Below are 115,343 nucleotides of genomic sequence, written 5' to 3'. Positions count from 1 at the left end.
GACAATCGCCGTGTGCACGCCCACGGCGGACGGCGCGCCAGCCAATCGGGCACCGCGCGCGGCGGCCGGCAAGGCGCGCCAGGGGCGGTCGCAACGCACCGCGCAAAAGCGGTTGGCGTAGCCCACTTCATGCGCCCGCGCCAGCACGGCGGCGTCAGGCCGGCCGACGCCGATCAATGCGTCGTCTGGGGGGTAGGCGGAATCGTCGCCGGCCAGGTCGTCGTGATTGGCACGCTGAATGTCTGCGTCGCTATTCAATGCGGCGTCTTCGTCGTCGTCAAAGCACAGGAAGTCGTCCAGCGCGCCCATCTGGCCGGACAAGTTGGCGTCGGCCTGGCCCGGCAGGTTGTTGACGCCGACGTGTTCAATACGGTCCAACGCGAACACGGGTTCGAAGCCGGCCTCGCCCTTGGGCCCTAACGGCGACATGTCTTGCAGCGTGAAGCGTGTGCCCGACCGGAACGTGCGCACGTTGCCACGCCCGATGAACGTTTCGGCGCGAGCCTGCGCGGCCTGCATCAACAGCGTGGCCTGAAACTGCGCGTGCGCCTGGTTCAACAGGCCGCCGTGGCCCAGGGGTTCAAACCATTCCAGCCCGGCGGTTTCGTCGTCGGACCCGCTGGCCGGGCCGGCCAGGGCCTGGCCCGTGATGGCGTGCTTGCCGCTGTCGTGCCAGCCTAGAACGGTGACGCGTTCCACCGCGCGCCGCTGCCTGCGCGCCAGGGCCTGCACGCCGTCGCGCGTCTCGGTGGCATGCGCGCGTTGAAAGCGCACGCCGCCGCCCGAGGACTCTTCGTCTTCGGGCAACGTGCGGCTGTCGGCAAAGATCAGCACGGCATGGCGCGAAGGGGCCGCCTTGTCCTCGACGGTGGTCCAGCCCAGGCCGGATTCCGCCAGCAGGCGCGACAGAAAGGCGTAGTCGGTTTCGCGATACTGCGTGGTGTAAGGCCGCGTGGGCAGGTCGGCAAGGTGGCGCTCGACGTCGTCGGCAAGCTTGTAGGTGTAGCCCTCGTAGCTGTCCAGCACATGCCGCACGATTTCCAGCACGGGCTGGTTTTCATAGATGCGGCTGGCGCGCCGCTGCGTGGCCAGCCATAGCCAGGGCGCCAGCGTGATGCGATAGCGCGCCTTGCCCGCGTTGCCACCCAGCATCTCGGCGGCACGCACGACGCCGCTGCGGCCAATCTCGCTGCCGTCGGCGCGCGTGGCCCACAGCGTGGCGGGCCGCGACACCATGTCGTTAAGATCCAGCGAAGCGTCGTCGGCCAGCGCGACGATGCGCGCTTCGCTCAAGTCCGACAGGCCTTCACGCGCCACCCAGCCTTCCACTTGCAGGGACGCGATCGCGCCCTCGCCATCCAGGCGATACAGCCGGGATGGGGCGCTGGCACCGCCGTTGCTTGCGTTCACAGCCATGGAGCAAAAACCTCGCGGGGGGACAGGGGCGATAAAAGCCGGAGTGGGGCGTTGCGCATTCAGGGTTCGACGTTGGCTTGCGGCGTCGGGCATTCAGCGGCCGTGCCCCATTGGCCGGCGCACACGCGCAGGCGGCATTGTTCGCCCTCAAAGAAACTGAGTTTGCGGCATTCTTTCAAGCGTTCTGACAACGGCGAGCCCGGCATCTCGCGCATGAAAATGCCATCGGATTTATAGACGCGCGTGCCGGGCGGAGACGCGGGCGGCAGGCCGTAATTCATCAGCGCGGACAACAGCGCCGCGTCGGTGTCGGAAGGCTGTGCGGCCTTGCGCGGTGCTGCGGCGGGCTTAACGGCGCGCGGCGCATTGCCGTGCGGGACTACGGCTTCGCGCGCGCGTTGTTCCGCCGCCTGGCGCGTGGGACCGGGCGCGGTGGCGGCAGGGGCGGCGGTGGCCGGCGGCGTCATCGCCAGCACCGACAGCGGGTTGGTCGGCTCGCGCGATGGTTCCGGTTCACCACGGCCCACATCCGCATCGCGCGCGGGCGGCGATTCATCGATGATGGCGGCTACCGCGGGCGGCTTGTCGGACGCCCCTTGCGTCGCGTTGGCCTGCGGCGCGCGCGTGGCGGCGGGCGGGGCGCCCGATGCCGCTGGCGACGCGGGCCGATTCGCCTGCGAAGCATCCGCGCTCAATCCCGTAGCACCCGGCGCCTGGGCCTGCATCGCGCCCGTGGGGTCCTCGTGGATGAACCACGTGATGCCACCGGCCACCAACGCCAGCAGCAACGCCAGCGCCACCCAGCGCCGCGCGCGCGGGTCGCGCCGCGCGGCCAGGTGTTTGACCTCGGCTTCAGGCGCGCGCCCTTCCAGCGCCGCCAGTATTCGTGTGGACTCGGCCTCGCCTCGCGCGGCTGTGGAACCGCTGAGCAGACTCGGCGCGGTCATCGTAGGGCGAGCTTCTTTTTCGTCTTCTGCCATGCGGGTTCCCGTGTCAGCAGGAGGCGTGTGCAGCCCCCCCGTAACCAAGCCCGTCGAGAATACCCGAACACCTCATTTGGAACATCGATTCTTGTTACGATTTCTAAGGGTCCGACGCGGTTTGCAACGCCGGATCGCTTGCCTCCCACGCGAATAGAACAAAAGATGACGCCTTCCGCATGAGGGACCGATCTTGTTACTGCTACTGCCCCTGTATTTTTTGCTGGCGGTGGGCGTTTCCGCTCTCCTGTTTTTCCCTGCACTTCGCCAAGGCGCGGTGCGGGGTTTGCGCGCGTGCGCACAGGGCGTGGCGCGCGGCGCAACGCGTGGCGCAAGCCAGGCGGGCGGTGCGGTGGGTGGCACGGCCGGGGCCTTGCACAGCGGCGTGAAAACGTCGGCGGGATGGGTGGCGCGGCATCGCTGGCAAGTGGCAATCGGCCTTGCAATTGTGTTGCTGCCGTCACTTTTTGCTTTCGTCATGCGACACAATCACACATTCATTTACAGCCCTCAGATGACGGGCCCGGACCGCCGGATTCAGGCCTTGCTGGAAGGCGAAAGGCTGGCCCCGCCGGCCCCCCTGCCGCCCGACGCATTCACCACGCGCGAGGTGGAATTGGTGCGGCCGAAGCTGGGTGGCGCAAGCCGCAATTGGGACCTGCTGGATGCGGATTTCCGCCAGCGTCTGCTGCTGGCCTATCGCATCATGCGCGAGCAGCACGGCTACGAAATGGCGCTGATCGAGGGCTATCGCAGCCCGCAGCGCCAGGAAGAATTGGCGGGCATGGGCACGCACGTGACCAACGCGGGTGCGTTCCAGAGCTATCACCAATATGGCCTGGCCGCCGACAGCGCGTTCTATCGCGACGGCAAGATCGTCATTTCGGAAAAAGACCCGTGGGCCATGCGTGGCTACGAGCTGTTCGGCCAGACCGCCGAGCTGGTCGGCCTGACCTGGGGTGGCCGCTGGAAGATGATGGACTTCGGTCACGTAGAGCTGCGTCGGCCCGGCGCCATGCAGCGCGCGGGAGACACGGCGAAATGAACGCGACGCATTGCAACGCGCGCGCCGGCGCCCCGATAACAACAACTTCATTCCTCTGACCGGGCGCACATGGCACGTTTGTTGAAAAAAGGCTTGCTGGTTCTGGCGCTGTTCGCGGTGGTGTGGCTGGCCGTCATCATCTGGTGGCAAGAGTCGCGCACGCTGCCGACCGGCGTGGACATCGGGCTGTATTTGTTTGCGCTGCCGCTGGCGCTGTTGGGCGCGCTGTGGCTGGGCGCGCGCATCGTGCGCGCGGCGCGTGCGCCCAAGCCGCAACCCGTGGCATCGGCCCCCGCTGCCGAGGCGGCGCCGGCGGCGCGGGCCGAACTGCGCGTCGTTGCATTCGCGGCGCGCGCGGGGGCCGGGCCGGACGCAGCATCGATTGCCGAGGCGTTGATCGAACAACAGCGCCCCGAGCTGGATCCCGAACTGAAGACCTTGCAGGGCTTTCCCGTTTTCGCGGCGCGCGTGCCGCAGCTGGACGACGTTGATCTGTACGCCGCCGCACGCGAACGCGGCGCGCCCGCCGACGCGTTGGCCACGGCGGGTCTGCGCGCAACGGCCCTGCTGGTCGATGTCGCGGCCACGTTGACCGACCAAGCGCATCGCCGCGTCACCGAACTGGATGTGCCGGCGCGCGACGAAGACTGGCCGTTGCTGCGCTTTGACCTCCTGCTGCCCGCAAGCTGGCCGCAGCCCGCGCGTGAGCGCGCGCGCGCCGAAGTGCTGGCGGCAGCGGGCGTCTGGCCCGATAGCCGCGTCAGCGTCACGGAACACATCGCGCATGACGTGATGGCCACCGAGACACTGCTGCGTGAATTGGCGTCGCTGCCCGTCGACACCAAGGCCGCGCCAACGTGGCGCATCGTGCTGGCCGGTGACGGCTACATCGATCAGGATCAGGTAGCGCAATGGGACGCGGACGCCACGCTGCTGACGCACGCCAATCCGCACGGCCGCGTGCCGGGCGAGGCCGCTGCCGGCTTGCTATTGAACCTGGTGGATACCCAGGCGGGTGTGGCCGACGCAGGGCCGACCGCATCGAACGCGGCTGCGACGGCCCCCTCCTTTGCATCCACCGACCTGCGCGTCGCCCTGTCACCCATGATCCAACGCCAGAAGCCCGCGGATGCACGGGGCGCGTTGCCTGAGCCCGCGCTGGCCGAACTGGCGCGCGACCTGTTGCAGCGCGCGGCCGTTGCGCCAGACACCGTCGTGCACGTGGTCAGCGACGCCGATCATCGCGGCAGCCGTCCGTTGGAAGCCCTGGGCGTGACGTCGCAATTGTTTGAACACCTGGATGCCAGCAAGGATTGCCACGCGGTGGGCGTGGCCTGTGGCCACACCGGCGTGGCCGCCTCGTTGCTGACCTTGGCCATCGCCGGTGAAGCCTGTATGCAGGCCGAACACCCGGTGCTGACCCTTACCCTGCAAGACCCCGCATTGCGCTGCGCGTCCCTGGTCTATCGACCGGCCGCCGGCACTACCGCCTGACTCGGAAAATAACAGCGAAAACCATGCGTAGCCCCTCAGGATTCCTATCTTCTCTTTCCAGTTCCATGAGCGATATTCGCTACTGGGGCGCGCGCGTGTTCGCCAACCCGCGCACCTTCATGGTGATCGGGTCGATTGCGCTGATCGTCTTCCTGTTCCTGTTCGCCGACACCATGCAGATCGGGCTGATATGGGCCGGCACCGCGCTGGGCGTATTGCTGTTGCTGTGGCTGTGCGTGCAGCTGTGGCGGCGCCGCCGCACGCGGCGCGCCAACCAGCAGCTGGGCGACATGCTGGAGCAACAGGTGCAAACGGGCGCCGTGTCCAGCCCCGCCGCCAACCGCAACGACATCGACGCCTTGCGCCAACGGCTGACGCAGGCGGTGCGCACGATCAAGACGTCAAAGATCGGCCAAACGTCGGGCAACGAAGCCCTGTACGAACTGCCCTGGTACATCGTCATCGGCAACCCGGCGGCCGGCAAGAGCAGCGCGGTCATCAATTCGGGCCTGCAATTTCCGTTTGCGGACAAGAACGGCGCGGCCGTGCGCGGCGTGGGCGGCACGCGCAACTGCGATTGGTTCTTCACCACGGAAGGCATCCTGCTGGACACGGCGGGCCGCTATTCGGTGCACGAGGAAGACCGCAACGAATGGATGAGTTTTCTGGACCTGCTCAAGCGCCATCGCCCGAAGGCGCCGATCAACGGCATCATCGTGGCGGCCAGCATCAGCGAGCTGACCGATTCCGGCCCGGAATTTGCCATCAACCTGGCCAAGAACCTGCGCCAGCGCGTGCAGGAACTGACCGACCGGCTGGAGGTGTTTGCGCCGGTGTATGTGATTTTCACGAAGGCGGATCTGATCGCCGGCTTCTCGGAGTTTTTTGCGGATGCCGACCCGCGTGAGCGCGACCGCGTGTGGGGCGCCACGCTGCCGTATGGCGCGGACGAAAGCCGCGACGTGCTGACGCAATTCGACGAGCGTTTTGACGAGCTGTATGAAGGCCTGAAGGAAATGGGCACGGCGCAGATTTCGCTGCGACGCAGCGGCGCCCTGCCCCCGGGCCTGCTGACTTTTCCGCCGGAATTCGCGGCGATCAAACCCGCGCTGCGCACGTTTCTGTCGACCTTGTTCGAGACCAATCCGTTCCAGTACAAGCCGGTGTTTCGCGGCTTTTACTTCACCAGCGCCCTGCAGGAAGGCGCCTCGCGCAGCACCTCGACAGAGAAGCTGGCCGAGCGCTTCAGCCTGCGCCCATCCACGCGCGGCGCGGCGCCCAACACGGCATCGCACAACGGCCTGTTCCTGCGCGACCTGTTTTCCAACGTGATCTTTGCCGACAAGAAGCTGGTGCGCCAACACGCCAGCCCCAACAAAGTCCGCATGCGTTACCTGACCTTCTTCGGCCTGGTGCTGGCGCTGGGCCTGGTGCTGGGCGGCTGGAGCTGGTCGTACCTGGGCAACCGCCAGTTGGCCACCAATGTGCAGGCGGATCTGGACAAGGTGGTGCGCCTGCAAAGCGAACGCACCGATCTGCAAAGCCGTCTGGAAGCGATGGAGATCCTGCAAGACCGCATCGAACAGCTGGACCGCTATTCGTCCAGCCGCCCCCTGTCGTTGGGCCTGGGGCTGTACCAGGGCGATGTGCTGCGCGAACGCCTGCTGGCCGAGTACTACAACGGCCTGCGCCAGTTCATGCTGGTGCCGGTGAAGGCCAGCCTGGAAGAGTATCTGGGCCGCGTGGATACGTCGAAGGCCGCGGCATCCGGCGCGACGGCCACGCCGGTATCCACCCAGGCGTCTGCCCAGGCACAGGGACAGCCGGCGCGCGCCAATGCCGGCGACACCTTGTTCCAGGACGCCTCGCCCACCAACGTGGACGACGCGTACAACGCGCTCAAGACGTACCTAATGATGGCCAACCGCGAGCACGTGGACCCGACCCACCTGTCGGATCAGATCACGCGCTTTTGGCGCGGCTGGCTGGAAACCAATCGCGGCGCCATGCCGCGCGACCAGTTGATCCGCAGCGCGGAGCGGCTGATTTCGTTTTACGTGGCGCGCGCCGCCGATGCCGATTGGCCGCAGATCGAGACCAATCTGGCGTTGGTGGAACGCACGCGCGGCAATCTGCGCAGCGTGATGCAGGGCATGCCGGCGCGCGAACGCGCCTATTCCACGCTGAAGGCGCGTGCCGCCACGCGCTTCCCGGCAATGACCGTGGCGCGCATCATGGGCGAAGCCGACGCCGCCGTGGTGGCGGGCAGCTACGCCGTGCCCGGCACCTTCACCCGCGAAGCGTGGGAGCAATACATCGAGCCCGCCATCGGCGAGGCCGCGCGGCGCGAAGTGCAGACCAGCGACTGGGTGCTGGGCGTGAACGCGCGCGACGATCTCACGCTGGAAGGCAGCCCGGAACAAATCCAGAAAAGCCTGGCCACGATGTACAAGACCGAGTACGCGCAGGAATGGCAGAAGATGCTGCGCGGGGTCACGATCAAGCCGTTCAACAGCTTTGAGCAAGCGGTGCACGGCATGAACCGCCTGGGCGATCCGCAGAATTCGCCGCTGGTCAAACTGATCAACACCACCTACGAGCAAACGTCGTGGGACAACCCGTCGCTAATCAACACCGGCATTTCGCAAGCGCAGACGGGTGTGGTGGCGTGGTTCAAGCGCGTGATCCTGCGCCAGGGCCAGCCCAAGCCCGCGCAGGCGCAGACGGCGGCCAACGGCGAACAGATTCCGATGGGGCCGGTGGGCCGCGAGTTCTCGGACGTGGCCCGATTGGTGGTCACGCGCGACAACCAGTCGCTGATGGGCAACTACATGACGGCGTTGTCGAAGATCCGCACGCGCTTTAACCTGATCAACAACCAGGGCGACCCGGGTCCCGGCGCCTTGCTGCTGATGCGCCAGACGCTGGAAGGCAAGGACTCGGAGCTTGCCGATGCGCTGAAGCTGGTTGATGAGCAAATGCTGGCCGGCCTGACGCCCGCGCAACGCGAGACGCTGCGCCCGCTGCTGGTACGCCCGCTGATCCAGGGCTATGCCGTGGCCATGCAACCGGCCCAGACCGAGCTGAACAAGGTGTGGAACGCGCAGGTCTATCAGCCCTTCAGCCAGGGCCTGGCCGACAAGTATCCGTTCTCGACCAAGGCCGGCATCGAGGCCAGCGGCGAAGAAATCGGCCAGGTGTTCGGCCCGCAAGGCAGCATCGCCAAGTACCTGAACGACACGCTGGGGCCGCTGACCGTGCGGCGCGGCGACATCCTGACGGCGCGCACCTGGGGCGACATGGGCATAGATTTGCAGCCCTCGTTCACTGCCAACTTTGCACAGTGGGTGGCCCCGCTGGCGGGCGGGGCGGCAGGCTCGGGCGCGGCGTCGCAGCCGCAGACGCTGTTCCAGATCCAACCCAAGCCGGCGGGCGGCGTCACGGAATACACCATCGAGATCGACGGCCAGCAACTGCGCTATCGCAATACGCCGCCGCAGTGGGTCAACTTCGTGTGGCCCAATGCGCAGGGCGCACCGGGCGCGCGCATCACGGCCACCGCGTTTGACGGCACCGTGGTCGAGGTCATCAACGAGCCGGGCCGCTTTGGCCTGGAACGCCTGATCTCCGGATCGCAGCGCAAGCCCAACCCCGACGGCAGCTTCGACATGAGCTGGACCAAGTCGAACATCACCGTGCCGGTCAAGCTGCGCATCATCAGCAACGCGCAAGCCGCCAGCGCGGGCGGCACCGAACCCGGCAGCCAAGGGCTGCGCAACCTGCGCCTTCCCGCCTCGGTGGTGGGCGCATCCTCTCAACCCTCCGTCGCCCCGACGCCTGCCGGAGCGCAGCAATGAGCCATCCGCAGTCCCCCATGTTTCGTACGGCCTACTTCGGCAAAATCCCGTCTCGCGGTGATTTCGTGAAGAACACCTCGCACCCCCAGTTGATGTCGACGCTGGATGCGTGGGTGGCGAACACCATGGAGATCCTGGCGCAAGACCCGCACTGGAAGACGCTGTACGACGAGGCGCAGCCCGTGCCCTTCGCGGTGTTGGGCTCGCGCGGCAAGCTGGCCATTGCCGGCCACCTGCAACCCAGCCGCGACCAGTCCGGGCGGCGCTTTCCGTTCATCAGCGCGACGTCGGTAGAGGTAGCGCGTCCGCTGGATTTCATCGCGCGCAGCCCGCTGGCGTTCAGCCGCATGTGGAACCGCATGGGCGCGGCCGCCGCGCAGCTGATGCAGGACGGCGACCCCGCCCCGGCGCTGCAAACGCTGAACGACCTGGAAGGCGAGATCCGCACGGCGGCCGACGACGGCTTCGATGCCTTCATCGACCTGCAAACAATCGAACGCGTAGAGGCCATGCTGCGCAACAACGGCCACGCGGCCAGCATGCACGACATCGTGCTGGCGCTGGGCATCCTGCTTGCACCCGTGATGTCCAGCGGCTCGTCGCAGCTGGACACGGGGCTGGCGTTGCCGCTGCCGGACGACCCGCTCTACATCAACCTGGTGGCCACGTATTGGATGACGCTGATCGCGCCCTTCCTGACGCGCGCCGACTTTGAAATCGCCATGTTCATCGGCAGGGTGGCGGGCAAGCATCGGCTGGTGCTGGGCTTTCGGGGCGCATCGCCGCAGACGCTGGCCAGCCTGTTGTCCACGCCGCAGACCTTATCGCAGCACTACATCGTGCTGGAGGGCGCGCCGTGGGTGCGCGACCATGTCAGCGCCAGCCACGGGCTGGCCAAGCTGTCGAGCTATCTGGATCAACCGCGGCTTTCCTTGCGCCAGGCGCTGGAAACGTTCCGCGAAGTTTTCATCGGAGCCTAGCGCATGCGCACGCTTATTCTTGCCCTGGCCGCCACGCTGTCGTGCGCGGCCCATGCCCAGGATGCCGCAACGGTGGTGCCGGCCAACGTCATCCCCCAACCCGGCCAGGTGGTGGCCAGCGGCGCGGTGCCCGACGAGGCCACCAAGGCCGACGTGCTGGCGCGCTTGCAGAAGGTCTATGGCGTGGGCAACGTGATTGATCGCATCGACGTGGGCGGCGTGGTCGCGCCGGCGAACTGGTCGCAACACGTCAGCAAGCTGCTGGACACCCCGCTCAAGCAGATCAACCGGGGTCAGCTGGAGATCGACGGCACGCAGATCCGCTTGCGCGGCGAGGTCGACAACGAAGCGTCGCGGCAACAGATCGCCAGCACCTTCGCCACGTCGCTGAACCCCACGTACAAGATCGTCAACGGCCTGCGCGTATCGGCTGGCAAGGACGAACAGGATGTGCTGGACAACCTGCTGAGCAACCGCGTTGTGGAATTCGAAACGGGCAGCACGCGGCTGACGGCACGCGGCCGCGAGTTGCTGGACCGCGTGGCGGATGCGGTGCCCAAACTGCGTGCCGACAAGATCCAGATCATCGGCCACACCGACAGTTCAGGCAGCCGCAGCACCAACCTGGCGCTGAGCCAGGCGCGCGCGGATGCGGTGCGGGATTATCTGGTGGACAAGGGCTTGCCGGTGTCGCGCTTCGAGGCGATGGGCGCGGGCCCGGATCAACCGGTCGCGACCAACGCCACGGCCGAGGGGCGGGCCAAGAACCGACGCATCGAATTCCGCGCGGCGCGATAAGGCTGGCGGTTGGCGCTTAGCCGTTCTCGCCGGCCTTCTTGATGCCCAGCAGTTCTTCCAAGCCCGACAGGGTCTCGTCGTTCTTGACCACCGTGCGCAGCCACAGGTGCAGCGACATCTCGCCCCAGCTGGCGGCCTTGTCGGCCAGGTAGGCTACCGGGCTGTGCGGCTCGGTGCGACGGAAAAAATCAGCCACCTCGCGCAGCTGCGCCAACGCCTGCTCGCGCGTCTGGATCGGACCACGCACGGCGGGCGTTGAGGGGATGCCGACCGGCGCACCGGCGGCAGGGAAGGAATCGTCGGCGGGCAAGGTCGGCTCCACACGGGTGGGAACGGCGGGCGCCACGGGCGGCTGTGGCAAGGTCGGCGCCATATCGGCGCGCACCAGCAAACCAGCGTCGCGCGCAAAGCGGTGGACCAGTTCGGTCACGTTGCGCAGCGCCTCGCGCACCCTCGAAAACGCCGGGCTTTCGTCGCCCAGGCGCTCGTCCAGCGTGCGTTCCAGCTGCGCCAACGCCTGCGCGCAACCTTCCAGCTGGCCGTCCAGTTCGGAATAGAACGACGGCGGCGTATCGCGCCGCGCCGCATCAAAGCGGTCTAGCGTGAGCTTGCCCCGGGTCAGCTCGTTGGCGTTGTCCGGCGTGCGCTTGACGGCGTTAGCCAACTGGCTGGCGGCATCCCAGAGCACCGCGCCATAACGCGCGCCGTCCGCCTGCGTCAGCGGAATCTCACCAATCAGTTGCTGCGACCGCGACAGCAGCCACGCCAGGTTGCCCACGCGTTGCTGCACGTCGCCATCCTCGGGCACGGGGTGCAGGCCATCCCAATAGTTCTGACACAGGCCGTCGATCAACAGATAACCGTCGCGCAAGCCCGCAAAGCCGCGCGTCTTGGCCCACGCTTCCGCCAGCCACGACGCAATGCGTATGTCCTTGCTACGGTTGCGCAGCGCCTCGGAACAGATGCGCGCCACTTCCGGCCAGTCGGCCTCTTTCAAATCAATGATCCAGTCGCCTTGGTCCAGCTGCGGATCATCGTGCCGACGCGCTTCGCGTATGGCGTCGAATTCAGGCGAGAACACCAGGTCCACGCCGCAGGGCGCATCGCCGGGTATTGGAAGCAACAAGGCGTTGATGTCGGTCATAGTTCTGGGAAGCGGTAGCGAGGGCTGGCGGCGTCAGCGCCAAAGGCGAAGACAACGCCGCCAGCGGCGGGAATGGCGGAAATGATCCCACATTCGCTTACGCATAACGTTCAAAGATGACACGTCCTATTACAAGGCGCATCACGATGCATCGTTATGATTTCGGCTCCTATCCAAGGAGCGTCCATGACGACGAAATCCATCCGCATGTTGCCCGACGGGCACTTCATTGCCGGCACCCCGCGCCGAGCGCCCGACGGCACCTATGTCTGCGGCGAAGGCCCCATCACCCGCGCCCCCGACGGCACGTACGTGGCAGGCACCCCGCAACGCGCGCCGGACGGCAGCTACAAAGGCGGCGGCGGCCCCGTGCGCATGGCGCCCGACGGCACATTCGTGGTCGGCCCTGCCCGGCGCGCGCCGGACGGCACGTATCTGTAAACAGATATCTCGCGCCATGTCCCAACGCCCCGTCATCCGCAAAGGCGACAAGACGTCGCACGGCGGCGTCGTCGTGACCGGCGATGAAACCGTCATCATCTTCGGCCAACCCATGGCCCGCGTCGGCGACCGCGTCACCTGCCCCAAATGCGGCGACACGCACACCATCGTCGAAGGCGTGCACAACGTCAGCTCCGACCGCATGACCGCGCTGGAAGGCATGCGCACGTCCTGCGGCGCGACGCTCATCGCGAGCCAGAGTTTTTATCAGTTGGAGTTTGGGTGAGGCGTGCAATGCAATGACGGGCCGGGGGTAGGTATCCCTGTCCCGTCGGAATCGCGCAAAGCAAAAGGCCGGAAAGCAAAAAGCCCACCGCATGCGGTGGGCTTTTTTTGCCTGGTGCACCAAGTTTCCCGGGTACGACCAAAAATTCTGGTGGGCTGTGAGTGGCTCGAACACTCGACCTACGGATTAAGAGTCCGCTGCTCTACCAACTGAGCTAACAGCCCTGCAATGCACGCATTTCGATTCGTTTTCAACCGCGCGGCTATCTGTTGATGGCCTTGCTGCTGACCGCGTTTCGCTATGTGTGTAGTGCGAAGAAGCAAGATTATATGTAGGTTTTTTTGTTTGTGCAAGTCGGGTGCGAAAAAACTTTCACACCCGCTGCGTCAGGCTGCGTAGCCGCCGTCCACCGACAGGCTGGCGCCCGTGATGTAACGCCCTTCCGGGCCGGCCAGGAAGGCCACCATGCCCGCGATGTCGCGCGGTTCGCCATAGTGCGGCAGCGACAGCACGGCGACGAGGTCGGCCGCGTGGTCGCCGTTCGCCGGGTTCATGTCGGTGTCGATCGGGCCGGGGTGCACGACGTTGACGGTGATGCCGCGTGCGCCCAGGTCGCGGGCCAGGCCTTGGCTGAGCCCGATCAGCGCGGTCTTGCTGGCCGCGTACAGCGCCACGCCGGGGCGGCCGGCGCGTTGGGACAGGCAACTGCCGATGTTGATGATGCGGCCGCCGTCCGGCATGGATGCCTGCGCGGTGCGGATGGCCACGAACGGAGCGCGCACGTTGATGTTCATCGTGCGTTCGTATTCCTCAAGGCTGGTGTCGCCGATGACGCCGGTGACGAAAATGCCCGCGTTGTTGACCAGCACGTCCACCGGTCCAAGCAGCTTGATCGCTTCTTCCACGGCCTGCCTGACGGCCAGCGCATCTTCCGCATCGGCCTGGATGGCGCGCACCTGGCGTGCGCCGGTGGTCAATTCCGTTGCCAGTGCCTTGGCTGCGTCAGCCGAGGAAGGGCTGACGTAGGTGAAGGCGACGTGCGCGCCCTCGGCGGCCAGCCGGCGCACGATGGCCGCGCCGATGCCACGACTGCCGCCTGTCACGAATGCGACCTTTCCGTTCAAGTTGCCCATGTTTCATCCTTATTTGTAGTGATCGATACAAATATCATCGCCGCGAAATATTTGCGGCGTCAACAAATTTTTTATCGATCAACACAAAATAGGCGTCGCAGGTAAAATCCCGCCATGGCAGAACGTGGGCGCCCCCGGAGCTTTGACCGGGCCCAGGCCTTGCAAAAGGCAATGGAAGTTTTCTGGTCGAAGGGATATGAAGCAGCATCGCTGTCCGAACTCACGGAAGCGATGGGCATTAACTCGCCCAGCCTTTATGGCGCGTTCGGCTCCAAGGAAGACCTGTTTCGTGAAGCCGTCGAGCTATACCGTGAGACCGCCGGCGGGGGATCGCGGCGCGCATTGCAAGACGGCGCGACTGCACGTGAAGGCGTTCAAGCCATGCTGATGGCCGCAGCCGAACGCTTCACCGCGCCGGGCACGCCGCCCGGCTGCATGATCGTATTGGGCGCGCCGTCCGGCAGCGTCAACCACGCCAGCGTTGGCGAATTCCTCTGCGATAGCCGGCGAGAGATGCAGGCCCGGATTCAGGCCCGCCTTGCCGCCGGCGTTGCCGACGGCGAACTGCCTGCCGGCACCGACGTGAAAGCGCTGGCGGCGTTCTACACGACCGTGTTGCACGGCATGTCGATCCAGGCGCGCGACGGCGCCAGCCGCAAGACTTTGCAATCAGTGGCGCGGCAAGCCATGTGCGCCTGGGACGCCCTGACGGGCAGCCGGCCGCCTTCAGGCGTGCCTCCGGGCCACGCCCGTTCCTGACGGCCGCGACCATGTTCCGCATCGACCTTCGGCGCCTTATCCTTTGGATCTGCCTGCTGTCGGTCGTTTTGGTGCTGGCCGGCGGATTGCACGCCAGCTACCTGGTGCAGCGCGACCTGCTGCTGCACAACGCGCTTGAGGTCAACCGCGTCTACGCGTCCAAGCTTGCCGTCACCACCGACCTTTTTCTGGCGGACGTGCGGCGTTATCTGGCGTATAGCGCCGACGTGTTGACCGACATGGAAGCGCGCCCCGGCTTGATGGTCGAAGAAACGCGGCGCCAACAAGCGCAGATGGGGCAGTTCAATTCCACCGTCGTGGTCTCGCCGACGGGCAAGGTCATTGCGGCATCGTCGGCGTATCCGCAACTGCTGGGCCAGCAACTGACCAGCGAGCCGTCGCGCAATGCCATCCGCACGCAGCAGCCGAATATCAGCGAACCCTATCAGGCCAGCAACAACCGCTGGCTGATTCTGTATTCGCATCCGATTTTCTCGCGTGATTACCGTTACCTGGGGTACATCGCCGGCACGCTGTATCTGCACGAGGACAACGCGCTGGATCGCCTGCTGGACAAGCATTTCTATCGCGACGATTCGTTCGTGTACGTGATGGATCGCAACGGCACGCTGATCTATCACCCGGATCGCAGCCTGCTGGGCCACAAGGCACCGGACATCGACGCATTGGCGGCGGCGCGGCGGGGTGAAACGGGCGAAATGCGGTTTACCGATCAGCAAGGCCGCGACATGCTTGCGGGTTACGCCCCCGTGCCCAGCACCGGCTGGAGCATCGTCGCGCAGCGGCCGGTCGCGGGCACCCTGCAACCCTTGAGCGACCTGCTCATGGCCACCGCCCGCAATACCCTGCCCTTGCTGCTGTTGTCGATCATCACGATCTGGGTACTGTCGGGCTGGATTGCCCGGCCGCTGGGCGAACTGGCGGGCATCGCCAAGCGCATGGAAGACCCGGATTCCGCCGACCGTATCCGCGACGTGCGGTCGTGGTATTTCGAGGCGGCGCAGCTCAAGCGCGCGCTCATCATCGGCTTGGCGGCGATCCATCACAAGATTCGGGACCTGCGCCGTGAAAGCACCACCGACACGTTGACGGGGCTGCTGAACCGGCGCGGCCTGGACGAGGCCATGGCGCTCTTGCAAGCGGGCGAATCGCCCGTGGCGCTGCTGGCTATCGACATCGACCACTTCAAGACCATCAATGACCGCTATGGGCACACGGCGGGCGACCGGGCCTTGCAGGCGTTGGCGGCCGTCATGGGCGAAGGCTCGCGGGTGGGCGACACCCTGGCGCGCGCGGGTGGCGAAGAATTCGTGGTGCTGATGCCGGGCGCCTCGCTGCATTCCGCGGCGGCTGCCGCCGAACGGCTGCGGCAGCAGATCGCCTCGCGGCAGCCGCCGGATTCCATCGGGTCGCCGCTGACGGTGTCGGTGGGCGTGGCGCGCTATCCCGAACACGGCGCCACGCTGGAAGCGGTCTACCGGCGGGCGGACAAGGCGCTTTATTACGCGAAGAACAACGGCCGCAACGCCGTGTGCGTGGCGGATGACGCCGAACCGGAAGGTGCCCGGCGCGTGTCGCCGAAGTAGCGATGCCGCAGGTGGCGGCACGGTGACGGCGCGGCGGCGGCACGGCGGCCCTTTAGCCGAGGGCCGCCATCCTGACCGACCTACTTCCCCGTCTGCGCCGGCGCGGTCGGCGGCTTGCGCATCTGTTCCAGCAACGGCCCGCACGCGTTTTCGTCATTGGTGCTGGGCGCGATCAAGGCCAGCAGGCCGGCGGCCGGGGTCAGCAACACGCCCAGCGCCACCATGCCCGCGCCGCGCGCCGCCAGCGGGCCCACGTGCACGCCCACATCGGGGTCGCCGAACGTACCGCGCACGTACAAGGGCGAACGCAGCGAGAAGATGCGGAAGCCCTTGCTGTCGGGCGTGACGTCCATATCGATTTTTTCGTTCTTGAAATCGGCCGTGCCGGTGATGCTGATCAGCGCGTTTTCAGTGTCGAAAACAAAGACGCGCGGCGTCATCACGCCGTTTTTCATGGCCAGGTCGGCGGCGCCGCAATTGATCTTTACCTCGTCGTCGCCAAACAGCTTGGACACCACGTAGTTGCCCACATTCAGGCCGGCGATCTCCATCAGGCTGCGGCTGATGACGCCGTCGTTGACCAGCATTTTGATGTCGCCGGTGGACGTGCCCAGCAGCGCCGCCACGGAATTGCCGGTGCCGCTGACGGCAAGATCTCCGTTCAGTTCGCCCAGCGTCTTCTGCATGGCTTCGGTGGCGGGGAACAGCTGCTTGAGCCGCAGGCGGCGCGCATGCAGGTCCACGCGCCCGGCCATGGCCTCGTGGGCACCATCCAGATTGATGGTGCCGTTGATGTTGCCCCCCGCGATGCCGAACTTGAAGGGGTCCAGCGTCAGCTTGCCGTCCTGCAAGACCACGTGCACCGACAGGTCTGACAAGGGCAGCTTGCTGTCGTGGATGATGCGGCCGGCGTCCAGCGACACGTCGGCATCCATGTCGCGCCAGCGGTCGGTGCGAAACGCCTGCGTGGGCAGCACCTTGCCGCCCTTGGGCTTGGCCGGCGCGTCCTTCGTCTTGTCGGCGGGTGCGGCGGCGGTGCCGTCTGCCGGCACCCCGATCAACGGCCCCAGGTCGACCATGCGCAATTGCTTGGACGACAACTTGCCCGTCAGCTTGGGCCGCGGCGCCCCCATGGCAAAGGTGATGTCGCCATGCAAGTCGCTATTGCCGACCTTGCCGTTGAAGTCCTTGTAGTCAAACACGGCGCCGCCCGGGTTTTGCAGCTTGGCCACCAAATGCCCATCCGTGGAATACGGCGGCGTATCCGGCAAGGTCACGCCCGTCAGCGGGTACAGCTGCGCCATGGATGCGCCGGCCAGCTTCAGGCGCAAGTCCAGCGCGCCCAGGTTGGCGGGGTCGGTCACGGTGCCGGTGATCGACGCCTTGGTGCCGCCCACGGCGACATCCGCCTGGACCGGAAAGGGTTGCTTGGGATCTTGCAGGGCCAACATGCCGCCGACCTTGCCTTCGCCTTTGGTGTCCAGACCTTTGTATTTGCCGTCAACCTTCCAGCCGAAGACATAGTCGCGCGGCGCCGGGGCCTGGCCGTCCTGTGGCGCGACGGCGGCGCCCGCCACGTCGGCGAACGGGACGGGCTTGCCCAGCGGATCGACCAGCACCGTCAGGTCGGCTTTAAGCGTCTCGTCGACGAAACCAACGCGGCCCTTGTCGAAACCGATCTCGTTGATGTCCAGCACCCACGGCGACGGCTCGCCGGATTCAGGCAGCGTGAACACCCAGTTGGCGCGGCCATCGGCCAGCCGTTGCAGATCGGCGGCGGGCTCGGTCAGCTGGATTCTGCGAATGACGACGCGCTGGCGCAGCAACGGCAAGGGCGCCAGGCTGAACTCGCCGCGCTTGAGCGTGGCGAAGGTCGGCGCCTTGGCCCAGGGCGCATTGCCGATCGAAATATCGTTGGCGACCACATGCGGCCACGGCACCCAGGCCCGCCAACCGCCCTCGTCCCGTTCACGCTGCCACTTGACGCTGAGATCGCCATTGATGGCGAACGGCCTGCCGATGGCGGCGCTGGCGCGTTCATTGATCATGGGCTTGGCGCGGTTCCAGTCAAAGGTGGCGATCACCACCGCCAATACCAGCACGAGCAGGGCCAGTGCCCCTACAATCCCGATCGCTATTTTTCTTGTTCGCGTCATGGCGTTCATCCTTGGCGTTATGGCCGGCCCGTCACCGCCGACCCCATTTACCAACAAGGGTATCGCGGCCCGGGGCAAGGGTTAAGCTTGCCGGCCCCATAATGTGTGCGGATCTTTCCAAGCGGCGGCGCTGCATACCGGCCGACATGGCGGTCGTCGCCTTGCCTGACGCAGCATGCGGCGTGCCCGGTAAAGGTGAAGCACAATAAGGGCCGTTACAAAGCGAAATAGCCGAAGCGGTGACCGGCGTGGTCGGGCGCGCGGATTCGCTGAATTTTCTACGCGGTCCCTGATCCAATGCCCGCAAGATTGGTTTCGGCCCACCGGGCCGGATGCAGAACAACCTGGAGGCCCAATGCGGCATTCAACCCTGATTTTCGTAGTGGCGGCATTTGCGCTGCTGACGTTGAGCCGCTTGGCGCTGGCCGCCTGGCAGTGGCAGCGCGTGCGCAATGCCGGTGGCCTGGTCCCCTTGTTGCTGGGCGGTTTGCGCATCGACGCGCATCAGATCGCCGTGCTGGCCGCGCTGCCGGCGGTGCTGTCGCCTTTCTTTGGCCACTTTCCGATTGCCGCCTCGCTTGCCGGATATTGGTACCTGGTGGCCTTCATGCTGCTGGCCTTTCTGGAAGTGGCCTCGCCGCCCTTCATCCTGGAATACGACTCCCGGCCCAACCGCCTGTTCGTTGAATACCTGAAGCACCCGCGCGAAGTCTCGGGCATGCTGTGGCGCGGCTACAAGCTCGTGCTGGTGGGCGCCTTTGCCGCCCTGGCGCTGATCGGCTGGGGCGCGTACGCCCTGTTCGGACACGCCCAGGCCGACGCGGCGCTGACCTGGTGGCAGATGCCGATTGCCAGCGTGGTGATCCTGGCGGTGGTCATCCTGGCCATACGCGGCACGCTGGGCCATCGCCCGATCAACCCGTCTTCGGTGGCCTATTGCTCGGACGGCATGCTGAACACGCTGGCGCTCAATTCGCTCTACAACGTGTTCTACGCCGTCTACAGCATGAAGAACGAAAAGTCGGCCTCGGCGGTGTACGGCGGCATGGACGATGACCAGATGCACGATCTGGTGCTGGCGCAAGCCGGCCTGCCCAATCCTCCCGCCAACCCCGACTACCCCAGCCTGCATCGCCAACCCGCCACGCGCAAGACGGCGCGGCCGCTGAACCTGGTGATCATTCTTGAAGAGAGCCTGGGCGCGCAATACAGCGCGGGCTTGGGCGGCGCCAACCTGACGCCGGAACTGGATGCGCTGGCGCGCGAAGCCTGGGCGTTTACGCGCGCCTATGCCACCGGCACGCGCTCGGTGCGCGGGCTGGAAGCCGTGGTGACGGGCTTTTTGCCCACGCCTGCCCAGGCCGTATTGAAGCTGCCCCGTTCGCAGCGCGGCTTTTTCTCGCTGGCTGACCTGCTGGGCCGCCATGGCTACCATTCGCGCTTCATCTACGGCGGCGAATCGCACTTTGACAATATGAAGGGCTTCTTCCTGGGCAACGGCTTCAAGCAGATCGTTGACCGCGCCGACTTCGTCGACCCCGCGTTCGTGGGCACCTGGGGTGCGTCGGACGAAGACATGTTCAATCAGCTTGACCGCCTGCTGCGCGAAGACGGCGACAAGCCCACCTTCACGCTGGCGTTCAGCGTATCGAACCATACCCCTTGGGAATACCCCGCCGGCCGCATCCAGACGGAAGGCAACCCCGCCACCGTGGAGAACACGGTGCGCTATGCGGACTGGGCGCTGGGCCGCTTCTTTGAACGCGCCAAGGCGTCGCCATACTGGGAGAACACCGTGTTCCTGGTGGCGGCCGACCACGATTCGCGCGTATTCGGCGCCAGCCTGGTGCCGGTGCGCCACTTCCATATTCCCGCCGTGATCCTGGGCGCCGGCGTCGAGGCACGCCGCGACGACCGCCTGATCAGCCAGATCGACCTGCCGCCCACCTTGCTGTCGCTGATTGGCGTGGACACCGAACACCCGATGATCGGCCACGACCTGACGCGCAGCACACCGGGCCGCGCCATCATGCAGTACGACAACACGTACGGGTATCTGAAGGAAAACGACTTGCTGGTGCTGGCGCCCAACAAAACGCCGGTGCAGTACCGCTACACCGCGCCTGAAGACTACGCGCCCGTTGCCCTGAACCCCGAGCTGGCCACCGAAGCGCTGGCCCATGCGCTATGGCCCAGCTGGGCGTATCGCGAAGGCCGTTACAGCCTGCCCGGGCTGACGCCCGAAATGGCGGCCACGCCGGTGGACGCCGCCAAGCGCTGATCCACGCGCCACGCGCTGATCAGCGCGGGCGCAGGAACCCCTTGCGCGCCTTGTCGCTGGGCGCATGGCAATGGCAGTCGGGGGTGTGGTCGTTGACCATGCCCACCGATTGCATGAAGGCGTAGACAGTGGTGGGCCCGACGAACTTCCAGCCCAGCTTTTTCAATGCCTTGGACAGCGCGATGGATTGCTCTGACGTTGACGCGCCCAGCGTCGATGGCGACCCGTCGGGCGCTTCAAAGCGCCAGAAGAACGCGGCCAGGGACCCTTCCCGATCGATCATTTCCAACGCACGCGCCGCGTTGTTGATCACGGCTTCAATCTTGCCCCGATGGCGCACGATGCCGGCATCGGCCAACAGCGCCTGGATGTCTTTCTCGCCAAACTTCGCGACGCGGGCAGGGTCGAACTCGGCAAAGGCGCGACGAAACGCCGCGCGCTTGTTCAGGATGGTGCGCCAGCTGAGGCCGGACTGAAAACCTTCAAGGCAAAGCTGTTCGAACAGCGCGCGATCATCCCCTTGCGGGCGCCCCCACTCGGTGTCGTGATAGGCCATGTATTCGGCGGATGTATCCACCCAGCCGCAACGGGCAAGGCCGTCGGGGAAGTCGTTTTTGGCGTTCAAGGCAAAGCTCCAGGCTGCGGTCAGGTATCGATGCTAACGCAGCAACGTCCCCGAAAAAAGTCGTAGCAGCCGCAGTCTGAATCCAGCTACTATTTGCGCGCTGATCCCGTGCCGGCCCTGTCCGCGCGCGCCCCGGATCCCAAACGGGCTTGCACCAACAGCAAGCCCGTTTTGCGTCCATCCCGGGGTCGGGCAGGCTTGCCAAACTTCTCCCCTCTCTCATGTCGCTGCTAGAGACCGCTGTTCTGACGTTCGTGTCGCCCGCCATCCTGGCCGGTGACAAGGCCGATGCCAACCCTTGCCTGGACTGCGGCGCCTGTTGCTCGCACTTTCGGGTGTCGTTCTATTGCGGCGAGCTGGCGGGCGAAAACGGTGGCCACGTGCCGGTGGAATTGGTCACGCAGATGAGCCCGCTGCGCGCCTGCATGAAGGGCACCGAAATGGGAGGCGGCCGCTGCATTTCGCTGCGTGGCGAACTGGGCAAGCCCGGCATCCACTGCGCCATCTACGAAGACCGCCCCACGCCCTGCCGGGAATTCGATATCTGGATGCCCGATGGGTCGCCGAACCCGGACTGCCAGCGCCTGCGCGCAGGCCTGGGGCTGGCGCCCGTTGCGCCCCGTCCCGATGCGGAAAACGACCCGCAAGGCCCGATGCACCCGGATCAACCGGCCGCGGCGTAGCAACGCGCCCGCCGCACGGTCAATGCGGTTGCAGCCCCGCCAGATAACGCGTGGGCGTCATGCCGAAAGCCGCCCGGAAACTGCCGATGAAGGCGCTGGTGCTTTCGTAGCCCACCGACAAGGCCGCCTGCGTTACCGAGCCGCCCCGGCACAGCATTTCAAGTGCGCGCAGCAAGCGCGCCTGCTGCCGCCACTGCCCCAGCGTGACGCCGGTCTCTTGCCGGAACCTGCGCATCAAGGTGCGTGACGACATGTTCAGCCGCTGCGCCCATTCATCGATGCCCGCCATGTCGTCAGGCGTATCCAGCAGCGTGTTGGCCAGGTCTTGCAGACGCGGGTCAACGGGCATCGGCAGCAGTTGCGGCGTATGCGCGCGCGAGTCCAGTTCGTGCAACAGCACGTCAAACAGCTGAGCCTGGTAGGCGCCGGAAATTTCGCCCGGCTGGCTGCCGCTGAACCGGTCAACCAGGGCTTCGATAAGTTTGGATGACGGCCATGACCGGCAGTGCGCCGGCAACCGGTGGCAAACGTCGGGCCGTACGTAGAGGAACGTGCCGCGGGCATCGCCGAACCAGCGGGCGCCATGCGGCGTGCCCGGCGGAATCCAGCCCAGGCTGCCCGGCATCACCGTCCAGACCTGCGAGCCGGCCTGAACCACCACCAGGCCTTCGTGCACCAGCGTCAGCATGCCTTCGTCATGCACGTGCAAGGGCACGGCGATGCCCTTGGACTCGCGCCGCCCTTGCACGCTGAACGATGTCAGCAGCGTATCGGGGCGCGCGTTGGCGATGGCCATGTGAAGCATGGTTGGCAACTTTGAGCTACAGGTTGACGGGTTCCCGTTAGCGGGCGAAGTTGAAAATGTACATCATTCTCATCAGTCGGGCATCAGCCCCCCGAAGGAGAAAACGATGGACACTACGCGGCTGCGCGACGCCGGCATTAAAGCCACCTTCCCGCGTCTGAAGATTCTTGATCTGTTTTATCAGCACGCCGATCAACACATGAGCGCGGCCGACATTTACCGCAATCTGATCTCGGACCGCAGCAGCATCGGCCTGGCCACGGTGTATCGCGTGATCACGCAACTTGAAGACGCCGGCCTGCTCAAACGCACTCAGCTCGACGCGCACAACACCGTGTTCGAGCTTAACGACAAAGGGCACCACGACCATCTGGTCTGCAAGCACTGCGGACAGATCCTGGAATCCAGCGATCCCGCCATGGCGCAACTGGTGCGCAAGATTGCCAAGCGCAGCGGTTTCCTGCTGGACTCCTACAGCCTGGTGCTCTACGGCAGTTGCGGCTGCAAAGCCGCCGCGCCGCTCGCCCAAGGAGAATTCGAATGAACCGCGATCATTTTTTCTTTCACGATCTATCGCGCTTTCCCATCGTGACCGCCAAACACGGCGGCGCCCCCGACGGTTATTCGGCCAGCTGGATACGCGAGATGGAAATGCTGGTGGACAATCCGCAGAGCTTCGTCATGGTCATGCCAGACATGCGTATGGAAGCCGGCCACGACGACCGCAAGGCGATGATCGATTGGCAGACGCGCAATATGCAGCGCTTGAAAGCACGTTGCCGCGCCTTTATTGCGGTTGAACGGGAACCTGATGCGCTGAACCGCATCCGCCAACGCGGCGAGAAAATGGCGCGCGCGTTCGGCATGCCGTTCCTGGCGGTGGCCACCAGCGCCGAAGCCCTGCAATGCGCGCGAGAACTGCTTGGCCACAGCGGCCCCAGTGGATTCGTCGTGGATTGAATTTGCGTAGATCGCGGTAGTACCTGCGCGCCTTCGGGCGCGTTTTGCATTTCCGGCGCTGCGCAAAAACGCCGAGGTTGCCGAAATTCGAATGCAATATTGATTATTTTGCGATTGTGGCAAAAAGCGTTGCTGGCATAAATTCCGTCTTTGGCACTTCCGCTGGTCCCTGCCCGCCGGGACTTGCGTGCGACGGCCGTTTCCGATGCCATCCGCCCCGCGCGCCATTTTTGCGGCTGCCAACCGCTTGGACTCGACATTGAGATTTACGGCATCCACGTCAATGAAGCGATTCCACTTCGATAGCACCGCGCTTCGTTATTTTCTTACCGTCGTCGACACAGGGTCCGTCAATGGCGCCGCCGCGCGGCTGAACGTTGTCAGCTCGGCGGTCAGCCGGCAGATCGCGGGGCTGGAACAGCGCCTGCAAAACCAGCTGTTTGAACGCCATCCCAAAGGCATGCGCGTGACCGAGGTGGGCCGCATCCTGGCGGACCATGCACGGCGCGTGGAAGCCGATGCCGCACGCACGTATGCCGAAATCGGCGGCCAGAACGGGCGATACACGCAAACCGTGAAGATCGCCGGCGCCCATGGCATTGCGACGCGCGCGCTGCCGCCTAAATTCGCGGCGTTCCAGACAGAGCATCCGTCGGTGCGCTTTAACCTGACCGTGCTGGACGCCGGGCTGGTCACTGAAAGAGTGCGCTCGGCCCAGGCCGACATCGGCGTCACGTACAGCCACGCGGCCGAAAAGGACATTGCCGTCATCTGTGCGCGGCCGGCCGAGATCGTGGCCGTGATGCGCCCCGGCCATCCGCTGGCCGCCCATGGCTCGTTGCATTTGACGCAGCTGTCGGCCTATCCGCTGGCGTTGCCCGAAGGCGGCAGCGCGTTGCGTCGGCTGCTGGACATGGCCTCAAGCCTGTACAACACCACCCTGTCGCCCGCCTTCACCTCCAACCACCCCGATGCGGTCTACCACTATGTGCTGACGGGCAACGCGGTGACCTTGTGCGCCCGCTTGACCGCCGCCGCCCAGCTGACGGCCGGCACATTGGTTTGCCGGCCCGTTCAAGACGCGCTGCTGAACGGCGGCCAGATCCAGATCCAGACCCACGTATCGCGCCCGCTGCCCGACGCGGCCCAGCGGTTTTTGCGGTATCTGCGCAGCGACACCGAAGGGTTGTTCTAGGCACGGGCGCGCCGCCGCCAGCTGCGTTGCCGAAACGACAACGGGGCGCTGAGAAATGATCAATTGTTAAAGTTGTAATCTAAATTTACAGTCGACGCGGGTTTATCACTTGATCTTGGCGGCGGCTTTGCGCCGACCGCCCTTGCTGGAGTCTCGCGCATGTTTAAGAACCTGAAAATTCGGACCGGGCTGTTGTCCGTCCTTACGCTGTTCGTCCTGGCGCTGGCCGCCGCCACCGGCATGGGCTGGTCATTCGCCAAGGTGGCCGATGAAGCGGTCGACAACCTCAATCTGGTGTCTACCGAGCAGACCCGCCCGCTTTACGAGACGCAAGTCCTGCTATTGCGCACCCGCATCACGCTGGTGGCCGCCTATCTGGACGTGCAGGCCGGACGCACCGCCCAGGCGCAGGCCAGCGTCGAGCAGGCGGGCAAGTTCCTGGCCAGCGCGCGCAAACGCTATGCCGTATTCCAGACGGTGCCCAAGCTGACGGATGCCGCCCGCAAAATGACGGCGGACATGGACGGCGTATTCGACGCCTATGTCCGCAGCATCGACGCGCTGGGCGATGCGCTGCAAAAGCAATCCGCCGAAGGCTACGTCGCGGCGGTGGCCGAGGCCCGCGTTGCGGACGCGCGATTCGAAGAACGGCTTGGCGCCATCCTGTCCCACACGGAGCGGCGCGCCGTGGAGATCAACGACGCGTCGGACCGCCGCTATCTGCAAGCCGAAACCGCCGCCATCGTCATGTTGAGCCTGGCGTTGATTCTTGCCATCGGTTGCTGGCGCTTCATCAGCCGCCAGGTGCTGTCGCCGTTGAAAGAGGCCGCGGTGCACTTTGACCGCATCGCCTCGGGCGACCTGACGCAGCGCGTCCACACCGGGGCCGACAACGAGATCGGCGTGTTGTTCTCGGCCCTGAAGCGCATGCAGGAAAGCCTGACGCGCACCGTGGCCGAAGTGCGCCGCAGCGTGAACGAAATCAACACGGGCGCGGCCGAGATCGCGTCGGGCAATACCAATTTGTCTTCCCGCACGGAAGAGCAGGCTGCGTCGCTGGAAGAAACGGCCGCCAGCATGGAAGAGCTGGCCACGGCGGTCAAGCAGAACACCGAACACGCCCACCAGGCCAACGCGCTGGCGGCGGAAAGCCGCGGGGTGGCAATGCGCGGTGGCGAAGCGGTGCACCAGGTGGTGGAAACCATGTCGCGCATTTCGGATAGCTCGCGCCGCATCGCCGAGATCGTTTCGGTCATTGACGGCATCGCGTTCCAGACCAATATCCTGGCGCTGAACGCTGCCGTGGAAGCGGCCCGGGCCGGCGAGCAAGGCAAGGGCTTTGCGGTAGTGGCGGGCGAAGTGCGGTCGCTGGCGCAACGCAGCGCGCAAGCCGCGCGCGAGGTCAAGGACCTGATCGAACAGTCCACCACCAACGTGGACAGCGGCGCCGAACAGGTGCGCCAGGCCGGTGAGACCATGCAGGAAATTGTGTCGTCCGTGCAGCGCGTTACGCAGATCATGGCGGAAATCACGGAAGCGTCGACGGAGCAATCGCAAGGTATCGACCAGATCAACCGCGCGGTTACGCAAATGGACGACGTGACGCAGCAAAACGCCGCCTTGGTCGAGCAAGCCGCCGCTGCCGCGTCGTCGCTGGAAGACCAGGCCAAGCGTCTGGCCGCTACGGCCGCGTTTTTCAAGGTGCCGGCTGAAACCATTATCGACGTCACGCCGCAGGCGGTTGCGTTACGTCACGCCCACGCGCACTGAGGCGATGACCGCCGCCTCATGCAAATGGCCGATATTGCCCCGCCACCCCATCCATTTGTATGAGTATTTTTTCCCTAAGCCGTTTTCCGGTTTAAGACTTGCCGGCCTGTGGCCGTTGTTAAAGGCGTAGGCGCCGTTATCCACGCGGCGCCTTGCCCCCACCACAACGAGCCGCCCGCCAAAATGAATCGCGCCCTTGCCTGTATTTTCTGCCATTCAACGCTGGCCCAGGGCGCGCCGTTGCTGGAAAAAAACGGTGCAGCCATCTGCAAGCGCTGCGTCGACCAATTCTCGGAACGCTTTTCGGAACGCGCCTGGGTCATGGCGGCCACGCTGGAAGAACAGCTGGACGTGCTGCTGGAAGAAAGCCGGCGGGCGTTGACGCAAAGCGAAGCGCTGTCCGAACGGGCACGCAGTTGCGGCCTGAGCCTGCACTTGCTGTCGGGCGCATCGGCGCGCACGCCATCCTGACGCAACACGTATTCCAGGGACGCATGGCATTGGGATATATGGACGCTTATATCGGCCTTCCTTAGGGCTTTGAAGCTGTCAGCTATCCGTAAGATCGCCTGCGCACGTTGCAAAACACTGTTGGGCTGATTATTAAAAGCCGCACGCCTGACGCGTTTTTGTTTTTTGTCGACATTATCGAACGTGCCGGCCCGTCCGCTTTCCCTTCGTCTGTGAAATGGCCATCCCGCGTTTAGTACCCAGTATTAAGCGTGCACCGTTTTGCCGTCGCCCATCTCATTACCGAAAAGCAAAAATGCCTTACTACGAAATGAAAAAACGGGCGATTTGTCTTGCCCTGCAATCACTTGGCCTGAGCGGCGCGTGGTCGTTGAGCCTGCTGGCCGCGACGCCCGCGCTGGCCCAGAACATCACGTGGACCGGCACGCAGAACAGCGATTGGCAAGACGCGCAAAACTGGTCCACCGCGACGCTTCCTGGTGCCGCCGGTTATTTATTCATCAATAGCGTGGCGCCCAACGCACCGGTTATCAACAACAGCGCCGGACAGGCGGGCATATTGTTTCTGGGCGCAATCGGCGGCCCATCGTTGACGTTGATCAATGGCGGGACGTTAAACAGCGACAGCGCCATCGTCGGCAACTCGAATAATGGCTTTACGGCCGGCACGTCCGAGCTTGAATCTGGTACGGCTACCATCAGCGGCGCCGGCTCGCAATGGAACGCCACCTTTTTAACCCTCGGTTTATATGGCGCGGGCACGTTGAACATTACCGCGGGCGGCAAAGCCGTCACGGCCAACACTGTGTCGCTGGGCGCGCAAGCCACGTCCCACGGCACACTGAATATTTCGGGCGTGGGCAGCGCGTTGCAGGCGGGGCAGATTACCGTCAGCGACAGCGGCGCCAGCGTGTTGCGAATTTCGGATCACGGCACGGCGCAGGGTTCCTCCTTGCTGGTCGCCAATAGCGCGGGCTCGGTGGGTACCGTCGAGATCCTCGGCGCCGGGGCCTCATTACAGACCAGCGGCAGCATGACGATCGGCGCGCGCGGCACGGGCACCGTCACCATCACCGGCGGCGCGTCGGCCACATCGGCCACCCGAACCTATTTGGGCTCATATGCCGGCGGTGTCGGCAAACTGGCGGTGTCCGGCGTTGGCAGCCGGTTCTCGTCGGTGAACGATATGGTCGCCATCGGCATGGATGCAGGATCGAAAGGCGAACTGACGGCAACGGACGGCGCGCTGGTCGACACGTTTCAGATCGTGGCGGGATACAGCGCGGCAAGCGAGGGCACCGTCGTCGCCGACGGCCCGCAAACCAAAGTCAGAACGAACAGCGCATTCCTGGTGGGCTATCAGGGCAAAGGCACCGTCAGCCTGTCCAATGGCGCCATGCTGGAAACGGCTAACCGCGTCCGGATCGGTGACGCTACCGGCTCGACCGGCACCCTGAATATCGGCGCCGCCGCCGGCGATGCCGCCACGGCTCCCGGCGTGGTGCAGGCGGCGCTGGGCGTGCGCTTTGGCAATGGGACCGGCAAGCTGGTCTTCAACCACACCGGCACGGATTATGTCTTTGCCCCCGCAATCAATTCCTTGTCACCGGGAATGGGCACGATCGACGTGCTGGCGGGCACGACCATCTTCACGGGCGATTCCAGCGCCTTCAGCGGGCAGACCCATGTGCAAGGCGGCGCCCTGACGGTGAACGGCATCCTGGGCGGCACGTTGAACGTAGCAGGCGGCGCGTCATTGCGCGGGGTTGGCCAGGTTGGCACGACCACGCTGCAAAGCGGCGCCATCCTGTCGCCCGGCAAGCTTGGCGGCGCGCTGACCGTAGCGGGCGACCTGACATTCTCGCCAGGATCGGTCTACCAGGTGATGGCGGATTCGCAATCGTCGGCAAGCAGCCGCGTAGTGGTCAGCGGCACGGCGAATCTGGCGGGGTCCGCCGTCCATATCGGCCCGGATGGCGGGTTCCAGACGCAGCGCGAATACACCATTCTTAGCGCCGGCACGATCAACGGGCGGTTCGACTCCTTGTCGTCCAACTACGCTTTTCTGGACCCGGCGTTGCATTACGACGCCCAGAACGTCGTGATGCAGCTTGGCCGCAAGCAGGTGCCCGTGGACCCGGGTACGCCCGGCACCCCGGAAACGCCGACCCGCCCCATCGCCTTCGCCGACGCGGCGCAAAGCGGCAACCAACGTGCCGTGGCTAATGCGCTGGACAGCCTGCCCGCCGGCAACCCGCTGCACGACTACATCCTGACGCTGCCGGAAGGCGCCACCAGCGCCGCGTTCAACAGCCTGTCCGGCGAAGCGCACGCCAGCGTGACCTCCAGCCTGACCGGCTTTAACAACACGGTGCGCACCGTGCCGCTGGCCTATCTGCGCGCCAATATGGGCGCCGGCATGCGGCCGGGCGCCCCCACCGCGCAAGCCAGCGGCACGCCCTTAGCGTCCGCCTTGCCTTCGTCAAACGCGCAGCCCGCCTGGGCCGAAGTGATCGGCAACTGGCAAACCTTGAAAGGCAACAGCGATGCCGGCCAAGTCCGCCAGAAGACAGGCGGCGTCTTCGCCGGCGTGGACCATGCCCTGGGCGGCGGCTGGCGCCTGGGAGGCGCGCTGGGCTTTACCGACGCCGACATACGCGTTGACGACCGCTCGTCCAAAGCCGACGTCGCCGGGTACAGCGCGGCCGTGTTCGGCGGCAAAGTGTTTGAGATGGGGCCGGGCAAGTTGAATCTGATGCTGGGCACGTCGTACACCTGGCACGACATATCCACTGAACGTCACGCCAGCGTGGCAGGTGCTTCGCAAAAGCTGACGGCCGATTATGGCGCCAGCACGACGCAATTGTTCACGGAACTGGGCTACGCCCTGCCCGTTTCGGAACACGTCAGCATCGAGCCCTTTGCCGGCCTGGCATGGAGCGACACGCGCACCCGCGGCTTCTCGGAATCAGGCGGTTCAGCCGCGCTGCGCGGGGAAAGCGACAGCACCACGCAGACCACCAGCACGCTGGGCTTGCGCGCACTGACGAACTTTACGGTGGGCCAAACCGAAGGCCGCCTCCAGGCGACGTTGGGGTGGCGACATGCTTTTGGCGATGTGCAGCCCCAATCCGTGATGTCTTTTGATGGCGGACAAGCCTTTACCGTGGCTGGCGCGCCCATCGCACGCAATGCCGCGCTGGCCGAGTTGGGCGTCGAAACCGCCGTCACCAAAAACGCGACGATTGGTTTGACCTACAGTGGCCAGTTCGGCGGTGGTAACCGTGAAAACGCGGGGTCACTGCATATGACATGGAGATACTGACCGCCGCGTTTTGTTTTGTCGTTCAATAATAATTAGTGTTTCAAACTTCGCATTTTATATAACAGGATGGTATCTGCCTGCCATTTATTAATACTGCGGTTGGTATCCGCCGCGCCTGCGATTTCAGAATGGATGGTATCTGTTTGCAGGCGTTTTGTTATATAAAAGAACTGGTATAAATTGCGTCCTTTTTTTCGTTAACCCATTCGGTCCACACATATTGGCCTGTTACGTAGAAATACGTTTAAAACAATCCAGCAATGTTTGTGCCGTGGATTATTAATCGAGACAAAGGACGCAGTTTTGATATACGGCACGAAGAAGTGGCTGACGGCGACACTGGCGCTGGGTACAACTTACTGCGGCGGCGTCATGGCCGCCGACTTGACGGTTTCGCCCGGTAATACGCAAGTGTTCGATGGCTCGGCCAATTACGCCGGGGGCGTGGACGTCAACGGCGGTACGCTGGTTATCGGTGGCAATGGCGGTGGCGCGGGCGTCACGCTGGGCGGCAACGTCAACGCATCATCGAATGGCACGGTGGCGGGCTTCGGCACCGTCAATGGTGACTTGAACGTCTCCGGCGCGCGGGTTGCCCCCGGCTACGAAGTCGGCACGCCAACGGGCGTTTCCAACGGCAACCTGGTCGTTAACGGCAACCTGTCGATGAACAACAGCGTGTTTGCCTTCGAGACCGGCTACGCGGGCCTGCCCATCACCCAACCCGGCACGGGCGACAACATCACGGTCCGTGGCGACGCCGCCATCAACAACACGACGCTGAACGTCACGGTGAATACCTTGGGCGTGAACGCGGGCTATTACCGCATCCTGTCGTACGGCGGCAGCTTGTCGGGCAACGGGCTGACGCTGGGCAGCGTCACCGGCGACTCGGCACCCGGGGCCACCATCCAGTCGTTGACGGGCGATAAGCAGATCAACCTTATCCTGGGCCCCAGCACGACCAATCTGTGGAACGGCAACGGCGCGGCATCCGCCACGCGCGCGGGTGGCGGCAACGGCACCTGGAGCGCCGCAAGCACAAACTGGAACAGCCCCGGCAACGCCACGGGCGCCCTGCCGGATGGCGGCTACGCGATTTTCACGGGCGCGGCCGGCACGGTTACCGTGGACGGCGGCGCGGGCCCTGTCCGCGTGTCCGGCATCCAGTTCGCTACCGACCGCTACCGTCTGCAAGGCGCGCCCATCACGCTGGTGGGCAACGGCGGCAACCCACCGGCCATCGTCGTGGGCGATGGCACCTATGCCTCGGGCCAGTTCGTCGACATTATCGACAACCCCTTGCAGGGCACACAGGGCTTCGTCAAGACCGGCCCGGGCTCGGTCATCCTGACCGCCGACAGCAGCGGCCTGACCGGCCCCATCCTGATCGCGGACGGCGCACTGGAAATCGACGGCAAGTTGAACGGCCCCGTGGATATCGGCCGCGAAGTCGTGCTGGCCGGGGTGGGCCAATTGGGCAGCACCACGCTTTACCCGACCGCCGTGGTGTCGCCGGGCAATGATGGATCGCCCATCGGCACGCTGACCATCAACGGCAACCTGAACTTTGGCCAGGACACGATCTATCGCGTGCACGCCGACCCGGCCAGCAGCGCCAGCGACCGCATCCACGTCACCGGCGTTGCCTACCTGGACGGCAGCGTCGCGCATGTGGGCCCGGACGGCAACTACGCGCCGCGCACAACGTACAACATCCTGACGGCGGATGGCGGCATCCAGGGCCGGTTCACGGGCGCGTCCAGCGGCTATGCGTTCCTGACGCCCACCCTGAGCTACGACGCCAAGAACGCCTTCATGACGCTGACGCGCAACGACGTGCCGATCGGCAGCGTGGGCAACACGGGCAACGAAAACAGCGTGGGCGGCGCACTGGACCAGGAAGCACCGGCCGCAGGCGGCAACGGGTCCGCGTCGGCGGGTAATGGCTCGGCGCCGGCAGGCGGTGGGTCGGCGTCCACCGGTAATGGCTCGGCGCCGGCAGGCGGTGGGTCGGCGTCCACGGGTAATGGTTCGACGCCGGCAGGCGGCGGGTCGGCGTCCACGGGTAATGGTTCGACGCCGGCAGGCAATGGTTCGGCGCCTGCGGGGAACGGTTCGACGTCCACCGGTAATGGCTCGGCGCCGGCAGGCAATGGATCAACGTCCACGGGTAATGGATCGGCGTCGGCAGGCACCGGCTCGACGTCCACCGGCAACGCGTCGACCGCAACCGGCGGCACTTCGGCCTCCACCTCCACCTCCTCCGCATCGACGACGCCCCCCGCCACCGGCAACGGCGCCACGCCGACTACCCCCGGTTCCACGGTCGTCGCCAGCGGCAGCACACCCGGCAAAGCCACGGCCGCCAGTCAGGTAACCAACGCGGTGCTGGCCATGACGCCGGGCCAAGCGCGAGCGGCCCTGGCGATGCTGTCTGGCGAAGCGTACGCCAGCACCACCAGCATCCTGCAAAGCCAGTCGGATGCCGTGCGCACCCTGCCCCTTTCGCACCTGCGCGCCAACCTGGACGCACCCGCGATGGCGGGCCGGCCCACGGCGCAACTGGGGTCACCCTCGTCCAACGCGCTACCGCAAAGCGGTGCGTACCCCGTATGGGCGCAGGCGTTCGGCAACTGGAGCACGTTCAAGGGTGACGGCAACGCGTCCAGCGTCAACCAGTCGGCCGGCGGCTTCTTCTTCGGCGCCGATGGCGACGTGGGCAATGGATGGCGGATGGGCGGCGCGCTGGGCTACATCGGCAGCCACAACTCGATGGCTGACGTATCGTCGCGCACGAACGTCGACAGCTACACGGCATCGTTGTTCGGCGGACGCAATTTCAGCGCAGGCCCGGGCGCCATCCGGTTCATGGCGGGTGCTGCGTACACGTGGCACGACATCGACGCCAAGCGCAACGTGGCGGCCGGCAGCCTGAATCAACGACTGGAATCGTCTTACCACGCGTCGTCGACGCAGCTGTTCACCGAACTGGGCTACAAGCTGCCGATGAGCGACACGACCAGCATCGAGCCCTACGCCGGCTTGGCGTGGAACCAGCTGCGCACGCGTGATTTCAAGGAGACGGGCGGCACGGCGGCATTGCACGGTTCGGGCAACACGGACGACGTGACCAGCACCACGCTGGGCCTGCGCGGTTCGTGGGATTTCGCATCCAACCGCGCGCCGGGTCGACTGACCGCAACGCTGGGCTGGCGCCATGCGATGGGCGATGTGAGCCCCAAGCAGGAATTGGCGTTTGAAGGCGGCAGCACGTTCTCGGTGACAGGCGTTCCCATCGCGCGTGACGCGGCAGTGGTGGGCTTGGGCGCTGAAATGGCCATCGCCCGGAACACCACGGCGGGCGTGGCCTACGACGCGCAGTTCGGCGGCGGCAACCGCCAGCAGTCGGGTGTGCTGAAGTTGGCGGTTCGGTTCTAAGAAGGAAAGTCCGGGAGCGGGCTCAGGGAGCCCGTTCTTGGATGCCGCCTTGGACGCCGGCTTTGCGCGGCGGTCCCGGATGCTGGTCTTGGCCGGCGGTCCTGGATGCCCTTCTTGGGCCCCGTTATTGGTCGCCCCGTTCTTGCCGTCCGTTCTTGCCGTCCGTTCGTAAAGGCAGATCCAAGCAATCCCCCCGGGAGGTTCCGCGAAGCGCCTCCGACCCGCAGATGAAAAAAAACGCCGCAAAAAAAAACGCCGCTAGTGATAGCGGCGTTTTTTTCATTGCGGGTCTTGCGGTGTTCTGTGGTGGGCTGAGCGAGACTCGAACTCGCGACCAACGGATTAAAAGTCCGCAGATCTGCAAATCCCTGTAAGTCACAATGTCTTTTTAATCAACGACTTGCAACGATAGCCCCAATCCATCAACTGGACATTCAACCAGGGATTTGCAGAGATTTATGTTCATTTTCAATGATGATGGACAAGATATGGTCAAGGCCAGGCAATAGGCTCGTCGCACGCTCCCCGCGGATTCTCCCCCTCTGGCCGATCTAGCGATCCCCTTTTTCACCCTTCAATTCTCGCCGCGCCCTCCCGAAACCATATTGAGGCCGATGGGACGGCATCCCCCCTCGTGCACCGAATCGCTTGCCCACAAATTGGCCGCAAGCGTTCGCGCACGCCAAAATCGAACGCAGGAGCCCCGTATGGCCAAGTCGCCCACGGCCTATCCCCCGGCCGCAGCCTTTGAATTTCCGTCCACGGCGCGCGACGCACGTCACGCTGCTCGTACTTGGTTTGAGTCGGCCCCGGAGATGAGTCCGGCCCAGTACCGCGACCAGCAATTTATGGAGCATTGCAAGGGCAAAGCCGACTCGCCCCTCGAACGCAGAATCCGGCGGGACGCGTTCAAGCAGGCATTCGCTGAGGCCATGGGCCACATCGTGGTGGAGGAGGCGCGGCTTCATGCGCTCCCTGCTTGAACGCCCGATTACGTTCCGCCTGTCCGATGCCGCCCGCCGACGGTACGAGCAAGCAGCTGCGGATCGCGGCATGACGCTCTCCGCGTACCTGCGGGATCGGCTCGAAGTCGACGACCAGGTCGCCGAACATGTCTCGCAGCTACGCCTCACCCTGCTGGACAATGCTCCGAGCGGGCAATCCGACGCTTCGCTGCTGCCCATCCTCCTCGAACTGTTGCTACTCACGAGGCGACAGAGCCAACCCGGCGAGTTGCGCGCCGTCCATCATGAACTTGAACGGCAGGGCGTGATGCCCCGGACTTTCAAGTAACTCTTAGGATCCCCCATGCAAGCACCCCTTCTGGCGGCCGTCGTCTCGGCGGCCTGCCTTCTTTCGGCCTGCGGATTCGTGCCGCCCGCCCCTCCGACCCCCCCGGACTCGGGACGCATCCTGATCAACCATGCGGATCCGCGCACCGTTCTACCGGGTAAATCGCCGACAGCCCTGGCTTCGGCAGACATCCCCCCGATCCCGGTGCCCGAAGCGCCGCCCAAGCTTGAAAGTCCAGCGTCCCCCGCCAGCGCCACGTCGCCGATGGCTACCGATGCAACGGCTGCTGCCCCTGGCGCCAGCACCACCGCGACGCCGGCACCGGGTGCCGAGACGACGGCACAGACCACTGAGGCGAGCACAAGTCCGCAGCAGGTCGCAGTCGCGCCTGGCCCCGTCATCACCGTGGAGGTCGCTTCGACGGAGCCGGTCGCCGAACCGGAAATCGTGGAACCGCTCAAGCAAATTTGGCGCATCAGCCCGCAGGACGGGACGGTCCGCCAAGCGCTCGTGCGCTGGGCGTCCGACGCCAACTGGACGTTTGGGCCTGATCAGTGGGAACTGAATTTCGACATACCGATACAGGCTCCGGCCGAGTTCGAGGAGGCCTCCTTCCGGGAGGCCACCCAGGCGCTGTCCCAGGCGGTCGCTATGAGCGAATCGCCTATCCGCCCCTGCTTCTACGGCAACCGCGTCCTGCGCATGTTGCCCTTCACCCGCAGCTGCAATCGCTCCCCCGCCCCGCAATCCTAGCCGTGGCATTGACCAGGAATACCCATGACTGCATACCGCACTGTAGCGGCCGCACTGACGCTTGCAGCGCTGTCCGGCTGCTCCGCACTCCAATCGACAGACCGAGTCAACGCCCGTGCTGAGCACGAGGGTTCCAAGGGCACCTTTGCCATGGACGCCTTCAAGGGCATGGCAGGAGACACCGACCGCGCCAAAGGCCAAGTGGTTGAACTGCCGTGGATCGCAGGCCGGCCCCAGCCGCTTGCCCGCGATGTCACGCTGCCTCCAGCGCTGCGTGCAAACCTCAACACGACTCTGTTGTTCGAGAACAGCGCGGCAGACCTCAAGACGCTCGCCGACCGCATCCAACTCGCCACCGGCATCTTGACCCACGTGTCGGCAGACGCGTTGCTGCCGGCCGAATATTTCCTTCCGCGCCTGGCAATCGAGCAGGGCATCGCCACCGCAAGTGCCAGCGTCACGGCGGCCACAGCCGACACGCTGGTTCCGGCCCTAATCCCCGGTATTGCCGTTGACCGCATTGCAGGCCCGGTACTGCCCCAGGGGGTTGCGCGCACGAAGATGGCTCCTTTGCCCCCTGGCCAAGCTCCGTTGGCGTCCGTGTTGGACTCGATTGCCCTGCGGTTGGGCGTTTACTGGCGCTACGACGAAAAGATCGGTGCGCTTCGCTTCTATCGGACGGAGACCAAGAGCTACGTCGTCCGCACGCCCACCCAAGCCGCTGAAGAAAACCTTCAACGCGACATCAAATCGGCGAATTCGACGCTCGCGGACAAGTCGACCAACAGTTCGAAAGAAGAAGCCCGTGAACTGGCCGCTGTCGTCACCAAGCTCAGCCAGTTCCTCAGTCGCGCAGGCGTAATCAAGTCTGCGGACGGTGCGGCCAACACCATCGTGGTCACCGATACAAAGGATGCGCAGGATCGAATCGGTGAATTTCTGGACGCTGAGAATCGCCAGATGACGCGTCGGGTGCGCCTCGTCTTTGAAGAGATCACCGTCCAACGCGATCGCCTGAACCAGGGCAGCGTCGACTGGAAAATTCTGTTCAACAGCCTCGGGCGCGGGAACACAGCATCGGCAACCGGCGTAGGCCCCTTGCTAGACGCAGCCCAGGCGGCGGGCTCAGTGGGCGCTTCGGTGGGCAGCGGCCCCTTCGCTGGCACCAACATCGCACTGAGCGCGCTTTCGCAACTCGGGTCGATCGTCAATCACAAGAGCATTCCGCTTCTTTCGCAGAACCGCCGCCCCGCGAAGTACGACACGCGCAACACATTCCAGTACATCAAGGATCTGCAACAGACACAAAGCACGTCCGACAGCTCGGCGCCGACCGTCACGGTCACGCAAGACGAAAAGACGGTCGGGACGTTCCTCACTGTCGTGCCTGACGCGCAAGATGACGGCCAGGTTCTGCTGACCATCGCTTACGACGACACCCGGCTCATCGAAATGAAGAAGCAGCCGCTCGGGTCACGTGACGATCAGTCGTTCGTGCAGCAGACCAACATCGGCGGCCAAGGGCGCGTACAGCAGGTAATGGTTCGCCCCGGAGAGCAGGTGGTCATTGGCGGATATCAACAGTTTGCCGACAGTTCGACCCGCCGCCGTCTTGACGACAAAGCGCCGATGGTCATGGGCGGGTCTGACGCCTCGCAAGAGCAGCAACTGCTGACAGTGGTGCTCGTAACCGCAATTCCAGAAGAAGGATTCTGACCTTGGCAACGCGACAGAAAGTCGCTCGGCGCACGAGCTACAGGCTCGTCGCGATACCGGGCTCGCCTAATCAACTCGTTTTTGGGCTCAAGTGGCGAACAGTCCTGGGCGAAGACCTCCAGAAACTTGCACTCCAAGCCGCACGCAAAGCCAAGGCAACGCACTACGTGCAAAGTGATGCGCGCAGCTCGTCTGTCGGTCTGGTGACGGCCAAAGGCAGCGAAACACGTGCAAAGACCCGGGCAACGCTTTTCTCAGGCGCCGCCGCATTTGCACAGATGCACCGACATGGCACCCATGTTGTCGCATGCACACTGCCCGATCAATCCGTATGGTTGGCGGTTGTGATCGACGGCGTCGTGCAGACGGGCGGCGACACAGTATTCCCCGACCAGGCTGCGGCGAAGACTGCCGTGGACGAAGTCACGACGCGCTACCGGGAACATCAGTTGCATAGCGACTACCTCACGCAAGCGCGCGTGTTCTCCTTGCAACAGCTCACCGCGCATGTGAATGCACAATCGGCGCTGCGCAGGGCTTCCTTCAGACTGTCCATGGTGTCGCCCATCTGGTGGGTGCTAATCGCTGCGGTCCTTGTCTACGAGGCATGGGATTTTGGGTCCACTTGGTGGGAAGAACGACAGGCACGACTTCAGGAGTTGGCAGAAGCAGCACAACCCCAATTCGATGCCACTGCGCTCTGGAACAACGCCATAAGCACCTGGGCGAAGTCGGTCCGGACCCAGGGCAGCACGGGCCTGGACGTACTTCTCAATGAGGTCCTCGCAGTGCCGGTAGAGCCAGGGCGCTGGCGATTGACCGAAGTCGATTGCCGACCGGGGGCAGGGACGTGTGCTGCGACCTACCGCCGCACGCGTTTGGCTGACAACCATACGCTGCGGGCGGCGCTGGCTGACTCCTTCCGCATCGCTCATTCGGATTTAGATACCGCAACCGCGACCTGGCAACTGTCAAAGGCCCTTGCAACACAAATTCTGCCGTTGAAGGACCTTCCGGCACCAGATGTGGTCCAGACGGTCTGGGAGCCAAGCTGGCAAGCACTTCGACCGGCGTTGACAGACTTCACATTGTCAAAGCCGGCAAGCGCGCAAGTTTTGGTCCCCAACATCAAATTGCCCAACGGCCTGGAACAACCCGTGCCGATGCCACAGGGCACGAAGCTACCCGCCAGCCGCGCGCTGGTGATCAATGCCCCCTTGCGCTCGCTCTATGGCCTGGCCTTGCCGACCACGACCCTGATAACGCAGCTGCATGTGCGTTACCAGCCGGATTCGGCGCCAGGACTTGTCACGAGCGCCTTCTCGGCCACATTGAAAGGAGATATCTATGTACTCGCGCCGTGAAGATTCGATGCGCGCTCGACTTGCCTTTTGCCTGGCTGGCCTAGCCCTAGCGATCGGCATGCCAGCCACAGGGGCAGCGCAAGCTGACAAGTTATCGGTAGCGCCTGAAGCCCCGGCGGCACCGCCGAGCCATTTGGTACGCGAGCTGCTGGAGCATGACGCAAACCAAGCGCTCGCCCTGGAACGCTCGAAGTCCAAGGCAGCAATCGCAGGTTCGCCGCTCGGCGCACCGCCAACGATGGCCACCGCTCCGGCTGATGCGGAACAGGCGGCGGCAACCTCAACATCACCCCCAAAACAACCCCTGGCGCGGCTGGTCGCCATCGTCGGCGTTGGCGGTCGCCTCGCGGCGCATCTGCAGCTGGACAACAGACAGGCCGTCTATCTGAACGGGAAGGCCTCACCGGTCACAGGTCATGGCCAGGGCATGCGTCTGCTGGAAATTTCTGCTCCCTGCGCTACGTTTTTGTCTCAAACGGATGAGACGCTCACCTTTTGCCTAAACGAGAGGACTCCATGAAGCTAGGAATTTTCCAATGGGCGCGTCGAATGACGCGCATGCTGCGCGTTGGTTTTCGCGAAGAGGAACCGGCCCCCGTCCTTAGCATGGCGCCAGCGCATGTCCAGGAGACCGACTCCCTGGAAGGGCATCTTGATTCCTTTGAAGACGTCGACCGCCTGCATCCGCCCTTTGAACTGCTCCGCGTCGACTGGTGCGGCTCCGAAGCTGCCGCGAAGGCGTGCGTAGCGCAGCTAGAGGGCAACAAATACGTCGTATTCGTCAAGCAGGGTGAGCAGGAATCCGATGTCTACCGCGCAGTCCTACAACGCGCTCGTGAAGCAGCCAAAAGCGACGAGGTCGACATCTACACGGTCAACCCTGTCGTGCTGCTAGCTTTGGTCCGGGAACGCATGCAGGCGAAGGACGTCAAGCAACGCACGTCCCGCACGCGTTCGCTTGGTGCCCGTTCGGCCGTGCGCGTCGGATTTCACGATCTTTCCGCCTGGGGCATCCGCAACGGCGCAAGCGACATGCACCTGAACATCGACACGACCGCCCCAATTTCCCGCGTCAGCGCGACGATCGATGGGCAGTACACGACGCCCAAGCAGTTGAGCATGCCTACTGAGCGCCTAATCGAAATGGGCAACGTCGCATGGATGGACGTTCACGGTGGAAGTGGGCTATTCCTCGACATGGCAAAGGAACAGCAAGGTCGACTGTACGAGGTGGTCGATGGGCGCTCCTACATGCTCCGGTGGGGCTCGTTCGTTACTGACAAGGGTCCATCGATCACGCTTCGGATACTCGACATGGAGGCGAAGGTTGAACCGGTCGACATGGGAACGCTGGGATTTCTGCCCTCGCACATCGCCAAGTTCCAGCGCTGTTTGCAAAGCATGGGCGGGGCAATCGTTATCGGCGGCATCCCTGGATCTGGCAAGACCGTGACCAATGCGCAGCTGATCGTCCGGTTGCCTGAGACGCGCAAGGTCATGACCATTGAGGATCCCGTTGAACTGACCATACCCAGAGCGCTGGCCGCAAGCCTCTCGAGGTCGCTTGATGGCTCAGATCGCGACGCAATGCGCTCGAAGCTCATGGCGCTAAAGCGCGCAGCGGCAAGCGATGTATTTCTAGGCGAAATCCGCGATCAACTGACCGGTTCTGCCTTTGTAGACATCGTTCTAGCAGGCGGCAGCTTGTACACCACGACCCACGTCGGGCATGCGCTGTCCATCCCGCAACGGTTTGCATCCAGCGAAATCGGTGTGCCACGCGCAACACTGGGAACCCCAGGCGTCCTCAAGCTTCTGGCACACCAGGCGCTGATGCCTGTCATGTGCAGCTGCGCGCTTCCCGCTTCCTCGTTGCTCGACGGTGCTGCCGACCGGCTGGGCGTCCGCCAAGATCGCGATACGTGGTCTCGGTACCTAGGAGACATCGAAGCCCTTTACGGATTCGACAGTTCGCGCATCAGGGTTCGCGATCCGCTGGGATGTGAAAAATGCCGAATAAAAGGTATCCCGGAGCTTTTTGGATATGCGGGTCGAACAGTCGTCGCCGAAATGTTCGAACCGTCATCCGATCCAGACGCGCTGCGGGCCATCAGCCAAGGCGATGAGCTGCGCCTGCGCGAAATCTACGCTGGCCACCGCGCGTCTGGCTACGACCAGCCGGACATGGAAGGAAAGACCACCATGGATTGCGCCGTCTACAAGATGAGCCAGGGCATGATCGACCCGCGCGATATCGAGCCGCACTTCCAAGCATTCGCGACGCTATTGCGTGAAAGGAAGCGAGAATGAAACTGCCGTTCGTACTCACAAGGGTTGGACAGGCTGCGAGCAAGTTCGCCCGCCAGCGAGCCGATTGGTATGAGTACCTGGCGGACATGGCAGAGGACAGCCAGGGCCAGCGCACGATCTTGAACATTCTCGACGGAGACGCCCAGCGCTATGGGCGAAGCGCGCGGGGCATTCTCTCCGCGTACTGGGCGCACAAAATTGTCGAGACCGGCAAGATCGGCCTGACGCTACACGGCACGCTACCTCCCAAAGAGGTCGCGGAATTTGTCTCGTTGCAGGGCCAAGACCAAGCGGTCCTATCAAGCGGCCTACGCGATATGGCCGGCCTCGTGCGGCTTAACGCCAAGCTGCGGGGGATTCTCGTTACGACGCTGTTGGCGTCGGTGCTGACCTTGATTCTTCTATGGCTCGTAATCATGGTTGCAATTCCCTACTTCAGCGCGCCGATGATTATCGACGCACTGCCTGTAGTCCCCAGGGCGTACCTAAGCCCATCTACGCGGGCATTCTTCGACTTGGCCGAATGGATACGAGATAACGGCAATCGAATTTGGGTCGGAGCACTGGTACTAGCGCTTGCATTCAGGTTTTCCTTCCCCTACTTGGACGGTCCGATACGAAGGTTCCTAGATCGCTGGGGACCATACCGCTTGTATCGGGACGTACAGGGCATCGGCGTCATCAGCACTGCGGCAACTGCCGTCAAACCAAGGACCGGAAAGACGATGCAGCTACGCGAGGCCATCGAACTCCAATTCGACGGTGCATCTCGTTGGCTGACCGGCCGCTTGCAGGCCATTCAGCACCGCCTCGAAGACTCTGAGTCGGGCGCACGAGTGTTCGATGTTGGCCTGATGGACCGTGAGACATATTGGTACCTCGAGGACCTCACAAGCACCCTGGGCTTGGACGCGGCGTTGCAGAAGACTCGGCAGCGGATGGAATCCGTTGTCCTAAAGCGAGTCGAGACGAGAGCGAAAGTGCTCCGCTGGGTCATCTTGGGCTGCGCCGTGTTCGCAATGGCGGGCCTTTATGGCTGGCATCAAAGCGTCCTATGGGATCTACAAAACGGAGCAATGCTCGACGCCATGAGTTAGAACCCGCCACCAATCACACCAATCCCTAGCTATCTCCAAGATGGCCACAACTACCTTCAGGTTCTGGAATCCGATATGACTCAACCCCACGTACAACCTCAACGTGCCCGGAATAGCTTCGCCCGCCAACGCCTCCGCCAAGGGGGCTACACGCTCACCGAAATCGGCGCTGTGATCGTGATCATTGGCGTCCTGGTGATTCTCAGCATGCCCGCCATCAAGGGCTTCTTCATTCAAGCGCGCGTTGGGCCGGCCGCCTCTGAACTTCAGCGATTCATGACGTCGACCCGCTTGCTTGGCGAAGGCGATTCCGTCACCCCCTACGCAGCCATCAACAACGTGGCAAATCTCGCGCCGGCGCTGATGGAGTCCTCGGTGTTCAAGGTAAACGGCGCCACGGTGGCGCATCGCCTGGGAGGCACCGGCGCCGGCTCGAACGGCACGATTACGATCGGCCCGGTGGCTCTCGGTGGTGGTGCTGCGGGTAGCGCCTTCGGGTTGACGTTGACCAATGTGAACCACAGGGCGTGCCCCGGCCTGGCCACCACCTTGAACTCGGTATCAGAGACGATCAGCGTCAATGGAACCGCCGCAAAGACGCTTGGCACGAACAACGAGCCAGGATCCTTCAATGCGGTCACAGCACAAGACCTTTGCGTGAAGGGTGACAACAACACGTTCGTCTTCGCCACGCGATGAATCCGTAACCCCGCAATCCGGGCGAGGCATTGCCTCGCCTGACATTGCATAGACGGCGAACCTGCCATGTGCCCTTCTGAAGTTACAGTGCCTCGCCCAGTTCACCGCCAGGCCGGCTATTCGCTTGTCGAGTTGATGGTCGTGCTCGCGCTCCTCACACTTGCCGTTGTGCTGAGCGGACCGTCACTAAAGCGACAGGTTGACGCGGCCGCAGCGGAATCGACCGGCCGCTATTTAGCTCAAATTCGCGGCGCATTAGTTGACCTTCAGGTAAAGCACGAAGCTTGGCTTCGTGGCGAGAATGTCGCGAGCGCTCCAGCCGGCACTTATCCCCCGCCGCCGACACTCGCCTGGGTTGCCGCTCCGGGAGCGCAGGTCGCAAGAGGCGGTGTCGCGGATCTCGCAGCGCTGGGCCTGCTACCGCCAAGTACGCCGCGCTTCCCACCCTTGGGTCAAACCGCCCGCTTCATCCTTGTCCGCGAAGGAACATGCCCCGGTGACAACTGCCGCACGGGCGCCTATGTATATACCTGCCAACCGATCAGCGATGTTCGTAGCCGTCGAATCAATGACGTCTGCACAGCACCGGCCGGCAAGGCGGCTCGTTTCAACCAAATCCTCCTGGGCAAGGTGATGGCGGCGTCAGAAGGATACGGCGGGCATGACGCCAACGGCGGGAGCAACGTCCAGGGCCCGCTCATGAACATTCCGCGCGGATGGTTCGATTTCGGCGCGGAGCCGGGCCATGCAGTCCTGGCGGCAGGTTTGGGTGCCACGCCTTTCGGTCAATTCGTCCGTCACGGAGAAACCAGACCGGTCACGTTCAACAACACCCTGACGGTGGCCGGTGCGATTCAGACCAACACCGGGTTACTGCTCAACACGGCCGTCGCTCCTGGCGCTGCGTGCACGCCGGAAGGCCTATACGCTTCGACCGCCAACAAGCTGCTCGCCGTTTGCACGGGCGGCGTGTGGTTCGCCCAGAACGGTCACGTAATCACGGGCACGTACAGCGACCTTCCCAACGACGCTGCAATCCCCGCGGTAACGTGCCCTGCTGGGTTGTCGCCGTGGCGTCAGATCGCCCTGCAGGGTGTGGACGCAACCGCACGCGGTGGTGATATCAATATCGGCGGCGCGATCGGCGGCAGCATCCAGGGCTCGGGCTATGTCAACGCCGCTGGCGCCGTGTCGGTTGGCGGCTCCTTCAGTGGCACATTCCAGAACGCTGGAAATAGCTATGTCCGTATGGCACAGCGCGCCAGCGTTGCAGGTGACCGCGTCGTGATTTCACCCGCAGACATGGGCGCACGCGCCTCGGTGATTCAGGGCTGCAAAAACTAGCCCAGCGCCACAGGCCTTCCCTTCGCCGCCAATCAAGCGGCTCATCTATCGGAGATATCCATGTTCCTTCCCTCCACGCGAGGCAAGGGCCGGGCCTTGCTCGCCCTGCTCTTCACGCTGCTCCTGCCCACGGTCAGCCAGGCATCAACCGCCAATCAAGCGGACGTACAACTGGGAACCGAGCTCAACACGATGGTCATCCGGGTCGACCAGGGCGCGCCACTTCCGCCCGGTGGTTGTGTAGGCGGCTACTCGTGGCACACAACCTACGGTGGGTGCCGCATCGCACAGACGCAGGCCGAGTATGCGCAATGCCCCGCTGGACACACGGGCAATCAGGTCCGGTACCGGACCTACTACGTGCTGCAAGCCAACGCGAACGACGTCGCCTATGAGGGCTGGGGGCCGTGGCAAGACGGTTGCACGGCATCTCGCGCCCGCGGTGTCCTCGATGTCGTGATCGCAAAGGCCCGTGGCGGCGAGACCGGCGAGACGCTCGACAACAGTTTGGGAGGCACGATCGCCGCGCAGATGCAAGTCAACTACGGGACGATGTTTGGCGCCACCATCTATCGCCCGACCGCAGAACTGAACTGCATCCACGCATCGGGCACGACGTCAGGGGACACCACTCGAGTGTGGACGGGCCAGCTGATGCCACCCGGCACGTCCGTGACCAAAGGTATTTCGGGCTATTGCCAGCTCTCCAACGGAAATCGGACCGCCACCTTATACGGTAGCTGCGACACCAGTAGTGGTGGCGATGCCGACAACTGCCAGAGCGCGACTCGCGTGGTGAACATTACCTCCGTCAGCGGATGCACGGTCGCGACTGAAACTCGTCTGCATGGCCAGCTCATTGATGTCGGCAACTACGGTATCTGCAACTAAATCCAGGAGAACGCGTATGCGAACCCTTCGCCACTTGCTACTGCTGCTGGCGGTAACACTAACTCCGGTGGTCACGCCGGCCTATTCAGCCGGAGCGCCTAGCGTCAACGTCGGCGACGTGCTGGAAGGCGACAAGCGCTTGGCATGCGAAGCCATTCTTTGCCTGTCCAGCGGCACTCGTCCGAGCGAGTGCGCGCCATCGCTTTCCCGGTACTTCGGCATCAGCATGAAGAAGCTATCCGACACCTTGGAAGCACGACGAGACTTTCTTTCGTTGTGCCCCGCTTCTGATGACTCCAAGGAAATGAGCGATTTGGTGCGCGCCATTTCACAAGGTGCCGGCCGGTGCGACGCCGCTGCACTGAACGTCGCGCTTCGAACCTGGCGCGGCAGCAACGACGACGGCACCCTCATCATCAGCAACAAACGCCCCAGCTATTGCAGCGTTTACACGTCGCATGAATACACCGCCTTTGACGATGCTCTACCGCTTTACGTCGGGACGCCCGCCGACGGCGGTTACTGGGTGGAGCCACGGGACTACGAACGCGAGCTTGCCAAGTACGAGAAGGCGCTTGCAGAACGCAAAGAGCGCGAGCAGAACGGCAAGGGACCAGGCTTCGGCATGGTGGGGAATTGACCGATGGACTTCCCTACCCTCGCCAGGCAGTGTGCGCCCGACGTGCACATCAGTACGCTCAGCGCTGTGGTCCGTCACGAGTCAGCCTTCAATCCGCTCGCCATTGGCGTCAACGCCAAGCCCCATGTAAGCATCCGCCCGAAATCCAAAGAGGAGGCAATCCAGGCGGTGCGCGATCTGATGGCTAAAGGTGTGGACTTCGACGTCGGCTACGGCCAGATCAACGTGCGGAACTGGAAGTGGCTCGGTGTCACACCCGAGAGCATCTTCGACCCGTGCGTCAATCTCGCATCCGCCCAGCGCGTCCTCGTCGATTGCTACAAGCGAGCGGCCAAGCTGCACGGCCCCGGACAGAACGCGCTGTATGCGGCATTCAGTTGCTACAACACGGGCAACCTGACCTCGGGCTTCAGGAATGGGTATGTCAGCAAGGTCATCGCCGGCGCTGGCCTGGCGGTACCGGCCATCGTGAAGGAGGGCGGCGCGCCCGCCAATGCTGACGCCAAGACGCGTAGCCCGCCGCTTCCGAAGCCGTCCAAACCCGACGCCTTTCAAAGGCCCCGCAACGACGCTTTTGTGACGCCTCGCAAAGACGCATTCGAGCCGCGCCCAGATGCCACATTCGGCAGGCCGGTCCCAACGCCGTCCTCACGCCTGCCGGCGCAGTAGGAGCGCACCCCTCGCCGGTGTTAAGCCGCTAAACACCGGCCCTCTCATCTTCCTCAACGAATGCCGCCCCGCTTATCGGCCGGGTGGCGTCACCCATTGGAGTTTCAAATGACCGCAGCATCCAATATCTCCCCTGTCGACTCGCAGGCCAAGAGCCGCCGCACGCTTGTCGCCCTGGCATACGCGACCCTTGCGGTGCTCCTCCTGCTGCAACCGGAACTGGCGATGGCGCAGTTCGAGAAGGCCACCACTGCCATCCAGAAGACTAAGGACTGGTTGTGGCTCATCATCCCTGTCATTGGTCTTGTTTCGGCCGGCATTATTGGCATCCTTTACTCGTTCGACGTGATCCGCAAGGAAACCGCCTATCAGTGGGCGGTGGGCATCTGCTTCGCTGGCGCCATCGCCGGGGGCATCATCAAGCTGCTGTTCTGACATGGCAGCCGCACCAAAGCAAAAGTCCAAAGCCCCCGCCGTAGCGGCGCCAGCGGCTGTCGGGTCGCACGTCCCCCCAAATCGCTTTCCGCTTTTCAAAGGGGCGACCCGGGCTGCAACTGTTCCCGGAGGGGTTCCCACTCGCGCGTTTGCGGGTCTGGTCTTTCTGACCGTCACTGCCGCCTCATTCACGCTGTGGGGCTGGCTGCTCTTTCCCGTCCTTTATCCGGTGATGGCCATTCTGAGCCGCAATGATGACCGCGCCTTCTGGATCTGGGAGCTTTGGGTCAAGACCAAGTTCTTGGCTAAGAACAAGCGTTATTGGGGCGCGATCTCCCTCACGCCAACACCCTACAGCCGGCGACGCCCATGGGCCCGCTGGCTCGGAGTTCACGACAGATGAAACAGCAATCCATCGTCGCGCTGCCGGCGTACGAGCCGGCGGTCAGCACGTACGTTCCCTACTCGCACCATGTCACGCCCACCATCATCGCAACCCGCGACTGGGAGTACCTCTCAGTCTGGCGCATCGACGGGCGCACCTTTCAAGGCTACAGCGATGAGGAGCACTACCGCTGGGTCGAGGAACTCAACAACGTGTTCCGGGGGTTCCCAACGGGATTCGGGATCTGGTCGCACCTTGTCCGTCGCAGGGTGTTCGAGTATCCCGAAAGCGACTATCCGGACCAGTTCTCCCGCGATCACGATGCCGCGTATCGCAAGGTCTTCGCCGGTAAGCCGCCGATGATCAATGAGATGTACTTGACCGTGCTGACACGGGCGCAGATCGATCCCGCCCTGCGCTTGCTGTCCAACTTTGAAAAGCGAACGGCGCGCTCGGCGCTTGCGTGGCAGAACCAGGCGATCGAAGAGCTCGATGACGTCAACCGCAAACTTCGCGGATCGCTCAAGCTCTATTCACCGGAGCTGCTAACCATTGTCGAGCGGGAGCCTCCGCACGACATGAGCGACGAGGAGTCTCCGCACGACATGAGCGGCGAGGAGGCTCCGCGCCGGAAATCGCGGTTCTCGGAACCAGCCGAATTCCTCGGCTTTCTGCTCAACGGCAAGATGCAGCCGGTGCCGCTGGTGAACGCGCGCCTGTACAACTATCTGCCCACCAGTCGTCAGTTCTTCTCCACGCACGGCGAACTCGCCGAGATGCGGGGGCCTGACTGGACACGCCGCTACGTGATGCTGGAACTTCGGGAGTACTCCAACAACACCAAAGCCGGCCACCTGAACTGCCTGCTCAACCAACCGCACGAGTTTGTGCTGTCGCAGTCCTTTGGCGCGATGTCAAAGCCCGATGGGCTGAAGGCGCTGTCACGCCAAATCAAGTGGCTGGAAGACTCTGGCGACTACTCCGCGTCCCAGATCGAAGATCTGAAGAAGGCCCGCGACGAACTGGCCGCAGGCCGCTTCGTCATGGGTGACCACCACGCCACTATCCAGGTGTTCGGCGATGACAGCGAGGGGGCCCTTCGGGCGGCCGCGAGTATCAGCGGCGCGCTGGCTGACGAAGAAATCATCGGTCGTCTGTGTGATCGCTCATCCTTGGCCGCGTGGGCCGCCCAGTTCCCGGGCAACTGGAAATGGCGCCCTCGCCCGGCGCCGATCACCTCGCTGAATTTCCTGAGCTTCTCCTCGATGCACAACTACCTCTTCGGAAAGCCGGCAGGCAATCCGTGGGGGCCGGCGGTCACGATGCTGAAGACGACGGGCGGCACGCCTTACTACTTGAACTTTCACGCCTCGCTTCAGGACGTTGACGAAACCGGCAAACGCCGCCTCGGGAACACGTCCATCATCGGCCAGTCCGGCGCCGGCAAGACGGTCCTCTTGGGTCATCTCATCACCCAGGCGCGCAAGTTCGACTACACGGGCATCGTGTTCGACAAGGATCGCGGCATGCAGGTGACCGTCATGGCGATGGGCGGCAAGTATTTCCCGCTGCGCCTGGGCGTGAAAACCGGCTGGAACTACCTGCAACTGCCTGACACCGCTTCAAACGTCGCGTTCATGGCCAGCATGACGAAGCTGTTGGGGGCAAACGGGGACGAGGAGGCCAGTCCCTCCGAGCAGAAGCAAATCGCCATGGCCGTCAACCAGCTTGTGAAGCACATCGACCTGGAGGATCGATGCCTGTCCAACCTGGTTAATTTTCTCCCCGCCGCGCCTGCACCTGAAGGTCAGTTGAGCCTGAAAGAGCGCCTCAAACGCTGGTGCGCAGGCGGCGAGTATGGCTGGTTGTTCGACAACCCCAAAGACGAACTTGACCTGGCGGCTAACAACCTCTTTGGCTTTGACTTGACGGAGTTCCTCGAACAAGGCCCCGTCCGTGACGCAGCAATAACGTACTTGCTTTATCGAACGGACCAGATGATGGACGGGCGCCGAATCGCCCTTTTCTTTGACGAAGTTCAGCACCCTCTGAAAGTGCCCTACTTCCAGGCGTCGATGCAGGATGCCAGCCGCACGGTCCGCAAGAAAAACGGAGTCCTGGTCTTCGCGACGCAGGAGCCCGCTGCGATCCTGGAGAACCCTGTTGGTCGCTCGCTTATTCAGCAGTCTGCGACCGCCATGTTTCTCGAGAATCCCAAGGCCACTGCAGAGGACTACGTCGACGGATTCAAGCTATCCCCCGCTGTCTTCAAGATGGTCAAGGATCTGCCGCCGTTCAGCCGCCAGTTCGTCGTCAAGCAAAACGAGTCTGCCGTCACGGCCGAACTGGACCTCGCCTCATGTCCCGAAGCGCTGCTGGTGTTCTCCGGATCCGAAGACCTGGCCGAAATCGCCGAAGCGGCAGTTGCCAAGCATGGTGACGACCCCGCGGTCTGGCTGCCCCACTACCTCAAGTCCGCCAAAGAGGCGACAAGGAGCTAAAAATGTCCAAGACGACCAACCTTCACCGTCGCCTGTGCCATCGCTGGCGCGCGCGGCTCACCGCAGTCATGGCCGCAGTCCTGCTCACCAACGCCCTGGTGCCAGTCCACGCGGCTGGCGTCCCGACGTTCGATGGCGCGAACCTCGCGGACCGGGCCATCAAGCACGTCGAAACGCTGGCGAAATACGCCGAGCAAATCGAAGTCCTCAGGAACCAGCTCGAGAGTCAGAAGCGCCAGCTCGAAGCGCTCACGGGCACCCGCAACTTGGGCGACATCCTGAACAACCCGGCGATCCGCGATGCGCTGCCGGCGGACGCGCGGGAAATCCTGCGCGCCTCCAACGGGGGGCTGGGGGGGATCTCGGACGTGGTGGAGCGCATTGAGAGCGAAGAACGGTTGACGGGCAACTACGAACAGGACAAGAAGAACCTGGACGCCCGCGCTGACAAGCTCGCGGTCCGCAGTCAGGCGATGATGGAGCAGACCCAGAAGGCGATGACCGCCCGCGTCAAGCAGGTGGACCAGCTCCAGGCCAAGATCAATCAGGCCCAGGATCCGAAGGCCATCGCTGACCTGCAGGCCCGGCTGCTCGTCGAGCAGGCGAACATCCAGGCCGACCAAACCCGGGCCGACATGCTCACCCGCCAGATTGAGGTCGAGCAAGCCCTGATGGAGCAGCAGGCCGAAAAGCTGGCAGACAGTTCCTTCAGTCTCAGCGCAATTCGTGCGCCGCTTCCTGGAGCGAGATAATGGCCACCACCGCGGTCAGTCTGGCCAGTCTGGGTGGGATCGCAAACTGGATCGACCAGTCGGTGACGAAGATGCTAACGAGCGTCATCACGCCTATGGTCGCGTCCGTCACCGCGAAGCTATTGCCGTTCGTGTCCGTTTCTCTGTCGGTCGCGCTGGTCTGGTACGGGTGGCTCATCAGCTCGGGCGCCATTCAAACTCCCGTCCTCCACGCATGTCGGCGAGTTGTCAACATAGCGATCATCGTGAGCATCGCCAGCGCAAATGGGCTGTACCAACAGCAGATTGTCGGCGTCATGCTGGACTTACCCACCTCCGTGGCTAAGGTGTTCACGGGCACCGTCAAAACTCCATCCGAAATGATGGACGACGCGGCGAACAATGGCGCAGAAATCGGCACACGGTTGCAGGACCGCGCCCCAGGCGGTCTCAAGAAAATCGCGCAGGCCTTTGTCTTTGTGGTTGTCTCGGTCATCATAACCATCATCTCAGCGGTCATGAGCGCGATTGGGATGCTGGTGTTAATCACCGTAAAGGTTGGGATGGGCTTAGTTGTCGTCTTGGGGCCGTTTTGCATACTCGCACTACTGTTCGAACCGACCAAGCAGTTCTTCCACAGCTGGCTCGGCCAGGCCCTCTACTATGCAATTTACGCAGGCCTTTTTATGGTCGTTTTTATGTTCATCATGGGAATGTTCGGACAACTCCAGCAAGGGTTAATCGATCTATCGAAAGCGGACCAGATCAATATATTTTCCATGCTGACCGCAATCGTGTTTTTTATGATGTGCTCGAAATTTATGCTTGAGCAGGTATCTGTCGTGGCCACCGCAGTAACGGGCGCCGGCTCTGGGGGAGGAATCTCTGTTCCCTTCATCGGCAAGATTGGCTAAGATAGTCCTATACGCCATCCCTTCTACCAATTATTAGAATGAGGATCTAGATGGACCCCCTAAAGCCACTTGGCAAAGCTCTTTCGCAGAACCCGCTAATGGGACGCGATGTCCCGTTGTCGGCAACCAGCAGCATTCCCGCGGAGCAACCGATATCCGCCTTCCAGTGGATGAGCCTTGCGAAGGCAACCTGGACCTGGATTCTCCGGCCGCTTTGGTATCTTTGCTTCAAGTGGCCGTCTCAGTTGTTCCTGCTCGGGATGTCCACCCCGACTTCGAAGAACGAATGGGACTGGCGCAAAGAGCATCTCCGCAAACAAGGTAAGCGTTCGGCTGAAGCGAGGGCAAGGGACTCGCGGCAGTAGCATTGCCATTCACTGGCCGTTTCGGCCGATCGGTCCTTTATGCCCAATAGGCACAGCAATCGCTGTGCCTTTCTATTTGCGCTGCGCGTTAGCCAGCCGTCTCTGATTTAAATCCCCTCATCTCTTCGGAGAACAAATGAAGCTCGCCATTTCGGCCGCGCTCGCCGCGGCTCGCCCATTTGCGCCCGTACGAAACGTGCGGCCCCTCAATCTCGTTCGGCAATCGGAGGACCGACATGTCCTTTGAAGACCCGAAGCTTTCGCTTCAGCAAGAGCTGGACAGAAACCGGAGCCTGGACCAAGACCTCCTCACGGAGGTCCTTTCATCCAGAGCGAGAGCATGGCGCGTGGCAGTTGGCGCATTCGTGCTGGCGTTCCTGGCGGTCGGCGCCCTGGCCTCACTGATGCTGAGCTACACGCCCCAGCCACCTTATGTCGTGCGGGTCAACGATGCGACCGGCGAGGTGGAAAACGTATCACAGCTCGGCGACGCACAGGAGGACTATGGCCCTCGGATCGCGCGCTACTTCGTCACTCAGTACGTGTTGTCGTGCGAAGGCTACGACTGGCGCACCCTGCAAAACATGTACGACCGCTGCGGGCTGTTCAGCTCGCCGGATGTGCAACAGCAGTACCACGCCAAGTTTGAAGACGACCCCAGGACTGGCCGTGAAGCCCTCGACAAAAAGTATGGGGAACACACCCGCCTGGTCATCAACGTCCGGTCGATCACTCCGGGACCCAACCGGACCGCTACGGTCCGATTCACGCGCAGCGAGATGGGCCCCCAGCGCTCACCCAACAGTGAGCAATTCATCGCCACCATCGCCTACAGGTTTGTCAACGCGCCGATGCCGGAAAGCGTGATTCGTGACAACCCCCTGGGCTTTCAAGTCATTTCCTACTCGACCGCTGTCGAAACGCTGAGGTAATCGTCATGCAAAAAGCACAAATCAACGAACTCGCCCGCCGCCTCGAAGATGCAGGACGCATGAGCAACGCAGAGCGCACGGCACTGTTGCGCGACATCGAACGGTACGCAAAGAGCGATCTCTACGGCGCCGCGCGCCTCTGCAAGGACCATCTCCACAAGGACGCGAACCTTCGTCTTCCCACGCCTGTCTTGGCTGCCGATCGTATCGGCAAGCACTTTGAAGAGCGCATCCGTGAGGCGCGCCGGCCGGTAGAGCTGTACGGCGAGCAAGACCGGCAAATCCGTCAGCCGGAAGATGGGCGCGAATACAAGGGTCCGATCGTGGGCACAACGCCAAACTGCTTGATCCAGCGTGACAACGAAACGGGGGACCTCATCGTCCATGCCCGCAACACGCTGAACCGATCCTTTGAGATGACCGGCCAGGAAGAGGCGCTCGCCATCAGCTATCCCTTCAAGGCAGTAGGCGGCGTGGGCCTGGTGCACGACGCTGACCACGACAAGCAGGCGGAGATGGGGATGGACCATCAACATACGCAGCAGTCGGCGCGCCAACGTGAGAGCAACCTCGAGATGGGACACGCCCGATGAACATCCGCTTCAGGCCTTTAGCCGTGGCGGTGCTGTCGGTCGCGCTTTGCGCGGCCGCAGCGCCGGCCTGGTCGCTTGACCGACCTGCAGCTTCGCCCAAGGATCAGCGAATCCGGTGGACGGACTATGACGCCGCCGACGTCATTCAGGTCGACACCACCTTAGGCGTCGCGACCCAGATTCAGCTCAATGATGACGAGGACTATGTGACCCACGCCTTCGGCGATTCGGCAGCGTATGACTTCCAGCAAATTGGCAAGCACCTCTTGCTCAAGCCCATCGTCGAGCAAGCGGACACCAACCTCCTCTACATCACCACCAAGCGGAACTACTCGTTCCTGCTGAAATATGAGAAGGCGCGTAAGAGCGGCGGCGTCTTTCGTGTGGTGCTGCGGTATCCCGAGCTCGAGCAGGCGAAGTCTGCAGCCCAGGAAGAGCGCGAGCGCGTGCAGCGCGATCTGGCCACCGCCGACGTCGCGATCAACTGGCAGGCCTACTCGATGAGCGGCGATACCAGCTTGGCGCCGACCGCCGCATGGGATGACGGCGCACAAACTTGGCTTCGATTCGCGCCTGGTCAGGACCTGCCCGCGATCTATTTCGTAGACGCGGACGGCCAGGAGGTGATTGTGAACCGGCATATGGAGGACGAGCAGACCGTTGTGCTGCACCGGGTCGCCAAGCGCTGGCACTTGCGTATTGGCAACCAGGTCTTGGCCGTTCACAACGACGGACCGCCAGTTGCACGCAGCCTGGCCACCGGGACGGTTTCGCCGCAGGTCGAGCGTGTCGTTCGTGAGGAAACTGCGCCATGAGACTTTTCAATGGGCGAAAAAAGCCCGGTCAAACCATTGACGCTGTCGCTGAGATCGAGGAATACCGCGCGCATATCGAAGGTCGCGGCCGCCCCGACCTTTCGGGCACTGCCAAGCCCATGCAACAGGGAGCCAAAGCCTTTATGTGGCTTCTGACCCTGATGGCGTGCATGGTGATCGGCACGATGGGTTGGCGGGCGTTCAACACGCCCGCCGCCGAAGAAGTCGCACCCGCGATGCAAGCCAAGATCGAGAACGTGCTTCCCGGTCTGAAGCTCAGACCCGATTCGCCGCCGCCGCCGCCGGCCCCGCCGGAGCCGTCACTTGGTACGCCGGCAGTGCCCGGCCCGGCACGCCCACCTGAACAGAAGGGTGCACTGTCCAATCTCGCTGAAGCCGTGGTGGTCGACCCCATCATGCAGCGGCGCTTAGCGAGCGGGCTGCGGTCCACAAAGGGAGAAGGCGGTCAGTCCTCAAACCAGGAGACTTCTTCGCAGCAGCAGCCTCGTGAAGCAGATAGCGGGCCGATGGCCAGTAAGCTCGCCCCGATGAAGCTCTCAGCGTCTCGCGCCGGACTGGTTGGCAATCGGGACATGTTGATCACTCAAGGTTCGATGATTGATTGCGTGCAGGAAACCAAGCTCGTCACCGCGCAGGCAGGCATGCTCGCCTGCTATGCGCCGCACGATATCCGCTCAACCAGCGGCCGCGTCGTCCTGATCGACAAAGGGACGCGATTCATCGGCTATCAGCAAGGCGTGCTGGCACAAGGCCAGCCACGTGTCGGTGTCGTATGGTCGCGGCTGGAGACGCCCAAGGGCGTCGTTATCAATCTGGATTCCCCTGGCACCGGCTCCCTGGGCGAAGCAGGCCTAGACGGCTTCATCGACACGCACTTCGCTGAGCGGTTTGGCGGGGCCATCATGGTCAGCTTGATCAGCGATCTGGGCGCGTGGGCCACCTCACGTGGCAGCAGCGACAGCAGCCAGGTCCAGTTCAATACCACGGGCGACGCGGCTACCAACGCAGTGACCACGGTGCTGGATAACACCATCAACATCCCGCCGACGCTCTATCGCAACCAGGGCGGCAGGTTGGGAATCTATGTCGCCCGCGATTTGGATTTCGGGTCGGTCTACTCGCTCAGGCCCGTCGCCCGCTAGCTGCACGCAAGGCTGTACCGCGATCGCCGTTCTTGCGGCCGTCACCTTCGACTCAACCCAATGCCAGGCCCGTCCGAGTATGTGTCTCGGCGGGCCTGTCCCATGGAATAGGCATCCTATGAAAGACTCGTCGAGTGCATCGCCCGTCGACTCGGGCGGCCGCGACACCGCGTTGCGACAGATGATGCGCCCTATCTCCGGCTATCTGGCAGATGACGCCGTCCGGGAGATCACCATTACCCGACCTGGCGTAATCTTTACGCGTTCGCAAGGGAAATGGCACGAACGCCACGATCCGAAGCTGACCTTCAGCTTTCTGGAAGCGCTGGTGTCAGCCATGGCCAGCTACAACAACGTCAATTTCACTCCGATCATGTCGTTGCTGCTGCCCGACGGTGAGCGCGCGCAGGTGGCCCAGCCCCCTGCGGTCATCGACAGCACGCTTTCGATCAACATTCGCAAGCACAGCAGCGTTGTGAAGACCCTGGACGAGCTGGCCGCCGAAGGAGCCTTCGCCAACTGGGTCGATGTGAGTGGGCCCTTGGGGAACTCCGACAGTCTTACCGACCACGACAGGGAGCTGCGCGACCTCATGAAGGCAGGGGACATTCTCCAGTTTCTACGACGGGCTGTCCTTCAATGCCGCAACATCATTGTCGCGGGCAAGACCGGCTCAGGAAAAACAACGTTCGCACGCAGTCTCATCGACTGCGTCCCGTTCCTCGAACGCCTGCTAACCATCGAAGACGTGCACGAACTCTTTTTGCCCAACCATCCCAACCGCGTGCACATGATCTACGGCAAAGGTGCCGGTCGGATGTCGGCCACAGAATGCATCGAGGCCGCCATGCGCAGCTCGCCCGATCGGATCTTCCTATCCGAACTGCGCGGTCCCGAAGCATGGGATTACTTGAACGCGCTCAACACGGGCCATCCTGGGTCCGTCACGACCACGCACGCCAACAGTGCGCGCGATACGTTCGAACGCGTTGCCCTGCTCGTCAAGCAGTCGGCGGCGGGAAACCAGATGGAAGTCGACACCATTCGGCGCTACCTGTTTTCCACGCTGGATATCTCGCTGTACTTCGCCGACTACAAGCTGACGCAAGTCTATTTCAACCCTGGGCGCGTGCAATGAGCACGCTTGTAGAAGTCGAACTTCCGTTTATATCGCCGGTAGGACTGCCAGGTGTTCTGCGGCTCCGCCACGAATGCAGCAAGGGAAACACTGCACTTCTTTCCATGGAGTGCAGCGAGATGCTTGGCGGGCCGATTGGATCCGCACCCCTTACCACTGCCGACATGCACCGGCTTGTAGACGGGTTGATGGACGCGATCCACGCCATCGAACGACAAGAACGGCTGTAAATCAAAATTTGGCCGCCGGCGGCCGACCGCAGCGTCCCGCCGTCAATTCCTCCCGGAGACTTCCATGACCCGAGCGAACCGCCAACGCGGCGCGCAGGAAGCACGCACCCGCATGGCTTACAAGATCATGCAAAGCGTCTTCGAACGCTGCCGCGCCGAAGGCCTCAGCGCCGAACAAACCCACCAAGCAATCAAGGACGCCTACCCCTGGGGTGAGCGCCGCGCGTGGCCCTACAAGGCGTGGCTGATGGCCCGCCGCGAGTTCTATGAAGCACACGGCCTGCCCCTGCGGGCACGCCGCACCATCGCTGAATCACTGGAGACGGACTCGTGACCGGCACGCTGTACCAGCAAGACCCATTACCCGGTAATAACTCGCAGCAACGCAAGGGGCGAACATGAGCGTCGAAGCATCCAAATGGGCCAGAATGGCCGACGTCCAGAAATCCTCATCCAAGCTCGTGTTGCTGAACCTGGCACAGCTCGTTCGTTACGATGCCGACCACTGGACGGTTTTCGCATCGATCGACTACCTGGCCAAGGTCACGCATCTAAATCGCAAGACGGTCATCGAAGCCCTTGGCCGCCTTCGCGACTTGGGCGCGATCCAGGACACAGGGCGACGTGCAGGCGACAACCGTAGCAGCATAATTTATCGCTTGTGCCCGAATGCGGTCCCTCTGATCGACCTTGCGGCTACCGGCGCCGTCGCTGGCGGCGAATCGCAGGCAGCGCAGCAAGACCTGGCGCTGCAGGACGGCTTTGAGGTTGACGATGGAAACGCGCCGCCGGCATCTCCGGCCGACGACCGCGAGACGAATGCCAACCCAAGCGGGCCGTCAGAGCGGGATGGGGCCACAGTTGACGAGTCGCTGTCTCTTCCCAAGGGGGACGCACCTTCGCCGCACTGCGGCGGGACGGACGGGATTTTTCATTCAGTGGGCGAATCAACCGAAGCAACGGGGGCTGGCTTCGCAGCTGCATGCTTTCCCACTTCCCCTGCCGCAGGGCACAGGCCTGCCAGCAAGGCGCCCAGGGGAGCCAAGCGAAAGGGCCGAAAGCGCCCGCCCGAAGCGCGCGGTGCCGGCGCTGGCCCGACCAGACTTCCAGCGAGCTGGAGCCTGCCGGAACAGTGGCGAAGTTGGACGCAGCAGCAGCGGCCGCTTTGGACGCAGGAGAAGATCGACGCCATGGCCGCCACCTTCAGCGCCTACATGCGGTCCAGGCCCGGGGAGCTCGGCATGTCGCCCGATTGGTTCGAGTCATGGCGGCTCTGGGTTTTCCGGGAGCGGGAGGCTGCGCAGGCGGTGGGCACGGCTTGGCAGGACAGTTGGACTGGCATCGTGGCCACCGGCAAGAAGCTCGGCGTTGAGCAGGCTCCGAACGAGCCGCCGCCCCATTTCAAGGCGCGCGTATTCCTCGCCGCCGGGCTCGTGCCGTCCCATTAAAAGTTGTCCACAGCCTGGACCCATATCGGAACCAGTCCCAGTTTTGGGCCTAGCCCGAAAAGTGTTTTTGCCCGTCCCAATTTGTTCGTTCGCCAGTACCGAAAACGGCTTTTTGCCAGTACCGAAAACGGTACCCAATAGGTATATATAGGTTTTATAGGTTTTAGAGAGAGTCGCGCGAGGCGCTGGCTCGTCGCGAACGCCGATCCGCCTACCCTCCGGTCGCTACGCTCCCTCCGCCCCGCCGCCTGCGGCGCCGGCCTGAACCCCTTAGCTTCAGTCCCCCTCCCCGTCGGCGCAATGCGCCGCCAGGCGGGGGAAAGACATCCCCCCGGGCGTCGCGGGCCGTTGGCCTCGCCCCGCCCCGAGCGCCACGACCTGCCTGCTGAACACCGTCAACGCCACACCACCGCTGCAGCCCTCCGAGGCTACGCCGGTGTCTGCCGAGCGGGAGAAAAGGTCCGTCCCCTTCCCGGCGAATCCGCCGGGTGGGGATCGGCAGCCCCCAAAAGCGCGGGGGCTGCTGCCCCCCTGGCCGGCCGCCTGGCGGCGTCCGCGCTTCCGACCCCCCGGGGAACCGCAACGGTTCCCCCGCGCCCGCCCACGGGCGCGGCTCCCCCTCCTTCAACCCCACGGTTCTCCAGCAGGAGGGACGCCACCGCCAGCGTCAACTTAACCCCACGACAGTGCGCGGCCTGGACCGTTTCGCACCATCACACACCCGAGGAAATCCCATGAAAATCTCCGACTGGAAAACCAAAGTCCTGTCGCTATTTCGCCCTGCCCAGCACGATCACGCGCCCGTTCTAAACGGCCCGCGCACCCTCGCCGCCATCGCCGACCGCAAGCCGGTCGGAATCACGGACATCAGCACCGGCGAGCGATTCGTCCATGCCCCCTCGCTCGAGGACGCCGTCGTCGATCCGCGCTACTGGTCGCCCGACTCGTATCACGACGACCTCGAACGCGCCGCGGCCGATGGGCTCAAGCGCTGGGACGGCAATTCCGTGCGCGACATTGACACGGAACGCTTCTACGACCATCCGCATCTCGAGACGCACACGGCGCTGCAGGGCAGCGTGCCCAAGCAGGCACGCGCCGAGCGCTGGAACCCTGCGCCGCAAGACCCTGGCTACCGGTCCAGCATCACGGTGCTTGCCGTCGACCAGCTGGGCGAGGCTCTCGTCAAGGAATACGTGGTGGACGATGCTCGCAATGCTGAAGGCTGGTCCTATTCCGTCATGTCCACCGACCGAGCCGCCCAGCTCCTGCTGGAATACGGCGCGGCCGCAGACCTGACGCTCGGTGCGGCCGAGCGCCTCCAGAACGGAAACGAGTTCGTGCAGGCACCCAACATCGGTGCGACTTATCGCGGTGAGATCCTCTCCATCGAGGGCGACACGGCCTATCAAAGAGCAGGGCAAGGAATGCCAGTCGCCCACTGGCTCGGAGCATTAGCCGTCACGAACCCGCAGCAGTACGTGGGCAAGGAAGTCGAGATTAGCTACCCGTGCGGCAAGGTCGGCCTTTTGCGCCAGGTCGACGCCTTGGCGCTCGACCCGACCGCATTGCAGAAGCCGGGTGCTGAAAAGTCCGCAGGCGCCTTCGAGCGCTAGGCAAGCCTCCTGAACACCAGCAACGGTGTAGCGATTCATCATGGAAAAAAAACACACATCGCAGCCCGACGTGCAGCCCTCCGCAGTTCAGCGGCTAAACAACCTGGGGGCAATGAGCCGCAGGCCAAAGCTGCGCGCGTTGCTTCCCACACTGGACGTCCTGCAAAGACAGGGCGTTCCGTACAGCGAGATAGCTGAGGCGCTTGCCATCGAAGGGCACGTACTGAAGGCAGAGTCTGTTCGGAAGGCCCTGATCCGCTGGAGAAAACGTCAGATCGGCCCGGACTCCGCCACCCCGGCGCCGATGAACTCTGAAGCAAACCATGCCTCCGGCGCCCAATCGTCCTCCAGCCCCCAACCGAAGCAGCCCGTGACGCCGGCGATCACAAGCAAGGCAGATCTTGTACGGCTTCGCAAAACCTCCGATCACATTGATCTCGATGAACTGGCCGAACTCGGCCGAAGAAAATAGGAACTCTCGCATGAAGATCGCAACCGTCAACTATTCCGGCTCCGTCGGAAAGACCGTCACGACCAGCCACCTCTTGGCTCCCCGCATCCCGGACGCCGAAATCATCGCCGTTGAATCCACCAACGAAAGCGCTGCGGACCTCGGCCTCAATGTCGAACAGATGCGCGGCGGGCAGTTCGGCCGGCTCTTCCGCAAGCTGCTCATGACCGATTCCGCAATCGTCGACGTCGGCGCATCGAACATCGAGGACTTCCTCGCCGAGCTGGTGAAGTACGACCAGGCACACCTGGAAATTGATTACTACGTCCTGCCCGTGGTCGCTTCGGGCAAGGCGCAGCGCGAGACCATCAAAACAATCGAGATGCTCGCGCAGATGGGAGTGCCGGCAGAACGCATACGGGTACTTTTCAACCGCGTCGATTCCGACGTTCGTGAGGAGTTCGCCGCCATCTTTGGATACGCCCAGCAGTCCGGAGACTTCCGGGCCAATCCGGAAGCAGCGATCTTTGAAAACGAGGTGTTCGATCTGCTGGCCAACAAGCGCACCACGATCAGAGAGATCCTTGCCGATCCGCGTAACTACCGTCAGGAACTGCGCGAAGCTGATCGCCACGACGCCAAGCTCATCAGCCACCTCAGCGACATGCACTCCCTGCAGTCGCTTGCGCGTCCTGTTGACCAGCAACTGGACAAGGCATTCGACGCGCTCTTCATGTAGGAGGCCCTGTGACCGCAAATCCGCCCGAAGGCTCGGCCTCCTCCTCTGCCATCCCCCGCAGCAGGATGGAGCTTTTATACCGCGACATGCTGCAGGAGAGCGCTCAACTTGTCGGACTAATGGAGCAGCTGACAGCACGGCAGGAGGGAATCGCCCAGGCGATGCAGGCCCTGCCAGCCACCGTGCGCCAAGCAGGCATGGAAGCGGCGGTTAATGCCGGTGGCCAAGCTGCCCGATCACTTCTTGAGGCAAGCCGCACACTGGCAAAGTCGACCTCAGATGCACGTATCGCGACGCGCGTTGCAACCCGAGCATTGCCCACAGCCGCATGGCGAGCTGGCGTGCTTTGCGGGGTATGTGCGCTCATAGGAAGCGGATTCGGCGGCGCTTTGGTGGCCCTCGCGCTTCACCAGTAGCCCTCGCTGGCCAAAACTCAAAGGCGCCCCGGGGCGCCTTATTCATTTTCCCAAAGGACTTTCATGGCACCCGACATACGCCGGCGAATCATCAAATTCGTCCTCTTGTTCCTGCCCCTTTCTGCCTGGCTTCTGACGGCCAAGATCATGTCAGGCATTCCCTTTTCGCAAGTTACCTGGCTGGTGCTTTCTCACTGGGTTATCTCTACGCCTGACTACACCGCCTTGGTCGCAGCGCCGATCATCGGCTTCGTGATCGCCCTTGCATTGGCGCTCACGCTAAAACGGCACGCGACCAAGGCCGGCTTCGACGGCGCTGGCTACAAGATCCACATCCGCGGCACAGAAGCGGTACCGATCAAGACGCTTCGGAAACTATGCACCGAGCGGGGTAAGCAGCAGATCAATGTCGCAGGAGTGCCTATGCCTACCTTGATCGAGAACCTTCACCTCCTGATAGGCGGGGCCACAGGTAGCGGGAAAACGGTGCTGTTGCGCGGCACGTTGCTCTCCACGCTTATGCGCGGGGATCGCGGAATTATCGTAGACCCCAATGGGACCTTTTACAGCACGTATGGGCAGCCGGGAGACGTGATTCTGAACCCCTATGACGAACGAACTGAGGGATGGTCGTTCTTCAATGAAGTTCGTGCGGACTATGACTGGAAGCGCCTTGCATTCTCCATTGTCCCATTGGGCACGGATGCCAACGCGGAGGAGTGGAACGGATATGGACGCCTGCTGTTGCGCGAAACCGCACGGAAACTCTACGAACTAGGAACACCGTCCGTTGAGGAGCTATTCCGATGGACCACGATTGCGTCAGACAAAGACCTACGGACCTTCCTCGCCGGGACGCTGGCCGAATCCTTGTTCGCAGGTTCTACAGAAGCCAGCAAAGCACTGACCAGCGCTCGGTTTGTGCTTTCGAAGTATCTGGCTGAGCACATGAGCATGCCGGCTGGAAAGTTCAGCATTCGTGACTGGATGGACAACGGTTCAGGATCGCTGTTCATCACCTGGCGCGAGGATATGAAGGAAGCCATGAAGCCACTCGTTTCTGCCTGGGTGGACGTATTTGGCTCGTCTGCCCTGTCACTGCCGGAGAGCGAGGCCATCGCATGGTGGATGGCTTTGGACGAGCTCGCTTCTTTGGAGAAGCTTGCCTCGCTGCAGGACGTCCTCACCAAAGGTCGAAAGCATGGGGTTCGGGTAATCGCTGGCCTCCAGTCAGTCTCGCAGCTTACTGACATCTATGGCAAGGAACAGGCGACGACGTTGCGCGCGAGCTTCCGCTCCTTAGTCGTCCTGGGCGGATCGAAGACGGACTCTGAAACCGCTGAAGCAATGTCACTGGCGCTGGGAGAACATGAGGTCGCTCGGCCCGAATACACGGACAGCCGCAACCCCGGTAGTGCACGAAACACCAGCGAGCGCTTGGTGCGATCCACGGAGCGGGTTGTAACTCCGGCGCAAGTCCAGGCCCTTCCTGACCTAACCGGCTGGATTGCGTTCTCCGGAGACCGGCCGATCGCGAAGTTCGTGCTCGAGCCTCGCAACTACGCCATCCGCAATGCACCCTTTGTTGAGGCCAAGCGCAAGACTGCTCACCAGGTCGCGCACGGGAATGTTTCCCAGCCGCAGCCTTGGACCCAAGTCGGCCTGCCTGAAGACCCGACCATGGCCGCATAACCATCTCACGCCGGGCCGCCATCTTGCATGGCGGTTCCGCGCGCCTTGGAAATCTAATGATCTCTTTGAAATCGATCCATCGGAGCGCCGCCACAAAGGCGTCGCATTACTACGCGGACCAGAAAGACGATTACTACAGTCGCGATGGCACGGCCGCGCAATGGCAAGGCAAGGCGGCCGACGCACTAGGGCTTACCGGCGCGGTTCAACAGGAGGAATTTCTGCGTGCGCTGCGCGGTGACTTTGGTCCAGACGTCAAACTATCGCGCTCTATCAGGTTGGATGCTGAGGCACGCGCGGCGCTGGATATGACGTTCTCTCCGCCCAAGAGCATCAGCATCCAGGCGCTGGCCGGCAAGGATGCCTCGGTAATCGAGGCGCACGACTACGCGGTGAGCAAGGCGCTGGAATTTCTGGAACATGAGCTGTTGCGCGCCCGCCAGACTGAAAAGGGGATTACGACTACGGAGCGCACAGGCAACGCGGCGATCGCAAAGTTCCGCCATGAGACGGCCAGGCCAACGGACGGTGCCTATTCGGATCCCCAGCTGCACACCCACGCACTGTTGATGAACCTCACCCAACGTGCCGATGGGCGCTGGGTCGCTATATCAAACGACGAGATTTATCGATTGAAGTCCATGGTGGAATCGGTGTATCACGCCGAGCTGGCCAGCAGCCTGGAGAAGTCCGGCCATCAAATTCGCTACGAGGGCAAGAGCTTCGAACTCGCGCATATCTCTCGGGAGCACATCGAAGGGTTCTCCAAGCGTTCGCAGGACATCAATGCCGAACTGGCGGCATTGGGTGAAACTCGCGAATCTGCGAGCAGAGCGCTCAAGCAGACTATCGCCCTCAAAACTCGCCTGGACAAGGCACCCGAAATTTCTCGCGAAGAGCTTCAGCGTGACTGGGAACGACAGGCGACTGAATTCGGCATTGATTTCAATGGAGCAAAACAACCATTGGAAAAGGAAGCCGGATTGGAAAGCGGCAAGCCGCCCCGTCAGGAATTGACGCCGGAGGCGGCTGCTCTGATTGCCGACGAGTGTCTTCGGTGGGCGCTCAAGCACCACACCGAACGCGAATCCGTGATGGACGGAAAAGAGATGCTCAAGACCGCACTGCACCGTTCGCACGGCATGGGCATAAAGCTGGGCGATCTAAAATCGGCCGTCAAGCGCTCACTTGATAAAGGCCATCTGATCCTTGGGACGATTCAGTACCGGCACGCGAAGGACAAAGACGGTGCCGGCGAATCACGGTCGGACTTGGTCGCCGCCCTAGTCGTCGGTGGCATGAGCAAAAAACATGCGGAAGAAAAAATCCGCATTTCGATTGCTCGAGGCGAGCTGGTTCCGACTGGCGCAAGGTACACCACACAGGTGGCACGGGAGCGCGAAAAGCGAATCCTCCAGATCGAGCGCGAGGGGCGTGACCAGGTCGCGCCAATCCTGGATATTCAAGCGGCCCAAGGCGCTATGGCTGGCCGCTCGCTGAAGCCAGGCCAACTGGCGGCCGCCAATCTGATCCTCAGTACGCCACACCGATTCATCGGCGTCCAAGGCCTGGCGGGGACGGGTAAGTCGCACATGCTGGCCCAGGTCAAGGAGGCCGCTGAAGCAGCTGGCTTCAAGGTCCAGGCCGTGGCGTCCTACGGCAAGCAGATCGAGGCCTTGCGGGAACTTGGAATGGAATCCAGGACCGTAGCGTCCGTTCTGGAGGCACGTCAGAAGGACCGCTTCAAACTCGACCCGAAAACCGTCCTGGTCATCGATGAGGCGGGCGTGGTCCCTGCCCGCCTCATGGAACGCCTGATGAAAATGGCCGAGGCTGACGACGCACGCATCGTCATGCTGGGCGACACGGGCCAAACCAAGGCCATCGAGGCTGGCCGCCCGTTTCACCAGTTGCAAGTCGCTGGCATGGCTACGGCCCTAATGGGCGACATCATTCGGCAGAAGTCCCCCGAATTGAAGGCTGCGGTGGAACTAGCGGCAAAGGGTCAGGCGTCGGCCTCCCTTGGCGTGTTAGATCAGAAGCTGAAAGCCGTGCACACCATCAAGGACGACGGCGAACGATATGACGCCATAGCGACCCGATACGCAACGCTGAACGACGATGAGCGGCGGGAGACGCTTATCGTGACCGGCACGAACGATTCGCGGAATGCGTTGAACGAGGCTACCCACCAGGCGCTCGGCCTGGGCGGCCGCGGCTTTGAATTCAAGATGCTCACCCGACGTGACACTACGCAGGCAGAACGGCGAGTGGCCAAGTACTTCGTCGCTGGGGATATTGTGCAGCCGGAGCGGGACTACAAAACCGGAAATTTGCGGCAAGGCGAGATGTACCGCGTTATCGGCGCGCTTGCCGGAAAGCCCAATGACCTAGTCGTTGAGCATATGGAAAGTAAGGTCCGGACCACCTTCAATCCTGCTCGCGCCGCCAAGCTGTCAGTCTACGAACCGGTCAAGGCAGAATTATCCGCCGGCGATTGGGTTCGGGCGACGAGGCACAACGCGGCCCTCGATTTGGCCAACGGTGATCGGTTTGAAGTGCTCGCCGTCACGCCCACAACGGTCACCATCGGCGGCAACGGCCGACGAATCACGATGAACGCGGCAACAGCGCCGCTGCATCTAGATCGGGCCTACGCGTCCACGAGCCACAGCGCGCAGGGACTGACATGCGATCGTGCACTGATCAACTCTGAGAGTTTTAGCCGCACCACGCAGCGCGACGTCTACTATGTAGCGATTTCCAGGGCACGCTTTCACACGGAAATCTATACCGAGAATGCCGCAAAGCTGTCCGGTGCAGTGAACCGGCTAGAGGAGAAGACGGCCGCACTCGATATCGGACTTGAGGCGACACGACCATGGCGTCTCAAGGATACGCCATCACGAATGATAGCTAGCTCCGAAGGCAAGGAAGTTACAGACAGCGCACTCCAACGTTAGGTCACTTACGTGGGCGATTTTCGCCCGCCGCGCATCCACTAGAGCGATAACTTGCGGGAATGAGCGGACAATAACAAAAACGCGGCCTGGTCGTTGGTACCGACCTTAGACCTCTGACGGAGTCACCACGCCTGCAAGGAGAGCAGCCCATGGAAGAAGTCGAACTCGCCACATTGCAAGCTGCCTGCCGGACTTTGGCGCGATCGACCTTATGGTCAGAACAGGGCACGCCGGAAATCGCAGTGGCAAAGCTGGCGGGCGAGTTTCTGCAGGTTGCCTCGGATCAGCTTGCCACCGTAGTTGAATCGGGCCGCGATCCACACATAGTGACGCGGGCGATATGCTACCTCGCACACACCCACGTCATTCCATCCAGGCGTATGGCTAAATGGTGGTTCACCGAAATGTTGGCATGCCTGGTCGAACTTGCAGTCCCTTCGATAATTCAGACACCAGCTTCGGCGGCTTTTCTACGCGATGTGCATGAAGGGATAGCAAATTGGACTGACTCATAAAAGATCTTTTCGACGCCCGCCGAAGTGCCTGCGGTAATCAGTCGATCGGTTTCGTCGTAGTCGCGGAATAGCGCTTATATGCCTGTTGGGGATGGCTCGGTGCGGGGTATTTTCTCACGAGCCGGCCAGCGTCAACCAACGGGTTCAAATAGTGCTTTCTTAACGATGCGTCTGAGCGACTCAACGCCTGCGCTAGGTCGCGGAGCGTTACAAACTGTTCGTCGCAGAGGGACACTATAAGCTCTTCCATCCGGTCTGGAGGCATCCGCGCGGGAAGCGGACCGGGCCCAAGCAATTCTTGTAAGCGTTCTTTAAGACCCAGGGTGGTGTCCTGCACAACGCTCTTATGTCCAGAGAGAGACTCGCTATGTCCAGAGCTTGGATCGCTATGTCCAGAGCTCGAATCGACCACGGGTGCTGCTTCAACAGGCGGAGGTAGAACGGTCGCTGGGCTGGCAAAAGGTTCGGAATTGTCCTTTTTGTAACCAGGAAGAAAATAGATCATTCCCCGGCGAACGCCATCTGATTCGAGCATGCCAGCTCGAACCAAAGAGGTCAGGGCGCGCGTAATGTCCACAGGGTGATCCGCACACAATTCCTTGACCCGAGCATGGTTAATCGTCCCCTCGGCGGCGGCGGACACTAACACCAGACGCTCGAGTTCTGGCAATCCAGTAAAGCGCTCGCTGAAACGTTCCTTCAGTTCCTCAATAGCCTCTTCCGGAAACATGCTCTCCATGCGAAGTTCCATAAGCGTCTGCTCGGGCTCATCCAGCTCGTACAACGAGGGACGCCGCCACTGCTGACTTTGCCAGTTGCTATAGATTTTAGGTATGCCCGAGCCAGCATGGTCACCGTATCCAACAAGCTGGAACATTGTCTGGAGACGTCTATTTCTACAATCGCTGTTCCCGCCCATCAATGCTAAGTCGAGCGGAATGCGCATCCGGCCGGGATTTCGAAATCCATACATATCCGGCCGTTTGACAACAAGCACCGACACACGGCCAGTGAAATCCGCATGAATGAGCGTGTTTACCAGAGCTTCCCGCAGGGCCTCTGTCTGAGCGCTGTCTTCCACCCGCTGCCCGTCTACCAAGCGAAACGGCACCTTCGAACCATCTGTAAGTTTCTGGTATGTGCGCCGGAAAAAATCATAGACGTTGCCGGACCACGAGCCGTCCGGGATTAGCCGGTCGACCCACCTCTTTTCCGCCTTGGCCTCGGGGCGCTCTTGGTAATCGACCATATAGTTTGGCAAAACCTCCCGGATCGTTTCCGATTGCCCGAACATCAAAAGTCCCGCAAGTGTCAGCCCACTTTTCCCGGACGCTCGGTCTGTGCCATACGCGCCGATTTTCTGAAGAAATTCCGACATGCCCATGTCGAGGTACACGTGCCCCGGGCGAACAGCCGAGAACCGGTTGCGATACGAGGTCACACTCTCTAGGTCTAAATCCGCTATGTCGTAATGTTCTAGCACTCTGGCGTCGCGGGCGTCTTCCACTCTCTCCGCCATCATCCGGCGAACCTGCTCTTCGGTAGCCCGATAGTCTCCTTCGTTCCGTCGCAGGTAAGTTCCCGTCATTGGATTCAGGCCGACGTGAACCGGCCGTTCCTCCCGTCTTGCTTGGCGAACCGAGACGACCAAGATCTCCATTTTTCCCGTTGGCACTATGCGAACATCATCGACCCCGAGAACGTTGGCGCTGATCTGAGTTGGGTTGTGGGCGCCGTTCCAGAGATCTTGCTTCACTTTTTCTGCGTTCGGAACGCCCACGGCAACTAGATGTCCGCCGCGCTCTTCGACCCCCAGCAGGATGTCTCCGCCATGCGTGTTGGCCATAGCGCTATATGACTCCCAAAACGACTTTGGCAATTGACCAGCACCGTCTTTCCCATGTGCGAGCTTACATTCGACGTCTGTGGTCTCAGTCAGGTCTGCGAGGTCGAAGTTCTGACTGTAGAGGGTTGAAGCCATGTTTCCACGTCCTTTTATGATTCACTGGCTCTCTAATAAGGCGGAGGTCCTGAGCCATCCGCACTCCGCTATACCGAGTGCGAAACGGCCATAAGCATAACGTCCACGCGCCCGCCCTGGAGGGCGGCCCCTCTCCTAGCATGGGTCCCAACGTTTAATCCAGGCTTGGGGACTGTTAATGCCGCCCTTCCCAAAGTTGGCGAATCCATTTTCCGAGCTGATCCCGGTTAGGTCTCGGTCTGGTCCCGGTCTGGTCCCGGTCTGGTCCCGGTCTGGTCCCGGTTACGTCCCGGTCTGGTCCCGGTCTGGTCCCGGTTACGTCCCGGTCTGGTCCCGGTTACGTCCCGGTTAGGTCCCGGTCTGTCGAGATTGCACCGAATTATGCTTCGCGGATGGCTCTTGTATACGCCGACACACAGCCGGAAGCTATATGCCGCGCTGCACTTGGCTTATGCCGCTTTTCCATTGTCAGACAAAAGAAAACAACCTATCGCAAGAAAAGCCAAAATAAATCAAAGGGATAACCCCACCCGAAGGGTGCGTCCTGTGTGGTGGCTTTAAGGGACCCGCCGCCGCCCTGGCGGCGGGGGCCTTAAGGGCACCTGTGAGCGTCCGGGGGACGCTCACGAAGTCCGCAGGACGGCCCCGCCGGCGCAGCCGGTGGGAAAGGCCGCCCCATACCAAACCCGTTGGTACATCCAAAGCAAAAGGCCGCCCTAGGGCGGCCTTTTGCTTTGGCAGATGGTTTATGTCAGTGCGCTGCTGCCGTTGAGGCCAAGGACCGAACAGGCGGCTGCTCATGCTGTAGCGCTTGCCACAAATCATAGTTGGCCTGCATTGCGACCCAAGCCTGGGCAGTACTGGCCCCGGCATGCTCCAGCCGGACTGCCAGATCCGGGCTGATACCAGCCTTGCCATTGAGCACCCGGGAAAGTGCTACCCGCGACATCGCCAGCCGGTCAGCAGCCTCGGTCACAGATAGCCCCAACGGGGCAATTACATCCTCCCGGAGAATTTCACCCGGATGCGGAGGGTTGTGCATCATGATTGGCTCCTAGTGGTAGTCCTGATAATCGACCAGTTCAGCACCGGCCTCGGTAAAGCGAAATGTCACGCGCCAGTTGCCGTTGACCCAGACTGACCAATGCTCGGCCAGACCGCCCTTGAGCGAATGCAACTTATAGCCCGGGATATTCATATCCTGCGGTCCCTTCGCCACATCGAGCAGGGCCAGGATGCGGCCCAGCTTGTTGGCGTGTGCCGCCTGAATTCCTCGGGTTGAACCGGTGCGGTAGAAGGTCTCAAGACCTTTGTGGCGAAATCCGATGATCATGCGGTATTGTATCCCGTAACGATACACGATGCAATGGGGCGGCGCGCAAAATTGGCGTGCTGCCCCTTCCCTTACCTAACGGTGGCTTACTCTCCCGCTGCCGCCTCCTGCGAAATTGGCTCCGGGTTCGACAGCAAGGGCTTCCCGCGCATCAGTTCCGGCACCCATCCCTTCCCATCGAGCAACTGCTCGGCAGCGGTCGCCGCCTGGGCCTTCTTCATCGCCAATAGCGGCTTGGCCTGCTCCGCACCGACCGCGTCGGTAACGACAGCCGCGATTCGGTCCTTGGACACGTGGGCGAGGTAGGACTGCGCCGTGGGCTTCCACCATTTGCTCATGTCCAACCCAACCAGTTCGCCCAGGCGGTCCAGGTGCCGTGGTTCCGCCCCATAGGAATGGCTTTGGCGGCGGTAAATCGAAATGCTGGTCAGCACGGCGAGCAACTCGATGAGGTCCGCCTGCGGCTGCGCCAGCAGCCAGGGAAGCACCGCCGCGTCATCTTCCGGGACGTTCTTGGTGACGGCTTCAATCTGCTCGTGAACCCGCGCCCAAGCTGGGCTGTTCTTGATGTCCGCGTCCGTATTCGCAAGCTCATGATGCGTAGGCCGCAATGAGAGGTCGAACGAGTCACCGGAACCGCTGCGCTGACTCCCGTCGAAGTCGCCCAGCATCTGCTCAATGAGCAGGCAAAGCGCCAAGTTCGGACGGGCGATGATTTCGGCTTGCAGGGCGATCACGCGCTGGGCCTGGAGCCGATTTGTCAGCGCTTCGGAATGTACGGGGCGGGTTTCGACGGGCGGCAAGTCAGCATTCAAAACCTGCTCACCGGCTCCTGCCGTACTGCGCAGGATCTGCGCCACCGTCTCGCGTTCGTCCTTGCGGATCAGTCCGCGTGTGGCGGTCAGCCCGCCTTCGTAATCGAGGTGCAGGACCGCGCCGCTCAAAGCCTTGAGTTCGATTGGATAGTCGAACAATTCAGTACGAATGGCCCGAATCTCGCCCTCGTATCCGCGAATCAACGCCCGAACTCTATCGAGGTCGGATTCGTCGTAGCCTTCAACGGCGCGCAAGCCATCCAGCTTTTCCTGTGCGATGGACACCTTTTTTTCCAGCGCTTCAATCTGCTTGGCCTGGGCCTTGCTCGGGTCCAGGTGGGCGCGTTGGATTTCCCCGAATTGCTTCTTGTCGTCGTATGCGAAAGACACCCGGCATTCCACCCACAGCCAGCCCTCGGTCGATATCGCCTTGAAAAGCTTGGACCGTTGCATCTTCGCCAGGGCCATCGTTCGGGCCATATCCGGATCAGCCAGATAGGTGTCGTTCTCGAACAGGTCGCGGCGCACTTCTCCGCCCGCCTTCTCATACGCAGCAACTGTCACGTAACGGGCAACGGCCGAGTCACCCAGCATTTCCGTTTCCGCCAGGAGGTTGCGGATATGAACGTCGCGGTTCCAGTGTTCCGACTGCGCCGCCTTCCATGCCGCTTCCTGGCGGGCGTGGTCCGAAACCGACGCCAACGCCTGCATATCGGCAACTTCAATCTTGCCATCGCGGAATAGCTGCATGAGCTTAGGCGAAACAGCGCCGAGAGCCAGCAGCTTTTTTACGGCGGATTCCGTTGCGCCGTGCGCGGCCGCGATGGCTTCGATGGTCCAGTTTTTCTCCGCGCGCATACGGGCATACGATTCATACACGTCTGCCGGGTGCATAGCCTTGCGGGCGATGTTTTCGATCAGGCTGGCGTGGTGGGCGTACTCGGCGGGAATCACGAGGCACGAGACGCTGTAGTCTGCCGGGAATACGGCGTCTTCGATCAACAGCCCCAGCGCTGCCCAGCGCCGACCGCCCGCGCAGACTTCGTAGAAGCCATCCGCGCACGCAACGACCACGAGGTTTTGCAACAGCCCGCCCATGGCCTTGATCGTGGCCTTCAGTTCCGAAAGTTCAGGATCTTTCTTCGGATCCAGCGGACGACGAGCCTGATAGCTTTCGCTCAGGCGCAGTTGGGAATGCGGGATCTCCGTGCGGATGCTTGCGGCGTGGATGGCGGCGAGTTCTTTGGAGTCGATCTTCATGGTGTGTGCTCTTGCTTCGATTTAACGGAATTAGTGCAGTTGTGCAGGGGCGGGGGCGTCCTGCATCACAGCGATGAGGGTGGCAAGGTCCCGCACCGTCATTGCTGGAAGGCGATAGGAAAGGCCCAGCACGTGGGCGCGGCGCATGTCGTTCGCCAATCTGATAAAGTCGTGGTTCATCACGGTTCTCCTTCGAAGGGTGGGTCGAGGTGCAAGCCCCTGTCGGTTGCCGCCGATCAGGGGCTTTTTCGTTTAATAGCCAAGCCATTCCAGCAGCACGTGGCCGCGATACAGCGGGTGATTGCCGCAGTCGGCAAAGAACTCTTGAGCGTCCAATTGATGTCTACCGATTTCTTCCATGACCTGGATGCGCGTCACCACGGCTTCGTCCGCCGATTCCCTATCGCGCAGGCCCCGGGCCGAAACCGGCCCGAGATCGAATAGGTCCGCGAGTAGTTCGATCATGTCGGGCCTGTGGCCTTGCCATGCGACCAACTCGTTTTCGATGGCGACGGCCAAGACCGGCGCGGTGTCATAGCCTTTTGCCGCGAGCGCTTGAGCAAAGTCGGCAGCGCTGCGTTCGGTGAAGTCGATTCCGCGCGCGGCAAGATCATCTTTGGAAAGCTCGCATTGGACACAAGCAAGGTGGGTGTACAGAACGACGTCGCAAGACACAGCGGGTTTCCTCGTTTGACTAGACTTCGGTTGAACCGACCCAGGACGTGCCCAGGAACGCATCGCAGCCGATCACGGCCGATTCAGGTTGCACAGCGCAAAGCCCCTCATGTGTCCAGCCGTGTGCCGGTGCCTGCTGGACATGCAGGGTCGATCCATCCAGGCCGCGCAGGAGCAAAGGCTGGTGGCGCAGTGCGGCCAGAATGTCCGGCTCGCCTTCCATCTGGTCCGTTACGTACTTGATTAGCATCTGGGTTCCCCTCTCAGCCGTGATGCGGGCAAGGGTTGCCGGAGCCGTCGTTGCAACCCGAACATGCGGCCATGGCTACGGACTCTTCTGCTTCGTTCCAGCCGTCCACCCATGCGCTTGCCAGTTCGGCAACATCGGCCAGCAACGGCGGTACGTCGTCGGCGTCACGGCCACGGGTGAAATCTTCCCGGCCTTGAACGTGAGCGAGGATTTGCGCGTGATCAAGCTCCAAGAAACGGCTGTCTTCATCGAACATCCCTGCTGCTTTGGTGCGAGCGACGCGGGCGTCCAGGCCGCGAAGGAACACCACTGCGGGCTTCGGCGTTGCGATTGTCTGAACAGTGTTTGCCATGGTCATTTCCTTTACATTCAAGAGCGTTTTTGAAGCGCTGACCGATCCTGAAGAAGTCGTCCGAGCGTAGGTTTGTTGGATTTGGTTGTTCATGGTCTTTCCCTCCGCGTTATTCGCATCCGTTCCTGTGAGGCCTGTCCGTGCCGTCCGTGGCCACGTAGTGACGACTGGAAAGGGCCGGAGCAGAGGCCGCATGCGGAGCGCAGCCGAAGGCGAGCACCGAACGGGTGAGCACCGGACCCTTGGAGGGAGGAACGCAGTGGTACGCTCGGCGTTTTAGGACAGGGCTCGCGGGAATGGATGCATTGCGAGAGACAGGATGGCGACACCAAAGCCAGGCGCGCGCCGAGCGCCCCTACCCGCGCGCAGCGCGGGTCAACCTGGCCGCAAGGCGGCTGGCAAGCGGCAGCGCGCAGCGCCGGCAGGCGCGAAGGCGTGAGCCGACCGTAGGGAGGGTAGGACTGAAGCCCCGCAAGGGGGGGAGACTGGCCCTTTGGCCAGGCTCAACGCGAAGTGCGATGGCCCGACCCGTAGGCGCAGCCGGAGGGGCACGCCCAATAGGGAGCCGTGATCAAAAAAATCAGTGCTGAGATTGGGACCCGGGCGGCATCGAGACATTCAGCAAATCCAGGGCCTTATTTGCCCTATCTCGTGCGTCGTCGATGATTTGATTTTGCCGAACGATGTACTTGTACAGTGCTTTGGGACTGTTTTCGGCCTCGACCAAACCTTGCTCGTTGATGATCTCGTTGCACAATTCAACACACTCGTCGCAGATCGTGAGCACGCTGGCGCCAGGGCCGTTTTCCCGCGCGATCAGCTTGTGGACTTCGTCCTGAGACTTATCGCAAAATGCGCAATGCAGCACGGTCGGCTGCTTTTTTCGCCGAGGGCTCTTTTTATTGTTTTCGTCCATTGGGCGCAGGGTCCGCGTCAACGCGTCGCTAGGTCAGAGTAGGTGCGAAATCTAGCACAAGGCCCAACAGCCCGGATGGGTGTTTTTCCTAGTTGCATCCCAATTTCGTACCGACATTTTTGGCGCGTATTACGTCCGGTAGTTCTTTGAACAGGGAGAGTCACGTTGGATGGGACCATGATCATCAACGGTGTCCGTGTAGCCTACAGGACGATTCAAACGCCGAATGGAAAAGGGGTGATAGCGGAAGTGCAGTACGCCGACAGCGGACCGCGGGAGTGCGTTGGTGGACCCCACACGATGTTTGCAGACGACGCCTCTGCCCGCCGTGCGATACAAAACCATGTCGCCGCTGACTGGCCTAAGAGGACGAACCAGGAGCGGCGAAGGTAGGGGGGCTGCACCAGCCTCTTCCCGCCGTCCTGTCGCTGGTGCGAGATTGCCAGGCCGCTAGGCCTGGCTATGCCGTTCAGCCGTTTCGGTGATGGTCCACCATGCCGGCCAAGTACGCCGCCTGCAATGCCCTCCAAAGATCCCAAACCGGTATTTCGCGATAGTCCTTCGAGCGGACCCGCCGAAGTTCCAGACACTCAATGTCCAAAATCTCCATGGCGATGTTCTCAATGGCCAGTTCCGCGGCCTCGGATAGTTGCGGCATTCCCATGCTTCACTCCGTGTCCAGCTCGGCCAGCACTTGGCTGGCCAGCTCGTTCAGGTTGATTTTCGACTGGGCGATGGCGCGCACCTCTTCCAGCGGCAAGGATTCGAGGAATCGCGCCATGCGTTGTTCAATTTCCTGAGCTGCCAGCACCTGCCAGGCACCGTATGCGGCGATCGCGGATAAACCGGCCCGGTTGTTGCGGCCGTACCCTTGCAGGTATGCGATAAGCCCACTCTGCATTTCGCTAGCTGCCCGGCTCATGCTGCGATCCTTTCCTGGTTGGCCAGCGCAAGGCGCTGCAGTGCGGCCTCGTGATACTTCGGGTCCATTTCGATCCCGTAGAAGCGCCGTCCAGTTTGGCGGGCCGCCACGCACGTGGAACCGGAGCCGGCGAACGGGTCTAGAACAATGTCGCGCGGGCGGCTAAAGGTTTCGATCAGTGGCGTCAGGCATTCGACCGGCTTCTGGGTCGGATGGTGGCGGTTCCCCGTGTACTTCCAGGGCAGCACATCGGGCAATGGTGTCGCCGGCAGCGCCGGCTGGCCCTTGGCCAGCAAGTACGCGGACTCGTGCTGGTACGCCAAGAATCGCGCATTCGACTGGTATTGCTTGGCGAACACGATGTGACCGACCACACGAAAGCCCGCCGCGCGCCAGGCCGCGAAGAACCGATCTACGCGGTTCCAGCCATAGAACGAAATGCAGAACGCATCATCGCGAAGCACGCGGAACATCTGCGAAAACGCCGGCGTCATCCATTCATCGGTGCGGTCGTTGGCAATACTCCGGCCGGAGCGGTCCACGTAATTGACGAGGTACGGCGGATCGGTCAACACCAGGTCAACACAGCGATCCGGCAAGGTGGGAAGAACGAACAGGCAATCGCCCAGGACAACACGACTCATGGTTGGCTCCTTGCGTGCAGCAATGTCAGCCGATCTGCATTGCACTGCACGGGGCAGGCGGGCGCAGCCCACGAAAGCGCGGTCAAGGGACGTGGAATAAATAGTGAACGCAGTGAGCGGTTTATGCCGCGAAAGCCCTTGAAGATGGGGCCGCGGCTACAAAGCCGCGCGCAGCGGCCCTAGCGTCCGTGCGGGAGTGGGATGCGACTGTATGCTCCGTGCAGTGCTTGTGGCTCTGCATGGTCCGCAGTTGGCGCGTGGCTAGCGCGCCAGGCCCCGGAAGGGGCCATCGCACCTTGCTAGAAGAGCGACATCTGGCCACCGGCGGCTGCTTGGCGAATGGCTTTCGGAATGGCCTGCAGCGGCTGCTCAACCTCAGATGAAATATCCCCGGCGATGGTCTCGTCGACCTGGCCCTGGCCAGCGGCTGCCGGCGCCTGCAGGAGCGCTCGAGCGCCCTCTTCCGCTTCGCGACGGCGAAGCCGCGCGCCCCAGGCGCCCAGAATATGTGCGGGCGTAAACCACTGCTCCCGGCACTCGCCCGTGAGGCCGTTGCCATGAATCACCACGGCCGGCACGTGCAAGAGCGCCAGCTGGATGAATGTCATATGCACGCACCGCTGATCGATGTCGATTGCAGTCGCGTGCATGCACTGCTGATAGTTCAGCTGCGCATCGTGCATCGCGTGCACAGCCGCGATCAACATGCCGCCGGCGCCGCACGCCGGTTCCAGTACGCGGACGAACCCCTGCGCGCTCGTCTTGTCGACCAGATCCTGGCCATTGCCCATCATCATGTTGCCCATCAGGCGCGACACCTCATAGGGCGTAAAGAACTGGCCGGTGCCGGCGTTGCCCATGTCCAGCATCATGAACGTGCTCCCTAGCACGTCGCCAAAGTCTGCTGCCTGAACCCGGACCTCGTAGGCCATGACCAGGTGCGAGAACGCTTGGACGAGCTGGTCGAGTTCAGCTCGCTCGTACTGAGCGATCAGCTGCAGGTAGCGCTGTTCGCGCACCTCGCGCTGGGCCAGATCTGCACGGGCCAATGCGATCGCGCAGATCTCCACCCAATCGCTCCAGACGCGGTCGATGCCGCGCGTACGCGCGACCTGCCGAATGAGGCTGACGATTTCCTTCTGATGGGCGTCGGCGCTGTTCAGGAAACGGCGTTGTTGTGCATTTGAGGTTTTGGCCATGTGGTCTCTCCGGTTGCCAGGGCGGGAATGCCCGGAACTTGAGAGGCACGGCGCAGCGCAGCGCTCAAGTGTCGAAGACGGCCAACGGCCGCAAGTGGCGCCGGCGCAGCCGGCGCCGCGCCGCACTTGAACGCGAGAACGCCGTGGCACACTGACCGGGAATGCAGACCCGCCACCCCGTATGGCTTTCAACGGTCCAACTTCAAAGCGCAGCCGTTCCCCTGCAGCGTCACTTAGCAGGGGCTGAGCCACGATGGCCTGATGGTGCTCAGAAGAAGAAAGGCCCGCCGAAGCGGGCCGGAATGGCGTCAATCGATCGCCGCGAAGATGACATTTGCCTCGGCGTGTTCGCCGGCGAAGTCGCGCAGGGCGTGGTACTTCTCGGCCAGGTCGTCGCTGCGGTACTGGCTGCACAGTTCGCACAGGGCGTACAGCGTTGCCACGATGCCGGCGGCGTCCGCCGACATGGTCCGGTCGCACCAGTTCATGGGCCATACGATGTGAAGCGTCTCGTAGTCGGCCGGCGCCATGTAGAAGCCGTTCGGGATTTCGTAGTAGTGCCAGGAGCCGCCGCTGTACTCCTGCGACAGGCGATCCAGCCAGTTGTAGACGGAGATTTCTCCGCGCAGCATCAGGGGGATGCCGAAGTGTTTGGGCAAGAAGGCCAGACGATCGTGATCGGGGACCAGGCGGGCTTCAGCGAGGGTGGAGTGCGTCATGTAGTGCTCCTTGGAAGAGGGCCCCAGCCGGGGTGGCGGGACGGGAGCACTGGCGCCCTGCGGAACAAGCGCCGGGGGCAAGGGGACGTGGAATATAAAGCGCGCGTAGCGAGCGGCTATATGCCGCGAAAGCCCCTTGAGCCTGGCGCGCGCAGGGCCAAGATGCGCCCAGGCCTAACACCCAGGCTGGTCCCGTTCCCAGCACAATGCCGTCCGCCTTCTCCGAATCGGATAGCGTCCGAATGACAGCAAGTTCGGCGGCTGAGAGGCGGGCGTGATCGGCGTTGTGGCGGGCGATCCCTTCTTCCGAGGAGGTTGTGAGCGAGCCGCACCAACAAATCTAGCCCGAGACGGAAGCTACTCTGCTTGCCACGTGCGCGCCAGACGTGGAATCGTTTGGGTGTGCTGTCTATGCCGCATATCGCCCCTGCACGCCGATTTTCTTCGACCTGAACAATAACTTGCCGGAATTTGCTGGGCGGAATACAAGTACTGTCAGCCGCCAGACCCGGGCCAATCTCGGTCCTGTCACACCAACCCTGCAAGGAAGGCCCTTGAAAGACGTTGACCTTGCTGCATTGCAAATCGCCTGCCGAAATTTGGCGAGAGGCACCCTATGGTCAGAACAGGGAACACCCGAAATCGCCGTGGCGAAGCTTGTGGGCGAATTCATGCGAATCGTAGCTACGCAGGTCGCTGACGTGATCGAATGTGGTCGAGATCCCAACATAGTCACACGCGCGGTCAGCTACTTGACCTATACGCATGTCGCTCCGGTTGGAGTCGATGCGAAATGGTGGTTCACTGAGTTGCTCACTTGCCTGGTTGAACTGGCCGTGCCATCAATGATCCAGACGCCCGAATCCAGCGCCTTCCTGCTCGATGCGCAAGAAGGGATCGCGGAATCTCTGGGGCCTAGCGGGATCTAGAGGCCGTGTTCTAAAACAGTCCGGCCGACGCGGCGGCCTCATCTCGGCCGGATGTCCGCGGTCATGCGAGATGACATGAAGGTACATCCGGGTCATGACTTGGGATGGCCTTCAGAAGTTCGGAGCCACCGACAAGAGCGCGATACCCGAACTGTGACAGCCAGAGTTGCTGACGTTTGCATCGGACCGCAGCACGAGCGTTTGCTGACTCAATGAAATCGACGGGCGGCGTTACTACCAAGGCAGGAGGATGCAATGCGTCGAATCATGACCGTGTGGCATGTCAGACGGCGCGAGAATGCAGTTCGACTGCGAAATGAACAATGATGCTGGCTTGGCTTTGCCGCTTCCTTCCACGTAGCATGCAGTGATCGAAACTGGAGTACATACACTGGCAAACTCGAATAAGCGATGAAGGCCATTGGCTAGGAGGGCCAATAGCGGCGGCTGTGATGACTAAGATGCTAGGCTTTGCTTGTGCGGAACGACGCACAGTGGTGCCTACGGGGGCCTGTACAGAACTTGAGTATCTTATGGCTGATTGATGGGGGTCGGTGGGTATGTGGGAGAAGCGCGGGAAGCCGGTGGGCATACCCTGTGGGCAAGCGCGTGGTCAGGCGGCCTGCCACCGTTTTTCCATCAGCGGTTGTCCATGGGTCGAGCGAAGCGAACCGCGTGCTCGCGAAGCGATCATCCACATATCCACGGGTTCCGATAAACGTGTGTTGAATAGGTTGGTTAGCAGCTAAACAGATGGCCCAACATGCTTGCTCCCACGCCGTCATTGAAATAGGAATTGAATGGGCGTTTCGAACGGCCAGGTACTTGCCGAGTTACGGCATGTGCGCCTGCGTCAGATCCCCTGGTTCAGGCACGCGATCAGCTTTTCAAGAAATTACGTGCATTGGACCTGGTCACAACCGCCTACCAACGAACTTCCTCCGCTTCTGGTAGCCCCGATGTAGAAATTGCAGCTCTGTCTGAACGGGGAAGACAGGAGTTCGACAGGTGGAGCGGTTTGAAAAAAACAGCGGGCTGGGCGGCTTTTAGTCTGTTGCCGTACGAACAAGCAACGCCCGATCGCTAAGCCGGCCTAGCTCGCTTTGACCGCGAGGAGGCAGATGGCATGGGGAGCCTTAGATTGGATTTCACACACGAATGCACCCGCTCCAGTCATCATCCTCCACATTGAGGGCCGGCACGTGTCGTGGAGCTTCCCGCCGGAACATTCCAGGCTTTCGGATCCGCGGTCTTGTCGGCACTGCGCTCTTCACGTTTACGGCTTGCGCCCGAGCAAGGTGGCAAAACTAAGCGCTGCATATAAGAGAGCTGGATTAACCCAACTTTCTCGCAAAGTTTGGCTAAGGTACCGCGGCGCTGCTCTCGCTTCGGTCACGATGGCAGCTCTGTCGTTCACGTAACGGAGAGCGTTGGCCGTCGATACCCTCCCTCCAAGCCATCGCGCGTGAGTACCCATTGCCATAACTGAATATCTCGCGCTCGGAATGCGCCCGCGCACGATAGCAGGTAATAACTCCACATCCGGTAGAACCGTTGCCCCAACTTAGCCTGGAAGCGGGGCCAGGCGTGGTCGAAATTTCGATACCAAGCCATCAATGTCTTGTCATAATCCGCTCCGAAGTTGTGCAGATCTTCCGTGACGAACAGGCCCTCTGAAGCAGAACCGATCTGGGTAATTGAGGGGAGGTCGCCGTTAGGAAAAATGTACTTGTCGATCCAGGGGTCAGGCGTGGTGTCCGTCTGGTTCTTGCCGATCGTGTGCAACAAGAACAGACCATCGACGTGCAGGCAACGGTGTGCCACTTCCATAAAGGTCCGCAGGTTCTTTCGTCCAACATGTTCGAACATGCCCACGCTGGCTATGCGATCGAATCGCTCATTTATCGTGCGGTAATCCTGCAAGCGAAACTCCAGCGGCAGGCCTGCGTAAGCATGCTGCGCCCATTGCGCCTGCTCTTTAGATACAGTTACGCCCACGCACTGTACGCCGTAGTGCTCTGCGGCAAAACCCATCAAGCTTCCCCAGCCGCAACCAATATCCAACAAGCGCATCCCGGGACGAAGATCCAGCTTTCTGCAGATCAGGTCCAGCTTTTGCTCCTGCGCGGTGGTGAGATCATTCGCGCCATCCCAGTAGGCGCAGGTATACGTCATGCGCGGGTCGAGCATTGCAGTGTAGAAGTCATTTCCCAGGTCGTAATGCGTCTTTCCTACCTGCCACGCACGCCGCATGCTTTGCCGATTTAGCAGCCGTACCGTAAGCGCGTGGATCAATAACCGCCCAGGAACTACACGCTGGTCCAGCCGGGCGCGCAGAACGCGGTGAAAGAAAGCGTCAAGCTGCTCGGCATCCCACGCCCCGTCCATATAGGCTTCGCCCAAGCCAAGATTACCCTTCGCCAAAACACGATCAAACACGCTGTCATCGTGCACCTGGATATCCCAAGGGTTGGGTCCATTCACCGTTATCCCGGCCTCGGACAAGAATGCGGCCAAGGTGTCGCGCGCTCGTCGTATCGGCGGCGTGCTGGCGTGCGAAGGAAGCGACGCTACGGTCTTGGAGACTTGATTATTCTTCATGCTACTCCGTGATAGCTTCAAAAATTGCTATTTGAGTTGTGGGTTCCCACGTTGAGTCTGGCCGCCAGATACCATCAAGGCGCACCTTGTATCCGGTCCGGCGCGCAACGCCCTGCACCCATTTTCTGAAGCGTGCCTGACACCACTCGAAATGGTGCTCAGCATGGCGTCGATGATGCATGGATAGACCTTTCTCGATGTCGTAACCCTTGTTCGGCGTAGAGATCAGAAGGCGCTTGGGGCGGTAACCAGCGAGAATCGTCTTCTCAATGCGTGAGAGTCTGCGCGGACAGTAATGCTCCAGGGATTCCAGCATGATCGCGACATCGATATCCGGAAATGCCACACGAGCATCTGCGTATGACCCGGCGACAAGCTCCACGACTGCCGCCGGGGCCGGTGTAATCGAATCCAGCGCGGCACGGCAGATTCCGAGCCGCTGCCGGCTCACGTCCACACCGATCAATCGTTCCAACTGCTCCATTGAGGCAAGCGCCAACAAGAGATCACCTTCGCCGCACCCCAGGTCCAGCACGCGGCGGGCGCCGACAAGTTCTATGTAGCCCCTGACGTATTCAATCCGCTTGCGGTGCAGATCACTAGGCCCAAGCGCGTCGTCGACAAGACCACCAAAAGTTGGCTCACGCATCTGTTAGTCCGAAGTGATGGATGCGCGACCAGCCATCTGTCTTCACGCGCATTACGGTTCCATGCATTCTTGGCAGAAGACGGTGGCTGCATCCGCATCGAGACGGGCCGGGTCAATATCTTCACCACACCGGCAGCACAGTCCGAATGTGCCGTTTTCCACGCGCTGCAGCGCCGCGACCACCCTGCGTCGCCGTGTGGCTAGGCGCTCCCGAAAATCAAGCGCCATCGCTTGCTGTTGCATGGCATCCATTCGCGTCAAGCGGCCAACGCTGGATTGGTCCAGATGCACCACCGAAGCGGCCTCCCTGGCGTCGTCAAGCTGAGCGTTCAACGCTGCCAACTCGTGCTCGAGACGGTCCCAGAACACGGTTCGGTTAAATTCAGTCATGTACCTCCCCTGTTCTTACGAACTCGTGCTGTGGCGCGTCTACGACCGCGCAAAGGGTCCCAAGCAAGACACCGGCGGTGCGCGTGGCGACGCGCACCGCGTTCACGACAACATCCACGCTGTCTATCACATTGCGCGCAGCCAGATCACCAAAATCACCGCGCTCCGCGTCGAAGCCGAAAGCACCCTCGCCTTGTTCCACCGCTTCCATAACGACGTGCGGCGCCTCACCGGCGTTACGGGCAATTCGTAGCAACGGCTGGACAAGTGCGACACGGAGGGCCTCCGCTCCCGCCGACTCGTCAGGAGAGGCGTGCTGCAATTCGTTCAGCGACGATCGCGCTCGGACCAGACCCACGCCCGCTCCCGGCACAACGCCCTCACGCATTGCGGCGCGCAAAACCTGCAGGGTTCTCTGAGCCAGATGCACACGCATACGGCCGTGTTCATCGCCCATGTCGGCCAGCGCCAGGGTGCAAGCCTGGCGAGACAAGCGTGCAATTCGCGCTCCGATCAGCTCGCGTTGCGTAGCGTCGGGTGTTGCTTCCAGGTTTGCACGCATGACTTGAATATGGCTTCTAACCATGTCCTCCTCGGGCGGCAACATGCCAACGGCTTGCGTTGTGCCCCGCCCGGATTCAAGGCGCTCGGCCATTCCCCATTGATCGATGCGCAAGTCTCCAAGGCCCTGTCCTGTGAGGCGCTGGACCAGCGTTGCACCTGACACCGTGGCGATGTCTTGCAGCCATTCGGATTGCGCGTTCTCTGGAACGCCAATGGCGCAACAGTTCACCAAGCCAGACGCCCGACTCGACAACAACATCGCCAAAACAGGCGCCGAGATCGCAGGCGCGATGAACGCCAATGGCTGCGTCAGCGGCGCTGCACGCTCCAGCATCAGCGCCATGTCTTCCGTGCTATCCAAGGGATCTTGCGACACGACAATGTAGGGATTGTTCAGGACGACCATGCCTCGCATCGCGTCCGACGCGAAGCGGGAGGACAATGGGCCGGCGTTCCAGCGCAATCCTGTCGGGCGAAGCAAGGTGTCCTGGACTCGCTCTGCGGTTTCTATCGTGATAGCGCCAGGATCCGGGCATTCAAGAATGGCTTGGGCAGATAGGCTAGCGACCCCTTGATCACCATACGAAACAGCCCATGCCAAGCGCTCAAGCGCTGGCAACTGTCGGCACGGTTGAGCAGCATCGCGAAGATGCTCCACAACCGCCCCGGTTGCGCGATCAAGGCCTTGTTTCACCTGCGCCGGATTTGCGCCGGTCACGATAGCCTTGACGCATTCATGCAGCGTCGCGCTGGCCAGCAGCATCGCGGTCGTCGCGCCATCTCCGGTGAGGTCCCTTGATCGAGCACCCGCCTGCAGCAAGGTCTGCGCACCTTGGTTCTCGACAGGATCCTCAAATTCGACAGAACATGCTGCCTCGTAGCCATCTCGGGAAATCATGGGGGTTCCGTGAGCGCGTTCCAGAATGATCGGCCTGCCACGCGGGCCAAGGGTTACCGCTGCCACGCCGGCCATCCGTTCCGCACCGCGAGCGATGCGAATCAATGCATCGATACCAACAACGATCTCTTTTTCTGACATCGTGTTCTCCGCATTAGGAGTTAGACACACGGCATCCAGTCAGAAACGAGCCGAGCACATCCGCGCTCGGATTACGTAATCATCGGAATGCCACGAACCTGGATCTCGAAGCCTCGTTCTGCACGTCAAGAAACGGCAGCCGGACTGCAGCGCGCGGAAGTCTGATCAGGAAGAGAAAAGGGGGAAGCGGACAGCCGTCGACGTGCGCGTGCACGACGAAAGAAAAAGCGAGGTGGGAGGAATACCTGCCGAGAAACCCGCGTTGCGTTCCACATCGAGTCAGACGGCGCCCTAGCGGGCAGCCTGGAACTGACGAACTTCCATAAGACGAGACCCAGGAAGGATGCGGAATAGTGTTTACATCGGTGTAAGTACGACGCGGGATTTGAACTAAGTGAAAACAATTCTATCAGATCGTGGGCGCGCCGGACCGGTTGCCGGCTCGTCCCGATAAGCCGAAGCACGAATAGAAAACATGCGCGCAGGCCTGCCATGTGAACCGCGCGACACATTGGGAATCACAGGAACCACATAAGGCTCAGCCCATCGGCGAAAGTTCTGTTTGTGAACACGCCTCCCCAAAACCGCCTCGGCAATTAGCTGCAATTCCAACAATGTGAATCTGGGTGGAGCAAAGCTAAAGAGCATGACGTGACTGAACAAATTGGCCCGTACACGGGAGACCGCAGTCGCCAGTATTCGGCGATGATCGTGCTCCATTGCTCGCCCCGCGACCGTGTGGTCGTGCAGTGCGCCGCCTTCCATGTCGGATATCAAGCCTGCCGCGTGGAGTAGTTGCAAGCGTGAGAGAGCCCGGTCTTCTCGCCACGTATGGGGCGGCAAACCAAACAAGATCGCTATTCGATTGCGCAATCGTGCTTGGTGTAGAGGAGAGCGCGCGGTAGGACACCACCGCTCTAGGGAGGATACCAACGCGCTGATGTCGAAGGGCGTCCTAGTATCGTTCTCACGACGATCCTCCCAGGGCAAGTAGTCATACCAAGATTTCCAGTCGCGTCCAGGTGTCTTCGATAGATGGATATTTGATAGATAGCTCACCGACAAGACAGGGGCTTCCGGCTCTCCTAGGAGATACCGTTCGGCATGGGTATACAACTGCTCCACGCTGCTAGAAGTGTTCAACCGGTGTTCAAGCCAAGCGCGGACTTGCGCGGATAAAGAGGGGAACTGCGCCGAGACTTTTTCCCACGGCAGCGACTCCGAAGATCCCATAGTGAGTACCAGAGGCTGTTCATGAGCGACTGTAGAGACGACAAATACAATCTCCGGTTCGCCTATACGACTCATACGTCATGGCTCCTGTATACCGCCTTGGTGAGGCTGAAGAGCCCCTGAGCCAAGGAATGGGGGACGATAAGCACCTTGGGCAACGTTTGCACCGATGTCAATGTGCTAGGTAGAATAAACAAAACTCCCTTCCTCATCCCATGTAAATTCAAATTCACTCAGGCAAGACTCCATCTCTGGAGATTTCCTTAAGCGCTGAATCACGCATTCAGTGCCATGCTTGCTTCTGAAGTGATATGCACATTGCGTGAGCAATGTGTCGCTCCCCTTCTCCCTCTAGTAGCCGCTTGGTACGCACCTCAGCGCTTGTTCGTTGACTTAGGAGAACGTGCATGCGCACGCCCTTTGACCAAGTGTTCCATTACGGACAGTTGCCGTGTGCGCTACTGCACGCCAATTTCGACGACCTTGCCGACAAGGCAGTTCAGCTCAAAATCGGCGATATGCTGTTGTCGGCAACGGTGACACGCCGCGCGCCGGACTGGCTCAAGCCCGACGGCCTAGCGTTGAGGGTGGATTACTACGAATGCAATGCTGGGGCGAGCGGTCTTCCCCCCGTCAACACGCGTCGAGAGAGCGGCATGACACCGCGCGAAAGCGGCATAGCACACACCGTCTATCGTGCTATTCAACACTGCTTCGATCCTCACTGCCGGGACGAGATTCAGATAGTCATAAACATAGTGTCCTTGGACCCCGGTTGCGATGCGGAACTCGGCGCCTTGTTGGTGACATCCGCTGTGCTGCGCTTATCGGATCTGCCTGTAATCGCGACGCTAGGCGCAGCTCGGGTAGCTCTGTCGAAAGGGCGCTTTACGCTAAACCCTTCTTCCGATATCCGTGGGCAGGCGGACTTGACGGTTCTGGCGAGTGGGACGGCGCAGACGCTCACAATGGTCAACGCCCAGGCGGCAGAAATGCCAGAAGATGTCGTCATCGATGCAATCGCTTTTGCACACCTGCAAATGCAAGCCTGCATCAAGGAAATTGAGGCCTTCGCCGAGCAGGCGCTGCCGGTCGCTACGGCAAAACAAGCGCTTGCTTCGTTCGATCGCTACCCGCTTTGGCGCGCTGTAGAAGCTATGCGCACGACGGCGCGCTCCCGTGATGCGGCATACGCGCGAATGGCGGCAGCGAAGGCGTTCGATGCTCAACTGGTTCGTACCCGGCTACTGGGCGGTCAATTGCGTACAGACGGCAGGCATGCGCTTCATCTGCTCCCATCATCGACGTGTTTTGGCTTGCTTCCCGAGGCGCACGGTTCCGCCCTTGTCTCGCAAAGCCAAAACCAGACGCTGTGCTCAGTCACCCTCGGAGATGCCAGCGTCCCCCCGCAGCTAAGCTCCTCCTTGAATCGATCAAGAGAGCGATTCCTCGTTCACGTCCAAATGCCCACGCTCGACGCGCGCGAAGTTGAACGTGATCGCATGCTTGAACATCGCGACTGGCAACTGGCGGCATTTATCAAGAATGCGCTGGCTGCCGTTCTGCCGACGAAGAGTGTTTATCCAAGGACATGCCGGCTTGCGGTTGAGGTGCGCGAATCGTCCGACCCGATTCCGATGCATAGCGTGTGCGCGGCGAGCCTGGCATTGCAGAACGCCGGCGTGCCACTACGACATCCGGTCGTTGGCATAAGCGCTGGCGCTCTTCATAACCGTCAGCGCAACTATGTGCTGTTAGATGCGATTGGACCAGAACTGCTCGCCTTGGACGCACAGGCAAGAATGGCAGGCACCGCAGTGGGCGTGACTGCCTTGCAGTTGGACCTTCGTTCGCCAACCCCTCTGACCGTTCTGCATGAACTCCTGGCGAGAGCACGCGACGCCCGCCAAGATCTTGCCGCGCATCTAGCAATGCCATCGCGGCCACCCTTTTCCAGTCCAGGCGCGGAAACAGACGCATCCGCGCCGATGAACCGATCCCCTGTGGGCTTACATGGAGACCCCAATGCTCATTGATATTCCGGACGCCTTGTACGCCGCCGCGGTGAAAAACCAAGATAAGCACTTTTCTCGCCCCGAACAATTGCTTGCGTACTGGTCCACCTTGGGCAAATCCTGCCTGGACAATCCCAGTGTCAATCCGATACTTATCTCGCAGTTATTACTGTCGCAGCTGACCGAGCCATCTGAGTTGGCATGGCATACACGCGCACTAAATGACGAGAAATTGGTTGCTGAGTCCGAAGCCTATCGTTGTGAGGTCCGCACATTGCCAGAGGAAGCCAGGGCAGTCTGCGAGCGGGCATTGCTGCAACTTGCCACTCACCCAGGCGCGGGCATACGCCTCTTCGGAGAGCTGTCATGCTTCTCACTGTTCCAGTGGGCTGAGTACGGTCAATTGGTGCAGATCGGATACGTCAAGGGAGGCAAGCGCGTAGAGCTTCTTCTGGCAGGAATCTGCCGTCAATATGTTGGTGTTTGAGCGTCCCAGCGAGCTGCGAAGTCGACGTCTCTAGCATCTGTGACCTGCCGACGGCGCGACGCCCCTGGACTCGCTTGCAAGCCGATACGCGAGCATGCTTGCCAACAAGCAGTAAATGGCACAAGCCAGCGCTTGATGCGCAAGCCCGACCCCGGCGTCAATCAACAGACCAAGCATTAGCGGTGAAGCGCCGGTCGCCAGTACGTTCATCGCCTCCACGGAGGCGCGCACCGAAGCTAAACGGGTTGGGCCGAACATTTCTACCCAGAGCGCCGTAGCCAGAACATTGACAAGCGCTGAGGTAATACCGAATAGCGTGAAATACGGGATCGCGACCCAGTCACCACCTAGCATTGCAACCAACAAGAGCGCGATCATCTGCGGAATAAGAACAACCGGAAGCACTCTGCTTGCTGCAAATCGATCGATCAAAGGGCCGGCAGCAATCATGCCCGCGACGCGGGCTACTGCATAGGCGACAAATGCCGTGGCAACCCAGGCCATCGACCACCTCATTTCTGAGGCCAGACGCACCTGGTGAAAGAAGAAGCCTGTGGATATGAAGGGCGAAGCCAAGATAGCAGGCATCGAAAGTTGAAACCGGCGATCCCGCCAAAGCGACGTCTCACCGCTAGCCGGCGTGGGCAGTTGAAGTTTCTGCTCCCTCGCCTCTTCCATGCGCGTGCGGACACAGTCCTCTTTAACTTTTCGAGGTTCGCTCAGCAGCCGTAGCGAGACCAACGCCAGCAGCAGCAGGCTGCTTCCCACCAGCATCCACGTGTTCCTCCAACCCAGGGTCAATATCGCGAACACCGTCAAGCTGGGTAAAACTGCCTCGCCGAGCGGCAATCCGAGCGCGACGACGCTGATAGCCGTGCCTCGATTCACGGAGAAAGCACGCGCCGTAGCGGTCAATGCCGTATGCACCATCAAGCCCTGCCCGCAGAGCCGGAGTAGAAAGAATGCGACGACGAGCGAAGCCGGACCCGTACATAGGTACATCGTCAGACATCCCAAGGCCAACATCGATACGACAGCTACCGTGAAACGCGGGACGGTAGTTCTATCGATCCATCGGCCGACGCGACTGAGGGTTAACGCGCTAATCACGGTCGCTCCCGCGTAAAGTGCTCCTAAAGAACCGTCCGTCAAGCTGAACTCGCTACGTAGGCTGACACCGAAGATGGCGATGAAGTAGGTTTGCCCTAGGCTGGACGCCAGCATAAGCGTCATGCCGAACACCAGCGGATTGGGGCAATCAAGCAGGAATCGAATGTAGTTTTTCAATGAAACACCATGTGTTTCGCGTTGTGGAACGTCCTACGAGGGTTTAGAGCTGAGTGAGGGCAAGTCGGCCAATACTCTCGCGCATCTGATGAAAACGGATCATCGGCCACTGTTCACTGATCACGTCCAATTCGGATCGGGTCTTGAAAAGGTAGGCAGGCGCTTGAACTGCATCTTGATAAATCCGCCCCGGATGGTGAGAGACGAACTTGGCAAGTTCTTCCGGGGTTGCCGCAGACACCCATCGGGCTGTACGAAATGCTGTCTCGTGCAATCGAGCCGGAACTCCGTATTCATGGCGCAGTCTCTCCAGCGCAACGTCAAACTGCAATTCGCCAAAAGCGCCAAGCAGTACCGAAGCACCAGAAGTGTCCCGGAATACCTGGATCGCACCCTCTTGCCCAAGTTGAAGCAGGGCGGACTTTAGCTGTTTCACCTTCATTGGATCGTCGATGTCGACCCGCTTGAATATCTCCGGAGCAAAAAACGGAAGTCCAAGAAAATGCAGAGGTTCGCCAGAGGTGAGTGTGTCACCCAACTGGAGCGCTCCATGGTTGGGTAGTCCCACAATATCGCCCGGGTAGGCCTGCTCAATAGCTTCCCTGCGCTGAGATAGGAACGATACCGGTGCGCCGGCACGGATCATCTTTCCAGTGCGCGTCACCAGATACTTGGCATCCCTGCCGAATCGGCCCGAGCAAACACGTATGAATGCGATCCTATCGCGGTGCAGGGGATCCATGTTCGCCTGGATCTTGAACACTACTCCTGTAAATTCGGATTCAATCGCTTCTACCGTGCGTTCAAGTGCCGGCCGCGGCTGAGGGGAAGGAGCGATATCAACCAACGCATCCAGTACCTCTTGAACCCCAAAGTTGTTCACGGCCGAACCGAAAAAAAGGGGGCTCTGCCGACCTTCATGGAACGCGACTTCAGAAAACGCCGGCGCGGACGCCAGTACTAACTCAAGTTCCGTCCGTGCATCACGGATAGCGTCACCCGACGACGTATTAGTGACTTCATGAAAGCCATAGACCGCCTCGGGCGAGATGAGCTTGTCGTGCCACCCCGGAGAAAACGTCTTCACTGTCGCGCGCGCTGCATCAATGACGCCGTGAAAGTTGCGCCCCATTCCAATGGGCCACGAAAAAGGCACGATAGGAATGCCGAGCACTTGTTCCAACTCATCAACAAGTTCCAACGGATAGCGCACCTCGCGGTCCATTTTATTGACGAAAGTGATAATGGGAGTCTGTCGCGCGCGGCAAACCTCGATCAGACGCAGGGTCTGAGCTTCGATGCCATTAGCCGCGTCGATAATCATCAGTGCCGCGTCCACTGCGGTAAGGACACGATACGTATCTTCGGAAAAATCCTGGTGGCCGGGGGTGTCAAGCAGATTCAGTACATGGCCGCGATACTCCATCTGCATCACCGAGCTCGCGACGGAAATTCCGCGCTGCTTCTCAATGTCCATCCAGTCCGAGACGACATGACGCCTTCCTTTGCGCGCCTTGACACTCCCGGCGATGTGAATCGCCCCGGAATGAAGTAGTAGTTTTTCGGTGAGTGTGGTCTTGCCCGCGTCAGGATGCGAAATGATCGCGAACGTGCGACGACGTGCGCGCTCTTGCTGCAAAGTAAGCATGATTCTCCGCCTCGGTAGGGCCAAAATCAGGGCCAACGAGACATTCGCCAAGGCGCTGCGGCGTTGCGCATGCGCCATGCAACCATCAAATCGGCCCAGCCCAAATACACTGAAATCCACCGATACCGTCGCAACAGACCGCCAAGCATGGGGTGAAAGTCCGCTCAAAATCGGCGACCGATCGGTAAGGCTACTGGGAGGGGGAGGAAGTGGCTTACATCGGCAAGGAGGGGGGATGGGAATGATTGCAAGGCGCATCAAGCTAAGAAAGCTGTTATGATGATGCGCTCCTACGTCTCACTCTAGACGACATTATCCAATGTAGCAAACCGTCCAACGTGGCTCCGCCCGCGTTCCGCGTCCAGCATTTCCTTCAGCGCCGCATGTAGGCCGCTGAGCTTCCCGTTTCCCAGTCCGTATAAGAACCGCTAGAACCGTTTCGGTTCAGGTTTCATGCCGCGCGCACGCCTCTCTTGGCCGATGTGCCCAGTATGCCTGTACGGACCCATTGCATGCATCCAATGTCCCTAAAAAAAATTCGAGAAGAATGGTTCTCAAACGTCCGCGGCGATGTGCTGGCGGGCATCGTTGTCGCGCTCGCCCTGATTCCCGAGGCTATCGCGTTCTCCATCATTGCGGGGGTCGATCCCAAGGTCGGCCTCTATGCGTCCTTCTGTATATCAGTCGTGATCGCCATCGCTGGCGGCCGGCCCGGCATGATTTCGGCCGCAACGGGTGCAATGGCCTTGTTGATGGTCACCCTCGTGAAAGATCATGGCCTTCAATATTTGCTGGCGGCCACCCTGCTGACCGGCGTGCTTCAGATTCTTGCTGGCGCGTTGCGCCTGGGCGTGCTCATGCGCTTTGTCTCGCGGTCTGTCGTGACAGGCTTTGTCAACGCACTGGCAATCTTGATTTTCCTGGCACAACTGCCTGAGTTGACGAACGTAAGCTGGATTGTCTACGCGATGACGGCGGCGGGCTTGGGGATTATCTACCTGTTCCCCTATGTGACCAAGACGATTCCCTCCCCCCTTATCTGCATCGTGGTTTTGACGGGTATTTCCATGTACATGGGGCTGGACATCAGAACGGTTGGAGACATGGGTGAATTGCCTGACAGCCTGCCCGTTTTCCTGATTCCGGATGTGCCGTTCAACCTGGAAACCCTGCAGATCATTTTCCCGTACGCGGCCACCCTGACGGTCGTGGGCCTGCTCGAATCAATGATGACCGCTTCCATTGTTGACGAACTGACCGACACCACAAGCAACCGCAACCGCGAATGCGCTGGCCAAGGCATCGCCAATATTGCCTCTGGCTTCCTGGGTGGGATGGCGGGTTGCGCGATGATCGGCCAGTCCGTCATCAACGTGAAGTCCGGCGGTCGAGGCCGCTTGTCAGCTTTTGCTGCTGGCGTGATCCTGCTGATCATGGTTGTGTTCCTGGGACCGTGGGTAAAGCAGATTCCCATGGCCGCACTGGTCGCCGTCATGATCATGGTGTCGATCGGTACGTTTAACTGGGCATCAATCAAAGGACTTGCCCAACATCCGAAAACCTCGAGCATTGTGATGGTGGCGACCGTTATCGTGGTGGTCGGTACGCACGATCTTGCAAAGGGCGTGCTTGTTGGCGTCCTCCTGAGCGGCATTTTCTTTGCTCACAAGGTCGGACGCGTGCTGCGCATTACTTCCGAAGTCCGCGAGGAAGGTACGGTGCGGGCGTACACGGTCGTTGGCCAGGTTTTCTTCGCGTCTGCCGAGAACTTTGTGAAATCGTTCGATTTCAAAGAAGTTATAGAACGCGTGCAGATTGACGTCAGCCGCGCGAGATTCTGGGACATTTCCGCAGTTGGCGCACTTGACACCGCGGTGCTCAAATTCCGGCGCGAGGGCGCAGAAGTGGAAGTCATCGGAATGGACGAGGCCAGCACCACGCTAGTTGATCGGTTTGCTATTCACGACAAGCCCGACGCGATGGACAGGTTGATGGGCCACTAAGGAGGAAGATATGGAAAAAATAATCGCATGTATCGATGGAACCGCCAGGTCAACAGCCGTTTGTGATTACGCCGTATGGTCGTCGCTGCGCCTGCAAACGCCCCTGCAATTCCTGCACGTGCTTGATCGTCATCCAGAGCGAGCCGCCGTCAGCGACTATAGCGGTGCCATTGGGTTCGACGCGCAGGAACATCTGCTTCAAGAGTTGACGTCCCTGGACGAGCAGCGCAGCAAACTCGCCCAGCAACATGGACGACAGATTCTGCAAGCCGCGCGAGAGCGCGCCATGGCCGCGGGCGCCGAGAATATAGATACGCTACAGCGCCACGGATCTCTCGTGGAAACCCTTGTCGAGTTTCAGGCAAGTACGCGTTTGGTCGTTCTGGGCCAGCATGTTGCCCCCGCTCACGAAAGCCCATCAATTTGGCATATCGACCATCACGCCGAGCGCGTCGTGCGTACGATTCAGCGTCCTGTCCTGGCAGTGGGCGGGAAATTCGTTGCGCCTCGCCGTTTCCTGCTCGCATTTGACGGAAGCGCAGCAGGCCGCAAGATGGTGGAAACCGTTTCCTGCAGCCCCCTTTTGCAGGGCTTGGCTGGCCGCGTGGTCATCGCCGACGAAGACACACCCAATATCCGTGATCAGGCGCAGTGGGCCAGCAAAACCCTGGAAGAAGCCGGATTCGATATTGACACTGCGATCGTGGCCGGTGAGCCAGAGAAGGTGATTACAGCGCAAACTTCAGAGAGCAATTGTGACCTGCTCGTCATGGGCGCGTATGGACATTCTCGAATTCGCCACATGATCCTGGGTAGTACAACTGCGACGATGTTGAGAACAAGTTCGGTGCCGGTTTTGATCATTCGGTAATAGATCGCCAACGTTGAACGGGAGCCGGCCAGAGGCCGGCTCCATCTGAGTTCGACACGTAGGCTGGCGACAATTATCCGGAGGGAGCACCCATGATCATAGGGACAGTGAAATTCGTTGCGCGGTCCGGGCTGTTTGGGATGATTTCACGAGACGACAGGCTGCCGAAGGTGTACGTCTCACTACAGGAATTGCAGCGCGCTGGGGGAAAAGCACTCAAGAAGGGGCAGCGCTTTGGCTTCGAATTATCTACACCTGAAACCGAAGCCCGACCTCAGGCAGTCAACTTGTTCTTCTTGGAAGAAGGCGGCAAATGAGCGGCATGTGCCATCTACGCGGCTACGACGCCGAGGTTGTCCACGTTGCCCCCCGCCGCGTCGGTACACCTCCATATTCGGCTGTTGGCGATCGCATCCCAACAGAGGAAGGTCGTCGGTCCATTCAAACTGGCGTCACGAACGCTTTCAGGAGCATAGATGACATCGAAACCCCCTTTACTGCGCGCCCTGCACACGGGCAAACAGTCAGCTACTGAAGACGGGCCATCGCACGAGTGGGTCATGCCTGGATCCCTACGATTGGACCGTCAATACACGGGGAGGCAGCCTCGGACTGACTTGCTTCGCATGCATGCCGCGAACGCGACCCATGCCGGCGACATGACGCGGCATATCAACAACGAACTCCCCCCATTGTTTCGATACACTTTTCAGCCCGGTGATGGCCAACCACCAAGGCTGGTTGATATATGGCACCGCGATGCCGTGCCTGCCCAGACCAAGCAATGCCGATCTCCTTATTACGTGGCTCTGATACGTCCACCAGACCTTGTACGTTCGCTTCATGAAGCCGGTTTTGTTTTTTCCCATGAGCCTACCGAACTCATAGCAAGGAAAGGGTTTACCTCCTTCGCCCTTGTCGTGGGCAATACGACGCCGTGGGGAAAAGTTACAGAGACTGACTGCGTTTATGCCGAAACCCTCTTGTCATACCGTGAAAAACTGATCGATTGCAGCCGGGAAGGGGACTTAGCGTGAACATCAAGGCCCAGCCTTCCTTGATATTGAGTGACGGCAGAGAGCTGCGCGCATGAAGGCGGCCCCATCCAGGTCCCTGCGCGTCATTCATTCGGAAGCCGCTACCGGCTTTGGCGGACAGGAGCATCGCATACTCAAGGAGATGCGAGGCATGCGCGAACGCGGTCATCAAATGGAAGCAATTTGCCAACCCGGCAGTGGACTGTTCTGTCGCTTGACCGATGAAGGGTTTACGGTGCACCCCCTTTCCATGGATGGATCGGTCAATTACGTCAAAGGCGTCTATCGCGTCTGGCGGCTTCTTTCATCGGGGCAATACGACGTTATCAACACGCATAGTCGGCGCGACACCGTCATCGCGGCAGCAGCGGCGCGATTGGCGGGCACACCCTTGATTGTGCGTACCAGACATCTGGCAAAGCGGCCGGGCTCGCTCTGGAGCTACACGGGGCTCCCCCACAAGGTAATTGCAATCAGCGATTACGTGACGCAGCAACTCCTTGCCCGTGGCGTGCGGCCGAACGACCTTGATACCGTGTTTACCGCGGTTGCCCCGTTGACGCCTGCCATTCAATCCACACTGCGTGCCGAGCTGCGCATTGAGGGTGATGCCCTGGTCATCGGTTGCGTCGGTCACTTGCGTCCGCAAAAAGGGCATCGCTTGCTGCTGACCGCCATTGCCCCATTGTTGACAAGCGGGCCGGACAACCACCTTGTCGTTGCGGGAGACGGGTCAGCGCTTGAGAGCCTGAAAGAGCAAGCACGGGCCCTCGGATGCGAGGGTCGGGTTCATTTCCTAGGACGCCGTAACGATATCGAAAACGTCCTGTCCGGGTGCGATATTTTTGCACTTGCCACTGAGTTCGAGGCGCTAGGTACGTCGTTTATCGAGGCCGCTGTGTGCGGGCTTCCTGTCGTCGCCACCTCAGTCGGGGGAGTCTCAGAAGTCGTCAAAAACGGGGAGACCGGCCTGCTTGTTCCATACGGCGATGTTGATCAGCTGCGAGACGCCCTCGACACACTGGCGGCGGACGGCCCACTTCGAACGCGCATGGGCAAGGCTGGAGCAGCCTACATTCGCAGCGAACGCAAGTTCACGATTGCCGGAATGGCCGAGAGCGTAGAAACCGCATACATGCGTTGGCTAGCGGAATAGTTGGTCAGCAACGCGGTAGGGAAATATCTGACATCCGCCGCTCGTCCCACCTGGCGTTCTGCGGAATCGTGTTGGCGGCGCGCATCGCCCAAATGGCCGCCTTACTGCCCGAGCGAACTCTCCCCTCCGCAGCACCCTACCCGCAGTAAGTTGAACTCGTGCCACACCCATGCCTCCGATTTCACGGGGCATGGCTTTGCTTCTGCGAAATGACGTGCAGTAGTACCTCCGAGGTATGTATTGAAGTTATTTATCCTATGGCCGCTTGATGGGGGCCGGTGGGTATGTGGGTGAAATCCGGGAAGCCGGTAGGCATACCCTGTGGGCAAGCGCGTGGTCAGGCTGAGCCTGTCCACCGTTTGTCCATCAGCGGTTGTCAACGGGCCGAGCGAAGCGAGCCGGGTGGTCGCGCAGCGATCATCCACATATCCACGGGTTCGGATAAACGTGGTTTAAATTGGGTGTTTAGCGGCTAAGCCAAACTGGTTGGGGACCTTCGCGCGAAAGTGGGCTCGTGATCTGTGGCGCATAGCTCGCGATCTGTTCGTGACTGGCAAAGCTCGTTGTGCCCTTCGAAATGTCCACGGTGCGGATCTTGCCGGCCCAGTCATGGACGTCGCCGAACAGCCGTTGATGGATCTGTTGAAGGTGCGCCGGGTTGAACTCGCCTCGAACGGGCGATACCGCACGTTCATAAGACCGCACGGCAGCAAAGGTCGCTTCGACCCTGTCCAATTCGGATTGGTCGCTGATGCCAAATCGGTTGCGTAGAACGCATCAGGGTCTACGTAGGGGGCTTTTGCGTTAATTGGATACTTTGCCATGGCCGTAGCGAAATGGCCGCCCGTGAGGCGGTCACTGCTATTCGGTGGCGGAGGGGGAACGAAATTCGCCAGCTGCGATGCGATCCTTCAGAGTTCGAAGGACGTCCGCCACGATCAACTCTCCAGCCGATGCTCGAATGAGATCCGCCACGGTACGTGCATCCGGCTCCAGGCCCTCAAGCCGCTGGCTGGCAACCACATTGACAACGGCGTGGCGTCGTTTTTTCAGGTCGTGGGCACTTAGCAAGCGTGGACCTCCAGGGGAACTTCATTTTAACGCGGTAGCCCCCCCCAGACAGGGGGATTCGCCGTGTTCAGACTCGGAATTGCTCACGGCTGGCGCCGGCTCGCTCGGACGCAGCGAGCCACCGGGGCGCACGCCCACGGCCAGTCCAGGTCTCGCCAGTTTCGGGATGACGATACTTTTCCGGCACGACGCGACGAGGCTTGGGCCGTTCAAGCGCCTTCTTTTGTTTGGCACGGGTGGGCTTCATTGCGCCATACGCGGCCAGAACATCTGAAGGAGAAATCTGAAACTCGTGCATCTGCGCGACGATCTTTCGTACGGTCGACGCCCGGGCATTGGTGCGGAGCGCTGTGGCTCGCCGCTCAAGGGCTTGAATTTGTGCGGTGAGCTTAGCCAGAGCTTTCGTGGATTGCATAGCGACTTCCTTGAACACGTTGGACGGCTAATGAGAGCAGATGAGGGGCGACCTCGTGCCGCGAGCGGATCACGACGTTCACGGGTGTTCAGAATGATTCAAGGTCCCTGAATTGGCGTGCGATGACCAGGTCCTCTGGACTGGCCTGGCTCAGCTCCACAAACACGTGCTCCGCCGTCATACTCTGAAGGCATTCTACAAATCGTCCTTCGTCGCATCCTTGCACCCGCAACGTCATGCACACGGCTTCGATTTCTTTGGCGTGGGAGACCATCCGCTTCGTTGCGATGGCAATCTCATTCTCGGAATGATCCGCGGGCGTCTGCATTACGACGACTGTCTGCATCGCTTCCTGGAGCCGCCGCCGCGTTGATTGGATCTTGAATGAGTAGTACATCTTCTCTGCATCATTGCTGCAATCTTGCTCGGTCCGAAGCTCCATTAGCTGCGAGCGACCGCCTTCTTTGTGAGTGCTCATACTGATCGTAGCTGCCTTTCGATGGTGTTTAGCTGCTAAACGAGGCCGGGCCTTGGGCTCAATCGCTTACCAGATTGGGTCGCCAAAGGCCGACAAGCGTCTTGAACTGGCCGTGAATCTCGGATCCCAAGGTGTCGGGATAGGCGCGCGTTTGCCTGATCAGACCGATCACCAGCAGCATGTCGTCGCCAATCTCGGCATCGATGCTCCAAAAGTCCGCAAGGTCGAAACCGCCGCAGCTTGTCGCGTTCCACCAAGAGAGCAAGAAACTCGCCACTCGACTGCTTTGGCCAGTGTCGCTCATTGCGATGTTGATGAGGCGTGCAAGAGCGTCAGTCCCCTGCTTTCGCAGCGCGGGGTTCGCGGCGTCCTTTCGATCCTGCGCCAGCCGATCGCGATGGCGTTGAAACTCGGCTTTCACCTCGTCGGTGACTTCACGCTGAAAGTGGGGGCCGCTCGAATCTGCAAGGGAAGCAAGCGCCACGACTTGCTCTTCCTTCTGACCCTCCCGAAGATCTTCGACAAGTTCCTCGGCCTCCGTAGGGCCCTTGGGCTCGGCCGGTTTGTCCTTTGGCTTGGCGCCTTGCCGAATGGCTTTTACGGCGGCGCGCGTGGGCTTTTTCTCCGGCGTCTTCAACAGATCGGCGACGGCTTGCGGATCCTCCCGATGCGCGACCGCGAGTTCATTTGCCAACGTCACGTCCGTGACTTTGCCGGTGGCAACGGCTTCTGCAACAGGGTCCGGCAGATCCAACATCTTGGCGTGCTGGGTCACCCAGGCCTTGGACTTACCAAGGCTTTCAGCGATTGCGGTCTGGCTATGCCCATCTGCCAATTCGTCGCGGATATAGAGGGCAATCTCATGAGCAGTTAGGTTTTCCCGTTGGATGTTCTCCGCGGCTTGGGCACGGCGGCTGATTTTCTTTGGCGTCAAGAAGCCAGGCACTTGAAGCCAACCCTCGGCCTTGGCGGCGCGAAAGCGCCGGTGACCAAAATTGATTATGAAGCGACCAGGTTGATCAGGGTTGGGGTATAGGGATATCGGGCTTTCCATCCCATCGCTGCGAAGAGATGCTCGCAGTTCGCCGATACTCTCCTCGCTGAACCCCGGATTGTCTTCTGAGCGGACGTTGCAATCTTCGTCGATGAGGTCGATATCGAACATCATCGGTTCGCCGGTTGGAGCGGAAGGCATATCCAAGATGGAAGCCAGATCTCCCAGTCCTTTCAGATCCATCATGCCTTTACTCCCATCTTGGTACGGATGTACTGGCCCAGGGCGCGCATTTCGGCCCCGGCGGCGCGTGCCGAAGTCTTCTTGCTTTTCCAGACCGGTTCGCCGCTAGCCAGCGCCTCTGCGACACTGCTGCGCAGACCGATGGTGACGGGAGCAAGCAGCTTCTCGTGTGCAGCGCGGACTTCTTCGAGATGTCGCACCTGGCGCGGATTCCGCCGATCCACCATGCTAGGAAGAAGCCCAAGAAATTTCAGCTTAGGATTTCGCTGCCGCGCATTGAGTATCACGCGCATCATCTTCTTGATCCCTTCGATGCTGTAATCCTCCATCTCCACAGGGGATATGACCGCATCGGCAGCGTGAAGCGCTGCTGCCAAGGCGATACTTACGCCCGGCGCTGTATCAATCACGCAAAGGTCATAGCCCTGTTGAGCGAAGGTCGACAGGTTTGCTCGGAAATTTCTCAGCGCGGTTTCAAGCGGCATATAAATCAAATTCGCCAGCAGCTGATCTGCGGCGATCAAGGAGATGTCGGATTCGGGCATGAGCACAGTTGGCACGTCGTCGAGAAATAGTGCGCTTGCAGGTATTGCTAATCTGAATCGAGCCAGCGTCTTCGAAAGGTCACCGGTATCCAGGTCGATCACTAAGACCCTAGCACCAGCTTCCGCAGCTTCAAATGCGGTATTGGCGGCGGTCGTGGTCTTACCAACGCCGCCCTTTTGTTGTGCGACTGCGAGAATTTTCATTTCCATATGCATTCCTCTTTTGCATTGAGGTGCGAGCGTCTAGCGGCCTAAGCGGTTTGCGTTTAGCCGCTAAAAACTGAAATTAGGGAAACCGCTTCGACGCGGCTTCGCATGTGGGGCCTTGGTCCGAGGGCTCGGGGAGATCAGGCCAGACCTCCCAATAGTCGGTCGGTCGTAGGTCCTGCCGCGAAATACCGAGATGAGTCATGATGCGAACGCAGTGATGCGCGCCGAGGGGCGCCTTACTCTTAAGCATCTTGTTGACGGCCGGCTGCGTAACACCGAGCATCTGCGCCAATGCCTCTTGCGTGCCCGCCAGTGCGATGGCTTTTTTGAGGGCCTCATACGAAGGCCCATATTGGTCGGAAGCTTCATAGATCATCATCCTTTAATTTTATAACTTTAGTTATTTTTAGGTCAATGATTTTTATTCTTTGAGTTTTTGACGGAATACAACTACACGAATACGCTTCGGCGCATGGACCTCAAGGCGATCGGATTACGCGTCAGACAGCGTCGGAAAGAGCTAGAGCTGACTCAGGAGCAGCTCGCGGCCCGCGCCGGCATCTCCCAAGCAGCGATCGCGAAAATCGAGCGCGGCGGAGCCACGCGGCACACCACCGAGATCGCCCGTGCGCTCGGTGCCAGCACTAACTGGCTCGTATATGGCAGCGACGACTTGGCGCAGTCAGAACAAGGCTATTGGCCGTTCAAAGTAGCTCGGTTGAGCGAGTTCGAGAAATTGTCGCCAGCCAAGCAGAACGAATTGGACATCCGTCTCGCAGACTTCATCGCCGGGGCGAGCGAGCAAAGCGATAGCAAAAGAGTCGCTTAGGTGCTTGCCACAGGTGCGTCCCAAATTCCCCTTTGGTCTGCCGCCTAACCCCAATCCCAATCTCTCAAGCCGGCGGACCACCCTGTCCGTAGTACCGCCGTTGTCTTTTTTTCCTGCCAGCGTAACCAAGAGAGACTGACGCAACATAAAGATGCTGAAATATAACTAGAGTGTTGCCCATTCTTATGACTTTAGTTATATTATTAGGGCCGATACAGAAATGTTCGGTCTAGCTCTTTAACACTGCGAAACATGAACTTGTCCTGCGGCCCCTGCGGCCGCAGTAGGGGAGATAGCCGCGAGCGAAAGCTTGGCCCCGGGCATTAAAGAAGCGGCAAGAATCAATGCGCCAGACGAGGCCCGTGAAGCCCGTTTCGCAACAAGCGCTGACGTACAAATCTGGCCAGGTGCAGAGCCTGGCGGGCGCATTGATCTCGTGCAACGGTTGGATTGTCCATCCCTGCAGACGTTGACCGACCGAGCGCTATTGCGGGGTCGGGCATTCAAACGAGCGCCTAAGTAGGACAAGCCCCACGTGGCGAATAACGTGTTGGGCGAACACCGGGCAGGGTCTCAACTTGCCCGCGCCGTGCAAGTCGGCAGGAAGCCGCCAACGTTGTGGTATCTCGGCGGCGGCATCCGAATCGGCGTTCACCAGGTTTTTCCCGGTGTTTACCTGCTAAACAATACGGAAATCGAGCGCTCCGATTCGGATGGCACATGGCTCCATCTCACGGAGGTCTACACACACATGAACGCTCTTCAAAGAAAGCGCGACTTCAACAGCAAGTACCAATTTTGCAGTCAGGCTGATGGGATCGAGGGCGGAGGCCACTGATGGATCGAAAGATATATACCGTGGAGGTCACGCTAGCCGGAATGACCCGACCGTTCTCGCCGGAGTTTCAAACAGCTGATCAGTTCAAGGACGGCTGGAAACGCGTACTCTTGATGGCGCATGGCAAGGCAGACGTGAGGTGTACTTGCCCTGGATTGGGCGAACGGCGCTTGTCGATCCACAGCCGTTCCAACTCTGATCGATTCCACCTTGCCCGCTTTCCCGAGACAGGGTCAGAGCACAGCGAAGACTGCGTTTATTACGGTGTAGATCCGAACATGTCCGGTCTTGGTTCATACCGGCGCGGAGTGGTCCAAGAACTCGACGACGGCGCGGTCAAGATTAAGCTGAAGGTCGGGCTTCAACAGCGTGCGACGTCCGCCCCAGAAGAAGGCGACGTCTCGTCCGCCACCGCACCGTCGATGCCTGCGACGCGCCCGCGAACCGGTCAAACCAGCATGACGTTGCTCGGCCTCCTGCATTTTCTCTGGACACAAGCAGGCCTGCACGCATGGTCGCCAGTCATGGAAGGAAAGCGCAATCTTGGTGTGGTGCATTACCACTTGCTGCGCTCGGCCATGACTACCTATGCGGGGCGTGTTCGACTGGCTCAAAACCTCCTGATCTCCACGCCGACCGCAAGCGGGCAGCAAGCGGGACACAACAAGGCCAAGGCCCTGGAGGCGGTTACTCAACGACGGCGTTTGGTTGTAGTTGCCCCCCTCGCACAGCACCAAGAGGGAATGGACGGCAGCGCCACGCTGCCTATCGCGGGGTTTCATGGAATCCCGTACCTGAACCTCGATGAAAACGTCTGGGAACCTTTGGAGCGCCGCTTTGCGCGAGAAATCGACTCTTGGCGGGCTGGGAATGCCGTCATCGCTGTCGTACAGACTGATCCACCCAAGTCCTCTGGTGGCAGCATGCGAGCGCAAGTTGTCGATATCGCCCTGATGCAGACAACGCGCGACTGGATCCCAGTCGATTCAGGCTACGAGGCTCTGGTCGCTGACAAGCTCGTGGCGGAAAAGCGCCGGTTCGAAAAGCCGCTCCGGTTTGACGCTGGCGAGGACGTAGGCTTCCCGGATTTTTGGTTGCGCGACAGGCACACGCCAGCGCCGCTGGAGGTGTGGGGCATGAGCACGCCGGAATACCTGGCGCGCAAGGCAGAAAAGGGCGCGCACTACGACGAGACGTACGGCAAAGAAGGCTGGTGGTCTTGGAACGCGTCCATCGGTGATCCGGTACCGGACTTCCCGGCACCACTGAGATCGCACGGTTAAGCAATGACCCCGAACGGTCCCTAGCCTTCTGGCTTTACTGGGCCACCCCGATATTTCCCCGCCCCGATAAAGGAGTTCGCATGTCCTCCATGCCTCCGGCAGAGAACGTGGATGAAAAGGCGCTCACCCTGCAAGAAGCAGCAATGCGCCTCAACATTTCTTACAGCACCATATTCAGCTATCGCAAAGAGCTTGGTTTTCAGCTTAGGGCGAGGGGCGCATGGCGCATTTGGCCATCGCGCCTTGCTGCATTTTCGGAAAAGAACAACAATGTCACCCAGCTATCGCTGCGGGTTGTGGGAGATGCACAATGCCCATCCGCAAAGATGAAACCTCAGGTATTTGGCAAGTTGATATCCGCGTCCCAGGCGTCCCGCGAGTTAGATGCTCTTCTGGAACGACGGACAGGCAAGCCGCGCAGGAATACCACGACAAGCTGAAAGCCGACCTCTGGCGTCAAGCCAAGCTCGGCGAGCAACCCGACCGGTTTTTTGAAGAGGCCGCGGTGCGTTGTCTTCGACTATGGGACGGACTACGCGACTATGACAGCAAGGTCCGGCACGTCGCATATTGGCGTACTCAGTTCTCTGGACGTGCCATTCGCTCTTTAAAATTCGACGAGATCGCGGACAAACTGCCGACGCATACTACCCATAAGCATCGCAAACCCACGCCGGTAAGTGCAGCGACCAAAAACCGCTACCTAGCCACGCTTCGCAGGATGCTCAAGCTATGTGAAGACTGGGACTGGATCGACAAGTGCCCGAAATTTTCGGAGTTCGTTGAACCCGATAATCGTGTGCGATGGGAACCCCCATCCGTCATCGGTCGGCTGATAAGCGCGATGACGCTTGAGTGGATGCGCGATGTCAGCCTCGTTGCCGTGGCGACTGGCATGCGGGAAGACGAATTGCTTTCGCTCAGGCCGAGCAACGTGGATATGCCCCAGCGAAACGCATGGGTCATTGCGGAAGAGGCGAAATCGGGCTATGCCAGGTCGGTGCCCCTCAACGCGGACGCGATGGCAGTGCTGCAGCGCCGGATTCCCAAAGCCAAGAGGTTTGTCTTCGAACGACCATCAAGAGATGGTGTGGTGCGGAAGATCAGCCAGGTCGATGCTCGCTGCTTGCGTCGTGCGTGCGCCGAGGTCGGGATTGACGACTTTCATTTCCACGACCTTCGCCATACCTGGGCCAGCTGGCATGTACAAGCCGGAACACCACTCATGGTCCTAAAGGATCTGGGGGGTTGGGAGACGCTGGACATGGTTCAACGCTATGCCCATTTGGCCCCGTCACACTTGGCCCACCATTCGAACACGGTCGAATTTTGGTCAAAGTCGGAACAGAAAGAAAAAACGCCGCTAGTGATAGCGGCGTAAGTTCTTGATACTGCGGGAGTTTGGTGGTGGGCTGAGCGAGACTCGAACTCGCGACCAACGGATTAAAAGTCCGCTGCTCTACCGACTGAGCTATCAGCCCGACCGAAGCCAGAAATTATGGCGGATTTCTTCGGACTTGTCAAAATAATGACGCCCCGTTCCGCTCAAGCCGTCCGTGCGTCCATAAAAAACGGCCGCTTGCGGCGGCCGTTTTCGAGCGGTGCGGCGTCCTGGATTACCAGGCGGCCACCACGGCGCCCTTGTACTTGGTCTCAATGAACTGCTTCACCGCCGGGCTGTGATAGATGCTGATCAGCTTGGCGAATTCGGCGCGGTCCTTGTCCTTCTCGCGCACGACCAGCACGTTGGCGTAGGGCGAATCCGGCGATTCCTGGGCGATGGCGTCCTTGGTCGGGTTCAGGCCGGCTTCCAGCGCGAAGTTGGTGTTGATGGCCGACGCGTCGGTGTCGTCCAGCGAACGCGGCAACTGGGCGGCGTCCAGTTCGATGAAGCGCAGCTTCTTCTTGTTTTCCACGACGTCGATCGGGGTCGCCTTCAGGCCCGCTTCCGGACGCAGCTTGATCAAGCCATTGGCTTGCAGCAGCAACAGGGCACGACCACCGTTGGTCGGGTCGTTCGGCAGCGCAATGCGCGCGCCGTCTTTCAGTTCGGCCAGCGACTTGATCTTCTTGCTGTAGATGCCGATCGGGAAAATCACCGTCTTGGCGATGCTGACCAGCTTGTAGCCGCGGTCGGCGTTGGCGTTGTCCAGATAGGGCTGATGCTGGTAGCTGTTCACATCCAGGTCGCCCGCGGCCAGTGCCACGTTGGGCTGCACGTAGTCGGTGAATTCGATGATCTGGATGTTCAGCCCTTGCTTGGCGGCTTCGGCCTTGACCACATCAAAGATCTGCGCGTGCGGGCCGGCGGTGACGCCAACCTTCAACGGCTTGTCCTGTGCCAGCGCGGGCTGGGCGAATACGGCGGCGCCAAGCGCGAATGCAGCCAGCGACTTCAAAACCTTGATGCTCATGTTGCGATATCCCGAGTAACGGAAGTAGAAAGAAGATTGAAGCAAGAGTGAAGCGATGTCGCGTTCAGCGATGCGACATGCGGCGCACGAAACGGTCGCCCAGGCTTTGAATCGCCTGCACCAACACGATCAGCGCGATCACGACCGCGGCCATGACGTCGGATTGAAAACGCTGGTAGCCGTAGCGAATGGCCAGGTCGCCCAGGCCACCGCCACCAATGGCGCCGGCCATTGCCGAATAGCCGATCAGGCTGACCACGGTGACGATGGTGGCGGCGATCAGGCCAGGCAAGGCTTCGGGCAACAGTACCTTCAGGATGATCTGCATCGGCGATGCGCCCATGGCGCGCGCCGCCGTGATCAGGCCCGGGTCCACTTCGCGCATGGCGTTTTCAGCGATGCGGGCCATGAACGGAATCGCGGCCACCGACAGCGGCACGATCGCGGCCGTGGTGCCGATGGACGTCTGCGCCACCAGCCGCGTGAACGGAATGATGGCGACCATCAGGATCACAAAGGGCACCGAACGCGTGGCGTTGATGATGGCGCCCAACACGTGGTTCACCGGCTGGTTCTCCAGCATGTTGCCGCGCGCGGTGACGGTCAGCGTCACGCCCAGCGGAATGCCGATGACCACCGCTATCGCGCTGGCCACGCCCACCATCAACAAGGTGTCAAGCAGCGACGTAATAAGCAGGTCGATCAGTTGCGGACTCATGAGCTATTTCTTCAACGGTAATGTCACGGGCGGTCAACGCGGCAATCGCGTCCTTGACCGCGGCGGGCGTGCCTTGGGCCAGCACGAACATCGTGCCCACGGCCACACCCTGGATGTCTTCAACGCGGGCCTGCACCAGGCCCACGTCCAGCGAAAACTGCTTGGATAGATCGGTCAGGAACGAGCCCGACGAATCCGTGCCGGTCAGAGACAGGCGCAACAAGCGCACGGCCTGGCCGGGCTGTGCGGCGGCCAGCGCGGCGATGCGTTCTTTCACGGCGGCCAAGGTGGCGTCGGTCAGGTCGGACGCGGTAGCGGCCGACACCATGCCGCGCGTGACGTCATGGCGCGGCTGCGCGAACACTTCGCGCGTGCTGCCGATTTCCACCACTTCACCTTGCGACAGCACGGCCACCCGGTCGCACACTTCGCGCACCACTTCCATCTGGTGCGTGATCATCACCACCGTCACGCCCGTCTTGCGGTTGATGTCGCGCAGCAGCGCCAGGATGTTGTGCGTGGTTTCCGGGTCCAGCGCGGACGTGGCTTCATCGCTGAGCAGCACGTCGGGGTTATTGGCCAAGGCGCGCGCGATACCGACGCGCTGCTTCTGACCGCCGCTGATCTGGCTGGGATAACGGTCACGCAGATGCTCCAGGCCCACCAGCGCCAACAAGCGCTCGACGCGGGCCGGGATCTCGGCCTTGGCCACGCCGGCGATTTCCAGCGGCAGCGCAACGTTGCCGTACACCGTGCGGCGCGACAGCAGGTTAAAGCCCTGGAACACCATGCCGATACGACGGCGCTGACCACGCAGCTGCGCCTCGTTCAGTCCGGTAAGTTGCTGTCCGCCGATGGCAATCGTGCCTTCGTTCGGGCGCTCAAGCAGGTTGATGCACTGGACCAGCGTGCTTTTACCGGCCCCGCTGGGGCCGATTATGCCGAAGACCTCGCCCTGCTCAATGTGCAGGTTGATGCCTCGCAGCGCCTGGAATTGTCCATGCGGCGTGGCATAGGTCTTGGATAGGTTCTCGATGTGAATCATGGCAAGCGATTTTGTATCTTTTCTCTTCTGAAGAGAACGACCGTTTTTTTCATTTTTAATAACTATAAGTAATATGGCGCGGCGTACCGCGCCCGCGATTCATTGGCCCGCGTCACCGCAGGAAGGATCGCGATACGGACACGGCAAAACGCGTAAAGGGCAGTCAGGAAGGAAAGCCTTCCTGACTGCCCCTTTTATGACGATGACCGGGGAGCCGGCCGCGCCGATGTCAGCGTGCGCGCGAAATGCGGACTTCGGCCCCCCGGCGCTTGACCTCAAGGCCTTCGGACGGCGAAATACGCAGCCCTTCCAGTCCCTTGATGTAGCTGGAGCCCTGCATCTGCATCACGCGGATCTTGTTGCGCATGACAACCGGGTTGTGCACCGGCATGCCGAACATCCAGACTTCGTCCAGGATACGGGCCGAATTGAATTCGCCCGTATGCTGCGCGGCGGGTCCCAGACAGAGCATGTGCCCTTCACGGCCAAAAACCGGGAACTGGCCCAGTTCGCAGTCGATCGTCCAGGTGGTGCCGCCTTCGTAGCGATGGCCGGTGTTCAGATCCCACCAGGCTTCGCCCTTGGGCAGATACACGCGCACCTGCTTGCCCGGTTCGGTAACCGGCGCCACCAGCAGGGCCGGGCCCAGCAGGTATTGCAGATCCCATTCGTGGGCGTGCGGGTCGTTCGGGAACGACAGCGCCATGGAACGCTGCACCGGCAAACCGGTGCGGGCGGAATCCTCGATGGCACCCAGCACATAGGGAACCAGGCGATAACGCCATTGCATCCAGGTGCGGGCTTGCGCCAGGGTGTCTTCGTCGAAGTCCCAAGGCATCAGGCCTTCCACGCCCTGGAACGAGAAGTTGGCCGAGAACACACCCACGGTCAACCAGCGCAAATACAGTTCGGATGTCATGCCGGCGCGATCGCGCGAGGCCGAACCAATGCCATGGACCTGTACGGGCAGGCCGCTGGCGCCGATCGACAAGGCGGTGCGCAAGGTATGGCGCAGGCCATCCCAGGAGTTTTCCGCCTGCGGCCCCACCTGCCACGGCAGGCGCTGCGCGGCGGGGAACAGGTCAGAGCTGGGCACGACGCCTTCGGGCGGCACTTTCAGGCCGGCCACGGCATCGAACAACGCGCGGCGCACCAGCAGCGGGTACATCGTGCGCAACGCGGGGCCCGTTTCGCCATTGCGTGCCGTCACGCCATCGGGGATGGCGATCTGGGCGTCGCAAGCGGGCGCGTCCAGGCCGTCGTCGATCAGCTGGCGATGACGCTCGACCCACAGGTTGTAGATGTCGCGATAGGTCAGGTCCAGCAAGCCGAAGGGCTGCCCCGAGGTGGCGGCGATGCCGTCGAACACCTGCGCGGCGCCGTCTTCCTTGGCCAGCAGCCAGCCGCGATCTTCCAGTTCCTCGAACAACGGGCTGCTCTTGAGCACGCCGGGGAAACCGGAGGCCGCGACATGCACGTTGTGCTTATGGAAAAGCGCCAGCATCTGCTTGGCGTCAGGGAAGCGCTGGGCGTCCCATTCGAAAACCGCCTTGTCGGACTGGAAGCCCCACGCCACCGGCTGCGCCAATGTGACGGCGTCCACCGGAATCTGGTTTTCGCGCATGCGCGCCACCAGGGCGACCGTCTGCGTAGGCATTTCGCCGGCAGCCTGGGTCAGCCACGCGCCCATCGCCCACAGCACGGGCTGGCCGGCACGGCCGGTCAGCGCGGTGTATTGGTTCAGGATTTCGGCGGGCTCGCCGGCGAACAGGAACACGTCCAGCACGGCATCGTCAACGGTCAGCACGTAGGCGGAATCCGCCGGCGCGACGCCCACGGCATGTTCTACGCGACGCATCGTGTTGACGTAGACGCCCCAGCCGCGCGGGCTCCATGCCAATGGCAAGGCGCGATGCTCGGGGTCGTCAGAGACAACAGATTCTTCGCGGCGGTTCAAGTCGCCCGGGGTTTCGCCCAGGCCAAAGACACGCTCGTCGGCCAGCAAGGTGAACCCCGCCGTCCAGACTGCGTCGTCTTCCTTGTCCAGCGCGTTATGCCCGAACGCGGGCGTATGCGCCGAGACTTCCGACTCGAATACCCGTTCGTCGTTGCGATACATCGCAACGCGCACGGGGTTGGACTGGATCTCCAGGGCGACGTCGCCCTGGGTGATGCGCCAGCCATCGCCGCCATCGCGCGGGGCAATGGTGGCTTCGCCCACGGCCTCTTGGCGCGCGAGCAGCATCTCGGCCACGGCGCGCGCACGCGCGCCGGGCTTGTCATCGTTCAGGTGGTTCGCCTCGCCGCAGCGCAGGCGAAAAACACCAGGCGCATGCGCCTCGACTACCAGGTGCAACCCATCGCCCGCGTCGAAATCAAAACGACTGGGGCGGGACGTCAGCAGCTCGATGTTGTCGAGCTGGGTAGTATGGGCAAAGTCGAACTTGGGCGGCACAGAGCATCCCCCGGCTTAAGCCAAAAACCATCAAAAGACGCTATTTTGACGGATTTGAGCTTTGAAATAAACTCGGTCCCTCTTCTGGATGGGTTTCTCATCCTTAAAAAGGGGTCGTAAAGCCCTCGGCCAACGCCTCTCGGCCTAGAGCCGCGCGCCGCCGAAACGCCAACATCAGGCCCATTACGGTCTATTTGGCGCCAAATCCTGGCAATTACCGCAATTCTACGCCACCTGGCTCCGGCCCCTGCCAGAGACCGAACTTTTTTTCACCTTGGTGAAATAAGTTGGGCCAGATCGGTTTCCAGCACATCCGGCTCGCCGCTCAGGCGTGCCGCGATCACATCGCCCATCAGCGCCGACCACGACAAGCCCCGCGACGCATAGCCTACGGCTATCCAAAGCCCAGGCGCGTGCCGCAATTCCCCCACGGCGGGCAGCCGCCCAGGCAACACGGCGCGCCAGCCCGCCCACCCCGGCAGCGACCCGGGCATCAAGGCCTCAAAACCCGGAAAGTGGCCGCCCAGCAGCCCCGCCGCCTTGGCCAAGGTGGTGCGCTGGCCCGGCTCGGTGACCAAGGCTTGGGCCGCGCCGTGTTCGTAAGTGCTGCCGACCACGCAACCTGCACCCACATCCGGCAGCAGATAGCCTTCGCCTCCCACAATGCAGCGCGGACCGCCGTCAAGCGCCGCAGCGGGCACCAGCGTGACTTCGCCCGCCAGCGCGTGCATCTGCGCCACGCGCGGCAGAGGGTCCAGCAACCCGCTTTGCTTCAATACCGCTTGCGCACCAAAGGCGTTGGCCAGGATGACGGTTTGCGCCTGCGCCAATTCTTTGCCCTGGGCGTCCAAGACGCGCCAGCCCTGCCCCGACGCCTCGACACGGGCCGCGTTGCCCGGCACAACGCCGACGCCGGGCGTTTGCAGCAACGCGTCGATAAGACGGTTGGGCTGAACCAGCATGCCTTGTCCGAAGTACACGCCGCCCCGGGCCACCGGCAGGCCGGCCAAGGCGCTGGCTTCGTCACGGTCGACCACCCGCACCCAATCGGGCGGGAACGCCAAGGTTTGCAATGTGCCGGCCAGCGCGGCGGATTTGCCGGCGTCGCGTTCAACCTGGACCGTACCGCAAACCCGGGGCGCGGCATCGCCGCCCAGCCCTTGCCAGCGGGCCTGCGCGCGTTGGCTTCCGGCGCGGGACAGGCGTGCGCGTGCATTGTCGTCGCGTGCCACCACGGGCGTCAGGGCGGCGGCCACATGGCCCGCATGCGCGGGCTTGCCCAGCGCCCGGGCCGCATCCAGCACCGTTACACGCCAACCGCGCCCGGCCAGCGACTGCGCGATGCCGGCCCCCGCCAGCCCTGCGCCGATCACCACGGCATGCTTGACGGCCACCGGCCCGGCGATGGCGGCGGCTACCTGGCCCGGCGCGCGGGCGATGCCCTCGGTCATATGCCATTTGCCGCCGTAGCCGGGCGTGCGCCGCACGTCAAAACCCGCGTCCTGCAGGGCCTGGCGCAGCTCGCCGCTGCATGCCCAGGTGGCTACCGTGGCGCCAGGCGCGGCCAGTTGCGCCAGATCGCGCAGCAATGGCGCGGACCACATGCCCGGATTGCGCTCTGGCGCGAAGCCGTCCAGGAAGAAGGCGTCCACGCGCGCAGACAGGCGCGGTGCAATTGCTTCGGCATCGCCAAAGCCCAGCGTCAACGTCACCGCGCCGTTCTCGAATTCCAGCCGATGCAGCCCCGGCAGCAGCGCGGGCCATTGGTCCACCAGGCGCTGCGCCAACTCGGCCAGTGGCGTAGCGGCGTAGCGAGCCAGCAAGGCGGCAAGGTCATCGCGGGTAAAGGGATGCCCCTCTATCGACACCACATGCAGCGCGGCAGGCCGCTGGGGATCTTGCCGCCAGGCGTGCCACAGCGCCAGAAAATTGAGTCCCAGGCCGAAACCGGTCTCGCAAACGGTAAATGCGTCGCGTCCACGCCAGCGCGCCGGCAGCCCGTTACCACGCAGGAACACGTGTTCGGCCTGCCCCACCGATCCGGGGTGCGGGTGATAGACGTCGCCGTACACGGCGCTGTACAGCTTGCCGTCGGCGTCGAATTCGATCACTGCGGGGGTCAGGGGAACGTAAGGCGCGGACATGGGGTTTTTCGAAAGAATGGACAGAGTTGTGACAAACGCGAATTATCGACGGGCCGCCGCGCAGACGTTGGATGGACGCCACGCGGCGCCCGGCTTTCGCGCGGCTGCCGCGGGTTTGACGCAATCATGGGCTTACACTGGTTTGCATGGACACCTATGATCAGCCCCGCTCACTGGCCCAGCCCATCGACCTGTGCGCCGCGATCGATGCGGCAGTTACCGCAGCGCATGGCGGCGCGGCCATCTTGCAATCCTACGCGCATCATCGCGCCGATCTCGTGATCGACCGCAAGGCGCGCAACGATCTCGTCTCGCAGGCGGACCGCGAAGCCGAGGCCGTCATTATTCAGGAACTGCGCGAGCGTACGCCCAAGTTCGGCATCGTGGCCGAAGAGACGGGCGGCAAGCCGCAAGGCAGCGCCACCTGGTACATCGACCCGCTTGATGGCACCACCAACTTCCTGCACGACATTCCCCACTACGCCGTTTCCATCGCGCTGATCGCGCACGCGGGCACGGCGGTATCAGCCACCGAAACGCTTGCCGAAGACACGCCCGTTATTGGCGTGGTGTACGACCCGAATCGCGAAGAACTGTTTACCGCCGTGTACGGCATCGGCGCCTGGTTGAACGGCCGCCGCATCAAGTGTTCGCGCACGCAGACCATCGAAGATTCCGTGCTGGCCACCGGCTTTCCGTTCCGCGACTTTTCCTTTGCCGACCAATACATGCCCATGCTGAACGACGCCATCAAGCGCGCGCGCGGCGTGCGGCGCATGGGCGCGGCCGCGCTGGACCTGGCATGGACGGCTTGCGGCCGCTACGACGGGTATTGGGAGATGGGGCTGGCGCCGTGGGACGTGGCCGCCGGCACGCTGATCCTGCGCGAAGCGGGCGGCACGTGTTCAGACATGCACAAGCTGGATCCCTGGCCTATCGGTGGACGCGTCGTGGCGGGCAACCCCGCCATCGAACGCGCCCTGCACGACATGATTGCGCCGCATCTGGACAACGGGCCGGCAGCCGCCTAGCGAGCGGTCGCGCCCGCATTTGCGCCTGTGTTCGCGCCTGGGTTGGCGCCAGATGGCGACGCGGCGGGTGCGGATGAAGACGCGTCGGGCCGCAATTCGCGGCGCAGGATCTTGCCCACGTTGCTCTTGGGCAATTCGTCGCGAAATTCCACGAAGCGCGGTCGCTTGTACCCCGTGAGCTTTTCGCGGCACCAGTCCTGCACCTGCGCCTCGGTCAACGACGGGTCGCTCTTGACCACGAACACCTTCACCGATTCTCCGGAGTGTTCGTCCGGCACGCCGATAGCCGCGCATTCAAGCACGCCCGGCATCTGCGCCACCACGGCCTCGACCTCGTTCGGATAGACCTTGAATCCGGACACCGCGATCATGTCCTTTTTGCGGTCCACGATGCGCGTATAACCCTTGTCGTCCATGATGCCGATGTCGCCTGTGCGAAAGAACCCGTCGGCCGTCATCGATTGCTGCGTTTCTTCGGGCTTTTGCCAATAGCCCAGCATGACCTGCGGCCCGCGTATGCCCACTTCGCCGCGTTCGCCCAGCGGCACTTCGTGACCGGCATCGTCAAGAATGGCCACGTCGGTGGAGGGCAACGGCAGGCCGATCGAACCGGAATACGCCGTGGCGTTGGTGGGGTTCACCGTCGCCACCGGCGACGTTTCCGACAAGCCATAGCCTTCAATCAAAGGGCGGCCTGTGATCTTCAGCCAGCGTTCGGCCACCGGTTGCTGCACGGCCATGCCGCCGCCCAGCGTCAAGCGCAGGGCCGAAAAATCCAGCTTGGCAAAGTCGGCGTTGTGGGCCAGCGCATTGAACAAAGTGTTGACGCCCGGGAACAGATTGATCGGCACCTTGCGCCAGGCCGCAATCAGCGAAGGCTGGTCGCGCGGGTTGATGATCAGCACGTTGCGCATGCCCGCATGCAAGCCATACAAGCCGCAAACTGTCATCGCAAACACGTGATACAGCGGCAGCGCGCTGATGATGGTGAGCTGGGAATTTGCCAGATCGTGCACGACGGGCTGCGCGACGGCTTCGGTTTGAAGCACGTTGGCCGTCAGGTTGCGGTGCGACAGCATCGCGCCCTTGGGTACGCCTGTGGTGCCGCCCGTGTACTGCAACACCGCCACGTCATCCATCGTCAGCGCGGGCGGCGTGAATGGCAGGTTGGCGCCGGCGGCCAAGACCTTGGGCAAGGACTGCGCGCCATCGATGTTCCAGGCGGGAACGATCTTCTTGATATGGCGGGCCACGAAGTTGACCAGCGGCGCCTTCAGCCCACCGAGCAGATCGCCCGGCCCCGTCACGACAATATGCTTGAGCCGACCGCGATTCTTCACGCCCTGCAAGGTGTGGGCAAAGTTTTCCAGGATCAGGATCACGGACGCGCCGCTGTCTTGCAACTGGCGTTCCAGTTCGTCGGCTGTGTACAGCGGGTTCACGTTCACCACGACCATGCCCGCGCGCAGCGTGCCCAGCATGCCGACCAGGTAGGCCGGCACATTGGGCATCATCAGCGCCACGCGGGCGCCCTTTTCCAGGCCCAGGCTTTGCAACCATCCGGCGAAGGCGCGCGCATGCCGATCCAGCTGCGCATAGGTGATATCGCTGCCCATCGCCGTGCAGGCGATGCGCGTGGCGTACTGTTTGCAAGCGCGGTCGAGCAGGTCGGCCAGCGAGGAATAACCCTCGGTGGAGATCTCTGCCGGCACCCCCTGCGGGTAATGGGCAAGCCACGGACGCGTCATGGTGTTTGTCTCCATTAAATAGATTTTTGAATGATGATAACCTTGTTGCGTTCCCTTTTTTCGCCCCACCTTTCCCCATGAAACTGCTCGAACCCATCGTCGCCTGGCACCAGGATATTTCGAAGATCCGCCGCGACATCCACGCGCATCCCGAACTGGCTTTCGAAGAATTCCGCACCGCCGACGTGGTGGCGGCCAAGCTTGAAGAATGGGGCATCGAGGTCGACCGTGGCTTGGGCGGCACGGGCGTGGTCGGCATCATCCGCGGCAACCAGCCCGGCGATCGCGCAGTGGGCCTGCGCGCCGACATGGACGCGCTGCCCATGCAAGAAGTGAACAGTTTTGCGCACGCCAGCAAGAACGACGGCAAGATGCACGCCTGCGGTCATGACGGCCACACCGCGATGCTGCTGGCCGCCGCGCAATACCTGGCGCAACACCGCGATTACGCCGGCACCGTCTATGTGATTTTCCAGCCGGCCGAAGAAGGCGGCGGCGGCGCCAAGCGCATGATCGACGACGGCCTGTTCAAGCGTTTCCCCATGGAAGCCGTGTTCGGCATGCACAACTGGCCCGGCATGAAGCCCGGCCAATTCGGCTTGACGCCCGGCCCCATCATGGCGTCCAGCAACGAATTTTCGATCGTCGTCAAAGGCAAGGGCACCCACGCCGGCATGCCCAACCTGGGCATCGACCCGGTCATGGCGGCCGTACAGTTGGCGCAGTCGTTGCAGACCATCATCACGCGCAACCGCAATCCGCTGGACGCCGCGGTGCTCAGCATTACGCAGATCCATGCCGGCAGCGCCGACAACGTCGTGCCCAACCACGCTGAACTGCGCGGCACCGTGCGCACGTTCACGCTGGACGTGCTGGACCTGATCGAACGCCGTATGGAAGAGATCACGCGGCACACCTGCGCCGCCATGGATTGCGAGGTGGAATTCACGTTCCAGCGCAACTACCCGCCCACCATCAACCACGCCGAAGAGGCCGCGTTCTGCGCCGAGGTGCTGCGCGACATCGTGGGCGAGGCCAACGTCAACGACCACGTGCAGCCCACGATGGGCGCGGAAGACTTTGCGTTCATGCTGCAGGAACTGCCGGGCTGCTACGTCTGGATCGGCAATGGCACGGGAGAACACCGCGACAGCGGCCACGGCCTGGGCCCCTGCATGCTGCATAACGGCAGCTACGACTTCAACGACGAACTGCTGCCGCTGGGCGGCACGTATTGGGTCCAGCTGGCCTTGAAGCGCCTGGTCAAAGCCTGACCGCTACCCGCCGTCCGCCGCCCCGACCGCCAGGCACATCGCCAGAAAGCGTTCAGCGGCGCGGGCGGCCGCATCCGCATGCGGCACCAGGATGCTCAGGGTGCGCGTCAACGGCCGGGGCAACAAGCGCAGCGCCGCCAGGGCGCCGTCTTCATGCCTCATC

General features: G+C 61.7%; 102 protein-coding genes, 2 tRNA genes and 1 pseudogene (1 of these 105 running past the window's edge). 62 read left to right on the top strand and 43 right to left on the bottom strand.

Annotation, left to right across the window (positions count from 1 at the left end; translation table 11 throughout):
• Both YH64_RS16705 and YH64_RS16700 read right to left on the bottom strand, forming a co-directional pair.
• Window positions 1–1,416 carry the 5' end (the start) of a type VI secretion system Vgr family protein gene (locus tag YH64_RS16705; protein WP_046804215.1) on the bottom strand. The gene continues 1,518 nt to the left of window position 1, outside the view, so only the first 1,416 of its 2,934 coding nucleotides appear in the window; its start codon is at window positions 1,414–1,416; its stop codon lies off the left edge, out of view.
• Between the two features lie 59 nt (window positions 1,417–1,475).
• Entirely contained in the window at window positions 1,476–2,363 is an 888-nt protein-coding gene (locus YH64_RS16700) for a hypothetical protein (RefSeq protein ID WP_143215411.1), read from the bottom strand.
• A gap of 226 nt (window positions 2,364–2,589) precedes the next feature.
• Here YH64_RS16700 and YH64_RS16695 point away from each other — a divergent pair, with 226 nt between their 5' ends.
• The 5 genes from YH64_RS16695 (at window position 2,590) to YH64_RS16675 (ending at window position 10,570) form a co-directional block, all read left to right on the top strand.
• Window positions 2,590–3,441 (top strand): M15 family metallopeptidase, encoded by an 852-nt coding sequence (locus tag YH64_RS16695; RefSeq protein WP_370512753.1) that lies wholly within the window; start codon window positions 2,590–2,592, stop codon window positions 3,439–3,441.
• A gap of 69 nt (window positions 3,442–3,510) precedes the next feature.
• Window positions 3,511–4,935 (top strand): hypothetical protein, encoded by a 1,425-nt coding sequence (locus YH64_RS16690; protein WP_143215410.1) that lies wholly within the window; start codon window positions 3,511–3,513, stop codon window positions 4,933–4,935.
• Window positions 4,936–5,000: 65 nt separating this feature from the next.
• Window positions 5,001–8,792 carry a type VI secretion system membrane subunit TssM gene (tssM, locus tag YH64_RS16685; protein WP_046804219.1) on the top strand — a complete coding sequence of 1,264 codons (3,792 nt, stop codon included), beginning with the start codon at window positions 5,001–5,003 and terminating at the stop codon, window positions 8,790–8,792.
• Window positions 8,789–9,772: a type VI secretion system-associated protein TagF gene (gene tagF, locus YH64_RS16680; protein WP_046804220.1), complete on the top strand. Its 984-nt coding sequence runs from the start codon at window positions 8,789–8,791 to the stop codon at window positions 9,770–9,772. The genes tssM and tagF overlap by 4 nt, the downstream gene beginning before the upstream one ends.
• Before the next feature lie 3 nt (window positions 9,773–9,775).
• On the top strand, window positions 9,776–10,570 hold the full coding sequence (locus YH64_RS16675; protein WP_046804221.1) for an OmpA family protein: 795 nt from the start codon (window positions 9,776–9,778) through the stop codon (window positions 10,568–10,570).
• A gap of 16 nt (window positions 10,571–10,586) precedes the next feature.
• On the opposite strand, the gene tssA is transcribed toward YH64_RS16675, so the two are convergent.
• Window positions 10,587–11,714 carry a type VI secretion system protein TssA gene (gene tssA, locus YH64_RS16670; RefSeq protein ID WP_046804222.1) on the bottom strand — a complete coding sequence of 376 codons (1,128 nt, stop codon included), beginning with the start codon at window positions 11,712–11,714 and terminating at the stop codon, window positions 10,587–10,589.
• A gap of 186 nt (window positions 11,715–11,900) precedes the next feature.
• On the opposite strand from tssA, the gene YH64_RS16665 reads away from it, so the two are divergent.
• Together YH64_RS16665 and YH64_RS16660 are read left to right on the top strand one after the other, a co-directional pair.
• Window positions 11,901–12,155, top strand: coding sequence for a hypothetical protein (locus YH64_RS16665; RefSeq protein WP_046804223.1), 255 nt, complete (start codon window positions 11,901–11,903; stop codon window positions 12,153–12,155).
• 16 nt (window positions 12,156–12,171) lie between these two features.
• The gene (locus YH64_RS16660) at window positions 12,172–12,441 is read left to right on the top strand and encodes a PAAR domain-containing protein (protein WP_046804224.1); all 270 of its coding nucleotides are present in this window, start codon (window positions 12,172–12,174) and stop codon (window positions 12,439–12,441) included.
• Between the two features lie 148 nt (window positions 12,442–12,589).
• Here YH64_RS16660 and YH64_RS16655 read toward each other — a convergent pair.
• Both YH64_RS16655 and YH64_RS16650 read right to left on the bottom strand, forming a co-directional pair.
• A tRNA-Lys gene (locus YH64_RS16655) sits at window positions 12,590–12,665 on the bottom strand.
• Window positions 12,666–12,827: 162 nt separating this feature from the next.
• Complete coding sequence (locus tag YH64_RS16650) at window positions 12,828–13,574, bottom strand: SDR family NAD(P)-dependent oxidoreductase (RefSeq protein WP_046804225.1); 747 nt, start codon at window positions 13,572–13,574, stop codon at window positions 12,828–12,830.
• A 114-nt stretch (window positions 13,575–13,688) separates the two neighbouring features.
• Here YH64_RS16650 and YH64_RS16645 point away from each other — a divergent pair, with 114 nt between their 5' ends.
• On the top strand, window positions 13,689–14,333 hold the full coding sequence (locus YH64_RS16645) for a TetR/AcrR family transcriptional regulator (protein ID WP_046804226.1): 645 nt from the start codon (window positions 13,689–13,691) through the stop codon (window positions 14,331–14,333).
• 11 nt (window positions 14,334–14,344) lie between these two features.
• Window positions 14,345–15,940 (top strand): sensor domain-containing diguanylate cyclase, encoded by a 1,596-nt coding sequence (locus YH64_RS16640; RefSeq protein WP_046804330.1) that lies wholly within the window; start codon window positions 14,345–14,347, stop codon window positions 15,938–15,940.
• Window positions 15,941–16,020: 80 nt separating this feature from the next.
• On the opposite strand, the gene YH64_RS16635 is transcribed toward YH64_RS16640, so the two are convergent.
• Window positions 16,021–18,096 (bottom strand): AsmA family protein, encoded by a 2,076-nt coding sequence (locus YH64_RS16635; RefSeq protein ID WP_046804227.1) that lies wholly within the window; start codon window positions 18,094–18,096, stop codon window positions 16,021–16,023.
• A 355-nt stretch (window positions 18,097–18,451) separates the two neighbouring features.
• On the opposite strand from YH64_RS16635, the gene YH64_RS16630 reads away from it, so the two are divergent.
• The gene (locus YH64_RS16630) at window positions 18,452–20,377 is read left to right on the top strand and encodes an LTA synthase family protein (protein WP_052945983.1); all 1,926 of its coding nucleotides are present in this window, start codon (window positions 18,452–18,454) and stop codon (window positions 20,375–20,377) included.
• A 19-nt stretch (window positions 20,378–20,396) separates the two neighbouring features.
• Here the strand turns inward: YH64_RS16630 and YH64_RS16625 are convergent, their stop codons facing one another.
• Complete coding sequence (locus tag YH64_RS16625) at window positions 20,397–21,002, bottom strand: DNA-3-methyladenine glycosylase I (protein WP_046804229.1); 606 nt, start codon at window positions 21,000–21,002, stop codon at window positions 20,397–20,399.
• Window positions 21,003–21,223: 221 nt separating this feature from the next.
• Between YH64_RS16625 and YH64_RS16620 the strand changes: the two genes are divergently transcribed.
• The gene (locus tag YH64_RS16620; RefSeq protein WP_046804230.1) at window positions 21,224–21,685 is read left to right on the top strand and encodes a YkgJ family cysteine cluster protein; all 462 of its coding nucleotides are present in this window, start codon (window positions 21,224–21,226) and stop codon (window positions 21,683–21,685) included.
• 19 nt (window positions 21,686–21,704) lie between these two features.
• Here YH64_RS16620 and YH64_RS16615 read toward each other — a convergent pair whose 3' ends face one another.
• Window positions 21,705–22,490: an AraC family transcriptional regulator gene (locus tag YH64_RS16615; protein ID WP_082134428.1), complete on the bottom strand. Its 786-nt coding sequence runs from the start codon at window positions 22,488–22,490 to the stop codon at window positions 21,705–21,707.
• A gap of 106 nt (window positions 22,491–22,596) precedes the next feature.
• Here YH64_RS16615 and YH64_RS16610 point away from each other — a divergent pair, with 106 nt between their 5' ends.
• The 38 genes from YH64_RS16610 to YH64_RS16420 all read left to right on the top strand — a co-directional run bounded on the left by YH64_RS16610 (window position 22,597) and on the right by YH64_RS16420 (window position 66,470).
• Window positions 22,597–23,034 (top strand): Fur family transcriptional regulator, encoded by a 438-nt coding sequence (locus tag YH64_RS16610; protein ID WP_046804231.1) that lies wholly within the window; start codon window positions 22,597–22,599, stop codon window positions 23,032–23,034.
• Window positions 23,031–23,450 (top strand): hypothetical protein, encoded by a 420-nt coding sequence (locus tag YH64_RS16605; protein WP_046804232.1) that lies wholly within the window; start codon window positions 23,031–23,033, stop codon window positions 23,448–23,450. Before YH64_RS16610 ends, YH64_RS16605 begins: the two co-directional genes overlap by 4 nt.
• Before the next feature lie 283 nt (window positions 23,451–23,733).
• Window positions 23,734–24,645 carry a LysR family transcriptional regulator gene (locus YH64_RS16600; protein WP_046804233.1) on the top strand — a complete coding sequence of 304 codons (912 nt, stop codon included), beginning with the start codon at window positions 23,734–23,736 and terminating at the stop codon, window positions 24,643–24,645.
• A gap of 159 nt (window positions 24,646–24,804) precedes the next feature.
• A complete protein-coding gene (locus YH64_RS16595) occupies window positions 24,805–26,415 on the top strand; it encodes a methyl-accepting chemotaxis protein (protein WP_046804234.1) in 1,611 nt (536 codons plus the stop codon).
• A gap of 183 nt (window positions 26,416–26,598) precedes the next feature.
• On the top strand, window positions 26,599–26,886 hold the full coding sequence (locus YH64_RS16590; protein ID WP_046804235.1) for a ClpX C4-type zinc finger protein: 288 nt from the start codon (window positions 26,599–26,601) through the stop codon (window positions 26,884–26,886).
• 295 nt (window positions 26,887–27,181) lie between these two features.
• Window positions 27,182–30,211 (top strand): autotransporter outer membrane beta-barrel domain-containing protein, encoded by a 3,030-nt coding sequence (locus YH64_RS16585; protein ID WP_052945984.1) that lies wholly within the window; start codon window positions 27,182–27,184, stop codon window positions 30,209–30,211.
• 303 nt (window positions 30,212–30,514) lie between these two features.
• Window positions 30,515–33,652, top strand: coding sequence for an autotransporter domain-containing protein (locus tag YH64_RS16580; RefSeq protein WP_046804236.1), 3,138 nt, complete (start codon window positions 30,515–30,517; stop codon window positions 33,650–33,652).
• A gap of 707 nt (window positions 33,653–34,359) precedes the next feature.
• Window positions 34,360–34,635 carry a hypothetical protein gene (locus tag YH64_RS16570; RefSeq protein ID WP_046804237.1) on the top strand — a complete coding sequence of 92 codons (276 nt, stop codon included), beginning with the start codon at window positions 34,360–34,362 and terminating at the stop codon, window positions 34,633–34,635.
• Window positions 34,619–34,945, top strand: coding sequence for a hypothetical protein (locus YH64_RS16565; RefSeq protein WP_046804238.1), 327 nt, complete (start codon window positions 34,619–34,621; stop codon window positions 34,943–34,945). Before YH64_RS16570 ends, YH64_RS16565 begins: the two co-directional genes overlap by 17 nt.
• A 15-nt stretch (window positions 34,946–34,960) precedes the next feature.
• Window positions 34,961–35,698: a TcpQ domain-containing protein gene (locus YH64_RS16560; RefSeq protein ID WP_082134430.1), complete on the top strand. Its 738-nt coding sequence runs from the start codon at window positions 34,961–34,963 to the stop codon at window positions 35,696–35,698.
• A 24-nt stretch (window positions 35,699–35,722) separates the two neighbouring features.
• Window positions 35,723–37,414, top strand: coding sequence for a type II secretion system protein GspD (locus tag YH64_RS16555; RefSeq protein ID WP_082134431.1), 1,692 nt, complete (start codon window positions 35,723–35,725; stop codon window positions 37,412–37,414).
• 2 nt (window positions 37,415–37,416) lie between these two features.
• Window positions 37,417–38,778 (top strand): hypothetical protein, encoded by a 1,362-nt coding sequence (locus tag YH64_RS16550; protein ID WP_143215409.1) that lies wholly within the window; start codon window positions 37,417–37,419, stop codon window positions 38,776–38,778.
• Entirely contained in the window at window positions 38,762–39,298 is a 537-nt protein-coding gene (locus YH64_RS16545; protein ID WP_046804240.1) for a hypothetical protein, read from the top strand. Before YH64_RS16550 ends, YH64_RS16545 begins: the two co-directional genes overlap by 17 nt.
• Window positions 39,295–41,088 carry an ATPase, T2SS/T4P/T4SS family gene (locus tag YH64_RS16540; protein ID WP_082134432.1) on the top strand — a complete coding sequence of 598 codons (1,794 nt, stop codon included), beginning with the start codon at window positions 39,295–39,297 and terminating at the stop codon, window positions 41,086–41,088. Before YH64_RS16545 ends, YH64_RS16540 begins: the two co-directional genes overlap by 4 nt.
• A complete protein-coding gene (locus YH64_RS16535; RefSeq protein WP_046804241.1) occupies window positions 41,085–42,185 on the top strand; it encodes a hypothetical protein in 1,101 nt (366 codons plus the stop codon). Before YH64_RS16540 ends, YH64_RS16535 begins: the two co-directional genes overlap by 4 nt.
• A gap of 75 nt (window positions 42,186–42,260) precedes the next feature.
• A complete protein-coding gene (locus YH64_RS16530) occupies window positions 42,261–42,884 on the top strand; it encodes a type 4 pilus major pilin (RefSeq protein ID WP_046804242.1) in 624 nt (207 codons plus the stop codon).
• 66 nt (window positions 42,885–42,950) lie between these two features.
• Window positions 42,951–44,228: a prepilin-type N-terminal cleavage/methylation domain-containing protein gene (locus YH64_RS16525; RefSeq protein ID WP_082134433.1), complete on the top strand. Its 1,278-nt coding sequence runs from the start codon at window positions 42,951–42,953 to the stop codon at window positions 44,226–44,228.
• 60 nt (window positions 44,229–44,288) lie between these two features.
• A complete protein-coding gene (locus tag YH64_RS16520; RefSeq protein ID WP_046804244.1) occupies window positions 44,289–45,119 on the top strand; it encodes a hypothetical protein in 831 nt (276 codons plus the stop codon).
• A gap of 16 nt (window positions 45,120–45,135) precedes the next feature.
• Complete coding sequence (locus YH64_RS16515; protein ID WP_046804245.1) at window positions 45,136–45,759, top strand: TrbM/KikA/MpfK family conjugal transfer protein; 624 nt, start codon at window positions 45,136–45,138, stop codon at window positions 45,757–45,759.
• A gap of 3 nt (window positions 45,760–45,762) precedes the next feature.
• Window positions 45,763–46,428: a lytic transglycosylase domain-containing protein gene (locus YH64_RS16510; RefSeq protein WP_046804246.1), complete on the top strand. Its 666-nt coding sequence runs from the start codon at window positions 45,763–45,765 to the stop codon at window positions 46,426–46,428.
• 108 nt (window positions 46,429–46,536) lie between these two features.
• Entirely contained in the window at window positions 46,537–46,863 is a 327-nt protein-coding gene (locus tag YH64_RS16505) for a TrbC/VirB2 family protein (RefSeq protein WP_046804247.1), read from the top strand.
• Window position 46,864: 1 nt separating this feature from the next.
• Entirely contained in the window at window positions 46,865–47,266 is a 402-nt protein-coding gene (locus tag YH64_RS30800) for a type IV secretion system protein VirB3 (protein ID WP_082134434.1), read from the top strand.
• The gene (locus tag YH64_RS16495; protein WP_046804248.1) at window positions 47,263–49,749 is read left to right on the top strand and encodes a VirB4 family type IV secretion/conjugal transfer ATPase; all 2,487 of its coding nucleotides are present in this window, start codon (window positions 47,263–47,265) and stop codon (window positions 49,747–49,749) included. Before YH64_RS30800 ends, YH64_RS16495 begins: the two co-directional genes overlap by 4 nt.
• A 2-nt stretch (window positions 49,750–49,751) precedes the next feature.
• Entirely contained in the window at window positions 49,752–50,501 is a 750-nt protein-coding gene (gene virB5, locus YH64_RS16490) for a P-type DNA transfer protein VirB5 (RefSeq protein WP_052945989.1), read from the top strand.
• On the top strand, window positions 50,501–51,394 hold the full coding sequence (locus YH64_RS16485) for a type IV secretion system protein (RefSeq protein ID WP_046804249.1): 894 nt from the start codon (window positions 50,501–50,503) through the stop codon (window positions 51,392–51,394). The genes virB5 and YH64_RS16485 overlap by 1 nt, the downstream gene beginning before the upstream one ends.
• Window positions 51,395–51,995: 601 nt before the next feature.
• Window positions 51,996–52,691 (top strand): virB8 family protein, encoded by a 696-nt coding sequence (locus YH64_RS16480; protein WP_046804251.1) that lies wholly within the window; start codon window positions 51,996–51,998, stop codon window positions 52,689–52,691.
• A gap of 5 nt (window positions 52,692–52,696) precedes the next feature.
• On the top strand, window positions 52,697–53,284 hold the full coding sequence (locus YH64_RS16475) for a hypothetical protein (protein WP_082134435.1): 588 nt from the start codon (window positions 52,697–52,699) through the stop codon (window positions 53,282–53,284).
• Entirely contained in the window at window positions 53,281–54,099 is an 819-nt protein-coding gene (locus tag YH64_RS16470) for a TrbG/VirB9 family P-type conjugative transfer protein (RefSeq protein WP_046804253.1), read from the top strand. The genes YH64_RS16475 and YH64_RS16470 overlap by 4 nt, the downstream gene beginning before the upstream one ends.
• Complete coding sequence (gene virB10, locus YH64_RS16465; RefSeq protein ID WP_046804254.1) at window positions 54,096–55,262, top strand: type IV secretion system protein VirB10; 1,167 nt, start codon at window positions 54,096–54,098, stop codon at window positions 55,260–55,262. Before YH64_RS16470 ends, virB10 begins: the two co-directional genes overlap by 4 nt.
• A 118-nt stretch (window positions 55,263–55,380) precedes the next feature.
• Window positions 55,381–56,400 (top strand): P-type DNA transfer ATPase VirB11, encoded by a 1,020-nt coding sequence (virB11, locus tag YH64_RS16460; protein ID WP_046804255.1) that lies wholly within the window; start codon window positions 55,381–55,383, stop codon window positions 56,398–56,400.
• A gap of 294 nt (window positions 56,401–56,694) precedes the next feature.
• On the top strand, window positions 56,695–56,964 hold the full coding sequence (locus tag YH64_RS16455) for a hypothetical protein (RefSeq protein ID WP_046804256.1): 270 nt from the start codon (window positions 56,695–56,697) through the stop codon (window positions 56,962–56,964).
• Window positions 56,965–57,028: 64 nt separating this feature from the next.
• The gene (locus YH64_RS16450; protein ID WP_143215407.1) at window positions 57,029–58,078 is read left to right on the top strand and encodes a helix-turn-helix domain-containing protein; all 1,050 of its coding nucleotides are present in this window, start codon (window positions 57,029–57,031) and stop codon (window positions 58,076–58,078) included.
• A 734-nt stretch (window positions 58,079–58,812) separates the two neighbouring features.
• A complete protein-coding gene (locus tag YH64_RS16445; RefSeq protein ID WP_046804258.1) occupies window positions 58,813–59,694 on the top strand; it encodes a hypothetical protein in 882 nt (293 codons plus the stop codon).
• 40 nt (window positions 59,695–59,734) lie between these two features.
• Window positions 59,735–60,166: a hypothetical protein gene (locus YH64_RS16440; protein ID WP_046804259.1), complete on the top strand. Its 432-nt coding sequence runs from the start codon at window positions 59,735–59,737 to the stop codon at window positions 60,164–60,166.
• A 10-nt stretch (window positions 60,167–60,176) separates the two neighbouring features.
• On the top strand, window positions 60,177–60,884 hold the full coding sequence (stbB, locus tag YH64_RS16435) for a StbB family protein (RefSeq protein ID WP_046804260.1): 708 nt from the start codon (window positions 60,177–60,179) through the stop codon (window positions 60,882–60,884).
• Between the two features lie 479 nt (window positions 60,885–61,363).
• Window positions 61,364–62,992, top strand: a complete 1,629-nt coding sequence (locus YH64_RS16430; RefSeq protein WP_046804261.1) for a type IV secretion system DNA-binding domain-containing protein — start codon at window positions 61,364–61,366, stop codon at window positions 62,990–62,992.
• Between the two features lie 56 nt (window positions 62,993–63,048).
• Entirely contained in the window at window positions 63,049–65,955 is a 2,907-nt protein-coding gene (gene mobF, locus YH64_RS16425; RefSeq protein WP_046804262.1) for a MobF family relaxase, read from the top strand.
• A gap of 149 nt (window positions 65,956–66,104) precedes the next feature.
• Entirely contained in the window at window positions 66,105–66,470 is a 366-nt protein-coding gene (locus YH64_RS16420) for a hypothetical protein (RefSeq protein ID WP_143215406.1), read from the top strand.
• Window positions 66,471–66,507: 37 nt separating this feature from the next.
• On the opposite strand, the gene YH64_RS16415 is transcribed toward YH64_RS16420, so the two are convergent.
• The 14 genes from YH64_RS16415 to YH64_RS16355 form a co-directional block, all read right to left on the bottom strand.
• Window positions 66,508–68,451, bottom strand: coding sequence for an RNA-binding domain-containing protein (locus YH64_RS16415; RefSeq protein ID WP_046804263.1), 1,944 nt, complete (start codon window positions 68,449–68,451; stop codon window positions 66,508–66,510).
• A gap of 751 nt (window positions 68,452–69,202) precedes the next feature.
• Window positions 69,203–69,493 (bottom strand): HigA family addiction module antitoxin, encoded by a 291-nt coding sequence (locus YH64_RS16410; protein WP_221935906.1) that lies wholly within the window; start codon window positions 69,491–69,493, stop codon window positions 69,203–69,205.
• A gap of 12 nt (window positions 69,494–69,505) precedes the next feature.
• Window positions 69,506–69,784 carry a type II toxin-antitoxin system RelE/ParE family toxin gene (locus tag YH64_RS16405; RefSeq protein ID WP_046804265.1) on the bottom strand — a complete coding sequence of 93 codons (279 nt, stop codon included), beginning with the start codon at window positions 69,782–69,784 and terminating at the stop codon, window positions 69,506–69,508.
• 86 nt (window positions 69,785–69,870) lie between these two features.
• Window positions 69,871–71,859, bottom strand: coding sequence for a ParB/RepB/Spo0J family partition protein (locus tag YH64_RS16400; RefSeq protein WP_046804266.1), 1,989 nt, complete (start codon window positions 71,857–71,859; stop codon window positions 69,871–69,873).
• A gap of 30 nt (window positions 71,860–71,889) precedes the next feature.
• Entirely contained in the window at window positions 71,890–72,039 is a 150-nt protein-coding gene (locus YH64_RS30205) for a hypothetical protein (RefSeq protein ID WP_185975385.1), read from the bottom strand.
• Window positions 72,040–72,111: 72 nt separating this feature from the next.
• Entirely contained in the window at window positions 72,112–72,534 is a 423-nt protein-coding gene (locus tag YH64_RS30200; protein ID WP_046804267.1) for a hypothetical protein, read from the bottom strand.
• A gap of 19 nt (window positions 72,535–72,553) precedes the next feature.
• The gene (locus tag YH64_RS16390) at window positions 72,554–72,784 is read right to left on the bottom strand and encodes a hypothetical protein (RefSeq protein WP_046804268.1); all 231 of its coding nucleotides are present in this window, start codon (window positions 72,782–72,784) and stop codon (window positions 72,554–72,556) included.
• A gap of 13 nt (window positions 72,785–72,797) precedes the next feature.
• Entirely contained in the window at window positions 72,798–73,229 is a 432-nt protein-coding gene (locus YH64_RS16385) for a hypothetical protein (protein ID WP_143215405.1), read from the bottom strand.
• A gap of 487 nt (window positions 73,230–73,716) precedes the next feature.
• On the bottom strand, window positions 73,717–74,052 hold the full coding sequence (locus YH64_RS30795; RefSeq protein ID WP_046804270.1) for a ClpX C4-type zinc finger protein: 336 nt from the start codon (window positions 74,050–74,052) through the stop codon (window positions 73,717–73,719).
• A 469-nt stretch (window positions 74,053–74,521) separates the two neighbouring features.
• Window positions 74,522–74,716, bottom strand: coding sequence for a hypothetical protein (locus YH64_RS16375; protein ID WP_046804271.1), 195 nt, complete (start codon window positions 74,714–74,716; stop codon window positions 74,522–74,524).
• A gap of 3 nt (window positions 74,717–74,719) precedes the next feature.
• A complete protein-coding gene (locus YH64_RS16370) occupies window positions 74,720–74,974 on the bottom strand; it encodes a hypothetical protein (protein ID WP_046804272.1) in 255 nt (84 codons plus the stop codon).
• Entirely contained in the window at window positions 74,971–75,618 is a 648-nt protein-coding gene (locus tag YH64_RS16365; RefSeq protein ID WP_046804273.1) for a DNA methyltransferase, read from the bottom strand. The genes YH64_RS16370 and YH64_RS16365 overlap by 4 nt, the downstream gene beginning before the upstream one ends.
• Before the next feature lie 299 nt (window positions 75,619–75,917).
• Entirely contained in the window at window positions 75,918–76,817 is a 900-nt protein-coding gene (locus YH64_RS16360; RefSeq protein ID WP_052945990.1) for an N-6 DNA methylase, read from the bottom strand.
• Between the two features lie 308 nt (window positions 76,818–77,125).
• A complete protein-coding gene (locus YH64_RS16355) occupies window positions 77,126–77,536 on the bottom strand; it encodes an antirestriction protein (protein ID WP_046804274.1) in 411 nt (136 codons plus the stop codon).
• Between the two features lie 554 nt (window positions 77,537–78,090).
• Between YH64_RS16355 and YH64_RS16350 the strand changes: the two genes are divergently transcribed.
• Entirely contained in the window at window positions 78,091–78,465 is a 375-nt protein-coding gene (locus YH64_RS16350; protein ID WP_046804275.1) for a hypothetical protein, read from the top strand.
• A 1,413-nt stretch (window positions 78,466–79,878) separates the two neighbouring features.
• On the opposite strand, the gene cfa is transcribed toward YH64_RS16350, so the two are convergent.
• Genes cfa through groEL form a run of 4 tightly spaced genes read right to left on the bottom strand, consistent with a single transcriptional unit; the run spans window position 79,879 to window position 83,708 of the window.
• The gene (gene cfa, locus YH64_RS16345; RefSeq protein WP_082134436.1) at window positions 79,879–81,066 is read right to left on the bottom strand and encodes a cyclopropane fatty acyl phospholipid synthase; all 1,188 of its coding nucleotides are present in this window, start codon (window positions 81,064–81,066) and stop codon (window positions 79,879–79,881) included.
• 1 nt (window position 81,067) lies between these two features.
• Window positions 81,068–81,715 (bottom strand): bifunctional 2-polyprenyl-6-hydroxyphenol methylase/3-demethylubiquinol 3-O-methyltransferase UbiG, encoded by a 648-nt coding sequence (locus tag YH64_RS16340; protein WP_046804276.1) that lies wholly within the window; start codon window positions 81,713–81,715, stop codon window positions 81,068–81,070.
• Window positions 81,716–81,766: 51 nt separating this feature from the next.
• Window positions 81,767–82,105 (bottom strand): TraR/DksA C4-type zinc finger protein, encoded by a 339-nt coding sequence (locus tag YH64_RS16335; protein WP_052945991.1) that lies wholly within the window; start codon window positions 82,103–82,105, stop codon window positions 81,767–81,769.
• Window positions 82,098–83,708, bottom strand: coding sequence for a chaperonin GroEL (gene groEL / locus YH64_RS16330; protein WP_046804277.1), 1,611 nt, complete (start codon window positions 83,706–83,708; stop codon window positions 82,098–82,100). The genes YH64_RS16335 and groEL overlap by 8 nt, the downstream gene beginning before the upstream one ends.
• A 1,640-nt stretch (window positions 83,709–85,348) precedes the next feature.
• On the opposite strand from groEL, the gene YH64_RS16325 reads away from it, so the two are divergent.
• Both YH64_RS16325 and YH64_RS16320 read left to right on the top strand, forming a co-directional pair.
• Window positions 85,349–86,977, top strand: a complete 1,629-nt coding sequence (locus tag YH64_RS16325) for a hypothetical protein (protein WP_046804278.1) — start codon at window positions 85,349–85,351, stop codon at window positions 86,975–86,977.
• A complete protein-coding gene (locus YH64_RS16320; RefSeq protein WP_046804279.1) occupies window positions 86,967–87,443 on the top strand; it encodes a hypothetical protein in 477 nt (158 codons plus the stop codon). The genes YH64_RS16325 and YH64_RS16320 overlap by 11 nt, the downstream gene beginning before the upstream one ends.
• Window positions 87,444–87,473: 30 nt before the next feature.
• On the opposite strand, the gene YH64_RS16315 is transcribed toward YH64_RS16320, so the two are convergent.
• Both YH64_RS16315 and YH64_RS16310 read right to left on the bottom strand, forming a co-directional pair.
• On the bottom strand, window positions 87,474–88,730 hold the full coding sequence (locus tag YH64_RS16315; RefSeq protein ID WP_046804280.1) for an MFS transporter: 1,257 nt from the start codon (window positions 88,728–88,730) through the stop codon (window positions 87,474–87,476).
• A 43-nt stretch (window positions 88,731–88,773) separates the two neighbouring features.
• On the bottom strand, window positions 88,774–90,378 hold the full coding sequence (locus tag YH64_RS16310; RefSeq protein WP_046804340.1) for a peptide chain release factor 3: 1,605 nt from the start codon (window positions 90,376–90,378) through the stop codon (window positions 88,774–88,776).
• Window positions 90,379–90,899: 521 nt separating this feature from the next.
• Here YH64_RS16310 and YH64_RS16305 point away from each other — a divergent pair.
• From YH64_RS16305 to YH64_RS16290, 4 genes are all read left to right on the top strand, one after another.
• The gene (locus YH64_RS16305; protein WP_046804281.1) at window positions 90,900–92,381 is read left to right on the top strand and encodes a SulP family inorganic anion transporter; all 1,482 of its coding nucleotides are present in this window, start codon (window positions 90,900–90,902) and stop codon (window positions 92,379–92,381) included.
• Between the two features lie 10 nt (window positions 92,382–92,391).
• Complete coding sequence (locus tag YH64_RS16300) at window positions 92,392–93,252, top strand: universal stress protein (protein WP_046804282.1); 861 nt, start codon at window positions 92,392–92,394, stop codon at window positions 93,250–93,252.
• Window positions 93,253–93,344: 92 nt separating this feature from the next.
• Window positions 93,345–93,569 (top strand): cold-shock protein, encoded by a 225-nt coding sequence (locus YH64_RS16295; protein WP_046804283.1) that lies wholly within the window; start codon window positions 93,345–93,347, stop codon window positions 93,567–93,569.
• A 772-nt stretch (window positions 93,570–94,341) separates the two neighbouring features.
• Entirely contained in the window at window positions 94,342–95,445 is a 1,104-nt protein-coding gene (locus YH64_RS16290) for a glycosyltransferase family 4 protein (protein ID WP_046804284.1), read from the top strand.
• Window positions 95,446–95,910: 465 nt separating this feature from the next.
• On the opposite strand, the gene YH64_RS16285 is transcribed toward YH64_RS16290, so the two are convergent.
• The 7 genes from YH64_RS16285 to YH64_RS30790 all read right to left on the bottom strand — a co-directional run bounded on the left by YH64_RS16285 (window position 95,911) and on the right by YH64_RS30790 (window position 99,777).
• Window positions 95,911–96,150 carry a Fic family protein gene (locus YH64_RS16285; protein ID WP_255444536.1) on the bottom strand — a complete coding sequence of 80 codons (240 nt, stop codon included), beginning with the start codon at window positions 96,148–96,150 and terminating at the stop codon, window positions 95,911–95,913.
• 156 nt (window positions 96,151–96,306) lie between these two features.
• Window positions 96,307–96,516: an antitoxin VbhA family protein gene (locus YH64_RS16280; RefSeq protein ID WP_082134438.1), complete on the bottom strand. Its 210-nt coding sequence runs from the start codon at window positions 96,514–96,516 to the stop codon at window positions 96,307–96,309.
• A gap of 67 nt (window positions 96,517–96,583) precedes the next feature.
• On the bottom strand, window positions 96,584–96,931 hold the full coding sequence (locus YH64_RS16275) for an H-NS family nucleoid-associated regulatory protein (RefSeq protein WP_082134439.1): 348 nt from the start codon (window positions 96,929–96,931) through the stop codon (window positions 96,584–96,586).
• 88 nt (window positions 96,932–97,019) lie between these two features.
• Window positions 97,020–97,409: a hypothetical protein gene (locus tag YH64_RS16270; RefSeq protein ID WP_143215404.1), complete on the bottom strand. Its 390-nt coding sequence runs from the start codon at window positions 97,407–97,409 to the stop codon at window positions 97,020–97,022.
• 58 nt (window positions 97,410–97,467) lie between these two features.
• Window positions 97,468–98,649 (bottom strand): ParB/RepB/Spo0J family partition protein, encoded by a 1,182-nt coding sequence (locus tag YH64_RS16265; protein ID WP_052945993.1) that lies wholly within the window; start codon window positions 98,647–98,649, stop codon window positions 97,468–97,470.
• The gene (locus tag YH64_RS16260) at window positions 98,646–99,401 is read right to left on the bottom strand and encodes a ParA family protein (protein ID WP_255444523.1); all 756 of its coding nucleotides are present in this window, start codon (window positions 99,399–99,401) and stop codon (window positions 98,646–98,648) included. Before YH64_RS16260 ends, YH64_RS16265 begins: the two co-directional genes overlap by 4 nt.
• 76 nt (window positions 99,402–99,477) lie before the next feature.
• Window positions 99,478–99,777, bottom strand: a complete 300-nt coding sequence (locus YH64_RS30790; RefSeq protein WP_370512754.1) for a transcriptional regulator — start codon at window positions 99,775–99,777, stop codon at window positions 99,478–99,480.
• 60 nt (window positions 99,778–99,837) lie between these two features.
• Between YH64_RS30790 and YH64_RS16250 the strand changes: the two genes are divergently transcribed.
• The 4 genes from YH64_RS16250 (at window position 99,838) to YH64_RS16235 (ending at window position 103,732) form a co-directional block, all read left to right on the top strand.
• Window positions 99,838–100,230, top strand: coding sequence for a helix-turn-helix domain-containing protein (locus YH64_RS16250; protein WP_143215403.1), 393 nt, complete (start codon window positions 99,838–99,840; stop codon window positions 100,228–100,230).
• A 535-nt stretch (window positions 100,231–100,765) separates the two neighbouring features.
• The gene (locus YH64_RS16245) at window positions 100,766–101,068 is read left to right on the top strand and encodes a hypothetical protein (RefSeq protein ID WP_143215402.1); all 303 of its coding nucleotides are present in this window, start codon (window positions 100,766–100,768) and stop codon (window positions 101,066–101,068) included.
• Window positions 101,068–102,351 carry a DUF1173 family protein gene (locus YH64_RS16240; protein ID WP_255444522.1) on the top strand — a complete coding sequence of 428 codons (1,284 nt, stop codon included), beginning with the start codon at window positions 101,068–101,070 and terminating at the stop codon, window positions 102,349–102,351. The genes YH64_RS16245 and YH64_RS16240 overlap by 1 nt, the downstream gene beginning before the upstream one ends.
• A gap of 310 nt (window positions 102,352–102,661) precedes the next feature.
• Window positions 102,662–103,732 (top strand): site-specific integrase, encoded by a 1,071-nt coding sequence (locus YH64_RS16235; RefSeq protein ID WP_046804289.1) that lies wholly within the window; start codon window positions 102,662–102,664, stop codon window positions 103,730–103,732.
• 24 nt (window positions 103,733–103,756) lie between these two features.
• Here YH64_RS16235 and YH64_RS16230 read toward each other — a convergent pair.
• The 6 genes from YH64_RS16230 to mnmC form a co-directional block, all read right to left on the bottom strand.
• Window positions 103,757–103,832: transfer RNA gene (locus YH64_RS16230), tRNA-Lys, on the bottom strand.
• 135 nt (window positions 103,833–103,967) lie between these two features.
• Window positions 103,968–104,765 (bottom strand): MetQ/NlpA family ABC transporter substrate-binding protein, encoded by a 798-nt coding sequence (locus tag YH64_RS16225; protein WP_046804290.1) that lies wholly within the window; start codon window positions 104,763–104,765, stop codon window positions 103,968–103,970.
• Window positions 104,766–104,829: 64 nt separating this feature from the next.
• Window positions 104,830–105,483: a methionine ABC transporter permease gene (locus YH64_RS16220; RefSeq protein WP_046804291.1), complete on the bottom strand. Its 654-nt coding sequence runs from the start codon at window positions 105,481–105,483 to the stop codon at window positions 104,830–104,832.
• Window positions 105,440–106,528 carry a methionine ABC transporter ATP-binding protein gene (locus tag YH64_RS16215; protein WP_046804292.1) on the bottom strand — a complete coding sequence of 363 codons (1,089 nt, stop codon included), beginning with the start codon at window positions 106,526–106,528 and terminating at the stop codon, window positions 105,440–105,442. Before YH64_RS16215 ends, YH64_RS16220 begins: the two co-directional genes overlap by 44 nt.
• Before the next feature lie 229 nt (window positions 106,529–106,757).
• Window positions 106,758–108,983, bottom strand: a complete 2,226-nt coding sequence (locus YH64_RS16210; RefSeq protein ID WP_046804293.1) for a TIM-barrel domain-containing protein — start codon at window positions 108,981–108,983, stop codon at window positions 106,758–106,760.
• A gap of 269 nt (window positions 108,984–109,252) precedes the next feature.
• Window positions 109,253–111,127 (bottom strand): FAD-dependent 5-carboxymethylaminomethyl-2-thiouridine(34) oxidoreductase MnmC, encoded by a 1,875-nt coding sequence (mnmC, locus tag YH64_RS16205; RefSeq protein WP_046804294.1) that lies wholly within the window; start codon window positions 111,125–111,127, stop codon window positions 109,253–109,255.
• A gap of 146 nt (window positions 111,128–111,273) precedes the next feature.
• Here mnmC and YH64_RS16200 point away from each other — a divergent pair, with 146 nt between their 5' ends.
• Window positions 111,274–112,158 (top strand): inositol monophosphatase family protein, encoded by an 885-nt coding sequence (locus YH64_RS16200; RefSeq protein WP_046804295.1) that lies wholly within the window; start codon window positions 111,274–111,276, stop codon window positions 112,156–112,158.
• Here YH64_RS16200 and YH64_RS16195 read toward each other — a convergent pair.
• Entirely contained in the window at window positions 112,155–113,906 is a 1,752-nt protein-coding gene (locus YH64_RS16195) for an AMP-binding protein (protein ID WP_046804296.1), read from the bottom strand. The genes YH64_RS16200 and YH64_RS16195 overlap by 4 nt on opposite strands.
• A gap of 77 nt (window positions 113,907–113,983) precedes the next feature.
• Between YH64_RS16195 and YH64_RS16190 the strand changes: the two genes are divergently transcribed.
• Window positions 113,984–115,180, top strand: coding sequence for a M20 aminoacylase family protein (locus YH64_RS16190; protein ID WP_046804297.1), 1,197 nt, complete (start codon window positions 113,984–113,986; stop codon window positions 115,178–115,180).
• Window positions 115,181–115,183: 3 nt separating this feature from the next.
• On the opposite strand, the pseudogene YH64_RS30580 reads toward YH64_RS16190, so the two are convergent.
• Window positions 115,184–115,343 (bottom strand): annotated as a pseudogene (locus YH64_RS30580) (LysR family transcriptional regulator); the annotation flags it as partial.

This window comes from Achromobacter sp. LC458 (assembly GCF_001005835.2).
Lineage (GTDB): Bacteria > Pseudomonadota > Gammaproteobacteria > Burkholderiales > Burkholderiaceae_B > Achromobacter > Achromobacter spanius_B.
Note: the sequence above shows the minus strand (reverse complement) of the source record. Positions and strands in the feature narration are given on the sequence as shown.

What these genes read in the sequence shown, in the direction of transcription:
- YH64_RS16700 (WP_143215411.1), bottom strand. Translation starts at nt 2,363, where the DNA reads ATGACCGCGCCGAGTCTGCTCAGCGGTTCCACAGCCGCGCGAGGCGAG.
- YH64_RS16690 (WP_143215410.1), top strand. Translation starts at nt 3,511, where the DNA reads ATGGCACGTTTGTTGAAAAAAGGCTTGCTGGTTCTGGCGCTGTTCGCG.
- tssM (WP_046804219.1), top strand. Translation starts at nt 5,001, where the DNA reads ATGAGCGATATTCGCTACTGGGGCGCGCGCGTGTTCGCCAACCCGCGC.
- tagF (WP_046804220.1), top strand. Translation starts at nt 8,789, where the DNA reads ATGAGCCATCCGCAGTCCCCCATGTTTCGTACGGCCTACTTCGGCAAA.
- YH64_RS16675 (WP_046804221.1), top strand. Translation starts at nt 9,776, where the DNA reads ATGCGCACGCTTATTCTTGCCCTGGCCGCCACGCTGTCGTGCGCGGCC.
- tssA (WP_046804222.1), bottom strand. Translation starts at nt 11,714, where the DNA reads ATGACCGACATCAACGCCTTGTTGCTTCCAATACCCGGCGATGCGCCC.
- YH64_RS16665 (WP_046804223.1), top strand. Translation starts at nt 11,901, where the DNA reads ATGACGACGAAATCCATCCGCATGTTGCCCGACGGGCACTTCATTGCC.
- YH64_RS16660 (WP_046804224.1), top strand. Translation starts at nt 12,172, where the DNA reads ATGTCCCAACGCCCCGTCATCCGCAAAGGCGACAAGACGTCGCACGGC.
- YH64_RS16650 (WP_046804225.1), bottom strand. Translation starts at nt 13,574, where the DNA reads ATGGGCAACTTGAACGGAAAGGTCGCATTCGTGACAGGCGGCAGTCGT.
- YH64_RS16645 (WP_046804226.1), top strand. Translation starts at nt 13,689, where the DNA reads ATGGCAGAACGTGGGCGCCCCCGGAGCTTTGACCGGGCCCAGGCCTTG.
- YH64_RS16640 (WP_046804330.1), top strand. Translation starts at nt 14,345, where the DNA reads ATGTTCCGCATCGACCTTCGGCGCCTTATCCTTTGGATCTGCCTGCTG.
- YH64_RS16635 (WP_046804227.1), bottom strand. Translation starts at nt 18,096, where the DNA reads ATGACGCGAACAAGAAAAATAGCGATCGGGATTGTAGGGGCACTGGCC.
- YH64_RS16630 (WP_052945983.1), top strand. Translation starts at nt 18,452, where the DNA reads ATGCGGCATTCAACCCTGATTTTCGTAGTGGCGGCATTTGCGCTGCTG.
- YH64_RS16620 (WP_046804230.1), top strand. Translation starts at nt 21,224, where the DNA reads ATGTCGCTGCTAGAGACCGCTGTTCTGACGTTCGTGTCGCCCGCCATC.
- YH64_RS16615 (WP_082134428.1), bottom strand. Translation starts at nt 22,490, where the DNA reads ATGCTTCACATGGCCATCGCCAACGCGCGCCCCGATACGCTGCTGACA.
- YH64_RS16610 (WP_046804231.1), top strand. Translation starts at nt 22,597, where the DNA reads ATGGACACTACGCGGCTGCGCGACGCCGGCATTAAAGCCACCTTCCCG.
- YH64_RS16605 (WP_046804232.1), top strand. Translation starts at nt 23,031, where the DNA reads ATGAACCGCGATCATTTTTTCTTTCACGATCTATCGCGCTTTCCCATC.
- YH64_RS16600 (WP_046804233.1), top strand. Translation starts at nt 23,734, where the DNA reads ATGAAGCGATTCCACTTCGATAGCACCGCGCTTCGTTATTTTCTTACC.
- YH64_RS16595 (WP_046804234.1), top strand. Translation starts at nt 24,805, where the DNA reads ATGTTTAAGAACCTGAAAATTCGGACCGGGCTGTTGTCCGTCCTTACG.
- YH64_RS16590 (WP_046804235.1), top strand. Translation starts at nt 26,599, where the DNA reads ATGAATCGCGCCCTTGCCTGTATTTTCTGCCATTCAACGCTGGCCCAG.
- YH64_RS16585 (WP_052945984.1), top strand. Translation starts at nt 27,182, where the DNA reads ATGCCTTACTACGAAATGAAAAAACGGGCGATTTGTCTTGCCCTGCAA.
- YH64_RS16570 (WP_046804237.1), top strand. Translation starts at nt 34,360, where the DNA reads ATGGCCAAGTCGCCCACGGCCTATCCCCCGGCCGCAGCCTTTGAATTT.
- YH64_RS16565 (WP_046804238.1), top strand. Translation starts at nt 34,619, where the DNA reads ATGCGCTCCCTGCTTGAACGCCCGATTACGTTCCGCCTGTCCGATGCC.
- YH64_RS16560 (WP_082134430.1), top strand. Translation starts at nt 34,961, where the DNA reads ATGCAAGCACCCCTTCTGGCGGCCGTCGTCTCGGCGGCCTGCCTTCTT.
- YH64_RS16555 (WP_082134431.1), top strand. Translation starts at nt 35,723, where the DNA reads ATGACTGCATACCGCACTGTAGCGGCCGCACTGACGCTTGCAGCGCTG.
- YH64_RS16545 (WP_046804240.1), top strand. Translation starts at nt 38,762, where the DNA reads ATGTACTCGCGCCGTGAAGATTCGATGCGCGCTCGACTTGCCTTTTGC.
- YH64_RS16540 (WP_082134432.1), top strand. Translation starts at nt 39,295, where the DNA reads ATGAAGCTAGGAATTTTCCAATGGGCGCGTCGAATGACGCGCATGCTG.
- YH64_RS16535 (WP_046804241.1), top strand. Translation starts at nt 41,085, where the DNA reads ATGAAACTGCCGTTCGTACTCACAAGGGTTGGACAGGCTGCGAGCAAG.
- YH64_RS16530 (WP_046804242.1), top strand. Translation starts at nt 42,261, where the DNA reads ATGACTCAACCCCACGTACAACCTCAACGTGCCCGGAATAGCTTCGCC.
- YH64_RS16525 (WP_082134433.1), top strand. Translation starts at nt 42,951, where the DNA reads ATGTGCCCTTCTGAAGTTACAGTGCCTCGCCCAGTTCACCGCCAGGCC.
- YH64_RS16520 (WP_046804244.1), top strand. Translation starts at nt 44,289, where the DNA reads ATGTTCCTTCCCTCCACGCGAGGCAAGGGCCGGGCCTTGCTCGCCCTG.
- YH64_RS16515 (WP_046804245.1), top strand. Translation starts at nt 45,136, where the DNA reads ATGCGAACCCTTCGCCACTTGCTACTGCTGCTGGCGGTAACACTAACT.
- YH64_RS16510 (WP_046804246.1), top strand. Translation starts at nt 45,763, where the DNA reads ATGGACTTCCCTACCCTCGCCAGGCAGTGTGCGCCCGACGTGCACATC.
- YH64_RS16505 (WP_046804247.1), top strand. Translation starts at nt 46,537, where the DNA reads ATGACCGCAGCATCCAATATCTCCCCTGTCGACTCGCAGGCCAAGAGC.
- YH64_RS30800 (WP_082134434.1), top strand. Translation starts at nt 46,865, where the DNA reads ATGGCAGCCGCACCAAAGCAAAAGTCCAAAGCCCCCGCCGTAGCGGCG.
- YH64_RS16495 (WP_046804248.1), top strand. Translation starts at nt 47,263, where the DNA reads ATGAAACAGCAATCCATCGTCGCGCTGCCGGCGTACGAGCCGGCGGTC.
- virB5 (WP_052945989.1), top strand. Translation starts at nt 49,752, where the DNA reads ATGTCCAAGACGACCAACCTTCACCGTCGCCTGTGCCATCGCTGGCGC.
- YH64_RS16485 (WP_046804249.1), top strand. Translation starts at nt 50,501, where the DNA reads ATGGCCACCACCGCGGTCAGTCTGGCCAGTCTGGGTGGGATCGCAAAC.
- YH64_RS16480 (WP_046804251.1), top strand. Translation starts at nt 51,996, where the DNA reads ATGTCCTTTGAAGACCCGAAGCTTTCGCTTCAGCAAGAGCTGGACAGA.
- YH64_RS16475 (WP_082134435.1), top strand. Translation starts at nt 52,697, where the DNA reads ATGCAAAAAGCACAAATCAACGAACTCGCCCGCCGCCTCGAAGATGCA.
- YH64_RS16470 (WP_046804253.1), top strand. Translation starts at nt 53,281, where the DNA reads ATGAACATCCGCTTCAGGCCTTTAGCCGTGGCGGTGCTGTCGGTCGCG.
- virB10 (WP_046804254.1), top strand. Translation starts at nt 54,096, where the DNA reads ATGAGACTTTTCAATGGGCGAAAAAAGCCCGGTCAAACCATTGACGCT.
- virB11 (WP_046804255.1), top strand. Translation starts at nt 55,381, where the DNA reads ATGAAAGACTCGTCGAGTGCATCGCCCGTCGACTCGGGCGGCCGCGAC.
- YH64_RS16455 (WP_046804256.1), top strand. Translation starts at nt 56,695, where the DNA reads ATGACCCGAGCGAACCGCCAACGCGGCGCGCAGGAAGCACGCACCCGC.
- YH64_RS16450 (WP_143215407.1), top strand. Translation starts at nt 57,029, where the DNA reads ATGAGCGTCGAAGCATCCAAATGGGCCAGAATGGCCGACGTCCAGAAA.
- YH64_RS16445 (WP_046804258.1), top strand. Translation starts at nt 58,813, where the DNA reads ATGAAAATCTCCGACTGGAAAACCAAAGTCCTGTCGCTATTTCGCCCT.
- YH64_RS16440 (WP_046804259.1), top strand. Translation starts at nt 59,735, where the DNA reads ATGGAAAAAAAACACACATCGCAGCCCGACGTGCAGCCCTCCGCAGTT.
- stbB (WP_046804260.1), top strand. Translation starts at nt 60,177, where the DNA reads ATGAAGATCGCAACCGTCAACTATTCCGGCTCCGTCGGAAAGACCGTC.
- YH64_RS16430 (WP_046804261.1), top strand. Translation starts at nt 61,364, where the DNA reads ATGGCACCCGACATACGCCGGCGAATCATCAAATTCGTCCTCTTGTTC.
- mobF (WP_046804262.1), top strand. Translation starts at nt 63,049, where the DNA reads ATGATCTCTTTGAAATCGATCCATCGGAGCGCCGCCACAAAGGCGTCG.
- YH64_RS16420 (WP_143215406.1), top strand. Translation starts at nt 66,105, where the DNA reads ATGGAAGAAGTCGAACTCGCCACATTGCAAGCTGCCTGCCGGACTTTG.
- YH64_RS16415 (WP_046804263.1), bottom strand. Translation starts at nt 68,451, where the DNA reads ATGGCTTCAACCCTCTACAGTCAGAACTTCGACCTCGCAGACCTGACT.
- YH64_RS16410 (WP_221935906.1), bottom strand. Translation starts at nt 69,493, where the DNA reads ATGCACAACCCTCCGCATCCGGGTGAAATTCTCCGGGAGGATGTAATT.
- YH64_RS16405 (WP_046804265.1), bottom strand. Translation starts at nt 69,784, where the DNA reads ATGATCATCGGATTTCGCCACAAAGGTCTTGAGACCTTCTACCGCACC.
- YH64_RS16400 (WP_046804266.1), bottom strand. Translation starts at nt 71,859, where the DNA reads ATGAAGATCGACTCCAAAGAACTCGCCGCCATCCACGCCGCAAGCATC.
- YH64_RS30205 (WP_185975385.1), bottom strand. Translation starts at nt 72,039, where the DNA reads ATGAACCACGACTTTATCAGATTGGCGAACGACATGCGCCGCGCCCAC.
- YH64_RS16390 (WP_046804268.1), bottom strand. Translation starts at nt 72,784, where the DNA reads ATGCTAATCAAGTACGTAACGGACCAGATGGAAGGCGAGCCGGACATT.
- YH64_RS16385 (WP_143215405.1), bottom strand. Translation starts at nt 73,229, where the DNA reads ATGAACAACCAAATCCAACAAACCTACGCTCGGACGACTTCTTCAGGA.
- YH64_RS30795 (WP_046804270.1), bottom strand. Translation starts at nt 74,052, where the DNA reads ATGGACGAAAACAATAAAAAGAGCCCTCGGCGAAAAAAGCAGCCGACC.
- YH64_RS16375 (WP_046804271.1), bottom strand. Translation starts at nt 74,716, where the DNA reads ATGGGAATGCCGCAACTATCCGAGGCCGCGGAACTGGCCATTGAGAAC.
- YH64_RS16370 (WP_046804272.1), bottom strand. Translation starts at nt 74,974, where the DNA reads ATGAGCCGGGCAGCTAGCGAAATGCAGAGTGGGCTTATCGCATACCTG.
- YH64_RS16365 (WP_046804273.1), bottom strand. Translation starts at nt 75,618, where the DNA reads ATGAGTCGTGTTGTCCTGGGCGATTGCCTGTTCGTTCTTCCCACCTTG.
- YH64_RS16360 (WP_052945990.1), bottom strand. Translation starts at nt 76,817, where the DNA reads ATGGCCAAAACCTCAAATGCACAACAACGCCGTTTCCTGAACAGCGCC.
- YH64_RS16355 (WP_046804274.1), bottom strand. Translation starts at nt 77,536, where the DNA reads ATGACGCACTCCACCCTCGCTGAAGCCCGCCTGGTCCCCGATCACGAT.
- cfa (WP_082134436.1), bottom strand. Translation starts at nt 81,066, where the DNA reads ATGAAGAATAATCAAGTCTCCAAGACCGTAGCGTCGCTTCCTTCGCAC.
- YH64_RS16340 (WP_046804276.1), bottom strand. Translation starts at nt 81,715, where the DNA reads ATGCGTGAGCCAACTTTTGGTGGTCTTGTCGACGACGCGCTTGGGCCT.
- YH64_RS16335 (WP_052945991.1), bottom strand. Translation starts at nt 82,105, where the DNA reads ATGACTGAATTTAACCGAACCGTGTTCTGGGACCGTCTCGAGCACGAG.
- groEL (WP_046804277.1), bottom strand. Translation starts at nt 83,708, where the DNA reads ATGTCAGAAAAAGAGATCGTTGTTGGTATCGATGCATTGATTCGCATC.
- YH64_RS16325 (WP_046804278.1), top strand. Translation starts at nt 85,349, where the DNA reads ATGCGCACGCCCTTTGACCAAGTGTTCCATTACGGACAGTTGCCGTGT.
- YH64_RS16320 (WP_046804279.1), top strand. Translation starts at nt 86,967, where the DNA reads ATGCTCATTGATATTCCGGACGCCTTGTACGCCGCCGCGGTGAAAAAC.
- YH64_RS16310 (WP_046804340.1), bottom strand. Translation starts at nt 90,378, where the DNA reads ATGCTTACTTTGCAGCAAGAGCGCGCACGTCGTCGCACGTTCGCGATC.
- YH64_RS16305 (WP_046804281.1), top strand. Translation starts at nt 90,900, where the DNA reads ATGTCCCTAAAAAAAATTCGAGAAGAATGGTTCTCAAACGTCCGCGGC.
- YH64_RS16300 (WP_046804282.1), top strand. Translation starts at nt 92,392, where the DNA reads ATGGAAAAAATAATCGCATGTATCGATGGAACCGCCAGGTCAACAGCC.
- YH64_RS16295 (WP_046804283.1), top strand. Translation starts at nt 93,345, where the DNA reads ATGATCATAGGGACAGTGAAATTCGTTGCGCGGTCCGGGCTGTTTGGG.
- YH64_RS16290 (WP_046804284.1), top strand. Translation starts at nt 94,342, where the DNA reads ATGAAGGCGGCCCCATCCAGGTCCCTGCGCGTCATTCATTCGGAAGCC.
- YH64_RS16275 (WP_082134439.1), bottom strand. Translation starts at nt 96,931, where the DNA reads ATGCAATCCACGAAAGCTCTGGCTAAGCTCACCGCACAAATTCAAGCC.
- YH64_RS16270 (WP_143215404.1), bottom strand. Translation starts at nt 97,409, where the DNA reads ATGAGCACTCACAAAGAAGGCGGTCGCTCGCAGCTAATGGAGCTTCGG.
- YH64_RS16265 (WP_052945993.1), bottom strand. Translation starts at nt 98,649, where the DNA reads ATGATGGATCTGAAAGGACTGGGAGATCTGGCTTCCATCTTGGATATG.
- YH64_RS16260 (WP_255444523.1), bottom strand. Translation starts at nt 99,401, where the DNA reads ATGGAAATGAAAATTCTCGCAGTCGCACAACAAAAGGGCGGCGTTGGT.
- YH64_RS30790 (WP_370512754.1), bottom strand. Translation starts at nt 99,777, where the DNA reads ATGATCTATGAAGCTTCCGACCAATATGGGCCTTCGTATGAGGCCCTC.
- YH64_RS16240 (WP_255444522.1), top strand. Translation starts at nt 101,068, where the DNA reads ATGGATCGAAAGATATATACCGTGGAGGTCACGCTAGCCGGAATGACC.
- YH64_RS16235 (WP_046804289.1), top strand. Translation starts at nt 102,662, where the DNA reads ATGCCCATCCGCAAAGATGAAACCTCAGGTATTTGGCAAGTTGATATC.
- YH64_RS16225 (WP_046804290.1), bottom strand. Translation starts at nt 104,765, where the DNA reads ATGAGCATCAAGGTTTTGAAGTCGCTGGCTGCATTCGCGCTTGGCGCC.
- YH64_RS16220 (WP_046804291.1), bottom strand. Translation starts at nt 105,483, where the DNA reads ATGAGTCCGCAACTGATCGACCTGCTTATTACGTCGCTGCTTGACACC.
- YH64_RS16215 (WP_046804292.1), bottom strand. Translation starts at nt 106,528, where the DNA reads ATGATTCACATCGAGAACCTATCCAAGACCTATGCCACGCCGCATGGA.
- mnmC (WP_046804294.1), bottom strand. Translation starts at nt 111,127, where the DNA reads ATGTCCGCGCCTTACGTTCCCCTGACCCCCGCAGTGATCGAATTCGAC.
- YH64_RS16200 (WP_046804295.1), top strand. Translation starts at nt 111,274, where the DNA reads ATGGACACCTATGATCAGCCCCGCTCACTGGCCCAGCCCATCGACCTG.
- YH64_RS16195 (WP_046804296.1), bottom strand. Translation starts at nt 113,906, where the DNA reads ATGACGCGTCCGTGGCTTGCCCATTACCCGCAGGGGGTGCCGGCAGAG.
- YH64_RS16190 (WP_046804297.1), top strand. Translation starts at nt 113,984, where the DNA reads ATGAAACTGCTCGAACCCATCGTCGCCTGGCACCAGGATATTTCGAAG.